This is a genomic window from Parabacteroides sp. AF27-14 (assembly GCF_003635425.1).
Lineage (GTDB): Bacteria > Bacteroidota > Bacteroidia > Bacteroidales > Tannerellaceae > Parabacteroides > Parabacteroides distasonis.
The window spans coordinates 58,132-168,559 of the sequence record NZ_QTLZ01000010.1 but is presented as its reverse complement, the minus strand read 5'-3'; the positions used below and the strand labels follow the sequence as shown (position 1 = coordinate 168,559).

Genomic DNA, 110,428 nt, shown 5'->3' with positions numbered 1-110,428 from the left:
ATGAACGGGCAGCATAACAAAAAAGAAGGTATCCTTTTCAGACACCTTCTTTTTCTGTTGGTGCCAATAGGGGTTTTTTATTGTTTCATGTCTTATTCATATATGTCGTTCGATTATTTTATCAAAATAAAAAGTATATGAAAAGAGTTGTATTATTTGCGATGGTGTTAATGTTGGGTGTAATATCGGTACAAGCCCAGTGGTCGGTAGTTCCGGAAGCGGGTATGACAGTGATGAAGGCGGGTCCAATGGTTGATTGGAAACCGAGTTGGAAGATTGGGGTAGGAGTGGAATATCAGTTGAAGCCGGAATTTCTCTCTCTGAAGTCAGGTTTGTATTATACGCAAAGGGGATATAGTAATGACAAATTTCCCGGATATGGATATGGGTGTTATTGGTGGGCAGTGCCGGGACCTACTTATGATCCGTATGGATATGCGTATGATTACTCAAATAAGGTGACACGAAATTTCTTGCAATTACCGATTATGGCTAATTTCTCATTCAAATTAGCTGAGGATATTCGTTTGAATGTTGGAGTAGGCCCTTATATAGCCGTAAGCGTATTGGATAAAGGAATGTTCGGGGGATGGTCTGTCGCTTCGGAAGAATCCGCTAAGTTTTATACCCATGATCCCTGTGAAGGGCTTCGTGCTTTTGATTGGGGGATAAGTGCCACTGTAGGTGTGGAAATAAAACAATGCTTTATCAATTTTGGCTATGATGTATCGTTAGGTAAAGAGTATAAGGGAGGATCGATCGAGGCGAATTACCATACTTTGGCTCTTACCGCAGGATATAAGTTTAAATTGGGTAAATAGAAACCCAAGTTCTATCGCAAGTCTTCTTGCTGATCGTTTAAATATAGATTTTATCTATATATGTATAGGAATTATCTGTTTGACAGTTGTTTATATTTGCCATATCTTTGCAATATAAGAAAAACGAAAAGTATAACAATTAAAAAATAGTAGTATGAAAACATTAGATTATCTTCATTTAGACGCGTCAGCGGTAAGTAACGTAGTAGCAAGCTTGAAACAATTATTGGCGGATTACCAAGTATTCTATACGAACCTTCGTGGTTTCCACTGGAATATTAAGGGACACGGTTTCTTCGTTCTTCATGGTAAATTCGAGGATATGTACAACAACGCTGCCGAGAAGGTTGACGAGTTGGCGGAACGTATCCTGATGTTGGGAGGCGAGCCGGAGAACAAGTTCAGCGAGTATTTGAAAGTAGCCCGTGTAAAAGAGGTATCAGGCGTATCTTGTGGTGACGAGGCGTTAAAGAATATTCTTGATACATACGGTCATCTGATCGGTGAGGAGCGTAAACTTCTTTCCTTGGCATCTGAGGCAGGCGATGAGGCTACGGTCGCTTTGATGAGCGATTATCTGAAAGAACAGGAGAAGTTGGTTTGGATGTTAGTAGCCTACTCAACTTGCGATTGCAAGAAATAAAAATAGTAGATTCATTGCGTTTAAAGAAGGCCGGAAGAGATTCCGGCTTTTTTGTTCTATGATATTTATGCTCTGCAACATACTTAACACCTTTTTACATATTTCGTATCTTGTTTAAATTCATCACTGCTATATTTGATTCAAATCTGAAACGCAATTTCAAATATGGAAAACACGCTACCAAATATGGAAAAAGTGGATGAGAACTATAAAGTGCCTAATTTAGAGAAGGGCATTGCGGTTCTTGAGTACCTTTCCTTGCGGTCGGCGGGGGAAACATTGCAAGATATTAAGTCGGCGCTCGATATATCGCAGACCACGGCTTACCGTATTTTGAATACATTGGTGCGGCTGGAATATCTTAATTTTAGTGAAGACACGAAACGCTATAAACTTTCCCGAAAATTATTGACTCTTGGTTTCAGATCCTTGAATGAACACAATCTTTTAGAGACCGTCTTGCCACATTTGCGTGATTTACGTGATCAAGTGAAAGAGACCGCTTGCTTTGGTGTCTTGGGAGATGAGAAAGGGATTTTTATCGAACAAGCGCAAGGACATCATACGTTCCGCTTCGTCCTGTCGCCGGGAAAGCCGTTTGAGTTGCATTGTTCGGCTCCGGGAAAGGCGATTATGGCTTATTTGCCGAAGACGGTGCGAGATCGTTACCTGTCCTACATGACGTTTACACGGTATAATACCCGGACGATCACTTCTCGTGAGGCCTATCTGGAGGAATTGGAGAAGGTTGGTAAGCTGGGATATGCCATGGATAATGAGGAGGAGCTGAGCGGCGTGATCTGTGTAGGCGCCCCGATCTTTAATTATACGGGATATCCTTGTGGAGCGATTTGGATCTCCGGCCCGAAAGACCGCTTATCGAAAGAGGTGGTGAAAAATACGGTGAAGGCGATCAAGGAGGTTGCCGGGGTAATCTCGAACGAACTAGGATTTAGAAAATAAGGAATACAAAATATACCATGAACACACGAAAATACTTGATAAAAAACTCATTGGTGGCTTGTCTTGTCGGCTGTTGCGTTTCTCTCGCTTCAGCCGGCAACCCACCTTTCTTTACTACGGATGCCGTATTGAACGCAAAGGGGGAGCTATTAATGACACAGAAAGGAACGAGACATCTGGATATCTTTTCAGCGGACGGTAAGAGCTTGCTTCATTCGTTTCCGTTTGATGAGATCCCGACCGGATTGCTTCCGGATGGGGATAAGGTGTATGTGACGACCTTCGAGAACACCGGCCGCCTACAAGTTCTTTCCTTGGAATCGGGTAGGGTGGAAGCGGCCATACCGACGGGATCGGGAGCCTGCCATCCGATGTTCGGGCCGGATAAGAAACATATATATGTATGTAATCAGTTCGATAATTCGGTGGTCGAGGTAGATCCGGTGATGCGTAAGGTAGTCCGGAGCGTGAAAGTGTTGCGTGAGCCTAAATCGGCGGTATTCAGCAAGGATGGCAAGTATATGTTTGTTACGAATTTCCTGCCCGCACAACGGGCGGACGTGGATGTGGTGGCCGCTTGCGTATCGGTAATCGAGATGGATGGGTTTACGAAAGTGAAAGATATCCAATTGGCGAATGGTAGCAATGCCTTACGAGGGATGTGCATCACGCCGGACGGGAAATATATATACGTGTCTCATAACTTGGGACGATTCACGGTGCCTACTTCCCAGCTTCAACAAGGTTGGATGAACACGAGTGCTTTCAGCGTGATCGATGTGGCGAAGCAGAAATTCGTTGGGGCGGTATTGGTGGACGAGCCGGATCGTGGCGCTGCCGGTATCTGGAGTATCGCTTGCGATGACAAGCATATCTTTATCACGCATAGCGGTACGCATGAGGTAAGCGTGATCGATCATCCGGCGATGTTGGCGAAGTTTGAGTCTTATAAGGATAAGAGCCGTCTGGATTACGACTTGAATTTCTTGTATGGACTTCGTGAGCGAGTTCCCTTACAAGGAAACGGTCCCCGAAATTTTATATTTTCGGGAGATAAGTTGATAATCCCTACTTATTTCGCCGATATCTTGAATACCGTCGATATAAATACATTGGAGGTAACGGCTACCGACATGAATCCGGGCCGTACGGAAACGCCGGAGAACAAGGGCGAGAAATATTTTAACGATGCGAATCATTGTTATCAAGGCTGGCAGAGTTGTAATGGTTGCCATCCGGGGGATGCCCGTACGGACGGGATGAACTGGGACTTGATGAATGATGGAGTTGGTAACTCGAAGAATTGTAAGAGCATGTTGTATTCGCATGTGACTCCCCCAAGCATGATCTCGGGTGTTCGTGAGAGTGCGGAATATGCGGTACGTGCCGGTTTTAAGTTCATCCAGTTTTTTGAGCCAGAAGAGGAAATGGCGAAATGTGTGGACGCTTATATGAAATCCTTGCGTCCGGTGCCTAGTCCGTATTTAGTAAATGGGGAATTATCGGATAAGGCGAAAGAGGGAAGAAAGGTGTTTGAGAAACTGAAATGTGGCGAGTGTCATAGCGGTCCTTATTATACGGATATGAAGATGCACCGTATCGGCGAGGATATCGAATTTGAGAAAGGGTGGGACACTCCTACTTTGATTGAGGTTTGGCGTACGGCTCCTTATCTGTTTGATGGGCGTGCGGCTACCATGGAAGAGGTGTTCGAGGTCCATAAGCATGGTATCGATAAAAAGGTCTCCAAGAAAGATGTCGAGGCATTAACGGAATATGTAAACTCCCTGTAAAATAAAAGGATATGAATTATTGTGAGAAAATACATTATACGATATTAAACACTGAGCCGGCTGAGTTCGCGGTTATGGTGGACGATCTATTGTCTCAATTACCTCAAAACGAGGTGATCATGAGACTGGCCTTTTTCGGTACTCCGGGTACGAATGAGGAATACGTGGCACGCCGGGTTTTGCTGCGGGAGAAAATCCGTCGGTATTATGGGGATTGCGAACCGGCTTTGAGCTATGTCTCCCAACCGCCGCTGAACGCTCCTTTGCTGATGGAGGTACATAGCTATGTGCCCGATGCGCAGGATCGGATTACTTTCCGTCATTATCAAGGTGTTCCTTATGTCTTGTTGGAGAATGCCTCGGGACGTTTCCTTTTTGCCGGCGGTTTTCAAGGGGATGTACTCCATTTTGGTATAGAGCCTCAGTCGGTGGAAGCTTTCCGGTTATTGGGGGATGTGCTTCGTCGGGAGGGTTTTCCGTTGAATAGCATTATCCGTCAGTGGAATTATATCGAGCGTATAACAGCTTTCGACGGTCAGGATCAGCATTATCAAGCGTTTAATAACGCCCGGTCTGATTTTTATAGTAAAACGGAATGGACGAATGGTTATCCTGCCGCTACGGGTATCGGGGCGAATCTGGGAGGTATCTTGATTGATGTGGATGCTGTCGTATTTACTACGCCGGACGCTTTCGCTACGCCGATCGATAATAAGTTGCAGGTGGCTGCCCATGCGTATTCGGAACAAGTACTGGAAGTTGCCCGACAAAAGAAGACGACCCCTAAGTTCGAGCGTGCCAAGAGTATGTCTTTTCAGGATCGTAAATTGATTTATATCTCCGGTACAGCCGCTATCCGTGGTGAGGAGAGCTTGAAGGGAGTAGGTCTGGAACGTCAGCTACGGATCACGATGGAAAATATAGCGGAACTGATCGCTGACGCTAAATTGGTTAAGTTACGAGTCTACTTGAAGAATAAATCCGACTACGAGGAGGCTGAGCGTTTGATGAATACCTACGGATTAAATATCCCGATCTCTTATATGTGGGCCGACGTTTGCCGGGATGAGTTATTGATCGAGATCGAGGGAATAGCGATACGTTGAAACAGATAGTACTAACAAATATACACAGAAACAAATGAGAAAAGGTTTGAACATGAAAATGGCGGCTATGGGATTGGCGTTGGCATCTATGGTCGCATGTACGGGAAAGACAACAACAGACGCTACTTGTTGCGCCGCTAACGGGGAGGGCAATTGTCCGGAAGGAACTTGCCGCAAAGAATGCACGAACGCATGTAATACTAACAATCAAAAAAATAAAACAATGGCTTATTCAAAGAAGTACACGAACGCCGATTTTTATAAAGACGGCAAGTTCCAACAAGATGTCGCTATGGAAGCGATGAAAGATATGTTTGCTTTTTACGATGTTCCTTTCACGGAGTTGATGGCGAAAGATATGTGGGTGACAGACTTTGGTTTGGGTGATTTCGAGAATGTAGGTATGGGGGGTATTTTCTGGATCAACGATCCGGAGTATAAGTATTTCGCTCACGCTATCTATTTGTTGCCGGGCCAGATGATTCCGGAACATGCTCACGTAAAGACTGACTTCCCGGCTAAACATGAGTCTTGGATGGTAGAGAAGGGTTGGGTATACAACTTCTCTGAGGTAGGAGACGAGACTCCGAACGCACCGGCTATCCCCGCCGGACACGGACCGATCAAGAGCAAGAATTTCGTGGTTCAGAAGGTCGGCGACGTATTACGTCTGAAGAAATTGGAGACATTCCACTTTATGATGGCAGGTCCGGAAGGCGCTATCGTAGATGAGTGGGCATGCTATCACGACAACGCTGGCTTACGTTTCACGAACCAGAAGGCCGCTTTATAAAAACCTCTAGGGTTATGCTTCGTAATTCTAAGGGTTGCCGATCGTGATCCTTAGGGTTTCAATAAACAACCTTCTAAATTTAAATTTAATACATGAATAAATACTATATAATGGTATCACTCTTGTTGTCGACCTCTCTTCTTGTTTCGGCAGGTCCGAAGCAAAAGAAGGTGGATAACTGGATTGACGCCTCAGTAAAACAAAAGTCTGAGCTTCGTGCCTCTTTGGTGAAGGCGAACATGCCGATCATGTCGGCTTGGATCAAGGCGAAGCAGAAGGCTGTCCCGATGTCCGCCGATTTGACGGGGCTGGATCAGTTGGTGCTTGTTACGGCCGCCGGACCGGATGGTACGGATTGGGATTGGGGTACATGGGCGAACGCCCGTTTAATCAAGGCGGACGGTAGTTCGGTTTGGTTGGATGAGTTAGATCCTGATTATTGGGTTTCTGGCTCGGGCAGTATCCGCAAGAATACGGATTTATACGGGAATCCTTTGTTGATCGGCGGTAAGAAATACGATCATAGTGTATTATGCCATGCCAATGGCGTGATGGTGTACAATATCAATAAGGAATATGTACGCTTCGAGGCTGAGGTGGGTTTGGCCGATCAGTCGACGGTAGGTAGTGTATTCTTCCGTATCATGAATGTTTTCCCGAAGGAGGAGGCCGCACGTTTGCTAGCCGCTTATCCGAAGGAATTGGGGGCCTTAAACGCTAATATCGATGGGTTGGAGAACTGGTTGACCGCCAGTGACGCTTCCGCCGAGCGTGATATTGTCTTGAATCTGGCTTCTCGTCTGAAAGACGCTGCGTATGTAAAGAACGCTGTTAAGCAGATCGAGACGGAAAAAGATATTGATACTCAGATCCGTGAGTATTTGAAACTTTATGAGAAAACTCAACGTATCTGTAATTTGCAGAGCGACTTGAGTTGGTTGAATATGGAGGCGATTCGTTTGGCTTTCAACGATATGAAAAAGTTGAAAGGCTTCGACGCCACTAAATATCAACCGGTTCTGGATGAGTTGGAACAGCAGGTAAAGAAAGGTTTCGATGGCATTTATAGTGGTGATGAGGCCGCTTTGGTTAATGCCGAGAAAGCGATCGCGAATAAACGTACGATCTTGCTGGCGAACCCGTTCTTGGATGGTGATAAAGTCTTGGCTGCCCGCTTTAAATTAGGTGTAAACGCTCATAAGGCAATGGCTCCGGATTTGGGTACGCAGGGTAATAACTGGAGTAACCAAGAGTCCGCCCGCCGTATGGGCTTCGACGCCGATATCGTGGAGTTGAGTAATTTACGTGGGGAGGATGTACAGGTACGGTCGATTTATAAACCGGAAAACGGTTCCTCTGTCGCTGACTTGCGGATGCATTGGGATGGTGATCGTGCTATGTTTACCCAGACGATGCCCGATAAGCGTTGGAACGTATTCGAGGTGAAATTGGATGGCTCGGGCTTTAAGCAATTAATACATAACGAGGAGCCGGATCTGGAGTTTTATGATGGAACCTACTTACCGGACGGACGTATCATCGCCAACTCGAATATCGGTTATCAAGGCGTGCCTTGTGTAAGCGGTGATGACCCTGTCGGTAATATGGTACTTTATACGCCGGACACGAAGAACTTGCGCCGTCTGACTTTCGATCAAGACGCAAACTGGAACCCGGTAGTGATGAATAACGGTCGTGTGATGTACACTCGTTGGGAGTACACGGACTTGACGCACTATTATTCCCGTATCGTGATGAACATGAATCCGGATGGTACGGAGCAGAAAGCGCTGTATGGTAGCGGATCGATGTTCCCGAACAGTACGTTCGATATTCAGCCGTTGCCGGGCCACGGTTCCGCTTTCGTGGGAATTATCTCCGGTCACCATGGTATTGCCCGTTCCGGTCGTTTGATCGTGTTCGATCCGGCGAAAGCCCGTAAAGGCGCCGCTGGTATGGTACAGGAGATCCCGTATCGTAACCGGCCGATCGTGGAGGAGATTAAGGATGAGTTGGTAAATGGCGTATGGCCGCAGTTTATCAAACCGACTCCGCTGAATGATAAATATTTCTTGGTGGCCGCTAAATTAGATCCACAGGATTTATGGGGTATCTATTTGGTGGACGTATTCGATAACGTGACTTGTTTGCGTAAGGTAGAGGGTGAGGGCTATATCAGTCCGGTTGCCGTACGTAAGACACAGACTCCTCCGGCTATTCCGGACCGTGTGAAATTGAATGACAAAGAGGCTACGGTCTTTATTCAGGATATTTACGAGGGAGAGGGTTTGAGAGGCATTCCCCGGGGTACGGTTAAGTCTCTTCGTCTGCACGCTTATGAGTATGCTTACGTGAAGACTACCTCCGATCATAACTGGCATGGAATCCAGTCCGGTTGGGACATCAAGCGTATGTTGGGTACGGTTCCGGTAGAAGAGGATGGCTCCGCTATCTTCAAGATCCCGGCGAATACGCCGATCTCTATCCAGCCGTTAGACAAAGACGGAGTAGCTATCCAGTGGATGCGTAGCTGGTTGACCGGTCAGCCGGGCGAGGTGGTATCTTGTATCGGTTGCCATGAGGACCAGAACCAGATTCCTATCCCGAAACGTGTGATGGCTTCGCAGAAAGCCCCGCATGCGTTGACTCCGCCGGAAGGGGGGACCCGTTCGTTCACGTTTGATCTGGAGATCCAACCGATCTTGGATCGTGCCTGTATCGCTTGCCATAATGGTGAGGGTAAGGCTTTCGACTTGCGTGGGGGCAAGAAGGATAAATTAGGTTATGGCACTTCTTACTTGAATCTGCATCCGTATGTACACCGTCAAGGTGGCGAGGGTGATATGGTGGTTCTTCAACCGTATGAATATCATCCGAACACGAGTGAACTGGTTCGTATGTTGAAGAAAGGGCACTTTAACGTGCAACTGACGGATAAAGAGTGGAAAACCCTTTATAACTGGATTGATTACAACGCTCCGGATAAGGGTTATTTCAATGCGAATGTGCTTTCGAAGGATATCATCCCGTATCAAGGCTTCGACCAGATCAAGCGTCGTAAAGAGTTGACGGATAAGTATGCGAATGGCGCAGGCGTGGATTGGAAGAAAGAGATCTCCGATTATGCCGCTTACTTGAAGGGTAAAGGTGAGATCAAACCGGAGATGCCGGAGAAATTGGCTCCTGTCAAGGAAAAAGAGTTGAAGGTGAAAGGTTGGCCATTCGATGCGGACCGGATCAAGGCTATGTTGGCCGACGAGAAGGAAACCCGTAAGGAGATTGAGTTGGCTCCGGGTATCAAGATGACATTTGTTCGCATTCCGGCCGGACAATTCGTGATGGGTAGCTATCGTGGGCAATCCGATACTCGTCCGACGGCGAAAGTGAAGATTGACAAAGCTTTCTGGATGGGTGAGTTGGAGGTTACGAATCAGCAATTCAACGTGATTTTCCCGGATCACGACAGCCGTTTCGTGGATCAGCAATGGAAGGATCACGTGGTTCAAGGATATCCCGCTAATAAGCCAGAGCAACCGGTAATCCGTGTAAGTTACAATGACGCGATGGATTATTGTAAGAAGCTGAGTGAGAAAACAGGCTTGAACATCACGCTTCCGACCGAGGCGCAATGGGAATGGGCTTGTCGTGCCGGCAGCGATCAAGATTTCTGGTATGGCGATATGAATGCGGACTTCGGCAAAAAGGATAACCTAGCCGACGTAACCACGCTTCTGCTTGCCGTAAGCGGTATAGACCCGCAACCGATGCCTAAGACTTCTTATTGGTACAAGTACTATACTTACTTACCGAAAGAGGAAGGCGTGGATGATGGCAATTTGGTTCAGGTGGGTGGTAAGCAATATGAAGCGAATCCGTTCGGTTTGTATTGCATGCACGGTAACGTGGCGGAATGGACTCGTTCAGATTACTTGCCTTATCCTTACAACGAGAAATCGAAAGAGGTTTCCGAGTATAAGGTGGTTCGTGGCGGTTCTTATATCGAGCGACCGAAATTCTCGACGGCTTATACCCGTAAAGGATATTATCCGTACCAACGTGTATTCAACGTAGGCTTCCGGGTAATTATTGAGGATTAATAGACAAGGTCTATTTATAGATAGATAACATGGATGCGGCAAATTAATCGCCGATTCTTTCAAAAATGATTAATCTGCGTACATTTGTCGCATCAGTGTTATTAATAAATGAGCAAATGAAAACTCTAGAAAGATTTATCTCTTCTTCTGTGACGACTATCGTCCTACTATTGATCTACGCCTTTGGCTTGGCTATCGCTACTTTTATAGAGAAGTATCATGGTACTGCCGCCGCTAAAGCGATGATTTACTATTCTCCTGTATTTTTCTTACTCCAATTCTTATTGGTAGCCAATTTCGTGGCTATCGTTATCAAGCACCAGTTACTTAAGCGGCGTAGATGGGGATTGATGGTCACCCATGCCGCCTTTATTGTCATCCTTCTGGGTGCCCTTATTTCCCACCTTTTCGGCGAGGAAGGAATCCTTCACCTGCGTGAGGGAGAGGCTAGCGATCGTATCATGATCCGTACCTCGGACCAGACTCTCTATCATACGCTTCCTTTTAGCGTAGAACTCGTGAAATTTACCTTAACCCGCTATCCCGGCTCTGCCAGTCCCTCTGCTTATGAGAGTGAGTTGCTGGTACATGTAGATGGACAGACTCGCCATGCCCGGGTATATATGAATAATGTATTAGACGTGAAAGGCTATCGCTTCTTCCAAGCCTCCTATGACCCGGATGAGCAAGGAACGGTACTTTCCGTGAACCGAGATGTGGCCGGAAGGAATATTACGTATACCGGCTACGTGATTTTAGTGATCGGCTTTATACTTTGCTTGGTAGGTAAAAACTCCCGTTTCATGAAATTAAGCCGACAGTTGAAAGATTTAAGATCGGGCGCTCGTAAAACGACCCTGTTAGTAGCGATTCTTCTTTCCGTAGGGGGCTTGCGGGCGCAAGGTGCGGCCGCTCCCGAGATGAAGGAGGCCATACAGAAATATGCGATAAGTCCGGAACATGCCGCTAAGTTCGGTGCGTTGCCGATCCAATCGGTAAGCGGACGTATGTTGCCGATCAATACATTTTCTTCCGAGGTACTGCGAAAGTTGCATAAATCGGATCAGTTCGGTTCCTTGAACTCTGATCAGTTCTTGTTGAGTGTCTTGGCTATGCCGGATATGTGGGTCCGGGTGCCGTTTATCGCCTTGTCTAATAGTGAGCTGGCTAATTATTACGACCTTACGGATAAGGATTGCGCCTATATAGAGGTATTCGATAGTAACGGACGCTATAAATTGCAAGAGAAGCTGGAAGAGGCCTACAATAAAATGCCAGCGGAGCGTACCCGCTTCGATAAAGACTTGATCAAGCTGGATGAGCAGGTAAATATCTTCCATCAATTGATCAATTACCAGATGTTAAACCTTTTCCCGAAAGAGGACGACCCGGATCACAAATGGTATGCGCCGGGCGATGATTTATCGGCGTTTTCCGGAAAGGACTCCATGTTCGTTACCCACATTATGGGCTGGTATTTATCGGAGGTACAGGAAGGATTGAAGAGTGGTGATTGGGAGAAAGCGGACGAGGTAATCGGAATGATCCATACGTATCAGCAAGCCAAGAATAAGACGGTAGACATTCGCCCTGAGAAAATACAGGCCGAGATTAAATATAATCAAATGGATGTATTCCGGCAATGTAAGAAAGGGTACTTGATTTTGGGAGGCTTGTTGCTGGTCTTCGCTTTCGTGGCCTTATTCAAGAAGGAAAAATGGGTTACCTATATGACTTGGTTATTGAGTCTGGGCATTTTGGCCGTATTCGTTTTCCATATGTATGGGATGGGAATGCGGTGGTATATCGCAGGTTACGCCCCTTGGAGCAATTCGTACGAGACGATGATTTATGTGGCTTGGGCTACGGTGTTCGCCGGGTTGTTGTTCGTACGCAAGAGTACGCTTACGTTTGCGTTGGCTACTTTATTCGGGGGGATCATCTTGTTCGTGTCCGGCTTGAGTTGGATGGACCCGCAGATCAATCCGCTGGTTCCGGTCTTGAAATCCCCATGGTTGATGTTCCATGTGGCGGTTATCGTGGGAGCTTACGGTTTCTTCGGTATTAGCTGTCTGATCGGCTTGACGAATCTGGTGATGATGAGCGTAAGCGGGGAGAAGAACAGCGTGATGCTCAAAGAACGGGTACGAGAATTGAGTATCGTGAACGAGATGTCACTTTGGATCGGATTGGCCCTGATGACGATCGGTACTTTCTTGGGAGCGGTCTGGGCGAATGAGTCGTGGGGACGTTATTGGGGCTGGGACCCGAAGGAGACGTGGGCGTTGATTACGATGGTGATATATGCGATCGTGACGCATCTCCGCTTGATACCGAAATGCAATAACCTGTGGTTGTTTAATTTTACGTCTATCTTGGCCTTCTATTCGGTGTTGATGACCTTCTTCGGCGTGAATTATTTCTTGAGTGGCATGCACTCTTATGGCCAGAATGACAACGTGAACGGGATATTTATTTATCTTTATCTGTCGATCATCCTAGTATTGGGGGCTGGCTTTATATCCTATCGGAAGAGAACGAATTTTAATAATATAATTGTCTAACTATAAATTGAATAGATCATGAGAACATTTAATCACGTAGGAATTGTCACTACGGAAAGTAAAGAAGGGGCGGTTTATAACGAAGGCCTGAGTGTATGGTTGACGGATTACAGCAAGAGTCCGAACCGGATCGAGTTCTTGAAATTCGAGAAAGGCAGCTGCTTACCGGAGTTGGTACAGACCAATGGCCATATCGCTTATACGGTTCCTTGTTTGGAAAAAGAGTTGGAAGGTAAGAAGGTAATCTTCGGCCCGGCTGTTTGCGACGAGCACTTGACGATCGCTTTCATCGAGGAAGAAGGTATCGCTATCGAGATCATGGAACTAAAATAATTCGTAAATCAAAATTCATAAATCTAAAGGAGGATAATACCATGTCAGACATCAAGACAAAATTCATAAATGATCCTGAGAATATTACGGCTGAGTTATTGGAAGGTTATGCGTTAGCGTATCCGAATCAAGTAAAGTTGGCGGCTGAGAATATCGTCGTACGTGCTAACCCGAAAGGCAATGATAAGGTAGCGATCGTTACCTTAGGCGGTTCCGGTCATGAGCCTGCCTTGAGCGGTTTCGTAGGAGAGGGCATGTTGGATTGCTCCGTCGTGGGTGACGTATTCGCCGCTCCGGGTGCCCAACGTTTGTTTCAGGCACTGCAATTGATGGATCGTGAGGCCGGGATCTTGCTGGTCGTATTGAACCATTCCGGCGACGTGATGAGCGCTAATATGGCTTGCCAGTTGGCTGCTCGTAAGGGTATCAAGGTGAAGAAATTACTTACGCATGATGATATCAGCGCAGGTATCGGGGCGAATGTAGATGATCGCCGTGGCTTGGCCGGTTGTGTTCCTTTGTATAAGATATTAGGTGCCGCCGCCGAGGAAGGGAAGTCTTTAGACGAGTTGATTGAGATAGGTGAACGCTATAATAAGAACGTGGCTACCTTGGCTGTCGCTATGCGTTCTTGTACGCATCCCCAGAACGGAGGTACGATCACGAATCTTCCCGATGGAATCATGGAGATCGGTATGGGCCAGCATGGCGAAGGCGGTGGTGGACAGAAACCGTTGGTATCCGCCGATGATACGGCAGCGGAGATGGTAGACCTACTTTGCCAGCAGTTACAGCCAAAAGCCGGTGATAAGATGTTGTTGATCATTAACGGCGTAGGCGCTACTACCCATATGGAATTGAATATCATCTTCCGCAAGGCTTATAAGGAATTAGAGGCTCGTGGCTTGCAGGTGGTGGTAAGCCGTATCCAAGAGATCTTGACCGTACAGGAGCAAGCCGGATTCCAGATGATCATGGCGATCTTGGATGAGGATCATATCGATTATTTGAATAACAAACGTGCGGACGCACCTTATTGGACAATCCTAGGTAAATAAATAATATACATGAAACAACTTACTATCGAGGCCTTCAAGGCCATGTTAGACAATGCGCTGAAACAGATCAAGGCACGTGAGGAGGAATTTTCTAAATTGGATGCCGTAATCGGGGATGGAGATCATGGTACCGCTATCGTTGCCGCTATGACTGCCGTGAATAAAAGCGCTCAGTCTGGAACGGAGTTCAAGCAAATGCTTGGTGATATGGGTATGGACGTGATGATGGAAGTGAGCGGATCGACAAGTACCTTGCTCGGCGCTTTCTTCTTGGGCATGAGCGATCATGCAGAGGGAACCGAGTTGGATGCCGCAGGCGTGAAAGCTATGTTCGCCGGTGGCTTGGCGAATGTGCAACAACAAACCCAAGCGAAACGAGGCGACAAGACGATGATGGATGCCTTGATCCCGGCGGTGGAGGCTATGCAGGCTTGTACGTCGGATGATATCAAGGAAGTCTTGAATGCTGGCGCTAAAGCGGCGCTTGAGGGAGCGGAGGCTACGGTACCGATGAAAGCTAACTTTGGCCGTGCCCGTAACTATGGCGAGCGTTCGATTGGTTTCGCTGATAGCGGGGCTACTTCTTGGAGCTGTATGTTCGCTTCTTTTGCTGAGGCGCTATAAAATAATACACAGCGTGAGACGGGGCGTGCCCCGTCTCTATAAAATATAATAATATAACGAATAATAAATATGGCAGATTTAGATGATTTAAGAGAAGGTGCGGACTTCGGTTTAGGCATCAATTGTGAGAACCAGAGTTTCCATGTGAAGGGAGCCGAGAACTTACCTTGGGGTATGAAAGACCGTTTATCCCGTATCTTCAACCCGAAGACAGGCAAGGCGGTTATGCTTGCTTTTGACCATGGTTTCATCATGGGGCCGACTTCCGGTCTGGAGCGTATCGACTTGAATATCGTTCCTTTGATTGAATATGCGGATTGCTTGATGTGTACCCGTGGTATCCTGCAATCTACGATCCCTGCGAATACGACGAAACCGATTTGTCTTCGTTCGGACGCTGGAACGTCTATCCTTACGGATTTGAATGATAATGTATTGATCGATATAGAGGACGCTATCCGTATGAACGTCTCCGCCATGGCGGTTATGTTGGCTATCGGCGACGAGGCGCATGAGGCTAAGACTGTGGCTAACTTATATAAGGCGGTCGATAAGGCTAGCCGTTACAATATCCCGGTAATGGGTGTTACCGCCGTTGGTAAGCAAATGGCTCGAGACGCTCGTTATTTCGGTCTGGCTTCCCGTATCTGTGCGGAGAATGGCGCTAATATCGTGAAGACCTACTATTGTGAGGGCTTCGAGAAGGTAGCCGCCGCTTGCCCGGTTCCCGTGGTAATCGCCGGTGGTAAGAAATTACCGGAGAAGGAGGCGTTGGAATTATGTTATAATGCGATTAACGACGGTGCGGCCGGCGTGGATATGGGACGTAATGTATTCCAGAGTACTTCTCCTGTCGCCATGATCCAGGCGGTTCATGCGGTCGTGCATCAAGGTATCACGCCTGATCAGGGATATGAGTTGTTCCGTGACTTAGCGAAATAAAGAAGAATGAACCAATGTGTCGTTTCGCTAAATGTGTCAATATGCCAATGCGAATACAACACACATGATCTTTTTTTGCAGGGTGGATCCCATGTGTCCATCCTGCTATAATTGGCATATTATCTAATTAGTACATTATTATATACCATGAAAATCTATACTTTTATATTATCCGCATGCCTGCTACTCGTATGTTCCGCATGTCATGAGGCATCGCATCATCTTTTATTAGGCGGTTCCGGCTGGGACAAGATCGCCATCGTAAACAAGAACACGAAAGAAATTGAATGGGAGCATCCCTTGGAAAAAGGATGGGAATGTAATTCTGTAGCTGTTACTCCCGATCGGAATATCCTTTTTTCCTATTCGAAAGGGGCGAAGCTAATCACCCGGGATCATGAGGAGGTCTGGAATATCTCCGCTCCGGAAGGGTGTGAGATGCAGACAGCCCGTGTACTTTCCAACGGTAATTATTTATTGGCGTGGTGTGGAAACCCGGCTACGATCATGGAAGTGAACGCAAAAGGAGAGATCCTGTCGAAAACAGATTTCGATACCCGAATTGAGCAACCCCATGCACAATTCCGTCAAGTAAACAAGAATAAGCGGGGCAATTATCTAGTGCCCTTGTTCGCTACCTCCGAGATCCGGGAAATATCCCCGTCCGGTCAATTGCTGAAAAGCGTGAAAGTAGACGGTAACCCGTTTAGCGTGGCTGCGTTGGATAACTGTAATTATCTGGTCGCTTGCGGTGATGCCCATTGCTTCATAGAGCTGAATTTCGAGACCGGAGATATCGTTCGCAAGGTGAATGCGAACGATATCGAGGGAGCCCAGCTTTTCTTTGTTGCCCAGTTGCTCCCTAAACGGGACGGTGGTTTGTATATCTGTAACTGGCAAGGCCATGACGGAGAGGCTGCGAAAGGACATTACCCGCAGTTGATCGAGATAAACGGAGCCGGAAAGATGGTCTGGGATTTGAATGATAACGCTACCTTCGGGATGATCTCCTCTATTTGTCCGATCGATTAAAGATATATCCGGATTATTAATTATATTTGTACACCTAAATTCTAAATAAAGCATGGAAGAGAAAAACACGAATGCTACTAAACGTCGAAACCCTGTAACTTGGGTCCCTAGTGTCTATTTTGCTATGGGATTGCCTTTTGTAGTGCTGAACATGGTTACCGTACTCATGTTTAAGGGATTGGATATATCGGATGCCCAGATTGCGTTATGGACCTCGGTTATCATGTTACCTTGGACCTTAAAGCCTTTATGGAGCCCGTTTTTGGAAATGTATCGTACTAAGAAATTCTTTGTCGTATTGACCCAGTTGTTATCCGGTTGCTTATTCGGTTTAGTGGCCTTGGCGTTAAACTTGCCGAGTTTCTTTGCTCTATCTATCGCATTATTAGGTATTATAGCGCTTAGCGGGGCTACGCATGACGTGGCAACGGATGGCGTTTATATGAAAGAGCTCTCGCCGGAGGATCAAGCCAAATATATCGGTTGGCAAGGTGCGTTTTACAATTTGGCGAAGATCGTAGCCACGGGTGGTCTGGTTTATCTGGCGGGTTATATGATGCAATATTTTACCGGGATAGGATTGGAGAAAGAGGCCGTGATATACGCTTGGATGATCGTTATGCTGCTTTGCGGTACGATCATGATCCTGCTTGGTTTTTATCATATGAAGATGTTGCCTTCGGGTGGGAAAGCCGCTACCGGAGAACATTCGTTGAAGGAAAGTATGGCTGAGCTATGGCTGGTCTTCAAGGAGTTCTTCACGAAGAAGTATATCGTGTGGTATATCTGTTTCATCATATTGTATCGTTTTGCCGAGGGTTTCGTGATAAAGATCGTACCTTTGTTCTTGAAAGCTCCGGTAGCCGATCAAGGATTAGGACTAACGGAGCAAGAGATCGGTTTGTATTATGGTACGTTTGGAGCGGCGGCGTTCGTGCTGGGTTCTTTGCTCGGTGGATATTATATCTCGGCCAAGGGGTTGCGAAAGGTATTGTTTACGCTTTGTTGTTGCTTCAATATACCGTTTTTGGTATACACGTTCTTGGCGTGTTTCCAGCCTGATAATGGTCTCATTATCGCTTCCGCCATCGTATTCGAGTATTTTGGCTATGGATTCGGTTTCGTGGGCTTGATGCTGTTTATGATGCAACAGGTAGCTCCGGGCAAGCATCAGATGGCGCATTATGCGTTCGCCTCAGGTATCATGAACCTTGGCGTAATGCTTCCGGGAATGATGAGCGGTTTCGTGAGCGACTGGCTAGGTTATAAGTATTTCTTTATCGTGACCTTGCTGGCGATGATCCCTTCATTCTTGGTAGCCTATTTCGTACCGTTCACGTATGACGATAAAGGTAATAAGTTAGTACAGTAATATTTTAATAGGATTAGTTATGGATAATTTGAAAATCGTAGGCGCTCCGCTGCCTGATATGCCTTGGGAAGATCGTCCCGAGGGTAGCAAAGAAGTATTGTGGAGATATTCGAAGAACCCGGTGATTCCTCGTGATATCCTTCCGACATCGAACAGCGTGTTCAACAGTGCTGTTGTCCCTTTCAAAGGTGGTTATGCCGGTGTGTTCCGTTGCGACGATACGAATCGCCGGATGCGTTTGCACGTAGGTTTTAGCGCAGATGCCATTCATTGGAGTATCTCCGAGACAAAACTCGAGTTTGAGTGCGACGACAAGGAGATCGGCGAGTTTGTTTACGCCTACGACCCCCGTGTATGTTTTATCGAGGATCGTTACTATGTGACTTGGTGTAACGGTTATCATGGCCCGACGATCGGCGTGGCTTACACGTTCGATTTCGAGACCTTCCATCAGCTGGAGAACGCTTATCTGCCTTTCAACCGTAATGGCGTGATGTTCCCTCGTAAGATTAACGGAAACTTCGCCATGTTGAGCCGTCCGAGCGACAACGGTCATACTCCGTTCGGCGATATATTCTATAGCGAGTCTCCGGATATGTGTTTCTGGGGTAAACATCGCCACGTGATGTCTCCGGCTGCGTTCGAGGATAGCGCTTGGCAGTGTACGAAGATCGGTGCGGGCCCTATCCCTATCGAGACTTCCGAGGGCTGGTTATTGATTTACCACGGCGTGCTTCGTTCTTGTAACGGGTATGTGTATAGCTTCGGTTCCGCTATCTTGGATTTGGAGCAACCTTGGAAAGTGAAATTCCGCTCCGGACCTTATTTGTTATCCCCGCAAAAGGATTACGAGTGCATGGGAGACGTTCCGAACGTAGTCTTTCCCTGTGCCGCCTTGCATGATCCGGAGACGAAACGTATCGCTATCTATTACGGCTGCGCGGATACGGTAACAGGATTGGCTTTTGGCTATATTGATGAGATTTTGGACTTTACGAAGAAGAATTCTATCATTTAACAGACTCGAGAAGAACAATATACTTTTGTTGTCGAAACAATATACTTTTACACACGAAAGTATATTGTTTTAGAACAAAAAGTATATTGTTTTTTTATTAGGTAAAAGAGTAAGAGTTATGACAAAGATACAACAGTTTTTGGCAGATCTGCCCGAGGAGAAGAAATCCTTGTTTGTCCCTGTTTTCGGGAGCATGGAGAAATTTTATACGGTAGTTTACTTGATCGCCCGGAATGAGCACGTCACTGATCAGGAGAAGCCAGATCGTTATGAGGATCGTTTACAGGTGATTCGCCAGATACGTAACCGGGTGGAGAAACTTGTTTCCTCGTATGGCTTGGACGGAGGGGAGATCGTAGCCGATATCGCCAGCGACTATTTTGAGGATTATGTCAATTACAAAGAGCCGGAGCTAGACATTACGAATGATGAGTTTATCGCTATCCTCCAGAAAATATAGGAGATAAATATAATTTTATTGTGTGATAGTATCTTTTTGATTGTGAAAAAGCAATCTTGTAAGTCTAAAATGAAAAACAAAAGCTTGTAAGGTTGCTTTTTGTTTTATTATTCTTAACTTGCGGCATCATTATTTAAAAATGTAGGCAGATGATGCAAGAGTTGAATAACTTACTATCCCTTATTGACGCTCATTTTGGAGGATCACAATGGTTTGTTTTTCTATTACTGGGAACCGGATTGTTCTTTACGGTCTATCTTCGGTTTCCGCAATTGCGCTTTTTCGGGCATGCGATCAAGGTCGTGCGGGGGAAGTACGACAATAAGCAAGACATAGGAGATACCTCCCATTTCCAAGCGTTGGCAACTGCTCTTTCGGGCACGGTGGGGACCGGTAATATAGCCGGTGTCGCTCTGGCCATACATCTAGGTGGTCCTTCTGCCTTGTTTTGGATGTTGATGACGGCGTTCTTGGGTATGACTACCAAGATGGTAGAGGTCACCCTTTCCCATAAGTATCGTGAGCAGACGGAAGATGGTACGATTTCCGGCGGTCCGATGTATTATATGAAGCATCGTTTGCATATGCGTTGGTTGGCAGGACTTTTTGCGGTCGCTACTATTTTCTCCTCTTTCGGTACGGGTAGTCTGCCACAGGTAAATAGCATCTCGAACGCCATGTTTTCGGCGTTCGGTATTCAGCAATATATTACCGGGGCGGTTTTATCGGTCTTGCTGGGATTGATCGTGATCGGGGGAATCAAGCGTATAGCGCAGGTTACCGAGAAGTTGGTGCCTTTTATGGCGGTCGTCTATCTGCTCGGTGCCTTCAGCATATTGGCCTATAATTACCAGCATATCCTACCTTCGTTTATCTCTGTTTTCTCGAATATCTTTTCCGGTACGGCGGCTACGGGTGGTTTCTTAGGAGCGACGGTTGTCTGGGCTTTTAACCGAGGTGTGAACCGTGGATTATTCTCGAATGAGGCGGGGCAAGGTTCCGCTCCGATCGCTCATGCGGCAGCCAAGACGGAAGAGCCGGTATCCGAGGGTATGGTCGCTTTATTGGAGCCGTTCATCGATACGATCGTGATTTGTTCGATAACCGGCTTGGTTCTATTGTCATCCGGTACTTGGCTGAAAAAGTTTGAGAATAAGTTTCAGCAGGCGGATACGGTAGTCTTGTCCGGTGCTTATCATGAATCGGACCCGGACGGTAAATCCGCAGTGTCGGAGCATGTACTAGGGAATAAGCCCCTGCCTTTTTATACAGGCTCCTTGGAGGTCCGGAACGGACAGATCCTAAATACGGATATAACGTTACTACACGCACGTTCCTTTGCGGATAGCGTGCGGGTCAAGGAAGGGAAGGAGGTGTTGTTTAGTGGTACGCTCTCTGTACGTGACGGACGTATCGAATTACCTATGAATAAAGAGCGTGCGGTGTATTTAACCGGTAAGTCGCTGCTTCATTCCGCCCCCTTGTCTACGGAGGCGTTTAAGAAAGGTTTTTTAGGGGATTGGGGGCAGTTTATTATTCCGTTTTCCCTGTTGTTGTTTGCGTTTTCTACAACGATAGCATGGTCTTACTACGGTGATCGGGCGGTGACCTACCTTTGGGGAACGAAATATGTCCGTATTTACCACGTAATCTATATTGTCGGATTTTTCTTGGCCTCGTTCACGGATACTACTATTGTTTGGACATTATCCGGTATCACCGTGGCTTTGATGACGCTCCCGAACTTGATTGGTATCTTGCTGTTACATAAGGAAGTGAAAAGCTCTGTCAATGAGTATTGGCGACGGATGAAAGAGAAGTTATGAATGTCAATAACATTTTTTGTGTATAATACGCTTTGTATGTGTTTAATAACGCCTATCTTTGCCAATTGCCGGAATTTCAGGTTCTGGGTATTAGTTGAGAAGAGTAATGATTGAGAGTTGGCAAAGTTTTGATTGAATGAAGTATTTTACAAGGTTAATACGCTGGATATCTTCACAGGAGCATTTATATTTCTTATTTGCCCTGTTATTTATCATCCCAAACTGTGTGTTCTTTTTTACGGAACCGCTTCCCGTTACGGTCGGTATCGCCTCGTTGCTGATACCTTTGGCCTTTTGGATGTGTGTTTTATTAGTGGCCCGTAAACCGGGGATCGTGGTTTGGTGCCTGTTGCCGAAGGTTATATTAGATGGGGGGCAGTTGGTGCTTCTGTATCTTTTCGGACAGTCCGTGATAGCGGTTGATATGTATTTGAACCTTACCAGCTCGAACGCTTCCGAGGCTAGTGAGTTATTGGGGAATATCATTCTGGTGATCGGTTGCGTATTCTTTTTCTATACATTACCTACGCTGGTGCTCGCTTGTCGTTCGATACGGCAGAAAGAGAAACTGCGAAATCCTTTCCGGAAGAAATGGGCCAAGATCAGCCTAGGTATGTTTGTCGTGGGTTTGCTCCTTTGCTTCCTGTCTCCTTCGCAAGATCACCGGTTCTCATGGAAGGACGATGTATATCCGGCTAACGCCCTATACAATTTATATTTCGCCATAAATAAGGCGGAGAGGAACAGCAAGTATCATATTACTTCCGCCGACTTTAAGTTCGACGCCACTAAGCCGGAGCAAGCGGAGGGAAAACGGGAGATCTACGTCTTGGTAGTGGGAGAGACCTCCCGTGCTATGGAATGGAGCCTTTACGGATACGAGCGCAAGACGACTCCCCGTATGGAGGCTTTAGACGGATTGGTGCATTTCACGGATGTGGTGACGCAATCGAATAATACGCATAAAAGTGTCCCCATTATCCTGTCCGCTGCCAGCGCCGAGAATTATGGAGTCCTTTACGACGAGAAAAGTATCGTGACCGCTTTCAAAGAGGCTGGTTTCCGTACGCTCGTGATCGCCAACCAGAAACTAACGACCTCGATGATCGGCGCTTTTTACCGGGAGGCAGATACCTTTATCGATATGAGTGCATTTAATACGGGTTCTACGCTAACCTCCTTGCACGATGCGGCGATCCTGCCTTATCTAAAGAAGGAACTGGATAAAGAGGACGGTAATCTTTTCGTAGTACTGCATACTTATGGCTCGCATTTTAATTACCATGAACGTTATCCGAAGGAGTTCCGTTTCTATAGGCCGGATAAGGCGGAGGGAATTCGTGCCTCGTATAAAAAGGAGTTACGGAACGCTTATGATAATTCCATCCACTATACAGATTACGTGCTGGGGGAAATCGTGGATATGTTGGCGAAGACAAATGCTCCGGCATCCATGCTTTACTTAAGCGATCATGGAGAGGATATCTTCGATGATTCCAGAGCCCGTTATCTGCATGCTTCTCCGATACCGACCTATTACCAGTTGCATATCCCGTATGTGATCTGGTTCTCGAAGGCTTACCGGGAGTCATATCCCCAGAAATATCTGGAAGCGCAGGCACACGAGACTTATCCGGTTAGCACGAACAGCGTATTCCATACGATGCTTGATATAGCTGGCGTGCGGACTCCGGTGGCCGATTCCACGTTTGCCTTAACGAATCGTGCCTTCAAGGTACGTGACCGTATGTATCTGGGAGACCATGACGACCCGATCCCATTTTGGAAAGTCGGCTTAAAAAAGCAGGATTTTGAGATGATGGATAAATGGGATATCGCTTATGATAGGAATTAGACTGATCTCAACCGTATATGAAAGAGCAAAGCGGACATATTACTAGCAAGGTGATATTAGGCTATATTTTGCTGATTACCATTGCGGTCTGCTCGGTCGCTTACATTTATAATATAGTAGAGAAAGTGGCCGAGGAGGACGAGCCGGATCATCAGGCACGCCGGAAGGTGTACTTGGTCACCAATACGCTCTCCTTGCTCTATGAAAGCGAGGCGTTGGGGCAGTTGGTAGGCATGCCCCAGAACGAGTTCCGCCACTTCAATCGTACGTTGAATAAGGCCCATAATAACATGGATTCGTTGAGGACCTTGGTGACGGACTCCATGCAACTCCTGAAAATAGATACGATCGACATACTGCTGGAGCGTAAGCGATGGAATACCCGTCGTTTGCTTGAGACTTGGCAGGAAGCGAACACGGAGCGTCTTTATACGGAGAATATCGAGAAAATAATTGCCGTCCGGGATACGATCGTAAACGAGGTGCAGGTACAAGAGCGGGTAGAGGTCAAGCAAGATACGGTGGTAGTTCCCCGTAAGAAGCGGGGATTCTTCAAGCGTCTGGCCGACGTGTTCTCTCCCGGCAAGGAAGATACCAGCATCGTGGTGAACACGACCCGGGAGATCGTTACTGATACGTTGGTGAACGCTTATAATCCGACCGATACGATTGTCAGCGTGCTGAAAAGCATCCAAGACAGTGTGGCTTGGCAACGGCAACAACTGATGGATCAGTTGTTGGAAAGGGCCTCTAACTTACGGTATAACAATAGCGTGATTACCCGGGAGATCAACCAGATGCTCCGTAATATCGAGGAGGAGGAGATGGAGGCGTCGCTGGAAAGGGTCTATAAGAAGCAGGTACTATTAAGGGAGACCTCCCATTTGATCGCCGGAATCGCGATCGTCTCCGTGGTAATCGCCTTTCTGTTCCTCTTCTTTATCTCACGGGATATCTCACGAAGTAAATATTACCGTATGCAACTGGAAAAGGCGAAACAGGTCGCCGAGAGCTTATTGCGAAGCCGTGAGAAGCTGATGTTGACGATCAGCCACGATATACGGGCTCCGCTCTCTTCCATCATCGGATATATCGAGCTTTTGCTACGCCGCCATCCGGACGAGCGTCAGCAATATTATCTGGAGAACATGAAAGGTTCCTCGGATCATATCCTTTCCTTGGTGAACGACCTGTTGGATTTCCAGCGGTTGGAGTCCGGCGAGATGGAGGTGCATAGCGTTCCCTTCCGTGTCCCAGTCTTGTTCGATGAGATCTATACCAGCTTCCAGCCGATAGCGGAGGCGAAAGGCTTACGGTTTGTCTTGAACCTGAAACCTGAGGAGACTGGGCAAGTTTATATGGGCGACCCGATCCGTATCCGGCAGGTCGTAGGAAACCTCTTATCTAACGCTATCAAGTTCACGGAAGCGGGGCGAGTCGTTTTACTTGTCTCCCTCCAAAAACTTTCAATTATTAATTTTCAATTATCAATTACCGTAAGCGATTCCGGTCCGGGCATCCCGAAAGAGGAACAAGAGCGGATATTCGGGGAGTTTACCCGCCTTGCCGATACGGAAGAGGCGGAAGGTTTCGGTCTGGGCCTCTCCATCACCCGTAAGCTTCTGTCCTTGATGAACGGTACGCTTGCTTTGGATAGTGCCCCGGGGAAAGGCAGTGATTTCACGATCTTGCTACCTCTTCCCTTGGCGGATAACCAATCCTTGCCCGACGTAACGGCGGAGGCTCCGGATGCTGGTGAGGCCGAGGCTTTACCCTTGTTTGAGGGGCAAGATGTCTATTGTCTTCTGGTTGATGATGATCCTCTACAACTGGCCTTGACGGAGGAACTCTTGAAGCAGAGTCACGTGCAGGTGGTAGGTTGTACGAATCCGCATAACGTCCTCGAGCTATTGCGGAACACCGTATTCAACGCCATTATCACCGATATACAGATGCCGACGCTGGATGGCTATCATTTACTGGAGCGGATACGTACGTCCGGTATCCCCGGAACGGATGAGATCCCGGTGATCGCCCTATCTGCCAGTATCGCCAAGGAGCACGAGCATTATCTGGAGGCTGGTTTCACGGGTTTCTTGAACAAGCCGTTTACCGCCGCCCAATTAATCTCCTTGCTGAATGAGTTGCTGACACTTCATCTGGAGGCAAAGAGCGAGTTGAATTTCTCTTCGTTGACCGCTTTTGCCGGAGAGGATCCGGAGGCCTCAGCCTCTATACTGAAAACCTTCTCGGAGGAAACCCGCAAGAGCATCGACTTACTTCGGGATGCGTTAGAGGGAAAAGACCGGGAGGAAGCCTCCCGGATATCTCATAAGTTGATTCCCCTGTTCACGATGCTGGGGGCCAATTCATTGGTACAACACCTGCGGATCTTGGAGAAGAATGATGAGGAACTGACCGATTCCGGCTGGTACCACCTGCTGGGCGAGGTAATCGAGCAAGCGCTTGCTATCGTGAAGGATGCGGAGTCCGCCATCGGGTAATCTTGTGGAATCCGGTGTGGAATAAATACCCATCCGTGGAATGCCTTTCCCCATGCTTTTGAAATAAAATTCCACTTTATAGAAACAAAATTTATCTATTACTTGTTAAAGGATAAGTAGTTAGATATTCATTATCGTGTGTTTCGCTGGCTTTGGCACGATATTCGCTATCTATTTAATGAAATCGCAAGTGGGCGTTTCTACATTTAAACCGTTAAAAACAAAAGTCATGAATTTATTCATGGCGAAAGATTAAGTCCTGAGTATTCAATTTAAGTCTGCAAAAGAAAAAGGCATCCTTTCGAGGATGCTTTTTCTATTTAGTTTCGTTACTTTTGCCACGAAATAATAAAATCTACTGAATCATATCATGGAACACGCGCTACAATCCCGACCTCGTATCGAGGTGGTCGACGCATTACGAGGATTTGCCGTTATGGCTATTATCCTATTGCATAATATCGAGCATTTTAACTTGTATAATTTTCCGGAGGCTACTACCGATTTTATGAAAGCCTTGGATAAAGGGGTATGGGATACCTTGTTCTTCCTCTTTTCCGGGAAGGCGTACGCTATTTTCGCCCTGCTGTTCGGTTTTAGCTTCTTTATCCAGTTTGATAACCAAGCGAGGAAAGGGAAGGACTTCCGGCTTCGTTTCTTCTGGCGGTTGGTGCTCCTATTCTTTATCGGTTGCTTCAACGCATCGTTCTTCCCGGGGGAGATCTTGGTGCTTTATTCGATCTTGGGTATTGTGTTGATACCGGTTTGTAAGTTGAGTAATAAGGTGGTCTTGGCGATCGCCGTGGTCTTGATGCTACAGCCTATGGAGTGGGGTAAATTCATGTATGCCCTGATGCATCCGGAATATGTGGCATCCAAGGAACAATGGCTGGTGCACTGTATGCGGATCTATCCGTATATGGAAGGTACCAGCTTTTGGGAAATGGTCAAGTCCAATCTGTGGGACGGGCAGCTGTATAGCCTTCTCTGGGCTTGGAGCTATGGACGTTTCTTCCAGACATCGGCTCTCTTTATGCTGGGCATGTTGTTGGGGCGCAAGGGATTGTTTGTCGATCCGGAGAAGCACCGGACGTTTTGGACAAGGACCTTTGTTATTGGGGTAGTTTGTTTCATTCCCCTCTATTATCTGTCCCTTTCCCTACCCGGTTTGCTGGAGCGTACCGAAGAGCTTCGCCCGATGAGCACGATCGTGTCTTCCTTGCGTAATTTCTCGTTCATGTGCGTATTGGTATCCTCCTTTATCTTCTTGTGGCAGTGGAAGGCGCCGCATAAGGTGCTTCACGGGCTTGTGCCTTACGGGAAAATGAGCTTGACGAATTACCTCACGCAATCGATGGTAGGCTCTTTCATCTATTTCGGATACGGTTTATCCCTGTATGACGATCTGGGGACGACCGCCAGCTTCGCCGTAGGAATCCTTCTTTTCATTCTCCAGCTAGGTTTTTGCCACTGGTGGTTAGCCCATCATAAACAAGGTCCTTTCGAGGGAGTATGGCGTAAAGCTACGTGGATGTTTTCTTGATTCGTTTTATTTATTTACCTTTGTGGTTACTATAAATAATCTGAGTGGGTATGTTGTCGATTCTAATCGTTGAAGATGATATAACTTTTTCCTTGATGCTTACCACATGGCTGGGTAAGAAAGGGTTTGTCGTAAGATCCTCGTCCTCTGTTTCCGATGCTAAACGGAGGCTGGGGGAGGAAGCGTTCGATTTGGTTATATCGGATTTACGCCTGCCGGATAGTGACGGGATCGACTTATTGAAATGGCTGAAAAGCACTCATCCTTCCTTACCCCTTATCATGATGACCAGTTATGCGGAGATACAAACGGCGGTTCAGGCGATGAAGCTGGGGGCGGCGGATTATATTGCCAAGCCGCTGAACCCGGATGAGTTGCTGGGAAAGATCAAGGAACTTGTGTACGTGGAGGAGAAGGTTCCGGCGAGAGTCCCGGTTTCTTCGGCCCCGGATCTTTATATCGAGGGGCAGAGCCAAGCGGCCCGCCAGCTTTATGAGCATGTGCGTTTGGTGGCTCCGACGGATATGTCGGTATTGGTGACCGGCGCTAGCGGTACCGGTAAGGAGTATATCGCCCGTCGGATCCACGAGCAAAGTAATCGTAGCAAGGCTCCGTTTGTCGCCGTGGATTGCGGCGCTATCCCCAAGGAATTGGCGGCTTCCGAGTTCTTCGGCCACGTGAAAGGTTCTTTTACGGGGGCGATCGAGAACAAGACCGGGGCGTTTGTGGCGGCTCAAGGCGGTACGATATTTTTGGATGAGATCGGGAACCTGACGTATGAGGTACAGGTTCAGCTATTGCGTGCCCTACAGGAGCGCAAGGTAAAGCCGATCGGGAGCAATCAGGAGATCGCTATCAACGTGCGCTTGATATCCGCGACGAACGAGAACTTGCGGCAGGCGATCGAGAAAGGAGATTTCCGTGAGGACCTGTACCATCGTATCAATGAGTTCACGATCCGTATCCCGGACTTGAAAGAGCGAAAAGAGGATTTGCTCTTGTTCGCCAACCACTTCCTCGATCTGGCGAATAGCGAGCTCCGTAAGGATATCATCGGTTTCGACAACGATACCATGCAATTGTTCCAATCCTATTCTTGGCCGGGTAACCTGCGGCAGATGAAGAACGTTATCAAGTACGCTACCTTATTGGCGACCGGTCGATACATCACCCGCAAGGAACTCCCGGAGGAACTGACGGAGAACCTCTCTTCGCACACCAACATCCAGCTTAAGAACGTGGAGCATGAACGTGACCTTATCCGTAAGGCCCTCCAAGAGTGCGGCAATAATAAGACTCGTGCGGCCCAGTTATTGGGCATCGACCGGAAGACGCTTTACAATAAGCTGAAGATTTATCAGTTAGATTGAAAATTCCGTGTTTTATGTGAGTGCTTAAGGCCTATTGGGAGCCTCTGGCTTGTATGATGGGTCTGTTGCGAAATAGAAGCTTATTCTGACTATTTGCTTCATATTATACGAATATGTTGACATACCCTTCGTGCGAAAGTGACAAGATAATGAGATAGGTGTGGCAATAAACACGCTTTTTCTTGAAAAAGGGGCCGATTTTGTACACGATAGGTGGCGAAACCTGTTGCGATAGGTCGTATTGCCCAATGCCGATACTCGCGTTAGGCATTATGAGCGGCCGTGCATAGGGTTATGAGTACTCATGAATGGGCATTCTTGCCGTGCTATAACCCTATCGTAACACTGCTTTTACCATTTTCTTGCCTCAAAATATGAGATACGATGAATTAATTTCTCTGGAGCGAAAGGCTATTTTTCAGTATTCGTCTATCAACGAGACGAATGCTGTTTTTTCTTCTCGTATTTGGGAGCAATCCGTACCTTTGCCCGAAAAAATCGATTCTCCGAGACTTTGGTTTTCATTTTGTCAAATTGCCAGATGGCATGTTATTGCCAAGAGAAAATCGCTAGGGGCCTTCTCCACATCGGCACCAACCACCTTTGCCGGGAACAGTAACTTTGGCTGATAAGCTGATTGAATGGTTGGAGTAGGGTGAATAGTCTTTTATTGTTCTTTTTTAACATGGCATGAAATAAATATTGTCTATTTATCAAAGGTGTTTTCTTTGGGGCATTATTAATTATAGTTAATTGATGTGATAATATTTGTGCGTTTAAGAACTTCGCATTATAATAAAATCTACCTTTGCTGTTGATAATACTCAATAAGTTGATTAAAATATACAACTTCTTTTTTAAACGGTGTTATAGGGTAATACTTAAATGTTTACAGGATTAGGGAACAATACAACTTTAATAATATGAGAAGAATGATTCAATCAACAATGAAATGTGTCGCTATCGCGCTTTGCGTTCTATTGGCGGCGTGTACTACCGATGTGTACGAACCTAAGCCGGATCCGGTTCCGCCTACTCCGGAGAAGCCGGATCCGTCTTTGCCTAATGATTTCAATCAATCGACAGCTACTATTCGTCAAATGACTTTAACCGTAGAGGTGAATGATGAGTTCAATGGCCAGTATGATTACCAAGTATGGGTATATGACGTGAATCCTTTCTATGCCGATGATGCTAAACCATTATATGGTGGTGTGGCCAACGGGAATAAGCCGTATGTTCGCACGATGACATTGCCCCAAGCTTTAGAAACAATTTACATTATGCAGATTGATCCCCGAAAAGGAAAATCGGTGAAGACCGTATTAGTAGATCCCTCAATGAAGGATCTGGCTTGCGATTTTAAGCCAGCTTCTGCCGTTGGTACAACAACTAAATCTTTATTGAGAAGTGGAGAAGATAATTATAATTCAGGAAAAGCCCAACCGATTTCTGCCCAGGATTTTTTTAATATGGCTTCTAAGAATAACGGTTCTATTACTTTGTATAAAGGGGCGTATAAGCTTGTCGGAGAAGGTTATGAGGCAAGGACCCTTACTCTGGTCGGAAGTGTGACATTATATGTAGAAGGGGCATTGTCTGTCTCAACTCTTATAGGAAGCAGTGGGGCTACTATTGTTTTGGACCAGAAGGGTAGTTTGAAAATCCTTGAAGCTGATGGACAATCACAAGGTAACGGCGCTAGGCTGGTTGTGAAAAGTGGAGCGAAGTTTGGAGAGCTGGATGATAGTTTTAAACCCGCTTACAAATTAGTTGATTATGATCTTGAGAACTATGGAGAAGTAATTCTTTCGGGATATAGATCGAAAAATCATGCTGTTGAGCTAATAAATTATGGTACGATTAAGGCTACTAATATTAATATGACAGCAGAAAATAGTGGCAATGGTGGACGGATAGAGAATCATTGTAAGATTAATGTTGAAGCCGGACTTTCGCTTTACAATGTTGGTATGTTCTTGGGTGCTTCTACTCTGCTTGAAGCAAGATATATGGATGCGAAAGAGATTGAGTGTGAAATGGAAAAATACTCGATTTTCAGAATTACGGATACAGATGATGTGTCAGGGCAGAATTTGGCATCTTTTAAAAGTTGGAACAAGATAGAGTGTAAGGATTCAGATTATGCCTTATTGGATTTCACGCAAATTAATTTATCGGGAGGAACGCTTTCGTTGGATGGGAATTTGGAATTGTTGGGAGACTTATGGAATGGGAATGAACTTTCGAAAAATCTAACGTTGTCTGGTGGAAGTAGGCAGGTTGATAAAAACGCTTCAATTGCAATTCCTGCGGGCGATTGCACAGGTGATGGTAATCAAGGTTCGACAAATCCTCCTTCTAATCCTAATTATCCGATAGAAGTTCCCAATGGCCCCTACTATACATTCGCCATGGAAGATAATTGGCCTGCTTTTGGTGATTATGATATGAATGATTTGGTGTTGGGCATACAGAGTCAATTGGTTATGGACGGCGCAAACAATGTAGAAAGTATGATCTTAACTGTCAACTTGATTGCGGTAGGAGCTACAAAGACATTGGGAGCAGGTATCCAGTTTGATAGATTAACGACCGCCAAGATAACGAAAGCTTCTGTGCCGAATGGCGTGTTTGCCAATAATGGATATTTTGAATCGGCAAATGAAATAGAGTCGAATCCTTCTGCTGCGGTGCTACCTTTGTTTGATGATGCGCATAGGATTATGGGTAATGTGGATAAGCGAGTGCCCGTGAATACATTTAATAATGCTAACGATTATGGCATAAGAACTTTGATATATGAGGTCGAATTCAACAGTCCTGTTTCATCAGATGATCTGGATATGTTCTATTTGAATTTCTTTATAGTAAATGGTGGTAATGCCCAGAATCGTTCAGAAGTCCATTTGGCTGGTTATAAACCGACTGATCGGGTTAAAGCTGAGACAAATAATTATGTTGCTAATGACCCTGACAATTCAGATAAGACAATGTGGGGATTTATTATCCCGATGAGTGATTTTAAATATGCGTCAGAAGTCGTTTCTATTGATCAAGCATACCCGGCATTTAAGGAATGGTCTGCTTCATCAGGCACAAGCCAGAAAAATTGGTATATGAATCCGGAAGAGAAATATGTTTATCATAAGCCGGTAAAGAAATAATAGTAGTTATATATTTATATATAAAATCCCCTAGCCAAAAATCGTCTTAGCTAGGGGATTTTCTTTGTCAGTCCAGCATCAAACTCATATAAGCCGTCCTCCCTTGGTACCCCATCAACTGTCGTGTTAGCGTTTGGTTATCCATTTGTTCCAAGTCTTTTTTGGAGACGGGGCTTTCGTGTTGTTTGGATAGCCAAAGGTGGATCATGCGTTTCGTGTCGATGATGCGGGCCATACCCATAGGTAAGGTACCCGGAGGGGTGGGAGGGGTATTGACCGTCGCTTGCGATATGTTGTTTTGCAGGGTAAGCTCTTGCAATAGTAATTCCTTGATCTCTTCCGAGTCGTAAAGAAGTTCCTTGATAAAAAGCTTTTTGTCGGACGGCGCTGTACCCGCCTCAAGAGGCAGTGCGAAAGCCATGCCAACCACCTTCTCGTTCTCGTCCAAGGCTGTGTACATTCCTCCGTTATCTAATTGCAGATCCCGGAGTATTGTGATGAAATCATCCTGCGAGTGCAAGATACAGGAAGGGCGTTCACGTAATTTGCGGTTGAAATAAGCGAACAATTCGTCGGTTGTCGGTACCTCCGGTTGGATAACCGTTATCTTCGGGAGTTGAACCGGCGTATTCGGGCGGATATATGTCTCTACGGAATAATCGAATGCCTCGGTATAACCCTGTTCCCTATAATAGTCGAATAACCAAGGATCGGCAGGGATTAAGGCGGAGATAGCGATCTCACGCCGTTCCATTTCCTCGAATGTCTCTTGCAAGAGTTGTCGCATAAGCCCTTGCCCTCTTTCTTCCGGAGTCGTGCACGCCCCAGAGATATAGCCTACCGAGATCTCGGTACCCAAATAAGTCATCGTATAAGGAACTATCTGCAAGGCAGATACTATTTTACCGTCCTTCTCGATGGTCATTGCGTTCTCGTCCTTGTAAACACGATCAAAATAAAGGCTGATAAATGCCTCGGAATCCCCGAAGCAGGTACGCCATAAGTTTACGATTTGTTGTTTCTTGTCCATAATTTATTTAGTTTGCGTAAGTTGCTTTTTTATTGCGGCACTCTTCTCTAATAGTATGGTAGGCTGATAAGAAAGCTTCGCTTGGCGCAACCCCGGTATGCCGAGATCCTCCTCCCGGTTCACGTAAGTATACTGTTCCGGAAGGTGAGAGGCGAACTCTTGGTTAATCACCGTATAGGCACCGTCGAAATTCACGTCCGCTTTCTCCACGTGAACCCCGAATGTATTATGGTTGATAGGGGCCCCGAAAGAGAAAGCGATAATCTCGTTATCAACCCGGAGAGCGCCACCGATCAGGCCTAGGCTGTCAAAATGATGTAAGGCATAGGTAAGGGAGCGACGTTCGTCATTAAGCTCTTCCTCGTCATTATCTCCATTGTTTGCTTTATACCATTTACATTCCAGTTTCAGGCATTGCGGTACGATATCCGGCGTGATAGGGACATACTCGTACGAATAACGTTTCTTGAAATTATTGATATGATTACGCTTGGATTGATATTTCTTACCCCGTAAGGTAGCTAAATCCTCCCGTAAATAAATATAGTCGAAATAATCCCGCTCCGGGATATAGAAAAAGCTTCCGGGAAGTGCGCCTTCCAGTTGCTCCTTGGCGTCGGGGGTGATACCCAGCATACAGAGCGGATGTCCATATTTTAAGGAATCCTCTTCTAGCAAACGAACGGCACCCGCTAAATCTCCATCCCCGACAGGCATCATATAGGCGAAACGGCTCTTGTCCTCGATCATGAAACGGATTAATAAATAGCCATCCACGATAGCGAATTCGCTGTCATATAAGAAACGCCAACTGCACATGTTCGCGAATGAGAAATCACAATTGCGATAATCGCTGGGAAATGTAAATGAGGTTATGATCTCTTTGTCTTCTAACCTAATCGGTTTAAACGGTATATCCATAAATTTTCTTGTACTGTTTTACAACTGCAAATATAAAACTAAAATGCATGTGCGAATGTTTAGAATGGGAATAATAAAGGTGATATAAATACCATCACGATTCCCATCACGATTTGTAAAGGTAACCCTACCTTTACATAGTCCATAAATGTATATTTTCCGGTGGACTTAACGAGTGCGTTAGGTGGCGTAGAGAAGGATGAGGCGAAGCATATTGTCCGTTATTTTGTTGTTTCGGGAAAAATGGCTAAACTTATAGGTTGAACAGCCATTTTGTAAAATAGGGGCTGGAGCTATTTTTGCAATATGAAATTCGCAACAATTAGGTTAAAACGAATGTTATTTTAATGTCTAACGAAAAGAAGATAGATCAGAGATGAAAAAGTACGATGCGATTATTATTGGTTTTGGGAAAGGTGGAAAAACCTTGGCGGCGGATTTGGCCAACCATGGATGGAATGTAGCTGTGGTGGAGCGTTCGACGGGTATGTACGGAGGTACTTGTATCAATATCGGCTGTATACCGACGAAAGCGCTTGTACATTACGCTCAAGTGACAGGGTATCGCAGACCTTCTACCTTCGAGCAATATGCGGAGGAGTTTAAGCAGGCGATCCTCGCCAAGGAGAAACTGACCTCTTTGCTTCGTGAGAAGAATTTCAAGAATCTGGATGATCGGGAGACCGTAACGGTCTATACCGGAGAGGCTTCTTTTCGTTCCCCTTATGAGATTGTCGTGAAAACGGATACGGACTCTTTCTTGCTGGAAGGCGAGAAGATATTCATCAATACCGGAGCCACGACGATTATTCCTACGATAAGCGGTATCGAGGATAATCCTTACGTATATACAAGTACTTCCATTATGGAACTGGAGAAACTGCCACGGCATCTGGTTATTGTCGGAGGCGGATATATCGGGCTGGAATTCGCTTCCATGTTCGCCGGTTTTGGGTCGAAGGTAACGATCTTGGAGGCAGGGGAGGTGTTCATCCCTCGTGAGGACCGGGACATCGCCGATTCGGTGAAGTCCACGCTAGAGAAAAAAGGGATCACCATTCATTTGAACACGGTTGTGCAGACGATTGAGCAGGATGTTGAGCGGGCTGCGGTGATCTGCCGTAACGCTATCTCGGGAGATACCTTGCGGCTGGATGCTGAGGCGGTGCTTTTGGCTACCGGCCGTAAACCGAATACGGAAAGCCTAAATCTGCAGGCCGCCGGAATACAGACGACTAATCGTGGCGCTATCGAGGTGGATAGTAAGTTGCGTACCAATATCCCTAATATCTGGGCGATCGGGGATGTACATGGAGGATTACAATTCACCTATCTGTCTTTGGATGATTACCGTATTATCCGGGAAGAGCTGTTTGGTAATGGTTTCCGGAGCTTGGACGATCGGGAAGCAGTGGCTTATTCCGTATTCATCGATCCTCCGTTGGCCCATGTCGGGTTGAACGAGACGCAAGCCCGTAAGATGGAGAAAAATATAAAGGTGGCCAGCCTGCCTGCCGCCGCTATGCCTCGTACCCGTACCATCGAGCAGACGGATGGCTTGCTGAAAGCCGTGGTAGATGCGGATACCGGGAAGATCCTAGGATGTACCTTATTCTGTGCCGAGTCCAGCGAAGTCATAAATACGGTTAGCTTGGCGATGCGTCTCGGGCAAGATTACACATTCCTTCGGGATTCGATATTCACCCATCCGTCGATGAGTGAGGCTTTAAATGATCTATTTGGATTAATAAAATAAAAACATAAATATGAAAACATCAAATATTGGATTAATCGGCTTGGCTGTGATGGGCGAGAACCTTGCGTTGAATATGGAAAGTAAGGGGTTCGCCGTATCCGTTTATAATCGTACAGCGCCGGGAGAGGAAGGCGTGGTAGATCGCTTCATGAGCGGTCGTGGAAAAGGAAAGAATTTTATAGGAACCCATACGATACAGGAATTTGTCGAGTCTATCGAGCGTCCTCGCAAGATCATGCTGATGGTAAAAGCGGGTGCACCGGTGGATGAGCTGATGGCTCAATTGATTCCTTACTTATCACCCGGCGACGTGATTATTGATGGTGGTAACTCAGACTTCCATGATACGGAACGACGGGTGAAGGAGATGGAGGCGCATGGGATGTACTTCGTAGGTACCGGGATCTCCGGAGGCGAGATCGGTGCCTTGTACGGACCTTCCGTGATGCCGGGTGGTTCGCCTGCCGCTTGGCCTTTGGTGAAGGATGTCTTGCAAAGCATCGCCGCCAAGCTGGACGATGGGACGCCTTGTTGCCAATGGATTGGTCCGGGTGGAGCCGGCCATTTCGTGAAAATGGTACACAATGGTATCGAGTATGGAGATATGCAGTTGATTTCCGAGGCGTATTCTTTATTGAAGAATCGTCTGGATCTGGACAATGAGGCCTTGGCTCGTATCTTTGAGGATTGGAACACGGGAGAGCTGGATAGCTACCTGATCGGTATTACGGCCGATATTCTCCGCTTCAAGGACGAGGCGGGGGAGGGCTACCTGCTAGATAAGATATTGGATGCCGCCGGCCAGAAGGGTACCGGTAAATGGAGCGCTATCGCCGCTATGGACGAGAATGATCCGCTGACATTGATTACCGAGGCTGTTTATGCCCGTATGCTTTCTTCCATGCAGGAAGAACGGAAAAAAGCGTCCTCGCTTTATCCGAAGAGTGGCGTGCTGGGGCAGACCTTGATCTCGGAGAAAGAGATCAAGCAGGCTTTGTATGCCGCTAAGTTGGTTTCCTACGCGCAGGGATTCTCTTTGTTGTACCAAGCCTCCAAGCGATATGATTGGCAGTTGGATTACGGTACGATCGCCAAGATCTGGCGGAAGGGATGTATCATACGCTCTGTCTTTTTGGAGAAAATTACGCAGGCTTATGAGAAGAACCGGAATCTGGAGAACCTCTTATTCGATGAGTTCTTTATTCAAAAGATCGAGTCTTCCTTGTTGGCTTGGCGGCAAGTGGTAGCCGAGGGTGCCTTGCATGGAGTGGCTTTGCCGGCGATGAGCTCGGGGTTGAGTTATTTCGATGGACTGTCTACCCCGCATTCCGCCGCTAACTTGATTCAGGCCCAGCGGGATTATTTCGGGGCTCATACTTATGAGCGGGTCGATTGGGAGCGTGGTAAGTTTTTCCATACCAACTGGACGGGTGAGGGAGGAAAGACGGTTTCTGGAACTTATAACGTATAAAGGTATGAAGAAAGCAGATAATCAATTATTAGTTATATTCGGGGCGTCGGGCGATCTTACCAGTCGCAAGTTGCTTCCCTCTTTGTTCGAGTTATATGTCCGGGGCTTGCTACCCGACCGCTTCTGTATCTTGGGGGCCGCCCGCACCGCTTATGGTGATGAGGAGTTCCGTGCGGAGCAACATACGCATATTTTGGAGGCACAGAAGGGAAAGACTTACGACGAGGGCTTGATCGATGACTTCTTGGAGAATGTCTATTACCTCGCCTTCGATTCCACGAACGCCGATGAATACTACAAATTGCGTGAGCGCATCGAGTTCTTGCAAGAGAAACATGACTTGCCGGATAAGATCATCTATTACTTGGCTACCCCGCCGGTGATGTACGAGATCGTCCCGCAATGTTTGCTGGAGAGTGGTTTGAACAAGACCGAGTCTCCGGATGGTTTCCGGCGGATCATCGTGGAGAAGCCGTTTGGCACCAGCTTGGAGTCTGCCCGCCAGTTGAACGATCATTTACGACATATCTTCCATGAGGAGGAGATTTATCGTATCGACCATTATCTGGGGAAAGAGACCGTGCAGAATATCTTGGTATTGCGTTTCTCAAACGGTATTTTCGAGCCATTGTGGAATCATAATTATATCGATTCCATCGAGATCAGCGCTACTGAGACTTTGGGGGTGGAGAATCGAGGGAAATATTATGATGGAGCCGGGGCGATGCGGGATATGATCCAGAATCACTTAATGCAATTGATGTCGTTTATCGCCATGGAATCTCCCTCTATATTCGAGCCGGAACCGATTCGTGACGAGATCGTGAAAGTATTCCGCTCCATACGCCCGTATACGGTGTTGGATATGGATAAGATGGTTGTCCGTGGACAATATATCGGTTATCGGGAAGAGAAGAACGTAGCTCCCGACTCGAATACCGAGACGTATGTGGCGATGAAATTCTTTATCGATAACTGGCGCTGGAGCGGTGTGCCCTTCTATTTCTATACGGGAAAGAAGTTGCCGGAGAAGTCATCGGAGGTAGTGATCCACTTCAAGTCTACGCCCCATCAACTGTTTGTCGGTCAATGTTCGGGAGGTTCCTGCAATAAATTGACCATCCGTATCCAACCGAACGAGAGTATATCCTTGAAGTTCGGGCTGAAAATGCCGGGAGCCGGTTTCGAGGTGAAGCAAGTCAGCATGGACTTCCGCTACGATTCCCTTTCGAAGAGCTATCTTCCTGACGCTTACGAGCGTCTGTTGCTGGATGCCATGCTGGGCGATTCCACCCTGTATGCTCGTAGCGACGCTTTGGAGGCTAGCTGGAAATTTATCGATCCGATCTTGCTCCATTGGAAAGAGGAGGGTTCGAAGAACTTATTCTTCTATGAGCCGGGCGAGGACGGACCGGAGGAAACTGTTATTTTAGGTGCGGAAAAGAAAGTCTGCGCCTGCCAAAGAAGATAATTTTATGGAAATAAAGAGATACAATGAGATGAAAGAGGCGCTTCGGTCGATGACGGAGGACATGATGGCGATGATTCGCCGCAAAGACTTCGCTCCGTTTAACTTAGCGCTCTCGGGAGGGGAGACGGCGAAGCATATGTTTTCCCTCTGGGTAGATGAGTATAAGGATAAGATTGACTGGAATAACATCCGTTTCTTCTGGGTGGACGAGCGTTGCGTTCCACCAACGAGTCCGGATAGTAATTACGGTCATGCGAATCATTTGCTTTTTAAGCCTTTGCGTATCCCGGCGGACCATATCCACCGGATCAAGGGCGAGAACGAGCCGGGTACCGAGGCGATGCGTTATTCATGGGTCGTAAAGGAATTCTTGCCGTTGTTCAATCAAATGCCTACGTTCGATTGCATCATCCTCGGCGTAGGTGAGGATTCCCATACGGCATCCATTTTCCCTACCACCATGGAGCTATTGTCGGATAGCCGTAACTATGCGGTATCCCAGCAACCTTCTACCGGCCAATACCGGATCACCATGACGGGACCGCTTATCTTGAACGGCGCCCCCTTATTGGTCCCGATACTGGGCACGAACAAGGAACCCGTAATCCAGAGGCTCTCCAAAGGCTATTCCCCCTCAAACGACACGCCTGCGGCCTATATCTTATCGCATGCCGTACAGGCTACGATTTATGGGCTGAACCCATGATTTTGCTACATGCCGAGTCCTTCCAAAAAACATGTACGTGTTTTCGAAAAAACACGTACATATACTCTTCTCCTTGGAGAAGATATACTGCAAGTACCCTAGGAGATATACTTCACCGTCCAAGTAAGTACTACTTCTCGTGATATCCTATTAGTATATACAAGACTGTTGCCCACATTTAAAGTGAATGTATTTGTTGGATTCATGTTTTTTTGCGAAGTTTGTTGCTTGAAAAGTAAGCTTTGAGACATGAATATGAGAAATATTGTACTGTGTATATTATATTTGTTTTTGGTGCCGATGGGAGGGTTTGCCCAATCTGAGGTCGTTGTCTTGTATCCCGATACTGAAAATAAGGATTTGGATGAAGCTGTATACCAAAAAATCTTTTTGGCCGGCACGATCGATATGGGGAAAAGCGTGGATTGGCAGAAGGCTACCTGCGACTGGTTCCGGGCGCTTCCGGAGGGACGGTATCTCTTGTTCAATCCTCGTAGGGATAAAGGGTTGAGCGGGGAGATGTCCGATTTTGAGCATCAGGTGAATTGGGAACTGGAGCATCTGGAGAAAGCCGATCTGATTATCATGAACATTTTGGCGAGCAGCAAATCCCCGATAACTTTATTGGAGATGGGGCTGTTTATGCGCTCCGGAAAGTTGCGGGTGATTTGCGAGCCCGGCTTTTACCGGTATGATAATGTGCGCTTAACTTGTGCGCGCTATGGCGTCCCATTGTATCAGAATATGGACGATTTTTTGAAAACCATGCGCTAATCTATTATTATTTGTTTAACTTTGTATAGTTTTAGGGACGGTGTGGAATCGATCCTAAGCGAGTATTGTCGAACAAAATGGAAAGAATATGAAAGGTATAGTTTTAGCCGGTGGATCGGGTACCCGCTTGTATCCGATCACTAAAGGAGTTTCCAAGCAACTTCTACCTATTTATGATAAGCCGATGATTTTTTATCCGGTATCCGTGCTCATGCTGGCAGGGATACGGGAGATTCTTATTATATCGACCCCTCAGGATTTGCCGGGCTTTCGTCGTTTACTGGGCGATGGCTCCGATTATGGCGTTCGTTTTGAATATGCCGAGCAGCCTTCGCCGGACGGATTGGCGCAAGCTTTCATCATTGGAGAGCGCTTTATCGGCGATGACTCCGTTTGCTTGGTACTTGGCGATAATATCTTTTACGGACAGAGCTTTACCCGTATGTTAAAAGAGGCCGTTGACAAGGCGGAGAACGAACAAAAAGCGACCGTGTTCGGTTACTACGTAAACGATCCGGAACGCTATGGCGTGGCCGAGTTCGATGCGGATGGGAACGTCCTCAGTATCGAGGAGAAACCGAAGGAACCGAAATCGAATTACGCCGTGGTAGGATTGTATTTCTATCCGAACAAGGTGGTGGACGTGGCCAAGAATATCAAGCCTTCCGCCCGTGGAGAGCTGGAGATCACTACCGTGAACCAGTGGTTCTTGAAGGATGGGGAGTTGAAAGTGCAGCTATTGGGACGTGGATTCGCTTGGTTGGATACCGGGACTCACGACTCGTTGTCTGAGGCATCTACTTTCGTGGAGGTGATCGAGAAGAGACAGGGACTGAAGGTGGCTTGTCTGGAGGAGATCGCTTTCAAGCAAGGATGGATTGATGAGAAGCGACTTGAGCAAGTGGCTTTGCCGATGATTAAGAATCAGTACGGCCAGTATTTGATGAGGTTGATTAATAAGTAGAAGTAGTTCAGAATACGAGATATCGATGGAAAAAGACAGTAAAATATTTGTTGCCGGTCACCGGGGCTTGGTAGGCTCCGCCATTCTGAATAATTTGCGTAGCAAAGGGTATACGAACTTTCTGCTTCGTACGCATGCGGAACTGGATCTGACGGATCAAGCCGCTGTGAACGAGTTTTTTGCCGCTGAACGGCCGGACTATGTGTTCTTGTCGGCGGCGCACGTCGGCGGTATCATGGCGAACAGTCTGTACCGTGCCGATTTTATCTACAATAATTTGATGATCCAGAATAATGTCATTCATGCCTCTTGGAAAAACAATGTAAAGAAATTATTATTCTTGGGAAGCACCTGCATCTATCCTCGTGAGGCTCCGCAGCCGATGCCGGAGGATTGCTTGCTGACATCTCCCTTGGAATATTCCAACGAACCTTATGCGATCGCCAAGATAGCGGGTATCAAGATGTGCGAGAGTTACAACCTGCAATACGGTACGAACTATATCGCCGTGATGCCTACTAACCTCTACGGGCCGAATGATAATTTCAATCTGGAGACCTCGCATGTGTTGCCAGCCATGATCCGTAAGATCCATCTGGCGAAATGCCTGCATATGGGAGATTGGGAGGCCTTGCGTAAGGATATGGACATTCGTCCGGTAGAGGGCGTGTCTGGGAAGGCCTCCGAGCCGGAGATACTCTCCGTATTGGATAAACAGGGTATCCGTCCGGGCGAGGTGGAGCTGTGGGGAACCGGCAAGCCGCTTCGTGAGTTTTTATGGAGCGAGGAGATGGCCGATGCTTCTGTTTATATCATGGAACACGTGGATTTCGAGGATGTCCGCCAGAAGGAGGGCGAGGTCCGGAATACACATATTAATATAGGTACGGGTATCGAGCTTTCGATCCGTGAGGTCGCCGAACTGATCCGGCGAGAGATCGGGTTCGAGGGCGAGTTGAGGTTTAACTCGTCCAAGCCGGACGGTACGCTTCGTAAGCTGACAGATGTAAGCAAGTTGCATGCCTTGGGTTGGCGCCATACGATCGAGATCGAGGAGGGCGTGAAGCGACTCTATGAATGGTACTTGGGAATTGAAAAATGAGAATTGAAAATTGAAAATTAGAGAAATGGGCAAAGTAGCGTTAATAACGGGTATTACGGGACAGGATGGGGCTTATCTTACTGAGTTCTTGATTAAGAAAGGATATACGGTACATGGTATCAAGCGTCGTTCTTCCATGTTCAATACGGATCGTATCGATCATTTGTATCAAGACCCGCATGTGGAAAACCGTAATTTGATTCTGCATTATGGCGATTTAACGGATAGTTTGAATCTTACACGTATCATTGGCGAGGTTCAACCGGACGAGATCTATAATCTGGCCGCCATGAGCCATGTAAAAGTAAGTTTCGACACTCCCGAATATACGGCGAATGCGGATGGTTTGGGCGTATTGCGTATCCTAGAGGCGGTCCGCTTGCTGAACTTGATCCCGAAGACACGTATTTATCAGGCATCTACATCTGAGTTGTATGGCTTGGTGCAAGAGGTGCCGCAGAGGGAGACTACTCCTTTCTATCCGAGAAGCCCTTATGCGGTAGCGAAACTATACGGTTACTGGATTACGGTGAATTACAGGGAGGCCTATCATATGCACGCTTCCAATGGCATCTTGTTTAATCACGAGTCTCCATTAAGGGGAGAGACATTCGTGACCCGTAAGGTAACCCGGGCGGTTTCACGTATCGTTTTGGGTATGCAAAAAAAGGTTTATATGGGTAATCTTTCCTCCAAACGGGATTGGGGACACGCAAAAGATTACGTGCGTGCCATGTACGCTATTTTGCAACAAGATGAACCCTCGGACTATGTCATAGCTACCGGGATTACTACAACGATTCGGGACTTTATCCGTATGGCTTTTGAGGAAATTGGCGTGGGAATCCGCTTTAAAGGAGAAGGGATAGACGAGGTCGCTATCTTAGAGTCGATAGACGAGGGATTGTTCGTCAAGAAGGTTGGTGATGCCTACCTGGAAAACTTTAAGAAACGTGTGGGTGAGGAAGTTGTAGGAGTAGATCCGCAGTATTTCCGCCCTACGGAAGTAGAGTTGCTGATCGGTGACGCTACGAAGGCACGTACTCGTTTAGGGTGGGAACCGGAGTATTCATTAGCGGCTTTAATTGAGGATATGATGAAGAACGATATAAAACTAATGAAGAAGGAGTCTTATCTGAAAGAGGGGGGATATAAAATTTTGAACTATTTCGAGTGAGTTCGAAACAATTTGAAGATTTTATTTGTTGTAATTACAAAAAGAGTTAATTTTGTGTCAATTTTAAGATATTAGGTAATTGATTGTTTAATTAAAATGTTGAAAATATGAAGACTAAGGTTTTACTTTTAGCTTTGTTATCAGGTTTTGTATTCTCTGTGGCAGCACAGGAATATCAACCGCAGGTGGGGTTCAGCAATGAGGCTGGTTATAAGACTAATTTCAAGAAGAATAAAGCTCGCGACAATTGGTTTATTTCAATTGCGGGTGGAGCCAGCGTATTGTTAGGAGACCAAAATGGAGAGGCTGATTTCAAGAATCGTTTAAACTTCGCTCCACAAGTATCTTTTGGTAAGTGGTTTAATCCGTATTTAGGATTCCGTACCCAGTTAAATGGTGGTATTATCCACGGTTTTGAAGGTGATGGCGCACAGTTTATGCAACATAATAAATATGTAGCCGCTCACGTAGATTTGTTGTGGGATGTTACTAACTTCTGGGCTCCTTACAGAGAATCTAAAGTGTTCCGCTTGATTCCTTGGGTCGGTTTTGGTTATGCGCAGCGTTTCAAGACTACAGAGTCTTATGATCGTCCAAGAACGGAGTCTCCTACGTTGAACGCTGGTATCTTAACCGCTTTCCGTTTGAGCAAACGTGTTGATTTGAATGTTGAGATCCAAGGTTCTTTGTTGAACGAGCAGTTTAACCGTGTCGAGATGAATCACCTGACAGATGGTATCGTTCAGTTGAGCGCTGGTTTGACATTCAAATTGGGTAAGACAGACTTCGAGGTATTGGAGCCGATGGATTACGCTTTGTTGAACGACTTGAACGGCCAGATCAACTCTTTGCGTGCTGCTAACGATGAGTTGAGCAAACGTCCGGTTTCTTGCCCTGAGTGCCAAGAGACAGTTACTGAAGTTGTAAATAACTACGTTGACAATGTGGTTTACTTCCGCATCAACAGCGCTAAGATCGACAAGAACCAGCAGATCAATATCTATAACACAGCTGAGTTCATGAAGAACAACAACGCTCCGATCAAGGTAGTTGGTTACGCTGACAAGAAGACGGGTACTTCTGATTATAACATGGGTCTTTCTGAGAAACGTGCTAGAGCGGTCGCTAAGGAACTTATCGATAAATACGGTATCTCTTCTAGCCAGATCACTATCGAGTGGAGAGGTTCGGACGAACAACCTTATGGCGAAAATAGCTGGAACCGTGTAGTAATTATGAGCGCTAATAATTAATTTACGAATTAATGCTTTAAAAAGGCCGTACTTCTAAGTGCGGCCTTTTTTTTGCGCCGAAAAATACTTACTTTTGTGAGAATTTATCGAATTGCTATGATATTGAACAAAAAACATGGTTATTTAATCCAATGGCTGATTGGTGTAGGAGATTTGATCGTATTGAATCTTTTGTTTATGGCCGTTTTTCATCTGCTTGGCCCGAAATACACGGAAGCGATATCCTATAATTTGAGAGAGGTTATTCTGTTATTGAACTTCTGTTATTTCTTCTCTTTATATTTTATCCCGATTCAATTGCATCAGGCGGTCGTGTTTATCGACAAGATTGTGCAACGGGCGTTCGGATTGGTTACCGTACTTATCTTCTTGTTCGCTACTTGCTTGATCTTCTTGAATGTGGGAGATGTTCTGGCAACCTTCCTCTTGGTCTATTACGGGGTTTCTATCATCTTGTTTTCGCTTTGGCGGGTTTTGGTGCGCCTATCTTTAAAGTTGTACAGGCGAAAAGGCTATAACTTTAAGAAGGTGGTGATTGTGGGGGCCGGAAAGAATGGTATGGAGCTTTACCAAGTCATGAAAGATGATTTGAGCTATGGGTTTAGCGTAAAGGGATTCTTTGATGACAATGACTCGTTGAAAGACGTTTTACCTAATTACTTGGGCAAGACGAGCGAGGTGGAAGCGTATGTGCTGGAGCATGATATCGATGAGATTTATTGTACTTTGCCGGGTACGAACAACGGAAAGATCGTACGGCTTCTGAATTTCGCCGAGAAGAAGATGGTGCGCTTCTATATCGTGCCCGAGTTTTACCGGGATGTAAAGAAGAGTATGGTGATGGAGGTGATGGAATCGATCCCATTGCTGACGGTCCGCCGGGAGCCTTTGCAATCCGCCTATAACCGGTTCTTGAAACGGACGTTCGATATATTTTTCTCTTTGGTGATTTTGCTCACGATTTATCCTATCCTGTACATCGTGGTCGGTATAATGATCAAGTTAAGCTCACCCGGCCCGATTTTGTTTAAGCAGAAACGTACGGGATTGTATGGGCGTGACTTCGAATGTTTCAAATTTCGTACGATGAAGGTGAACGCGCAGGCTGATACCTTGCAGGCCGTTAAGAACGATCCTCGGAAGACCCGGATCGGCGATTTCTTGCGCCGGACGAATCTGGATGAGTTCCCTCAGTTCGTGAACGTCTTGCTGGGCGATATGTCCGTGGTAGGCCCTCGTCCGCATATGCTGAAGCATACCGAGCAGTACTCGGCGTTGATCGATAAGTATATGGTGCGGCATTTGGTGAAACCGGGAGTAACGGGGTGGGCGCAAGTCACCGGTTACCGGGGTGAGACCAAGACGCTGGAGCAGATGGAAGGACGTGTGAAGAGAGATGTGTGGTATATAGAGAATTGGACGTTTTTCCTTGATTTAAAGATTATTGTGGTTACGGTACTGAATATGTTCAAGGGAGAGAAGAATGCGTATTAATCCGATTTGTTGCACACTTTTTGCGGATTTGTGTAATCTGTATTTATATTTATGCTATATTCGCGCTCGATGGGAAGAATAATTGCAATAGATTACGGCCGGAAACGTACGGGGATAGCCGCTACGGATATTTTACAAATGATCGCTAACGGCGTGGCGACAGTCCCAAGTGGAGAGGTTGTGAAATACCTGTCGGATTACATATCACGGGAACCGGTGGATTTATTTGTGGTCGGGCTTCCAAAGCAAATGAACAATGAGCCTTCTGAGAACATGAAGTATGTGGAGGCGTTCGTGACCCATCTGAAAAGGACGATACCAAGTATTCCGGTAACTTATTACGACGAGCGGTTCACGTCGGTCTTAGCTCATAAGGCCATGTTGGAAGGCGGTTTAAAGAAAAAGAAACGGCAAGATAAAGGATTGGTCGATGAGATTAGCGCCGTTATTATTTTGCAAGCTTATTTAGAAAGTAAAAAATATCAGTTATAACTTATGATTTTACCCGTATTTTTATATGGTCAGCCCGTACTAAGAAAAGAGGCTGAGGATGTACCTAAAGATTATCCCGACTTGAAACAGTTGGTTGCCAATATGTTTGAAACGATGTATAATGCCGATGGGGTAGGGCTTGCCGCTCCTCAGGTGGGCTTGTCTATCCGTTTGGTGGTTATAGACGGTGATGTGATGGGAGATGACTTCCCTGAATGCAAGGGTTTCAAGCGTGCGTTGATTAATCCCGAGTTTTTGGAACGTAGCGAGGAGGAAATAGCTATGGAGGAAGGCTGCTTGAGCCTGCCGGGTATACACGAGAAAGTGTCTCGCTCGAAAACGGTTCGTGTGAGATATTGGGATGAGAATTGGGAGGAACACGAGGAAGTGGTGGAAGGTTTCGCCGCCCGTATCGTGCAGCATGAGTGCGAGCATCTGACGGGGCATGTCTTTATCGACAATGTCTCCGCTATTCGCCGTCAATTGAACAAAGGCAAATTAAATAGTATTATTAAAGGGACGGTTCGTTGCTCTTACCGGGCAAAAGCCGTTGGTAAATAATAAATCTATAAATAATCAATATGACAGATTTAAGTAAAAACATTGAGGCCCTCAGGGAAAAGAAAGCCGTTATCGAGATGGGCGGTGGTGAGGCTGCTATCGAAAAGCAAGTGGCGATGGGTAAGCTTACTGCCCGGGAGCGTATCTTGGCTTTGTTGGATAAGAACTCTTTCCATGAGTATGACATGTTCGTGAAACACGATGGCCGTGATTTCGGTATGGAGAAGAAGGTTCTGCCGGGTGATGGTGTGGTTACCGGTACGGGTACGATCTTTGGTGCCCCGGTTTGCATCTATGCACAGGACTTTACGGTTGCCGGTGGTTCGTTAGGTTTGCAGCATGCTCGTAAGATCACCAAGATCATGGATCATGCGTTGAAGATGAAATGTCCGATCATCGGAATCAATGACTCGGGTGGCGCGCGTATCCAAGAAGGTGTTGGTGCTTTGGCTGGTTATGGTGAAATATTCTATCGCAATACGATCGCCTCAGGCGTGATCCCTCAGATTTCCTTGATCCTCGGTCCTTGTGCCGGTGGTGCCGTTTATTCTCCGGCGTTGACGGACTTCGTGTTTGTGGTTGAGAACATCTCTAAGATGTTTATCACGGGACCGAACGTTATCAAGACCGTGCTGGGTGAGGATATCTCTATGGAAGACCTTGGTGGCGCACGTGTTCATGCGGAGACTACAGGTAACGCTCATTTCTATGCCTTGAGCGAGCAAGAATGTTTCGATCAGGTGAAACGTTTGGTTAGCTTCATCCCTTGGAATAATCAGGAGCGTGCGAAAGTGGTTGAGCCGAAAGAGCCGTCCGCTATGCTGAATATCGAGCAAGTAGTTCCGGCGGACCCGAAACAGCCGTATGATGTGCGAGACGTTATCAGATGTATCGTCGATGACTCGGACTTCTTGGAGATTCAAGAGTTGTGGGCCGCTAATATTGTGATCGGTTTTGGCCGTATGGCAGGAGAAACGGTAGGTTTCGTTGCCAATCAACCGATGGTTCTGGCCGGCGTGCTTGATTGTGATAGCGCTGACAAGGCCGCTCGTTTCATCCGTTTCTGCGACTCATTCAATATTCCTATCATCACGTTGGAGGATATGCCGGGTTATCTGCCGGGCGTAGATCAAGAGCATGCGGGTGTGATTCGTCATGGGGCTAAGGTTCTGTATGCGTATTCGGAAGCTACTGTTCCTAAGATCACGGTTATCTTGCGCAAGGCGTACGGTGGAGGTTATATAGCTATGAACTCCCGTCACTTGGGCGCTGACTTCATGTTCGCTTGGCCGAGCGCGGAGATCGCTGTTATGGGTCCGGAAGGCGCAGCTAACATCATATTCCGCAAGGAGATCATGGAGGCGGAAGATCAGAACGCTATGCGTCAGGAGAAGGTGAAAGAATATATCGAGAAATTCGCGAACCCGTACGTGGCGGCTTCCAAGGGATTTATCGACTCTGTGATCGAACCGAAAGAAACCCGTTCATTATTGCTACACGCACTGAAGCTTTCCATTCTAAAAGAGGAATACAGACCGGCCAAGAAGCACGGTTTGCCTCCGTTCTAAATTGATGAGAGTATGGAAAAGAAACACCAGCAAGAAGAATATGTAGACTTTGTGGTGACGGCACGTAAATATAAGACGTTGTTGACAGCGAAGTATAAGAGCCGACCGATGTGGTATAAGCCGTCGGCTGGTGACGTGGTTTCTCATCTTCCCGGAACGATTATCAAGATTATGGTAGAGGAAGGACAGGCTGTGGAGGCCGGGCAACTTCTGCTAATCCATGAGGCGATGAAAATGCAGAACCGGGTGGTCGCTCCCATATCGGGAGTCGTTGTCGAGCTCAATGTAAAAGAGGGCGATAAGATAACGAAGAATCATTTAATGGTAAAAATAGAGTCTAAGTAAGATAATTTACTTATTTTTGCCTCTCAATCATTTTTAATAGGATGAAGAAGGCAACACTCTTTTTGATATTACAGATATTTACGATTTCGCTTTTTGCGCAGATTAATACGGACCGTGTATTGGCCATTGGCAGGAACGCCCTTTATTTTGAGGATTATGTTCTTTCCATTCAGTACTTCAATCAGGTTATCAAATCCAAACCTTGGTTGGCGGAACCCTATTTTTACCGTGCGGTGGCGAAGATAAATCTGGACGATTTTAAGGGGGCCGAGGAAGACTGTACTTTATGTCTTCAGCGGAACCCTTTTTTAACACAAGCGTATTACGCTCGCGGCATCGCCCGTCAAAGCCAGGAGAAATACGACGAGGCGATCGACGATTACCAGAAAGGACTTGAGTTCAAACCCGAGGACCGCCAGATGCTGGTGAATATGGCGGTGGCTTTTATCCAGAAAAAAGACTACAACGGGGCGGAGAAGACATTCGATGATTTAATGACCGCCCATCCGAAATATTCCATGAATTATATGACACGGGGCGCTATGTATCTGGAGAAAGGGGATACGTTGAAAGCCTTGGCCGATTATAATAAGGCGATCGAGATGGATCCTTATTATGCGCCGGCGTATGGCAATCGTGCGATCCTTCATTATCAAATGGATGATTACAAGGACGCTTTGGCCGATTTGAACGAGGCTCTACGTCTGGATACCCGTGAGAGCGGATATTATATTAACCGGGGGCTAGTTCGTTATCAGATGAATGACTTGAGAGGTGCGATGGCCGATTACGATCAGGTGATCAGCATGGATAGCCGGAACTTGATCGCACGGTTCAACCGAGGTTTGCTTCGGTTCCAAGTCGGGGATAATAACCGGGCTATCGAGGACTTCGATGTCGTTATCCAGCAAGAGCCAGATAACTATATGGCTTATTACAACCGTGCGTTGCTCCGTTTCGAGACGGGCGACTACCGGGGGGCCGTGCAGGATTACGACGTGGTCTTGAAGCAATATCCTACTTTCCTGCCAGGCTTTGTGAGCCGTTCGGAAGCAAAGCGTAAGCTAGGTGATAACGTGGGGGCAGACCGTGATTATTGGGCAGCCATAAAGATGGAGGAGCAGGCCAAGAACGGACAGCTCCCGAAGACATCGTCTTCTGGCTCCAATACAGCGGTGAACGGAGATGCCAAGACGGACGATTCGGAGGAGAATACTCGTGAGCAATCCGATAAGAATATCAATAAGTTCAACCGCTTGGTGGTATACGATAAGGAGCAGGAGCGTAAAAGTAAATACCAAAGTGAGGTCCGTGGGCGTGTACAAGACCGGAATGTCCATGTGGATCTGGAACCCCAGTTTGTCTTGACCTATTACGAGAAGGCGGATCCCGTAAAGAAACTTGTTTATTACGACAAGATGGTGGAGGATTACAATGGCCAGATGGTCTTGAAGCGTAAATTGCGTATCACGAACGAGGAGGCCGCTTTGACTGAGGACCAAATCGCCGTGCATTTCGCCTCCATCGACGAGTATTCGGCGGAGATCGAGCGTGATCCGAACAACGCTAACGCTTATTTTGGCCGTGCGATGGACTTCATGTTGGTGCAGGATTTCTCGGAGGCGATCAAGAATTTCTCGGAAGCGATCGAGCGAGACCCGTCGTTCACGATGGCTTATTTCAATCGTGCCGTGGAACGTTATAAGCAATTGATGTACACCCAATCCCAGCAGGCTAGCAAGGATACGTACGACTTGAGTGGCTCGGGAATGAACTTGAATATTGGTAAGTCCGCACAGTCGCAGGTAAACGCCAACACCTCGGTGGACCTCCGGAGCGCTATGCTGAAGGATAATAAGCGAGCCTATGAGCATGAGCAGATCATGAGGGATTACGATATGGTGATCAAGCTGAACCCGGGTTTTGTGTACGCTTACTTTAACCGTGCGAATCTGCGTTGCGCCCAGCGTGATTTCCGTGCCGCTATCGTTGATTATAACGAGGCGATCGAGCGGGACCCTGAATTTGCCGAGGCTTACTACAATCGTGGGTTAGCCCGTCTGTCGCAAGGTGACGTGAACCGGGGCATCGCCGACTTGAGCAAGGCAGGGGAATTGGGTATCTACAACGCCTATAGTATCATCAAGCGAATGACAAGCCGGTGATAACGCAAATTATTCGAGTTAAATGTTTCGCTGATAGAAAAGAAATATTAACTTTGTGGGCTGAATATAAAGAATTTTAGAGAATAGAATATGATAAAGATTACATTTCCGGACAATTCCGTAAGAGAATATGCAAAGGGAACGACTGCTATGCAGATAGCGGAAAGCATTAGTTCTCGTTTGGCACAGGAAGTCCTAGCCGCAAGCGTGAATGGGGAGGTTTGGGACTTAAGCCGTCCTATCAACGACGACGCTACGGTGAAACTTTTGAAGTGGGAAGACGAGGAAGGTAAACATGCGTTCTGGCATTCCAGCGCTCACCTTATGGCAGAGGCTTTGCAGGAATTATATCCGGGTATTAAATTCGGTATCGGTCCGGCGATCGAGAACGGTTTCTATTATGACGTGGATCCGGGTGAGGCCGTGATCAAAGAGGGTGATTTCGCTGCTATCGAGGCTAAGATGCTTGAGCTGGTAGCCAAGAAAGAAGAGATCAAACGTCAGGACATTACCAAGGCGGATGCCATGAAGATGTTCGGCGATAGAGGTGAAGAGTATAAAACAGAGCTTATCAGTGAGTTGGAAGACGGTACGATCACTACCTATACACAGGGTTCTTTTACGGACTTGTGTAGAGGACCGCATTTGCCGAATACCTCTTATCTGAAAGCTGTCAAGATATTGAGCGTAGCCGGCGCTTATTGGCGTGGCGATGAGAAACGCAAGCAATTGGTTCGTTTGTATGGTATCACTTTCCCGAAAAAGAAGATGTTGGATGAGTATCTGACATTGTTGGAGGAGGCCAAGAAACGTGACCACCGTAAGATCGGTAAGGAGATGGACTTGTTCATGTTCTCCGATACGGTAGGTAAGGGCTTACCGATGTGGTTGCCGAAAGGTACCGCCTTGCGTTTGCGTCTGCAAGAGTTCTTGCGTCGTATCCAAGCTCGTTATAATTATCAAGAGGTAATGTGTCCGCCGATCGGTAATAAATTATTGTATATTACCTCCGGCCACTACGCTAAATACGGAAAGGATTCTTTCCAACCGATCCATACACCTGAGGAGGGTGAGGAATACTTCTTGAAACCGATGAACTGTCCTCATCACTGTATGATCTATAAAAACTCTCCTCGTTCGTATAAGGACCTGCCGTTGCGTCTCGCTGAGTTCGGTACGGTTTGCCGGTATGAGCAGAGTGGAGAGTTGCACGGATTGACCCGTGTACGTAGCTTTACGCAGGATGATGCTCATATCTTCTGCCGCCCCGATCAGGTAAAGCAGGAATTCTTGAACGTAATGGACATCATCTCGATCGTATTCAAGACGATGAATTTCGAGAACTTCGAGGCTCAGATCTCCTTGCGTGACAAGGTGAACCGTGAGAAATATATCGGTAGCGACGAGAATTGGGAGAAGGCTGAGCAAGCGATTGTAGAGGCTTGTGAGGAAAAAGGCTTGAAAGCTAAGATCGAATATGGAGAGGCCGCTTTCTACGGTCCGAAACTCGACTTCATGGTGAAAGACGCTATCGGCCGCCGTTGGCAGTTAGGTACGATTCAGGTAGACTATAACTTACCGGAACGTTTCCAATTGGAATATACGGGTGCCGACAACCAGAAGCACCGTCCGGTTATGATCCACCGTGCGCCGTTCGGTTCCATGGAACGGTTCGTTGCCGTATTGATCGAGCACACCGCCGGAAAGTTCCCGTTGTGGTTGACTCCGGAGCAGGTATGTATCATGCCGATCAGCGAGAAGTTTAATGATTACGCTTGGCAAATCGCACGTGAGTTGGGTAATCAGGAAATCCGTGCTATCGTAGATGACCGAAATGAGAAGATCGGTCGTAAAATTCGTGACAATGAATTGAAAAGAATCCCTTATATGCTCATCGTTGGAGAAAAAGAAGCAGAAAATGGTGAAGTTTCTGTAAGAAAACAGGGCGAAGGTGATAAAGGTTCGATGAAAATTGCTACCTTTGCAGCGCTTTTGAATGGCGAGGTAGAGGAAATGATGAATCGCTGGCAAAAAAGTAATGATTAAATAACTAATAACGAGGAGAATAAATCTTTTTGAATGAAGAATGACAATCTGAAAGAACAGTATAGAATCAACGAACGTATTCGTGTTCGTGAAGTTCGTTTAGTAGGTGACAATATTGAGACGGGTGTTTATCCGATCGCTCAAGCGCTGAAAATAGCGGAAGAGCAGGGGATGGATCTAGTCGAGATTTCACCAAATGCTGCGCCCCCCGTTTGTAGAGTAATCGACTACCAGAAATTCCTCTATCAGCAAAAAAAGCGTCAGAAAGAGCAAAAAGCGAAATCTGTGAAAGTGGTCGTGAAGGAGATTCGTTTCGGGCCTCAGACTGATGATCATGATTACAATTTTAAATTGAAGCACGCTAAGGGATTTTTGGAGGAAGGTTCGAAGGTCAAAGCCTACGTGTTCTTTAAAGGCCGTTCTATCCTTTTCAAGGAACAGGGAGAAGTCCTGCTGCTTCGTTTTGCCAATGATTTGGAGGATTATGGAAAAGTAGAGCAGTTGCCGGTATTGGAGGGAAAACGTATGATTATCATGCTTACTCCGAAGAAAGCGGGCACTGGTTCAGCCCCGGCTGCGGCCGCAGCTCCGAAAGTTGTAAAGAAAGTGATCACGACACCTAAGCCTAAAAGCGAGGGTGATAAGAAAACAGAAGAATAAAATCCGTCCCTGATAGAAGGGAGGTTAAGTTTAATAATTAAAATATAATTGGAAAATGCCTAAGATGAAGACTAATTCCGGTGCCAAAAAGAGGTTCGCCCTTACCGGATCAGGAAAGATCAAAAGAAAACACGCTTTTAAGAGTCATATCTTAACAAAGAAGACTAAGAAGCAAAAGAGAAATCTTACTCACACGGGTTTGGTAGCTAGTGTTGACGTAAGCAACGTAAAGCAGATGCTTTGCATGAAGTAATCTTTATTCATTAAGCGAGTTTTATAACGATTTTTATTAACCGAATGCATTAGCAATCAAGTTCATCCTAAGAGATGACGCTAACATTCAAAACAGATTAGAATTATGCCTAGATCAGTAAATCATGTTGCTTCAAGAGCAAAAAGAAAACGGATTTTAAAACTAACCCGTGGTTATTATGGTGCACGTAAGAACGTTTGGACCGTAGCGAAGAATACATGGGAAAAAGGTTTGACTTATGCTTTCCGCGACCGTCGTAACAAGAAACGTAATTTCCGTGCTTTGTGGATTCAGCGTATCAACGCTGCCGCTCGTATGGAAGGTTTGTCTTACTCTCGCCTAATGGGTGCTTTGCACGCTGCCGGTATCGAGATCAACCGTAAGGTTTTGGCAGACTTGGCCGTTAACCATCCGGAAGCATTCAAGGCTATCGTAGCTAAAGTAAAATAAGATTTTTGCTATATAGTTAATAAAGAGCCTCCCCGAAAAGGAGGCTCTTTTTTTGTTGTTTTTGTTTGGTTATGTCGATACGATTACATATCTTTGTAACAAGAAAAAGATAAACAGGGAATGAGTTAAGCCGCACTTGTTCGATTGGGAAACTCATCAGTTTATTTTAATTCCGAGACATAGCTCTTGTCGCCAATGGCGGGCCGCGCCCTTCGGGGTATGCTTAGCACGGCGGATTACAAAGGTGGCAAAGCACTCAAATCCTGTCATACGGAGTTTGTTCACATCTACAGTGCGGCTTTTTCAAATAGGGAAGAGGATCTTTAATCAGATTCTCTTCTTTTTTTATGCGGTTTATGCTGGTAGTCTCGTTGGCTCATATAAGTAGTCTCGTAAAGGCAAGGTAAATTATTTTGAAAATAAATTAGGTTTTATAGTTGGTAATCCAAAAAGAATGCTTTCCTTTGTACCAACAAACAAAAGATAGTTTGTCTTGCTCTTTATCTTCGAGTTTCTATTCTCAGTAATGATAATATATTCTTCTAGAAATCGATCTTCACTAACATCACTTGTTTTATTATTAATTTATTTTTAATTTTTTTCGTATGAATATTTACATTGGAAACTTGAGTTATCGAGTAAGAGAGTCTGATTTGCAACAAGTATTAGAAGAGTATGGTGTTGTTGATTCAGTAAAGTTAATTGTTGATCGTGATACTAGACGTTCTAAGGGTTTTGCTTTCGCTGAAATGCCTAACGTAGACGAGGCTCAAAAAGCTATCGAGGAATTAAACCAAGCTGAGTACGAAGGTCGTCAGATGGTTGTAAAAGAAGCAATTCCTAGACATTAATTTTAGAAGATATACATTTTAAAATAACTTTGAAGCGGGGAGACGATAGTCTTTCCGCTTTTTTGATATTGTCCATTATTGTCGTATATTTACGCACCAAGAATAACACAACTAAAAAATAAGTATTATGACGTTGCCAAAACGGTCTTGCATGAAAGTAACCGGACTTGCTCTCGCTTGCTCCTCGCTACTTTTTTCCTGTGTTCCCAAGGAGGTTTCGCAGGTGAATTTAATCCCTAAGCCGGCCCATATCGAGGTGACTGGCGGTTATTTCAAAGTAGATAGTAATCTCGTATTCGGGAATGATCAATCGGGTACGATCCGTTACGTGGTCGATGAGTCTTTCAACGGCGGAAATCCGGAGGGATATGCGTTGAACGTGACCAAGAAGGGGATCGAGTTGAGAGCCGCCTCTAAATCCGGATTGTTTTACGGGGAACAAACGTTGCGCCAGCTGTATACGTCGAAAGGGATTCCTTGCGTATCGATCCAAGATAATCCCCGTTTCCCGTATCGTGGCTTGCATCTGGATGTCTCCCGTCATTTCTTCCCGAAAGAGGAGGTGATGAAGTTATTGAACGTCATGTCTTATTATAAATTGAATACGCTTCATATGCATTTGACGGATGCCGGTGGTTGGCGTATCCAGATGGATAAATACCCGAAACTGACTACGGACGTGGCTTTCCGTACGGAATCCGATTGGCAGAAATGGTGGGATGGAAAGGATCGCAAGTATCTGCCGGAAGGAACTCCGGGGGCATATGGCGGTTATTTTACGAAAGAAGATATCCGTGAGATCGTGGATTACGCTACGGCCCGGCATATTAATATAATACCGGAAATCGAATTCCCTGGGCATTCGGACGAGGTGTTCGTGGCGTACCCGGAGTTGAGTTGTGCCGGCAAACCTTATACGACGGGTGATTTCTGCATCGGCAACGAGAAATCGTTTACGTTCATGGAGGATGTATTGTCCGAGGTGATCGAGTTGTTCCCTTCCGAATATATCCATATCGGGGGAGACGAGGCCGGGAAGGGAGCTTGGAAGACCTGCCCGAAATGTCAAGGCTTGATGCGCCGGAACGGGATGAAGGACGTGGATGAGTTGCAGAGCTATATGATTCACCGTGCGGAGGAATTCCTAATCTCCAAAGGCCGCAAATTGATCGGTTGGGATGAGATTCTGGAAGGGGGCTTGGCTCCGGAGGCTACCGTCATGTCTTGGCGGGGCGAGGAAGGGGGAATCAAGTCCGCCCGCATGGGACACGACGTGGTCATGACACCGGGTGGTTATATGTATTTCGATTTCTATCAAGCCGATCCGAAGACACAGCCGTATGCCATCGGCGGTTATACGCCGATCAAGCGGGCGTACAGTTATAATCCAGTGCCTGTGGATTCGTTGACTGCCGAGGAAAGCAAGCATATCCTAGGGGTACAGGCGAATACATGGACGGAGTATATCAAGGATGAGAAGCATCTGGAGTATATGATGTTCCCTCGTGCCTTAGCGGTCGCCGAGATCGGATGGACTCCGCAAGAGGATCGTAGTTGGGAGGATTTTAAGCCTCGTATGAACGCGAATATCCCGGTTCTGCAACGGATGGGTATCAATACGTTCACGCTCTCGGACGAGATCGAGACCACGATGGAGGTAGATACCTTGCGGCGAGAGATCAAGGTCATGTTGGATGCGGAGAAATATCCGGCGGAGATACGTTACACGACAGACGGCTCTATTCCCGCCGCCTCTTCCCGGGTCTATAACGGCCCGATCGTGGTGAAAGACTCCGCTGATATCAAGGCCGCTATCTTCCGTGACGGGCAGCTTCAAGAAACGCCTACCGAGAAGAAGGTGGATTATCACCGAGGTATCAATAAGCCTATACATTATAATAGTAAGCTGTATAGCGGTTATATGGCGGGTGGCATGAACGCCTTGCTGGACGGCTATAGGGGAGGCTTGACTTATCTGGACGGCCGTTGGCAGGGTTATTTGAATGACTTGGATTGCGTGGTGGACATGGGCGAGGTGACGGATATCCATAAGGTATCGTCCCGCTTTATGCAATTGATCGGCCCGGGCGTGTACCAACCGGGAGAGGTGGAGTTGCTGACATCGGAAGACGGGGAGAGCTATATCTCGCAGGGAGTTATCCCTACTACGATATCCAATACGGATAAAGACCTGTCTTTTCAGGAATATACGTTTAACGGCGATTGGAAAGCCCGTTATATCCGTATCAAGGCAAAAGAGGCAAATAAGGGTTTCATCTTCACGGATGAGATCGTGATCTGGTAAGTATGAATCAATTAATTATCAACTAAAATACATTTATCAAATGAAGAAACAGTTAATGACCTTCCTGTTGTGTGGCAGTCTGTTCGCTACGGCGCAGCAACCGGTAGATTATGTGAACCCCTTCATCGGTACGAGCAATTACGGTACGACGAATCCCGGCGCGGTTTGTCCGCAGGGTATGATGAGCGTGGTTCCTTTCAACGTCATGGGGTCGGAGAAGAACCGTTTTGACAAGGATAGTCAATGGTGGTCTACTCCTTACTCGGCAGACAATAAATTCTTTACGGGATTCGCCCACGGCAGCTTGAGCGGTGTGGGATGCCCGGAGCTGGGAGGTTTGCTATTGATGCCGACGACGGGCGAGTTGAACGTGGACTATAAGGCTTACGGCAGTGAGTACAAGGACGAGGTGGCTCACCCCGGTTATTATAGCAATACCTTGACCAAGTATAATATCAAGGCGGAGGCTACTGCCAGCATGCGTACGGGCTTGAGCCGTTTTACCTTCCCGAAAGGGGAGAGCCATATCCTCTTGAACCTAGGCGAGGGCTTGACGAACGAGACCGGCGCTACGGTACGTATCGTGAATGATACGGAGATCGAGGGGAGTAAGCTTTTAGGTACGTTCTGCTATAATCCACAGGCCGTATTCCCGGTTTACTTCGTGATGAAGGTAAACAAGGCCCCGAAGAAGATGGGTTATTGGAAGAAACAACGTGAGATGAAGGGGGTAGAGGCCGAATGGGATATCTACTCCGGCAAGTATAAGTTATATACCAGTTATACCCGTGAGATGAGCGGAGACGATGTCGGCGTATGGTTCGATTACGATACGGACGAGGGCGAGGCTATCGAGGTGAAGATGGGTATCTCGTACGTGAGCATCGAGAACGCCCGCCTGAACATGAATACGGAGCAGCCCGGCTTCGATTTCGACAAGGTCCGTACGGCGGCTAGCACGATGTGGAACAAGGATCTTTCCAAGGTACAAGTGGAAGGAGGTACGAAAGACGAGAAAACAATCTTCTATACCGGTATGTATCATTTGCTGATCCATCCGAATATCCTGCAAGACGTGAACGGCGAGTACCCGATGATGGAGAGCCTGAAAGTAGGCCATACCACCGGAAACCGTTATACGGTCTTCTCCCTGTGGGATACGTACCGCAACGTAAGTACCCTGATGACCTTGCTCTATCCGGAGCGTCAATTAGATATTATCCGTACGATGCTGGATATGTACCGGGAAAACGATTGGTTACCGAAATGGGAGCTTTACGGACGTGAGACCTTTACGATGGAGGGCGATCCCTCGATCCCGTATATCGTAGACGCATGGATGCGCGGCTTGCGTGACTTTGATGAGCAAACCGCTTATGAGGCGATGCGTAAAGGCGCTACTACCCCGGGAGAGTTCAACCTGCTTCGTCCGGACGCGAACGATTATTTCAGCAAGGGCTATGTTCCTTTGCGTGAGCAATACGATAACTCCGTATCTCATGCGCTGGAATATTATATCGCCGACTGGAACTTGGCTAATTTCGCTCAAGCCTTGGGTAAGAAAGAGGATGCCAAGTTATTCCGTGACCGTTCTTTAGGTTACAAACATTATTATAGCAAGGAGTTCGGAACGCTGCGTCCTATCTTGCCGGACGGCACCTTCTACTCTCCGTTCGATCCGAAACAAGGCGAGAACTTCGAGCCTAGTCCCGGTTTCCATGAAGGCAACGCATGGAATTATACGTTTTATGTTCCTCACGATATCAAGGGACTGGCCAAATTGATGGGAGGCGATAAGAAATTTGTGGATCATTTGCAGAAGGTATTCGATGACGGCAATTATGATCCCGCCAACGAGCCGGATATCGCTTATCCTTATTTGTTTAGTTATTTCAAGGGAGAGGCTTGGCGTACTCAGAAGTTGGTCCGTCAGTTGTTGAAGGATTGCTATCATAACGCCCCGAACGGTGTCCCGGGTAACGAGGATACAGGCACGATGTCCGCTTGGGCTATTTTCTCCATGATGGGCTTCTATCCGGCTTGTCCGGGCGACGTGAACTATGTATTGACTTCCCCGACTTTCGATAAGGTTACGATCCAGCTCGACAAGAAATTCTATCCTAAAGGCGAATTGGTAATCGAGTCTAAGCATAGTAATCCGGAAGCGATCTACATCAAGGACGTTTTCGCCGGCGATAAAAAGCTAAAGGGCTACACCATCTCGCAAGAGGACTTGGTAAATGCCGGAACCTTGCGTTATATCCTCGAGGATACGCATAAGTAAGCCAAGATAAAGATATACCGAATTTGATATTTACCGGACGCAGATGACACCGACAAGCACGGGTGATCTGCGTCCGGTTTATTTATTTGATATCCTAGAACCATTTGATCTTCCTGAATATAAAAAAGGCCGTAGCGGATAGCAAGATCGAGAGCAAGATGATAACCACGAAACCATGCGGCATATCCTCCATGTAGATCGGGACGTTCATCCCGTAGAAGCTAGCGATTAATGTCGGAACCATTAAGATAATGGAAAGTGATGTCATACGTTTCATGATCGTGTTCACGTTGTTGGAGATGATAGAGGCGAAAGCGTCCATCGTACCCGTAAGAATATCGCTATAGATATTTACCGTGTTATGGGCCTGTTTCAACTCGATCTCCACGTCCTCCACTAAATCCTTGTCGATATATTCCGGCTCTTGGAAAATATTCTGGAGCTTGGCCAGCATCACCTCATTCCCGCGGATGGAGGTGTTGAAGAATACCATGCTCTTCTCCAGCTTCATCAACGCTAGCAGATCCTCGTTGCGGATGCTTTTCTCCAACGCCTTTTCCGCCTCGGTGACGGCGTAATTGATTTGTTTCAGGTATTTAAGGAACCATACGGCCGATGAGTGGATCAGCCGGAGGATCAACTCATACTTGTTTTTAATCTGGAGTTCCTTCCGTTGGGTATAACGGATGAAATCGGGGATCAAGTCCGTCTTATGGTAACATACGCTTACGATGATCTCATTGTTCGTGATGATACCGATCGGCACCGTATTGAACGGGATGTCATGATCTTGGTTCTGCAACGGGATACGTAAGATGGTAAGCAACCAATTCCCCTCGTACTCGATACGGGGACGTTCGTCCGTATCGGCTATATCGCTCAAGAATGATTCGGGTACGTTAAATCGATCCATCAAGAATTGAAGATCTTCGGGAGTCGGGCACTCTACGTTTACCCAACTGTTAGGAAGCCATTGGTTCTTCTCCACATAACCGGCCTCACAATAAAGAAATTGTCTCATTATTGCCTCCTTTCGTGTTTAATCCGAGCAGAGGATCAATGAAACCCTCCGCCTCGTTAGTTCATACTCTGTTCTGTTTCTAGCGGGATACTGTCGTCCATAATTTGAAAATTACTTTTTACGGGTGCAAAGATAATACTTTTTTACGTAAGTAAAGTTATGTCGCTGTATGCTGACAGCAATATTGTTGCCAGTTTACGTTAGCATAGGCTTACTTCTCTGAGAGTATTGCGATACTTCTGGTAATAGTACTGGAGTACTTTCATGGAAGTACCCGAGTACTGCCTAAGAAGTACTCCAATACTTCTTAGGCAGTACTGGCCGTTTATTCAATCCCGCATTTCCCCTCTTCGTTGAAGTAGAAGAAGAGCCCGGTATCTATGCTGACCGGACCATGGATACGGTTTACGGCGGGTTCCCATGCGGGCATCAACCGGAGTACCCGTAAGGCTTCATCGCGGCACTCATCATAGGTTTTCCCCGTATCGCGAGGATACAGTATATTCTCGGGTAGGCTTACGGGATTCTGTAACATTCCTAAGGAATCGATCGTGAAGGAGTAGAAGAGTCGTACCTTCGTGCCCGTACCTTTATAAGATTCGGGATAACGCAGGTTCTGTTCGAAGAAACGGATCATGGCTTCTCTTCCTCCCTTGAACTCGGCCATGGGGCGAGGCTCGTGGAGCCGGCTGGCGAAGCGTGTGTATTCCTCATAATCTTCCGGGTTATCGGATAGGTAGAACGTGGCGGCCAAAGGATAATGGACGATGCCGGCGCCCTGTCCGGTGATGACGGTCTTGCGCACCCGGTACAATCCCGGAGGGTTTTCCTTGAGCTCAGGCATCAAGGTGGCCGAGAAATCGTCTCTTGTCTGGTTAGGAAAGATCGGATAGCCGAGAGCGACGAAGGCGGTGGGTTGCGGGATTCCTTTCCATGCCCTCCCGTCGAAACGCTCGATGAAATACTCTTCGCCTCCCATCCCTTCCAGGTCGGTATGGTTGGTGATAGCGATCTCGATCCGCTCGATGTTGGTTGGGTAGACGTTCGGTCTTACTCGCATGGAGAAGTGGGTGGTGTCCATGCTGATAGCTTCCTCGGGTGGCCGGTCGTAAGGGCCTCCGCCGATCCGGATGAGGGGTGAATTGAATACGTAAGTCTTGAAAGCCTCCACATACTCCTTCTCCGCTATGATAAGCTGTAGGAAGACGGAGTCGTCCGTGTTCCAGAGGGAGGTCAGGTTGCCGCGGATCTTCCGTAGATGCGGGGGAAGGGTATCGTATTCCTTGCCGAAGAACAATTCTATGCTGTCCCGTATCTGCTTGGCGGTCCATCCTTCCGTGGAAACTGAAGATGCGGCATGGGTATCAGTCGGTAACGGTAGGGTATCTTGCCGTGCTATGGATTGGGAGTCGGCTGAGTAGTCGCTACTGTTTTCCCCTTTCTTTTGTTTGGTATGGCAGCCGTATAATAGGCAACCTCCCATGATAACAAATCCGATAAAATACGCTTTCATGATTCGACAGGTTTTAATTCCTAAATATAAAGAATCTTTTTCAGAAATGGGTAAAAGATATTACCTTTGACTCCCCAAATAGAAAGAATGATGGCAGAAGGAACAAGAAATACAGGAAGAGGAAGGAAAAAGCCTGTGGAGATGCTCCCCGATATGGGGCGTCTTCAGCCACAGGCCCGTGAGTTGGAGGAGGCTGTGTTGGGTGCGTTGATGCTGGAGAAAGACGCGTACTCGATCGTCAGCGAGATCTTGAAGCCGGAGTGTTTCTATGAGAAAGCGCATGAGAAGATTTATGCCGCTATCGTAGACTTGGCGTTGAGCCAGCGTCCCGTGGATATGCTTACCGTAACGGAGCAATTGAAGAAACGGGGAGAATTGGAGGATGTAGGCGGACCGTTCTATATCTCTCAACTTACCAGCAAGGTGGCCAGTAGCGCCCATATCGAGTATCACGCCCGGATCATTGCCCAGAAATATCTGGCGAGGGAGTTGATCTCTTTCACGGCGATGATCCAAGGAAAGGCATTTGATGAGACGCTCGATGTAGAGGACCTGATGCAAGAGGCGGAGGGCAAGTTGTTCGAGATCTCGCAACGTAACGTAAAGAAGGATGTCACCCAGATCAACCCCGTCATCAAGGACGCTATGGAGATGTTGCAAAAGGCGGCCCTCCAGAAGGAAGGTCTGAGCGGATTGCGTACGGGCTTCGAGGGGTTGGATAAGATGACTTCCGGTTGGCAGAATTCAGACCTTATCATTATCGCCGCCCGTCCGGCCATGGGTAAGACGGCCTTCGTTCTTTCCATGGCGAAGAATATGGCGGTGAATTTCAATACGCCTGTCGCCCTGTTCTCGCTCGAGATGAGTAACGTGCAGTTGGTAAACCGTCTGATCGTGAATGTCTGCGAGATACCGGGCGAGAAGATCAAGAGCGGACGCTTGGAGAGCTACGAGTGGGAACAGCTGGATTTTAAGATCAAGGAGCTTTACGACGCCCCGATCTTCGTGGACGATACCCCGAGCTTGTCCGTCTTCGAGCTGCGGACGAAAGCCCGTCGTCTGGTGCGTGAGCATGGCATTAAATGTATCATTATCGACTACCTTCAGTTGATGAACGCCAGCGGTATGAACTTCGGTAGCCGTGAGCAGGAGGTGAGTACGATCTCCCGCTCGTTGAAGGGATTGGCCAAGGAATTGAATATCCCGATCATCGCCTTGTCGCAGTTGAACCGTGGTGTGGAAGCCCGTCAAGGCGTGGAAGGTAAGCGTCCGCAGCTAGCCGACTTGCGTGAGTCCGGAGCTATCGAGCAGGATGCCGATATGGTATGTTTCATCCACCGTCCCGAATATTATAAGATTACGGAAGATGAGCGGGGAAATTCTCTGATCGGTCTTGCCGAGATCATTATCGCCAAGCATCGTAACGGTGCCGTGGGGGATGTCCGGCTGCGCTTTAAGAGCGAGTTCGCCAAGTTTATGAACGTAGAGGAAGATATAGCGGTAAGGGAATTCTCCTCAACCATGAACGGTGGAGACCCGATGCCCCCGATCCCATCGCCGGGAGCTGATTTCCTAAGTCAAGGTAGCAGCAACGAGGTTCCGTTTTAATATAGCATGAATGAACGAAAGAGGCGAAAACGTTTGCGGTAGATTTTTCGCCTCTTCTTTTCTGTTTCGTTGGCGAATCCGGTTCGAATCTTCTATCTTTGTGATTGAAAACAAATTACTGAATCAGCCATGACGAGACACTTAGTTCCGGTATCTATATACCTGTCGCTGTTGCTTAGCTGCAACTCGCCGAAAGAATACAAATCCTTTGATGAATACCCTTCCTATGAGGGAGACGATCTGGAGTTGTTCTATTCTCCCACGAAATCCGTGTTCACCCTTTGGGCCCCGACAGCGGAAGAAGTCCGCTTGAATCTTTACGCCTCCGGTGAAGGAGGGGAGCCTGTCCGCCGGTTGCCGATGAAATCCTCGGATAAGGGTACGTGGCGTATCTCCGTGAGCGAGGATCTGAAAGGCTCCTTCTATACCTTCCAGATCCGTATCGGCGATAAATGGCTGGATGAGACTCCCGGTATCTGGGCGAAAGCCGTCGGGGTGAATGGAAACCGTGCGGCCGTGATCGATTGGGCGGCTACCGATCCGGAGGGCTGGGAGGCGGATAAATCTCCCGAGTTGAAAAGCTTCTCCGATATTATCATCTACGAGATGCATCATCGGGATTTCTCGATCGCCGCGAACTCCGGCGTGACGCATAAAGGTAAGTTTCTCGCCTTGGCGGAGGAGGGCACGAAAGGGCCGGGCGGCGTGGCTACCGGCGTGGATCATCTGAAGGAGTTGGGCGTTACCCATGTCCATATCCTTCCTTCCTATGATTATGGCTCGGTGGACGAGACTCGCTTGCAAGATAATGTGTACAATTGGGGGTATGATCCCAAGAACTATAACGCCCCCGAGGGGAGCTATTCCACCGATCCTTACAATCCCGAGGCTCGTATCCGTGAGTTCAAGGAGATGGTGCGGGGGTTGCACCGGAATGGTATCCGTGTGATCATGGACGTGGTTTACAATCATACCTTCGTGGGGGATGGGTCGAATTTCAGTTTGACCGTTCCCGGTTACTTCTACCGTTATAAACCGGACGGAAGCTATTCGGATGCCTCCGGCTGTGGTAATGAGACCGCTTCGGAGCGGGCGATGGTACGCCGCTATATCGTGGAGTCCGTGAAATATTGGGCCGAGGAATACCATGTGGATGGTTTCCGTTTCGACTTGATGGGCATCCATGACGTAGAGACCATGAACGAGGTAAAAGCCGAGTTAACCAAACTAGATCCTTCCATCTTCGTATACGGCGAGGGCTGGACCGCCAGCGATTCCCCGCTACCGGAGGATCAGAGGGCGATCAAGGTAAACGCCCCGAAACTGAATGACGTGGCCGTATTTAGCGATGACCTGCGGGATGCTTTAAAAGGAAGCGTATTCGAGACTACACAGGCCGGTTTCGCCTCCGGAAAGCCGGAAGGTAACGAGGAGTCTATTAAGTTCGGTATCGTAGGCGCTATCCGCCATCCGCAAATCGACTATAACCAAATATTATATTGCAAAGCGCCTTATGCGAACAAGCCTACGCAAGTGATCAACTATGTCTCTTGCCACGATGATCTTTGTTTGATGGATAAGTTGAAGCTCTCGGCCCCGAAAGACGCTACCCCGGATGAGTTGATACGATTCGGCAAGTTGGCCCAGACCATCATCTTCACCTCGCAAGGAGTTCCCTTCATGCGGGCAGGAGAGGAGTTGCTGCACGATAAGAAGGGCGTACATAACAGCTATCAATCGCCCGATTCAATCAATGAGATCGACTGGTCTTTAAAGGCAAAAAACAAGGATGTTTTCAACTATTACAAGGATTTGATCGCCCTTCGTAAGTCGCACCCGGCTTTCCGTATCGCCACGGCCGAGGGAGTGAGGGAGGCCCTTCAATTCCAAGAAGTGAACCAGCCCGGTGTCGTAGCGTATACCTTAGGGGAACATGCGAACGGGGATAGTTGGAAGAAGATTATGGTTATCTTTAACGGGAACCGGAAGGCGGTAACGGTTTCTCTGCCGGAAGGAACATGGATTCCGGTTTGTAAAGACGGTCGGATTTATCTGGACGGTAAAGGTTCCGTACAGGGTAAAACTACCGTAAGCGCCTCTTCCGCCTTGATCTTGAAACAAGATTAATACGGAACTAAATCAAAGAAATCCCCCGGGACATCTCGATGAATACCGAGCGTCCCGGGGGATTTTTTATTAAATCACTTACTTATCTGATTATTTGTAAGCCTCGCCTTTTACAGCTGCGATACCCGGAAGAACCTTACCTTCTATAGCCTCAAGAAGAGCGCCACCACCTGTAGAAACGTAAGATACGCCGTTAGCCAAACCGAATTTGTTAACGCAAGCAACAGAGTCGCCACCACCTACTAAAGAGAAAGCGCCGTTCTTCGTAGCCTCAACGATAGCCTCGCCAACCGTGCGAGATCCGTGCGTAAAGTTCTCGAACTCGAATACACCCGTAGGACCGTTCCAAAGGATCGTCTTAGAGTTCTTGATAACGTCAGCGTAGATAGCCTCGGTCTTCGGACCTATGTCAAGACCTTCCCAACCATCAGGAATCTGATCTACCGGAGCGAAATCAGTCTTAGCGTCGTTGCTGAAATCGTCAGCGATCTTAGCGTCAACAGCCAATACCAAGTTTACGCCTTTTTCTTTCGCTTTCTTGATTAAATCAAGAGCAAGATCCAGCTTATCGTCCTCGCAGATAGACTTACCGATCTTACCGCCTTGCGCTTTCGTGAAAGTATAAGTCATACCACCCGTGATGATCAAGTTGTCTACCTTGTTCAACAAGTTCTCGATGATCTCGATCTTGGAGGAAACCTTAGAACCACCCATGATAGCGGTGAACGGACGTTGGATGTCGTTCATAACCTTATCGACAGCCTTCACTTCTTTCTCCATCAAATAACCGAACATCTTGTTGTCCGTATCGAAGTAGTCAGCGATCAAAGCCGTAGAAGCGTGAGCACGGTGAGCGGTACCGAACGCGTCGTTTACATAGCAGTCAGCGTAAGAGGCCAATCTCTTCGTGAACTCTTTCTGGCTTTCTTTAACGGCTTTCTTGGCAGCCTTCTTCTCCTCGTCAGAAGCGTCTTCAGCCAAACCTCTTGGTTTGCCTTCTTCCTCAGCGTAGAAACGAAGGTTCTCAAGCAACAAAGCTTCGCCCGGTTGCAAAGCGGCAGCCTTAGCGCCGGCTTCTTCGCCAATACAGTCGTTTGCAAACTGAACATCTACGCCTAACAACTCAGAAAGGTGCTTCAATATGTGCTTTAAGGAGAACTTATCAGTAGCGCCTTTCGGACGACCTAGGTGAGAACCGATAATTACGCTACCACCATCCGCTAAGATCTTCTTTAATGTAGGAAGAGCGGCACGCATACGAGTGTCGTCGGTGATGTTGAAGTTTTCGTCCAATGGAACGTTAAAGTCAACTCTTACAAATGCCTTTTTGCCGGCAAAATTGAAATTGTCAATTGTTTGCATAACTATTGTATTTAATGTCTGTATTAAAATGTTCCTTTAATCGCTTGCAAACTTACATAAAATATTTTTATTTGACCGTTTGCGCTTGCTTTAAATTTTATACCAATTTGAAACGTAGCCGTAATCTCCCGTCAGCATAGTCGTAATTCAACAGCTTGAAATGTCCGATCTCGGATGTATTCGCCACGTGCGATCCGATACATGCGCAGGCATCGTAATCGCCTATGCGTACGATACGTAATGTGTCGCTGGCATCATCGGGCAATTTACTTAAATCCACGATACCGCCGGCCTTTTCTTTTGGCATGAACTCGATGGTTACGGGCAGGTGCCGGTCGATCACCTCGTTTATCTTCTTCTCAACCTCGGCCATGACCTCCGCGCTGGGCTCTTCCGCCAATAGATAATCGCATTTAGACTTCTTCCTCTCTATGTGCGCGTTCTTGGATCTGGGACATCCGAACATCCGTACCATTGTCTGGTTTAAGATATGTTCCGCCGTGTGCATAGGAGGATACTCTTGCTTGTTGTGTTCGTTCAGTTGGATTTCTTGTTTCATATATTTGATGTTTTGATTGTATTTCGTGAAAAATATGCTCAAATGTACGAAATAAATCTTTAGTTTTGTAAAGTCATAGAAAACACCTTAAAGGAACGATATGCCAGCTAAGCGCTTATTTGGAATAATATCCATCATATTTCTCTTTGTTACCTGTATATCATGTAAATCCTCTACAGACTTATCGGAGGAGAAGCGTATACTCGTGATTCAATCTTACGAAAAACATTTTCCCGCCTATGAGAAGATGAAGGAAATCATGTCGAGTGATTTGCGGAAGAAGGGGATACATGCGAGTGTCTATTCTTTTTATTTGGATTGTGAGCAATATTCGGAGAAGCAACAGCGACAGAAATTATTCAAGAAACTGAATGAGTTATCGACATGGAACCCGGATATTATTCTGGTCAATGACGATCAAGCCTTGAACGCTTTGATAAGTAGCAGGCATCCCCTCGCTAAATCGATCCCGGTCGTGTTTATGGGGGTTAGTTATCCCAATATCCCGATCATCCGGAAATATCCGAATATGATGGGCTTTTATGATAAACCGGATTATAAGAGGAATATAGAATTGATACGGCGGCTTGTTGGTAATTGCATCGTCATAAGAGTCTCGGACGATACCTTTCAGGATAATATGATGCTGGCGGACATGAATGCGCAGATTCAGGATATTTGTGCCGTGAACAATATATATTCCTTGGATCGGGTACGTTTATCCGGAAAGAACGGGATTTCGATATCGGATATACCTAAGATAAAGCCGGATACGATGTATATAAGCACACTCAGTACGAAATCGGCGAATGCCCTGATTAAGGGATTCGGCGAGAATTATTATAATAAAGCGTATCTGGCAACCAAGAGGGATTATATGACAATCTCGTTGGGGCGGCTCAGCGCCTTTCCATGTTTCTCCGTGATCAATGAGTTGATCGGAAATCAGAATGGCATAGTTGGCGGGTATGTCACTGTCTTTAAGGATGAGGTAGAGGCAGCTGTAAACCGGGTCGTCTCTATCTTGAAAGGAACGCCCCCGTCCGATTTTCCGCAAATCGAAGAGAGTAACAAGGCTTATGTTTTTGATTACGGTGTGTTAGAACGCTGGGGCATTGATAGTAGTAAATTGCCGGAAGGAGCTATTATTGCGAATATGCCGTTTGTCGTTCAATATAAATATTATATATGGGCTGCCGGCTTTGTTCTGTTGGTGATGTTGCTTCTGCTTTTTAGTTACCAAAGAAAGCGATATATACAGGAGGCTTTACATAAGAAGGATGCGCAGGAGAAGTTAAAAAGGGAGAAGACTTTTCTTTCTTTTGCGTTGGATAGCGGCAACATTTTCGCTTTTCGGTATAGCAAAGGGGTATTCGAGTTTGATAATAGATTCTACCATTACTTAGGTATGCCCTGTGTGCCGATGAAAATCGAGGAGTTTCAGGATGCTATACATCCTGAAGAACTGGATAATTTCCTTCGAGACCGGAATCTGCTGGATAGTGGCTTTCTATCCCGGAAAGTGACGCAACGTCGTTGTAACTTTAATAAGAAGGGGTATGAGTGGTGGGAATTTCGCTATGCCCAAAATAAGAATGAGAAAGATTCGGTTTCCGGTGACGAAGCTGTTGAGGTAAGTGGCTTATGCTTGAATATCCAGCGGATAAAAGACACGGAGAATAGCCTTATAGCCGCCCGCCGGAAAGCGGAGGAATCTGATCGGATGAAATTAGTCTTTCTGGCGAATATGAGCCATGAGATACGTACGCCTCTGAATGCGATCGTAGGCTTCTCCTAATTGCTCAATTCGGATATGCCTTTGGAACCGGAGGAAAAGGCGGAGTTTATAGATCTGATTACCAAAAACAGTGACCTGTTGCTTAAGCTGATCAACGATATCTTGGATCTATCACGCATAGAATCCGGTAGCATGTCTTTCTCTTATGAGAACCTCGATCTGAGTAAACTGATGGGAGATATCTTCCATACGCATCAATTGATGATGCCGGAGGGAGTGGAGTTAAAGATAAGGGTTCCCCATGAACCTCTTATCATCCGTTCGGATCATTTCCGGTTGACGCAGGTTTGTACCAATTTCATTAATAATGCGGTGAAGTTTACCGCTAAGGGATATATCGAGATCGGATATGAACTTAGCGCAGATGGAAAATCGATCCTTATTTCCGTGAAAGATACGGGTAAGGGCATTCCTGATGATAAAAAGGAAAAGGTATTCGAGCGTTTCCAGAAACTGGATGAGTTTGCCCAAGGTACAGGCTTGGGGTTAGCGATCTGCCAGAGTATCGTTCATACGTTTCATGGAAGCATATCGTTGGAATCCGAGGTTGGCGTAGGTAGTAAGTTTACGATCTCGCTACCTTATACCCCGGGATTGGAGCTGGAGGAAAGAACTTAATTACCTTCGATGAATCGTTTATTGGCCCTCGCTTCTTCCTGCCATTGGGGGATGACGGTTTCTAAAAACTTTTGTTTGGCCTGTTGCTCGGCTTCCATATCGAGGCCGATATATTGCTGGGCTTTCGCTTTCGTGGAGATATCCGGCATCGGAACATCTTGGGTATAGCCTAGCTGCGCTAAGACCTTCATGATCTGGATGCGGGCTTGGGTAGCCTTATCGAGTCCGCTGCCCAAGATACGTGTGACTTCTTGGGGCGCGTGGAAAGCCGCCCCATGTGAGGCCACGGCGAAGTCCCAACGCCATTGTGCCTGCCGGAGCAGTTTTAATACGTTTTTCATTTGAGATTCCGTAGCGCCTTTGTCCCAAGCGAATTTCGCTTCTATATGGGCTTTTGTCAATTCTTCCTCTACACGCATGCGTATGGCGTAGACTTTGTTTTGCCGTTCATAAACATCCTTGCGTAAGGTCTCCTCACTTTCCCGGTGGCAGGCTTGGCAAGTACGGTCTATCATCGCCAACGGGCTTTTGATATGATGGTTGTTGTACCGGTTCTCATCTTCCCCGACAGCAGGCATATGGCATTCTCCGCAGGAAACGCCTCTTTGCCCGTGAATGCCCATCTGGAATAACTCGAAATCCGGATGTTGCGCCTTTATCAAATGTGCCCGGCTTAATTTATGGGTGAAATCGGTGAAGTTTATGCTATCGTAATAGGCTTCTATATTTTCTACCGTATAACCTTGATCCCAAGGTAAGGTTAGTATACGATCTTCTCCTTGGAAATAATATTCGGCGTGGCATTGGGCGCATACTAGAGATCGCATCTCTTGCTCGGTTACGTCCTCTATACGTAATCCGTTGCGCTTATAGGCACTTTTCAAGAATGAGCGGGTCACGCGCAATCCCATGCTTTGCGGTTCATGGCAGTCTGCGCATCCGATTGGATTTACGATCTCGTTGCCTAGCTCCGCCCATTTCTTCTTATATAAGGTCTTGGCATCGGTGGTCGTTAATAAGCGGGGTATGTCCGGACTTTACATGCCCAGCATGCGGCAGGCTGGGGGCCACTCGTCGGGGTCATGGGAGAGCCGGTCCGCAGGCTTTTGTATAGATCTTCTATGGAATACATATGCCCTCTGGGACTTAGATAATCTTTGGAGAAAGCGTATCCTGCCCATAATACCACCATTACGGGATGTTCGGCCAAGATATCAGCTTGTTGGTTCCCATTAAACAAACTGCGGAAAGTCGTGTCCGAGGTTTGTTTCCAACTTTGATACTCATTGGAATAACGAAGGTCTATAGAGTCGCTGTTTTGTTGATCTATTGGCTGATCATCGGTATCGTCGATGAATTTGATGCTATCTTGTCCGGTAACAGTGGTACGTAAGATCACTAATACGATAATGACGATTAGACTTATGGCTATAGAAGTTTTATAGTGTGCTTTCAAGTGTTTACCTTTTATCTTAAATAAAATATTCTTTGTATTAACTGCGAATATATGAATAATAATGATACGACCGGTAGAAATTGAAAAAATCCTTATTTCATTGCTTCCGAAGACGCTGGATGAAATAAGGATTCTCAAGTGACTCGCATAGGATTCAAACCTATAACCTTCTGATCCGTAGTCAGATGCTCTATTCAGTTGAGCTAGCGAGCCAATCTGTAAATGAATTTGAATATTCAAGTGACTCCTAAAGGATTCAAACCTTTAACCTTCTGATCCGTAGTCAGATGCTCTATTCAGTTGAGCTAAGGAGCCAAGATATATTCTATTGCTATCTTCGAATGGTGACCGCGACAGGATTCAAACCTGTAACCGGCTGATCCGTAGTCAGCTACTCTATTCAGTTGAGCTACGCGGCCATTGTTTCGTGATTGCGAGTGCAAAGGTACGTTTTTGTTTTAAATATGCAAACGTTTCGACTACTTTTTTGCGAATTTAATCTAACATTTTTGGATTGAAGATCAGATAACCAATGTTTAAGCCAAAGTTGAAATTCTCCTTCGGATAACTGTATCCGTTGGCGTACAGACTTATACATAAAAATGGCAATTGCAATACGACCGCCGCTTCACCCATATAATTAAACGAGTGCAAAAACTTACCATAATGCGGGATTCCGACATACGGGTTGTTTTCCGGCACCGTCTTTTGTATTTCATAGAGCGGAGCGAAGCCATACATATCCAACCGGAAGTGCAGAAGCTTGCTTAACTTCAAGATCGGGGAAAGCCCGAAAGCCACATATTGGTTCGCCCGGAACGCCTCGTTGAATACAATCTCGCTATGGGGTGTCGGGGTAAACGCCGGGGCCTGTAATACGCTAGCCGTATAGTTATTCATGAGGTTCTTGCTGGATATGACCATTTCCGCCAAATAACCTAAGTTGAAACGGTTGCTCAGCGTCTGGTATTGGTTCCAGCGCCCTTTCAGTTGCAGCCAGCTATGCACTTTGCGACCAATCGGGGCTTCCGTCGTGGCGGAAGTGGGGGATGGAGTGTACTTCTCCGTACCGGTTACGTATTGGGCGATTAGGAATTGCTGTTTTCCGCTTATCGGGTATTGTTTGGCGTTGAGTGAGTTTTGCTCGATACTTAACGAACCGCTGAATAAATCGTACCAGCTATGGTCGAAAGAGGCGTTCGGGAAAGGTATCGTGGTGCTCTGCAAATAGAAATCGTTCAACCGTCCGTAGGCGAACCCGATCTCCGCTTTCGCGTGGTTGAGGAAGGGGAAGCCTAATTTTAGTTTCATGTACAGTTCTTTCTGCTTAATCATGGCGGGCACTATATCCTCATAAAAGAGGGATTGGCTTTCCGTATATTTCTTGTCCGAGAAGACTCCTTGCCAATTTAAATAAGTGGGGATTTGCGTTTGCAGGTACATCCGGCCACTCAACATGACACCACTAAAGGAGTTACCCACTTGAAAGTTCGAGTTTACGTCGGCGGCGAACCGTCCCAGATATTGATACCCCAATCCTAGGTATAATTGATTCGCTTGATGAGACGATACGTTTCCACCGAAGCCAACCGTGATCTCTTCTTTCATCTTCACGTCCAGATAAAGATCGAATTTCTTCTCTTTCCGGTTATAAACGGCATGCGGCATGATTTCCCTAATCTTGGAATAGGTCAGCATCTTGAAATAAGCCCGCTTGAACTCTTCCATGGAGAACTCGTTATTGATATCCCTGTGTAATTGGGCCTCTATGTATTTACGCTGGGCCTCGGATACGCCCGTCACGTAAATATTACGGAAGATCAGCGGGGGAAGGTTCTCTTTATAGGCTTTTCTTCTTTCGGTAACCTCATTTAAAGGCACTTCCCGGGGAACCCGTTGCTTGATGGAGTCGATCATGGAAAGGGTACGTTTATACCCGATGTCCATAAGCTCCTTGCCTTTCTGGAAATCCAATAAGGAGACGGTGGGAAAACTGAATTTAATCATCATGCCATCTTCCTCCGGTACCTCGTAATCGGTCTTTTGCATGATCATGGTCTCGATCTGGTTATAAGGATTCTCCGAAGGCTTTTTATTCCCTCCCGATACCGTCGATCCGAAAATGAAATCCGGGTGGAACGCGTCTTTCATCGGGCCTACCGGGAAATTATCGTAGATACCTCCATCGAATAAAGGAATACTGTCTTTCCATATGGGCTGGAAGAAAAACGGGAAAGTCATGGAGGCACGTACGGCGTCTCCCAGATCCCCATTCTTAAAGATGATCGGCTTTTTAGTATATATATCCGAGGCCACGCAACGGAAAGGGACAAACAGGTTGTCGAAATTCCACCCCGCCTTTGCCGTCGCCTGCGAGAACAAGGCCATGAACGCCTGATTCATCTGTATGGGATTGATTAAGCTTTGCGGTAAGAAGCTAGCCTTGATCTGTAGGGAATCGGACATATCGATGGAGAAATGCGCGAATTCCGGGGTCGGGTAAGGCTCCTTGAAATAATAGGTATATTGCTCCTCCACCGTACCTGTTTGCCAATAGGAGAACTCCTTGGAAAGCATTAGCTCCAGCATCTCCTCGGGGGAATATCCCATGGCGTATAAACTACCGATAATCGCCCCGATGGAGGTACCGGTAATGTAATCGATCGGTATATTATTTTCTTCCAGCGCCTTGATCACTCCGATATGTGCCGCTCCTTTGGCACCGCCGCCACTGAGTACCAACCCTACTTTCTGGGCGGAAACAATCTGAATGGCAGCAAGGAATAAGGCTATGATAACGGTTATTTTCCTCATATGAACCCAATCTGTTTTTCTTCTCCAAATGTAAGAAGTATTTCTTTAGAAACATAAACATTTTGTTTTTTCGTATTGTTGAGTTATCAATACAATTAAAACAGATGATGTTATGAAAGAGAAAGAATTGAATAGGGAAGAGCGGAATAAGACCGTTATGGAGACCGGTGCTTTGGTCATGGCTGAGTTTTATGCGGATTGGTGCCCTCATTGCCAGAAAATGATGCCGATCGTGAAGGAGTTCAAGGAATTGGAGAAAGGAAAATTAGAAGTGGTACAAATCAATATCGAGGAGGAGAGCGCTCTTGCCGATTTGTATACGGTGGAATCGATTCCTACTTTTATCCTGCTACGGAAAGGGGAGGCTTTGTGGAGACAATCCGGCGAGATGAGCTTGGATAGGTTACGGAAAGTGGTCGAGGATGTCGTGGGCTGAAACTAAAAAAACCGTTCCCCCGAGAAGGAACGGTTTTTTATATATGTGAGGATTGGTTTATCCGATCAGTTCTACGCTACGTTTGATGAATTGGCTTAAGGCCTCTCCCTTCAGCATACCGTTTCCTAACAAAGCAAGGTCGATCAACTGACTAACTGTCTTGTTCGTGCCGGCGTATTCGGCGAGAACTTGGTTGCGTTGCTCACGAAGCTCATCCAGCTTATGGTCGGTGTTGGTCATATCCTCTTTCTCTTGCGCCGTGATCTCATCTTCTTTCTTTTTGCTTTGAGCCTCACGTAAGTCGGCTTGACGAGCCTCCCATCCTTTGATATCGCTAAGGATCGGTTTTAACTTCTCGTCGCAAGCTTGCTCCTCTTCAGTTAATACTTTCTTGATCAACGGATGATCCGTATTCAATACGAAGTTGAAGCTATCCGGCATCTCGCCATAGAAAGACATACCCGGTTGCATAGCGGACATCTCACGCATTCTTCGCATATACTCGCTTTGTGTCAACATGACAGGGTTCGCGTTTTCGCCCAATGCCTCGAATGTTACGTAGAACTCGGTCTTGTTCAATTTCGGCATCTGACTCTTGAATACTTCCTGCATGGCCGTTTTCTGCTCCTCGCTCAAGGTTACCTTACTCGAGTCTTCCTTGCGGATCAGGTTATCGATCGTATCGCTATCCACACGAACGAAGCGGCTCTTCTCGAACTTCTGCTCCAATTGTCCGATCAAGTGTACATCCAATTGTCCGTCCATTTCCAAGACGCTGTAACCTTTGTCCTTTGCGGCTTGTATATAGCTGTATTGCTCGTCTTTATTGGTGGTATACAGATAGATTAAGTTACCCTCTTTGTCTGTCTGGTTGTCCTTGATTAAGTTCTTGTATTCCTCGAAAGTGAAGTATTTGCCTTCGACGTTCTTGAATAAGGCGAACTTAACCGCACGGTCGTAGAACTTCTCATCAGTCAACATACCATATTGGATGAATAGTTTCAAGCTATCCCATTTCTCCTCGAACTGCGGGCGGTCGTTCTTGAAGATCTCTTCCAAGCGGTCTGCCACCTTCTTCGTGATGTGGTTGGAGATCTTCTTCACGTTCTGATCGCTTTGCAAATAGGAACGGGATACGTTCAACGGGATATCCGGCGAATCCAATACACCATGCAATAATGTCAAGAACTCAGGAACGATACCCTCTACGGAATCCGTAACGAATACTTGGTTGCAATATAACTGGATCTTGTTACGATGCAAGTCGATATTGCTCTTGATGCGAGGGAAATATAAGATACCGGTCAAGTTGAACGGATAGTCTACGTTCAAGTGAATCCAGAACAACGGCTCATCCGTCATAGGATATAAGTCACGATAGAACTTCTTGTAATCCTCGTCGGTCATATCGGCCGGTTTGCGAACCCATGCCGGTTTGGTGTCGTTGATTACGTTATCTTCGTCCGTATCTACATATTTGCCATCCTTCCACTCTTGCTTCTTGCCGAATGCGATAGGAACCGGTAAGAAACGGCAGTATTTTGTCAATAAGCCATTGATCTTATCCTTGTTCAAGAAATCTTTATTCTCGTCGTCTATATACAGGATGATATCGGTACCACGATCCTCTTTCGTCGTTTCCTCCAAGGAGTATTCCGGCGTACCGTCGCAGCTCCATTTCATGGGAACAGCGCCTTCTTTGTATGATTTCGTCACGATCTCTACTTTCTTGGAAACCATGAAAGAGGAGTAGAAACCAAGACCGAAGTGACCGATGATAGAAGCGGCGTCGTTCTTGTATTTCTCAACGAACTCCTCGGCGCCGGAGAAAGCGATCTGGTTGATGTACTTATCGATCTCCTCGGCCGTCATACCGATACCCCGGTCAGAGATCGTGATCGTTTTGTCATCGAACTTAACCTGTACGGTCAAATCGCCGAGTTCGCCTTTAAACTCGCCTACGGAAGAAAGCGTTTTTAACTTCTGGGTAGCGTCTACCGCATTAGAAACAAGTTCACGAAGGAAGATTTCGTGATCACTGTATAAGAACTTCTTGATAATCGGAAAGATGTTTTCCGATGTTACTCCGATGTTACCTTGTTTACTGCTCATAGTCTGAATATCTTATTATTTTTATTGTTATTTTGTGCGTATTCCTGATCCTGATCATTCTCAAGATCCGCCTATTCCTATACAAAACGAATGCCAAAATGTTTCGGATAAACTATAAATGACAAAAAGGCAGATGCCGGCTGATAGATTTGCAGCCGGGCATAGTTTGATCAAACCATATCATCTCCTGTCTTGGCGAATGTAACACGGATGGTTTTATGGAATGGGATAAAACGGGATACGATCGCTATGAATAAGGAGATGACTAATAAATACCCCAGTATCTCTTTTAACGCCAATAATAAGCTTTGTTGCTGTAACGTATTATAGAGTGTATTGGTAGCCATTTGCGCTGCCTCGTCGTAGGGATGCCCTTGGGTCAAGGCGTTGCCAAGCGCCTGATTATAGCGTGAGGCGGCTAGAGGATCGGCCAGCGTAACGGTTTCTGATAAGGAATACATATATTTTTGTTCCAAGTGATATAGTATATTACTGTAAAAAGAAGTCGCCATGATAGGGGATAGTACCGAACGGAAAATGATGAGAAAGAAAGCGTTTGACAATAAATATTTAGGATTTAAATCTTCCACGGCAAATAAGGCGAAAGCTATGATTAGAATCATCATGCCCAATCCCCTGAGGAATATAGGAAAGTAGAGCATCTCGTATCTGCTATCCGGTGAGATCCCGAAATAAAGGCTCCCGAAGAACAGGACGAAACAACTCATTCCTCCCGCTATCAAGAAACGAAACCGCCAACGTTGCCACCGGAACCACCAAAAACAGATGAACGCCCCCAAGACATATCCCGGAAGCAAATAAGTATAAAGGGAATAGGTATGGGTGCTGTCTACCTTTAAGATACTGGTCAGGTAGCTGGTCAACAAGGTAGTCGAGGTACTGAAAAACATGACAAGCATCATATAGAAATAACCGATAATGGCTTTCGGCTGGTATAAAGGCGCCAGATTCACGTACGGACGTTCCGAATGATATTGATACCAAATAAATAAAGCGATCAATATCGGGGCGATCATGATATAAAGGCAAATCTTGGGGGATGCCATCCAGTCGAGTACTTTCCCGTAATTAATGACATACATAAGCATTAACAATCCGGTGGATATGATGAACATTTCCCGGATGTGTAGATCGGCCAAGGGGATGGACTTGATCGGCCGGTTATGGCGGAAGCAGATGATTACCACTAGTATGGCCAATAAGATCATCAGCATCATGAAATAATACATATATTTCCAGTCATAATGGTACGCTAACTGTGCGGTAACAAGCATGGACGCTTGTCCCCCTCCGAAAACAAAAGGATAGAAGTAGGAGTAGAATTGGCTACGTATATTTTTAGGGCTGAATATCTTTTGTGCGTACCGGATAAACCACAGCATGAGAAACCCTTTCAGGAAACCGATCGCGAAACTACAGACGATCAATATGTCGGCGTTCTGGGAGCGGGCACAGATCCAGCTTAAGAAGAACTGGGCGACTAAATCCGCTAACAATAAGAATTTTATAGAGAAGGCTTCTAATATCTTCGGAATAATCGGATAGGATACCGCCATTCCCGCCGCTGCCGCGTAATATCCCATGGTTATATCCTCGGTGTTCGTGCCTAGCGTGTTTGATACCTCCAGCATACTGCCGGTGTACGAACCGTTTAGCATCGTAACCGGAAGGATAACGATGAAGATGCAAATCAATCCTAACCAGTCCGGCACCCATTGGCGGATCGGTGCCCCAAGCTCTTTCATCGTGATCATTTGCGTAAGGCTTCTGTTTCAACCATCATGCCTGCTCTTAAGTATTGCGTATCTTCTTGCGATAGATTTTCCAAGTCTATCCGTACCGGGATACGTTGTTGTACCTTGACGAAGTTTCCGGCGGAATTGTCGGTCGGGACCAATGAGTATTTGGAGCCTGTGGCGTCGGAGATTGCGGTTACCTCCCCGTTGAATATCTTTCCCGGCAACGCGTCTACCTTGATACGTACTTTTTGCCCGATATAGATGTGGGGGATCTGGGTCTCCTTGTAATTGGCCGTGATCCATTTGTCTTTATCTCGTACGAGGTAGGATATCGTTTGTCCGGCTTGCACGTATTGTCCGGGCTCTAAGGTCCGTCTGCCTACATGACCGTCGTAAGGGGCGGTTATAACGGTATAGGAAAGGTTTAACCTCGCTAAATCCAGATCCGCTTCTTTTCGTAAGATCGCCGCCTCGGCTCCTGTTGTCTTCTTGCTGGTTTCGGTGAATTGGGAGAAAGCGGCTTTCTTTTGTTCCACCAACGCCTGATATCGGGCTTGCGCCGCCTCGAAAGCGGCTTTGGATTGCTCGTATTGTTGCTCGGGGACCGATTCTTCTTTCAGCAGCCGCTCAAATCGGTGATAATCCTGTTCCAGTTGCCAAAGCTTGGCTTTAGCTTCGGCGATGTTGGCGTCTTGTACGGCGATGTTCGTATGGGAGGTCTCGATACCGGAACGAAGTACGTCTTGTGATCCTTGGGCATCGATCAACGCGGCCTCTGCCTCTTTTACCTTGATCCGATATTCCCGATCGTCCAGTATGAGAAGTGTGTCCCCTTGGTGAACGTACTGGTGTTCCTTGAAACGGACCTCTTTTATGTAGCCGGAGGCACGTATATTTAGTGGGGCGATATATTGGTCCACAAAGGCATCGTTTGTCACCTCATAATTGATGTAACGCCAGAAATAATTGGCTGTCCACCAAATGCCGGAACCGGCTAAAAGGATACATATGGAGTTTAATACTATATTCCGTGTCCTTACTTTCTTTAGTCTTTGATGTTTCTCTTTTAATTCGTTTGCCATAGTCGTTGTTTCTTTTTAGAGACGGCCGCAAGCCTTCTGTAGTTGATAGTAAGTGTAAATCACGTGGGTACGGGCATTCGTGAGCTGTAGCTCCGCGTTGAGGAGAACCGAGTTCGCGTCGAGTAAGTCGGTTAGGATCGCCAATTGGTTTAAATACCGGTTTTGCATGATCCTATAGTTCTCTTGAGCTTGCCGTACGGATAACTTCAAGGCTTCCACTTCTTGTAGAGCCTCCTTATGACGTAAGAACGCGGTGCGTACTTCCATACGGATTTTCTGCTTTTTCTGTTCCTCCTCGTTTTTATGTAACGAGACCATCCATTTGCTTTCCTTTATCTTATGGTTGTTTTTATATAAAGAGGATAAAGGGTAGGAGAGCGACAGCCCTATGTTCCAGTTGTTGTTATACATATCCGCTAATGTTCGGGAGACCGGACGTGCCAATGTGTTCGAGGCATATAGCGATAGGCTGGGTAGCGAGGAGGCTTTAGTCAAACGTATATCGTTTTGGGCTAACTCTGTTTGTTTCCGGAGTAGACGTATCGCCGGATCATTGGAATAGGCTTGGGCTACATAATCTTCGTAAGTTTCTAAAGATACGGTTTGGTCCAGTAACGTGGTATCTGGTTTGAGCAATAGATTCTCATCGAGACCGATCAGGATATCCAATTGCTGTGATACCAGTATGAGGCTATTATCCGTTTCTTGCAAGGATAGGCGGTCGTTGGTTAATTGCATCTCGCTTCTTAATACGTCGTTATTGGTTATCAGTCCCTCTTTTTTCATACGCCGGATATCTTGCAGGCGGCGTTCCGATTCCTCGATATTACGGGAAAGCACCTCACGTTGTTTAAACAGGCTGAAAAGACCGATGTATTGATTTAATAGACCGAGCTTGATGTCACTCTGGTCTGTGAGCGTTTGTAAAGAGGCGACTTCTTTCTCCAGATCCGCTTTCCGGATGGAATACCGGATTTTACCGCCTTGGTATATCGGTTGGGTAAGGTCGATGGCATAGTTCTGGGACCAATCGGGCGCTTCCGGGCGAGTCGGATGGGCGAGTCCTTGCTCAAAGAGGATCGGTTGCCCTACATATCCACCTTTCAAGCCGATTTGCAGGTCTGGCAATTGTGCGGAACGTGCCGTATGGGTTCTCTCTTGCGCTATCGATTCTTTTAAGACGTCTGCTTGGATCTGCAGACTATGCCGTACGCCTCTCTCGAAAAGCTGGTCGATGGTCAAGAAGAGCGAATCGGTTTGGGCGATTGCCGGAAATGTAGCGACCGTCATACAAAAGAGGCTCAATACGTGCTTTTTATATATTCTCAAGGACATTATGTACTGCTTTTAATTCGGATAACATGGTTTCTACGTTCTCTATTCCGATAATATGCTCCGCATGTACATAAACCTGATCAAGGATCGGGCGAATTTGCTTTTTGAATTCTTCTCCTTCCGGGGTTAGGAAAACCAGTTTGTTCCTCCGGTCCTCGGGATCTTCTTTCCGATGGACGTAGCCTTTCTTCTCTAAATTGTTCATTAGGTTTGTCAGACAAGCCTTATCCTTTGCCGTTCTCTCTGCCAAGACCTGTTGGGTGATACCTTGTTCGTGCCATAGGCAACTCAAGATTTGAAGCATCTCAAATGTTATACCGGCGTTGTTCTTTTTCAGCGTTCGTTGCATAGACCGACGAAATGCCATGCGTGTGCGGACAACTTGTAACATAAGTTCCCGGAATTCTTTACCTTCTACCATTACTTATAATTCTTTTAAACTTGCTGGGCGCGAAGATAGCGTTTTTTCTCGGATTAGTCAAATGTTTAACTAATTAGTGTCTCGCTAATAAAGTATGTTTGCCATCTAGGTGGCACAGCTTTGCCATCGGCGTGGCACGGGCTTGCCATCACTATGGCACGGGTATGCCATCAGCGTGGCACAGCTGTGCCAAGGCGATGGTAGATGTTGGCACAGTATGTGTATGAAAGACAGGTGTATAGAATGAAGGCGTAACAAACCCGTGGAGTGATTCGTTACGCTTTCTGTTTAGTTCTCGTTTACGAGTTTAAGATGCATTCTTCTTTATCCAAACGCCTCCTTCAATTGCTTCACCCATCGCTCGATTCGTTTGTCGGTTTGATCCGGTTGGTTTTCCAAATCGAGGACTAAGCCTAGTAATTTGCCATTTTTCAAGGCTTTGGAGGCATTAAAGAAATAATCATCCGAAGAGGTCTCGCCTACTAAAGTCGCTCCACAGGAGGTGAAAGCGTCCGCCAATATGCCGACTCCATCGGCGAAATTATCCGGATAATTCGTTTGATCTCCAAGACCGAAAATAGCGACCTTCTTATTTTTAAGGTCTAAAGTGACCAGTTCCGGGATGATCTCGTCCCAATAGGTGGGAAGCTCGCCATCGAACCAAGTAGAGGTTCCTGCGATTATATGGTCGTAAGCCTCGAAATCTCTTTTCCATGCGCTTTCAATAGGGATGATATCGATCTGATCCTCCCCGAAAGCTTTTCTTATTTTATTGGCGACAAAGGTTGTTTTCTCTGTGCCCGTTCCGTAAAATAATCCTGTTTTCATTGTGATACTTTTAAAGATTTAACGAATGTGGATCTAATAAAGCAGCAGTTCTTTTGCCGCATGATAGATGGTCTCCTCGTTGGGGAGGATGGCCCGTTCCAAGACCGGATGGAAACCAACCGGAGTGAATAGGGAACCTACCCGTTGGATCGGAGCATCCAAGTACTGGAATAGTTCCGAGCCGATGATACCGGCAATTTCCGCTCCGAAGCCAGAGAAGACCTTGTCCTCATGTACGATCAATACTTTACTGGTTTTCTTCACCGAGTTGAAGATCGCCTCTTTATCCAATGGTATCAAGGTACGAAGATCGATAACCTCCAGTTCCCAGCCTTTTTCTTTGTAAAGAAGCTCGGCTACGTTGAGGCAAAGATGGGTCGTATTGCCATAAGTGATGATCGTCAGATCTTTTCCCGGACGGCGGATACGGGCTTTCCCAAACGGAACCTCGAAATCCTCGGGGACAAAGGTGGAGGCTTCTACCGCGTTGTAGAGCGCTTTCGGTTCCAGATAGAGCGTAAAGCCTTTAGAACGCATACTCGTCCGCAACAGTCCGGCGGCATCATCCGCAAAAGAGGGATAAACAATCCGGGCACCGGGCAGTGAGGTCAATGCGCCCTCAATGGTCTGGGAATGATAAAGCCCTCCTCCGATATAGCCTCCGGAGGCTAGGCGCAAAGTGATGTTTGGGGTAAATTGCCCGTTGCTGCGCCAATACTCATGCGTACATTCCACGTATTGCTCGACGGCCGGCCAGAAGTAATCGGCGAATTCCGCGCCCTCGATCACTACATGGATCTTCGGGTCAAAGCGGCACATACCGTTCGCTGTCCCTACGATATAATCCTCGGCGATAGGGGCGTTGAAGACTCGCTCGATACCGAATTCTTGCTGCATGCCTTTCGTGATGTTGAATACGCCACCCTTTTCTTTATTGGCTACATCCTGTCCCCAGATAAATGTATCCGGGTTGTGCCGGAACTCCGCTTTCAACGTCTTGTTGATCGCCGTAACTAGCGTTTCTTTCTCTCCTTCCTTGTTTTGAACACCTTCTTTGTATTTCTGAGGTTGATAAGGTTCCGGGAGGACGTAATCCTTGACGGTAGACGGATCGGGATCGGGGGCGGCCATCGCTTTCCGATTGGCGGCTTTCAGGTCTTTAGCCGCTAGATCCGCGATCTCTTTCAATTCTTCCTCGGTGAAACGTCCGTAACGAATCAGCATGCGATGGAATTTGTATAAAGGATCGGCGGATTTTACATAGGTAAGCTCGTTCTCATCACGATACAAGGTATGTTTATCGGAGTTTGAGTGGGAGCCTATCCGTACGCAATTGGCCTGAACGATTACGGGAGTCCGGTTGGCGATCGCGTACTCCTTGGCCTCGGTCATGGCATTCATGGAATCGAACACGTCTTTTCCATTGCAATGGATAATACGTAAATTCTTGAAGCCAGAGAAGTTATCGGCAACTTTACGATTGGCCGTCTGGTCCTTTTTGGGGACAGAGATACCATATCCATTGTCTTGGAAGACAAAGATAACCGGCAGTCGCTCATTGCTGGCGCCATTGATTGCCTCATACACATAGCCTTCGGAAGCGGCCGATTCACCGTGCGAGGTAATCGCTACGCCTTTCTGTCCATAGTAAACCATCGCCCGTGCCACGCCGGCGGCATGGAGATCGTGAGTCGCCGTAGCGGAAGAAACGTTCTCGATATGCCATTCCATCTTAGAGAAGTGGTTAGACATGTGGCGGCCGCCACTGGTCAGATCGGTCGCCTTGGAGATACCGTTCAGGATGATCTCCTCGGCGGTCATTCCCGCCGAGAGAACCGTCAACATATCCCGGTAATAGGGGAAGAGAAAGTCCGTGTCCTTATCGAATACTTGTCCCATGGCGAGTTGTATCCCGTCGTGCCCGGCATACGGGGCATGATAAGACCAGCCGAGAGATTGCAATAAATAGGAGGGAGCCTTCTCATCGATCGCCCTTCCGAGCGTCATAAGGTAAAACCATTTCCTGAGAGTCTCCTTATCTGTTGTTTTTATATCATACTTTTTCATGTTGTTCTATTATATATAATGTATTAAGCGTTCCAATTCTCTAGTTCGTCGGCGATGGAACGTAAAAAGGCTCCCGCCAAAGCTCCGTCCACGATACGATGATCGTAGGAGAGTGAGAGGTACATCTTGTGACGGATAGCGATCGTATCTCCCTCGGGCGTCTCTACTACCGCAGGCTTCTTCTCGATATAACCGACGGCTAAGATCGCTACTTGAGGCTGATTGATGATCGGGGTGCCGAACAGACTCTTGAAGGTTCCGAAATTCGTAATCGTGAACGTTCCGCCTTGGATGCTATCCGGGGCGAGCTTATTCTCACGGGCTTTAGCCGCCAAGGTATCTATTTGTGAGGCGAGGCCACTTAGGTTCAGCTTATCGGCATCGTGTATAACCGGGACAATTAAATTTCCGTCGTTTAAGGAAACCGCTATACCTATATTAATAGGCTTCTTTAGGATGATATTGTAACCGTCCACGGATGAATTTACTAATGGATAGGCTTTCAACGCTTTGGCTGTCGCTTCGGTAATAGCCGGCATATAAGTTAGGTTGATGCCTTCTTGCTTGAAGAATTGATCCTTCACTTTTTTACGCCAGTTAACCAGTCGGGTCACGTCTACCTCGATAACCGACGTCACATGCGGAGATACTTTTTTCGATAATACCATATGGTCCGCAATGATCTTACGTACACGATCCATTTCTCTCACCTCGTCTCCTTGGGCGAGTGGAGCAGATGGAGTGGCCGCTGTCATAGGCATGGAAGGAGCGGTCGGCGGCGCTACCGTAATTGTTGGCGTGCTCGTAGCCGTTTGCTGCATGGAAGAAACAGGAGCCTGTTTCGGCTTCGGCATTTCCGTACCTTTATTTTTGTGATCGATATACGTTTGAATATCTTTCTTACTGAGACGTCCCAGATATCCGGTACCCGGAATATGATCCAGTTCATCTTGCGATACACCGGCAGCTTTCGCTAATTGCAATACGACGGGAGAATACCAACGATCTTCCTCTTGGGAATTTTTTGATAATTCCTTTGGGACGGGGGCGGGGACTTGTTCTTTCGGTTGAGTAGCCTCCGAGGTTTCCGGCTGAGCTCCGTTATCCTCTCCTTCACCTTCGATCTCAAGGATCGCTACGACTGTACCGACCGCTACGGTGTCTCCCTCATTAAAAAGAAGTTGTTTTACTTTTCCCTCAACGGGGGATGGAATCTCAGCGCTTACTTTCGCTGTGCTTACTTCGAAAAGGACATCATCTTCCTCTACGGTATCACCTACCTTTACCGACCATGAGATGATGGTTCCTTCTGTAATACTTTCGCCCAACTTAGGCATCTTTATCTCAAATGTAGCCATATTTTGATTTTTTAATTACTGTTATATAGTGTAGAGACGGGGCGTGCCCCGTCTCTACAAACGGTATATAATAAGAACAAAGATCAAGAAGGTAAGTTTCTGTATTATAGTGTATAAGTGTTAAAGTTCCAGCTGGCTGTAGCATATTTCTGCTCTTTAAGCCGATAGATGGCTTCCAAGTCTGCTTGCGTGAAGGAATAATCCTGTATGCCGGGATTATTGATCGTGAAATAGTAAAGAAGCGCTTTCTTAAAATGCTGGATGGAGATAGAAGCCGGAAGATGGGCGCTGATATTCGTGACCGGACTCCGTACAGATTTAACGAATGTCGATCGTTTACCTCCTGTTTTCTTTGGTGTTTGACGGGATGTACTTTTCAAGGAGGTGACGAGCCTATCCAGATCGGTGGAAAACAATAAGGTAGCATGGTGCATATACCGATTCTTATGGATACTCTGTGCGCTACCCGATATTTTAAATCCTCCGATAGTTAATCCTTTCCGTTCATCCACCTCGACATGTACTCCCAATGTCTTGAGAAAATTCATGATCTGGATGGTATATTTGTCGGTCTGCATAATCTGGCCGGTCTCTATAAATGTAAGATTCAGGTTTCCCGGATCATGGTAAACGGCACCACCACCGGAAAACCTGCGCGCTATCTTGATTTGTTGGTCTTGTACGAATTTGAGATTTACCTCGGCCCATACATCCTGATGCTTACCGATCACGATTGATGGTTCATTCTGCCAAAGCATGAAAATATTCTCTTTGAAATTCTTGAGCAGATACTCTTCGGCGGCCAAATTGAAGTATGGATCCGTTTGTGTATTGTGAATGCAAAGCATCAGGAAACTGTTTTAGTTAGGCGTTTTATTAGATATATAAACTTTCGTGGAGGATCTCACTGACTGTCGGATGCGGGAAAATATTTTTCTTAAATTCATCGACTGTATAACCATTCTCGACAGCGATTCCGGCGGTGACGATAATCTCGGATGCCGGATTCCCTAGTAGATGGCAACCGATGATACGATCCTCGTCGTCCGTGATCAGTTTACATAAACCATTACCATTCTCGTTCTCTGCGACGAAACGTCCGGAATAGGTCATCGGGATCTTTTGAACACGAAAACTTTCCCCATTCGCTACCAATTCCTCTTCTGTCTTACCCACGCTCGCCAATTCCGGATTCGTATAAACTACCGCCGGAATGGCTTTATAGCTCATCTCGTCCGGTATGCCTAGGATATGGTGTATGGCAACTTCCGCTTCCCGGTAAGCCGTATGTGCCAGCAGGGAAAAACCGGTAATATCTCCAGCCGCATATACATGTGGATGGGAAGTCAGCATATGTTCGTTTACCTTTACACCGGCCCCTTGTATTTCGATCGCTAGATTTTCTAGTCCCAGACTCTTTGTAATCGGACGGCGGCCCACGCTCACCAATATTTTATCGGCTTCAATCGTGTCTGCCTTGCCGTTTTTCTCAACAAAGACTTTCTCTGCCGATACCTCTGTAACTTTGGTATTCAAGAAAAACTCTACGCCTTTTTTCTTATACTCGGATCGAAGCATCGCTGAGGTTTCTTTATCCATATTCCCTAATATCTCGGGTAGCATCTCGATTACCTTCACCTTTACGCCCATACTGTTAAAGAATGAGGCGAACTCCATTCCGATCACGCCACCACCGATAATCGCTAACGATTTTGGCAAATCGTTGAGATCAAGGGCTTCCCGGGAAGTCCAATACTTGACCTCTGATAACCCTTTGATAGGAGGGATCACGGTTTCAGAGCCTGTGCATACTAACACATTCTTCACTAAATACTCTTTTCCATCGCAGTGAATCCGTATATTTCCAAACTCCTCTCCGGTGATTCGTGCCTCTCCTTCTACGATGGTGACGCCGTTACCCGTAAGCCGGGCTTTTACCCCGAGCGTAAGTTTACGGACGGTCTTGTTCTTCCGGTCGATAATCTTTGCCAAGTCGAAACTTGGGTCTTTCATCGCCACTATACCATATTTGGAGGCACTTTTGATACTGTCTAGTATCTTGGCGGAGTATAAAAGAGTTTTTGTCGGGATACATCCCTCGTTTAGGCAGACGCCACCGATAGCGTTCTTCTCGAAAAGGATCGTTTTTAATCCATTCTCCGAAGCCCTTTCGGCGGCGGTGTAACCCGCAGGTCCACCGCCTATGATTGCTATGTCATATTCCATATACATTATTATAATTATTTGAATACTAAAATTCGTTCCTCTAATGGAGCGAATTGTTTTTCTCCCGGTTCCTGGGTAGAGGTTCCGAACGGCATCTCGGCGATCAGTTTCCAGTTCGGATTGATATGCCATTGTTTAGCGACCGCCTCGTCGATCAACGGGTTGTAATGTTGCAAAGAAGCGCCGAAGCCGGCGTCTTCCAGCATAGTCCATACCGCGAATTGATGCATAGCCGATGTCTGTTGGGACCATACCGGGAAATTCTCTTTATAAGAAGGAAATTGCTTCTGTAAGCCTTCTACTACCGCTGTATCCTCGAAAAAGAGGACCGTGCCATAGCCAGCCTCGAAAGAATTATCTATCTTTGCCTCGGTAGCCTTATAGGCTTCGGCGGGGACGATTTTACGAAGCGTGTCTTTTACGATTTCCCAAAGCTTCTTGTGGCTTTCACCCAGTAGCAGTACGATTCTCGTAGACTGCGAATTGAATGCGGAGGGAACGTGAGTGACCGCTGTCTTAATAATCTCATGAATCTCGTTGTCGGAAATGGGAGAGTTGTTACCTATTCCATAATGTGTCCGGCGATGCTGGATCGCTTCTTTAAAACTTCTTGCCATAATGAATATCATGTTATGTTGTTATATACCTATAACTAATTTAAGACATGATTTGTTGAGGAAAAAATATTTGAGAATTCTTGCGGATAAATCAAAATAATTCTTACCTTTGCACCCTGTAAAGATAAGACTCTATTAGAATCTTCGTTTTTGTTCATGATGCTAGTTCAGAAAGGGAAGACACATAGCAGGAGTTGACTTAAATTTCGTATAATTTAAAAGAACAGATTAGAAATGTCTAAAATTTGTCAAATTACTGGAAAGAGAGCAATGGTTGGAAACAACGTTTCTCACTCAAAGAGAAGAACGAAGCGTAAGTTCAATGTCAACCTGTTTACGAAGAAGTTCTACTGGGTAGAGCAGGATTGCTGGGTTAGCTTGAATATATCTGCGGCTGGCTTACGTACAATCAATAAGTTAGGTTTGGATGCGGCTATCAAGATGGCGGCTGAAAAAGGTTATTTGAACGCATAATTTGTGGAGGATATAGAAAATGGCAAAAAAAGCAAAAGGAAATAGAGTACAGGTAATCCTTGAGTGTACAGAGCACAAGGAAAGTGGAATGCCGGGTATGTCTCGCTATATCACTACGAAGAATAGAAAGAATACTACTCAGAGATTGGAATTGATGAAATACAATCCGGTTTTGAAGAAGATGACGTTACACAAAGAAATTAAGTAATAGGAGATTTTAAACGATGGCAAAAAAAGCAGTTGCAACATTTAAGAAAGGTGACGGTCGTACTTATTCCAAAGTGATTAAAATGGTTAAGTCTCCGAAAACAGGTGCATACATCTTCCAAGAAGAAATGATCCCTAACGAAGCAGTAAAAGATTATTTCGCTAAATAATTAAGTAGCGAATAATAAAGAATATAAGAGGCTTCTCTCCGATAAAGCGGAGGGAAGCTTTTTTTGTACCCTAAACTTTTGAAAGTATAGTTGGTTACAAATAAAATATTTTCTTAATTTTGTTGGGTTAATTTGTAGAGATGGGGCATGCCGTGTCTCTTCCCATCCAAATGGTAGTTTGTGTGAAATAATAATATAACAAGATAAAATATTAAAGCTATGAGATTCGATGTATCCAGCACTGCGCTATTATCACGTTTACAGTCTATAAGCAAGGTTATCGCTTCCAAGAACTCTTTACCGATTCTGGACAGCTTCCTTTTTAACCTAGAAGGAAATACGCTTACGGTGACAGCTTCCGATGCCGAGACCCGGTTGGTGACTTCCGTAGACGTCATGAATGCCCAAGGTGCCGGACTCTTTGCGGTTTCCGCCAAGATACTGCTCGATCCGCTGAAAGAGCTTCCCGAACAACCGCTTACTTTTGATATCAATGATGAGAATTTGGAGATTTTCATTCATTTCCAGAATGGTAAGTATAATTTTATCGGTCAGAAAGGGGACACATATCCGCAGCAGAAGCCGTTGAATGATAACGCTATCTCTATCTCGATGGATGCCCAGATGCTGTTAAACGGCATCAGTCGTTCCTTGTTCGCCACGGCCGATGATGAGCTTCGCCCTGTAATGAATGGTGTCTATTTCGATATCCATACGGATGATTTGACGTTCGTGGCATCAGACGGACATAAATTGGTTCGCTTGCGTAACTTGGCGGTGAAATCCCCGGAACGGGCTTCTTTCATTTTGCCGAAGAAGCCGGCTAATTTATTGAAGAATTTGTTGGCGAAGGAGTCGGAGCAAGTATTGATTAAGTTTGATGATAACAATGCGTATATTACTTGCACGAACTTCGAGATGGTTTGTCGTTTGATCGAGGGGCGTTACCCGAACTATAATAGTGTGATTCCTCAAGAAAACCCGTTTAAGGTAACGATCGATCGTATCTCTTTCTTGAATGCTTTAAAGCGTGTTTCTGTCTTTTCTAATCCGGCGAGCAGCTTGGTGAAGTTGCACTTGAAGGATAGCTTGATTACGGTTTCCGCCCAAGATATCGATTTCTCCACTTCTGCGGAAGAGCGTATTGTTTGTCAGTTTGACGGGACGGAGTTAAGCATCGGTTTTAAGGCTACATATCTGATTGAGATCCTTGGAAATATCAGCTCGGAAGAGGTTGTATTAGAATTAGCGGACCCTTCACGTGCCGGCTTGATCGTTCCTTCTGAGAATGATGAGGACGAGGACTTGCTCATGTTGCTGATGCCGATGATGTTGAATGACTAATAAATAAATAATGCAGTTAAACTTAAGGAACCCGCTGGTCTTTTTTGATTTAGAGACCACGGGTATAAATATCGTAAAGGACCGTATCGTAGAGATTTCCTACGTGAAGGTCTTCCCAAATGGGAAAGAAGAAACGAAGACACGCCGGATAAATCCCGGTATGCCTATTCCCCCCGAATCTACCGCTATTCATGGCATAACCGATGAAGATGTAAAAGATTGTCCGACCTTTAAGGAGATCGCTAAATCTTTGGCAACCCAGATCGAGGGTTGTGATTTGGCCGGATATAATTCCAACCGTTTTGATATACCCATGCTTGTCGAGGAGTTTCTGCGTGCGGGTGTGGATATCGATTTGAACCGGCGCAAATTTATCGATGTACAGACGATTTTCCATAAGATGGAGCAACGTACGTTATCTGCCGCTTATAAATTCTATTGCAATAAAAGCTTGGAGAACGCTCATACGGCTGAGGCTGATACGTTGGCTACATATGAGGTGTTGAAAGCGCAGCTGGATCGCTATCCGGATTTGAAGAATGACGTTGCTTTCCTTTCCCAATATTCCTGCTACTCGAATAATGTGGATTTCGCCGGACGTATGGTTTACAACGATAAAGGCGAGGAGGTTATTAACTTCGGTAAGTATAAAGGCCGTTTGGTAACGGAGATCTTGAAGTCGGATCCGGGTTATTATTCTTGGATCATGAATGGCGATTTCCCGTTGAATACGAAGAAAATGTTGACAGAGATCCGTTTGAGAGACTTTAATTCAAAATAAGGCGATGAATAATTTTGAGTTTTGCAATCCTGTAAAGGTTGTGTTCGGCAAAGGAAGTATTGCCCGTTTGTCTGCGTTAATTCCAGAAGGAAGTAAGGTTCTGGTGGTATACGGTGGCGGTAGCATTAAGAAAAATGGCATTTATGAGCAGGTGACGGCAGCTTTGAAAGACTTCCATACCTATGAGTTTGGTGGTATTGAGGCGAATCCCCGTTATGAGACTTGTATGAAGGCTGTTGAGTTGGTGAAGGGGGAGAATATCGATTTCTTGCTGGCGGTAGGCGGCGGATCAGTGATCGACGCTACGAAATTTATCGCTTCGGCTACGTTTTTCGAGGGAGATCCTTGGGATATCTTGTCGAAAGGTGGCGTGATAAAGAAAGCGCTTCCTTTAGGAGTAGTGCTGACTTTGGCCGCTACCGGTTCGGAAATGAATGAACGGGCGGTAATTTCCCGGGAATCTGTCCATGAGAAATTGAATTTCATGTCTCCGTTGGTGTTCCCTAAGTTCGCTATCTTAGATCCGCAGGTAACTTATTCTTTACCAGAGCGACAGGTGGCTAACGGTGTCGTTGACTCGTTTATCCATGTGGTCGAGCAATACCTGACTTATCCGGTGAACGCTAAGGTTCAAGATTATTTTGCCGAAGGATTGATGAAGACAATCGTGGAAGAAGGCCGCAAGGTCTTGCAAAACCCGAATGATTATGATATTCGTGCTAATTTGATGTGGGCGGCTACGAATGCCTTGAACTGTTGGATTGGCCAAGGAGTACCCCAAGACTGGTCCTCACACCGTATGGGATATGCATTGACGGCGCAGTTCGGCTTGGATCATGCCCAGACTTTGGCGGTTATCTTGCCGGGTGTCATGACCTATATGCGTAAGGAGAAAGCGGCGAAACTGATCCGGATGGGAGAGGTCGTATTTGGTATTACCGAAGGATCTGCCGATGAAAAGGCGCAAAAGTCAATAGAGGCTACGGAAGATTTTTTCCATTTCATGGGATTAAAGACCCGTTTTTCCGACTATGGGATCAAGGAGTCCGACTTGGATGCTTTGGTGGAACCTATCGATCGAATGGGATGGAAACTTGGCGAATATGGCAATATAAACTCAAAAGTAGCCAAAGAGATTCTTTTGTTGAGGTTGTAGAGACGCAACGTGCTACGTCTCTACTGGCAAAGATAAATTGATTCGATATATGACATTGAAAGATAAACATATTATATTAGGAATTACGGGGAGTATAGCCGCATACAAAGCCGCTTATATCATCCGGGGATTGGTGAAAAAAGGAGCCGAGGTACAAGTGGTTATCACGCCGGCGGGAAAAGAGTTTATCACTCCGCTTACGTTATCGACGTTGAGTAGCCACCCTGTAATCAGCGAGTTTTTTTCCAATAGGGATGGTACATGGAATAGCCATGTGGATCTGGGGCTTTGGGCGGATGCCATGTTGATTGCTCCGGCTACCGCTTCCACGATCGGTAAGATGGCGAACGGAATCGCCGATAATATGCTGATAACTACTTATCTTTCTTGCAAATCCCCTGTATTCGTGGCTCCGGCCATGGATTTGGATATGTTCGCTCATCCGAGTACCCAACAGAATCTGGAGCGCTTGCGTTCATTCGGTAACCGGATTATCGAACCTGCCGAGGGGGAATTGGCGAGCCATTTGGTTGGTAAAGGCCGGATGGAAGAACCCGATAAGATTATCGAGGTTTTGGAAGACTTCTTTTTCGCTCAAAAAGATCTTGAAAAAAAAAAGATCTTAATAACAGCAGGTCCGACATATGAAAAGATAGATCCCGTACGTTTTATAGGTAATTACTCTTCCGGTAAGATGGGGTTCGCTTTAGCGGAAGCTTGTGCGGAGAGAGGGGCGGAGGTGACTTTGGTCGCTGGTCCAGTCTCTTTAAAAACACATCATCCGGCTATTAAACGAATCGATGTTGAGTCTGCCGGGGAAATGTACCAAGCGGCGATAACCGCATTCCCGAGTAGCGATGCTGCCATATTATGTGCCGCTGTCGCCGATTACCGTCCGGAGAATGCTTCCGAGCAGAAGATCAAACGGGAAACAGAGGGAGAGATGACGCTTCATTTGGTTCCGAACCCGGATATCGCCGCCTCTTTGGGTGCGATCAAGCGGGAAGGACAGGTCATGGTGGGGTTCGCCCTGGAGACGAACGACGAGGCCACTCATGCCGAAGGTAAACTGAAGCGGAAGAATCTCGATTTCATCGTCTTGAATTCTTTACGAGACCAAGGTGCCGGTTTCCGTTGCGATACCAATAAGATCACGATTATCGACAATGCCGGAGGAGTAACGAGCTATCCGCTCAAAACGAAGCGGGAGGTAGCCTCTGATATCGTAAATAAGTTGGTAACATTATTGAAATGAGAAAAGTAAGAAGACTGTTTTATCTATTCATGCTTTGCGCCGCTCCTTTTTGTGGGAAGGCGCAAGAGTTGAACGCCCGTATCACGGTAAACGGAGACAAGATCGCGACCGCTAACAAGCAAATCTTCACGACCTTGCAGAACTCCTTGACTGAGTTCGTGAATAACCGGAAATGGACGGATGCCACGTTTGCTGTCAATGAGAAGATCGATTGTACGATGACGATTATCGTGAATGAATTGGATGAGACGAACTTCAAGAGCGAGATCCAGATACAAGCCCGCCGTCCGGTCTATAATTCCAGTTATACAACTACTCTTCTGAATTTCAGGGACCAACAGTTGGATTTTGAATATACGGAGGGAGAGCCATTGGACTATAACTCAAATACGCTGACCAGCAATCTTACGGCCACTATCGTGTTTTACGTCTATGTGATCTTGGGGCTTGATTTCGATAGTTTCGCCCCGAAAGGTGGAACTACCTATATACAGCAGGCCCAGCAAATCGTGAACATGGCCCAGTCCGAGATGTCGTGGACGGGCTGGAAAGCTTTTGATAGCAACCAGAACCGCCATGCCGTAGCGACGGCTTTGCAAGATAACGCATCCGACGCTTTCCGGGAAATGTGGTACACGTATCACCGGAAAGGACTCGATGAAATGGCGGCAAATCCGGATCGCGGACGTACGACGATCATCGGTGCGCTTCCCGCCTTGCAGGAAGTAAAGAAAGCCCGGCCTACTTCTGTGCTTCTACAAATGTTCGCCGACGCTAAATTAGATGAGATTATCGCGATTTATTCGAAAGCGACCACACAAGAGCGGCAAGAGGGCTATAAGATGCTGTTCGAGATCTATCCGGCACAATCCACTCGCTTGGAAGAGCTTCAAAAACCAGTAAGGTAAAATAGTTATGTTGAAATCCTTATTTATACAGAACTTTGTCTTGATAGACAATTTGGATATCCGCTTTGATAAAGGCTTCTCGGTGATAACGGGTGAGACCGGAGCGGGAAAATCTATTATATTAGGAGCCTTGTCATTGGTGCTGGGACAACGTGCGGATGGCAAGAGTATAAAGAAAGGTTCGGATAAATGTGTGATCGAGGCCGTATTTGATGTCTCAAAATATCAGTTGGAGCCTTTCTTCTTAAGTAATGACCTTGAGTACGATGCGGATAGCTGTATTTTGCGCCGGGAGCTTTATGCCTCCGGCAAATCCCGTGCCTTCGTCAATGATTCTCCGGTTTCCCTTACGATCTTAAAAGAGTTGGGAAGCCGCTTGATCGATATCCATTCGCAGCATCAGAACCTATTGTTGGGCGATAACCGTTTCCAGCTGAAAGTGATCGATGTAATGGCCGAAAATGAGATCTTGCTCATTCTTTATAAGAAGGAATTTACCCGTTATCAGGCGTTGCGAAGGGAACTGAAAGATTTGAGGGACAAAGCGGCTCAAAGCAAGCAGGAGGAAGACTATATCCGTTTTCAATTGGAACAACTGGACGAAGCCAACCTTCAACCGGATGAGCAGGATGGGTTGGAGCAAGAGCAAGAAACTCTCTCGCATGCGGAGGAGATCAAAAGCTCTTTATATAAGGTAACCGAACTCTTGGACGGCGAGGAGCTAGGAGCCATCCAAATACTCAAGGAAGCCCTTTCCACCGTGGATTCCTTAGAAAGATATTTCCCGAAAGCCAAGGAGATCTCCGAGCGAATCCGCTCGGCTTATATCGACTTGAATGATCTGGCTTCCGAGACAGACGTTTTAAAGGAAGATGTAGAGTTCAACCCGGAACGATTGGAATGGGTGAATGAACGCTTGAATACTCTTTATACGCTCCAGCAAAAACACCGTGTCTCCACCGTGAATGAATTGATCGCTATACGGGATCAATACCAAGAGCAATTGCGTGCGATCGATTCTTTCGATGAGCAAATCGGTTTGTTAGAAAGTCAATTGGATGCCTCGTATAAAGAGTTGCTTCAACAGGCCTCCGTGCTTAGCGAGCAGCGTAAAGTCGCTTCCACGGCGATGGCCTCGCAATTGGTCAAGATGATTATTCCGTTGGGGATGCCGAATACCCGTTTCCGTGTGGACATCCTTCCTCGCAAAGAGCCGGAGAGCGATGGAATGGACGATATCCGATTTATGTTCTCCGCCAATAAGAGCGCGGAATTGCAGCCGGTAGCCCAAACCGCTTCCGGAGGTGAGATCTCCCGGTTGATGCTCTGCATTAAGGCTATGATTGCCGGGTTCACCGCTTTACCTACTATTATCTTTGATGAGGTAGATACGGGGGTATCGGGTGATATCGCCGATAAAATGGGGGATATCATGCAAGAACTTGGAACAAAGATGCAAGTTTTCGCTATCACCCACTTACCTCAGATAGCGGCGAAGGGGCAAGCTCATTATTTTGTTTATAAGAAGGATACCAAAGACCGTACGCTGACCCGTATCAAGCAATTAGAGGGGGAGGAACGTGTGAACGAGGTGGCCCGTATGTTGAGTGGGGCTTCGTTGACAGAGGCTTCTCTTGCCAATGCGAAAGATTTGTTGGGTATCAAGGATTAAACCTTTCTGAAGTAGGGCAGTCTTAGATAAAAGAACAAACGATTCGCTTTATTATTAACTTAAAATTGAAAAGACATGAAACGATTCAGCTTACTATGTGTGTTGGCTATATTGTGCAGTTTACCCGCTTACAGCCAGTTTTGGATCAGTTTTGGGTGGAATGAACCGCATTGTCAAAATTGTCTTTGGATGGAGCAAGCGATGCATTTGCCCGCTCGCCAAGCAGCGGAATACCATAAGATCATCCATAAGTACGGACAGAAAATAGAGAAGGAGGCCCGCCGTGACTATCGGTATTGGGACCGTGCGGCCCGCCGTATTTACGATTTGCGTATGGAAAGGGATCGTAAGATCCAACGTATATTGACTCCGGCCCAGTTCAATCTATATGTCCGTTTTGTAAGGGAGCATCCGCAACGTATCCATGATTATCGGGGATGGTATGCGAATCCGAGATATCCGGATCGCCGCCCGTCCCATGACTGCCGTCGCTATGAGGATAACTATTGGAATTACCGCTGGGGTACCATTCACCATGACAATCATTGGAGAGACGACCGGCATGACTCAGATAGACATTGGGATCGTGACAATCATCGTCATGACTATCGGAAACCAGCGAAACCGGATAAGCCCAAACCTAAAAAGAATAAGAAGGATCGGGACGATAGAAAAGAACGGTATTATAGCAATGGGCGAAAGGTCTAATAATTCAACCATAGCTTGAAAGAGGCCCATTTTTCTTTGCTGACCAATATTTTCTCTTTATGTTCCGGCTTTATGTGGACAATGACCTTATTCTGAAAATAGGGCTCTATTTTCACGATGGATTCGATATTTATGATCGTCTGCCGGTTCGTCCGGAAAAATTTATCGGGATCTAATTGTTCCATGAGTTTATCCAGCGGGAAATCGATTATGTACTCCTTGTTTTGGCGTGTGACAGCGAAGGTGATCTTGTTTAATGAATAAAAGTAGGCGATATCCTCCACCTGTAAAGTGATCAGTTTCTCGTTGCCGGAAATAAGGAAACGGGTCCTGTATTTCTTGCCGGGATACGTGAGGGAATGGAGTACTTCCAATAAATCATTTTGCTCTAAGAGCTTCTGGTTGTACTTAGACGTGACATGCTCGAATTTTTGGATGGCTTCCTCCAATCTCTCTTGTCGTATCGGTTTGAGTAGATAATCAATACTGTTTACCGTAAAGGCCCGGACTGCATATTCATCGTAAGCGGTCGTAAAGATAATGAGACTTGTAGGACAAGCCTGTTCTATAAATAAAAAAGAATTTCCATCCGACAACTGGATATCCAGAAAAACGATATCCGGATGCGGATGGGAAGCGAACCAAGCCACGGATGATTCGATGCTTCCGGGTATCTTGATGATATCCCATTGCGGGCGTAATTTCTTTATCATACCTTCCAGTAACCGGGCGGCCGGTTTCTCATCTTCGATAATGGCTACTTGAATATTATTCATAAATAAGTGGGATTGATACGGTGAATTGGTGATCATTTTTACGGATTTGGATATCCTGCTTACATAGTAATTGATAACGCTCCGACAAATTCTTTAATCCTTTACCGGATGCGTTTGAGACTTTTTTAGGTCGTAATGTATTGCTGACGCATAGATATCGACCGTTCTTTTCAGTATATACTCGTATGGTCATCGGGTTAAAATCGTCGATATAATTATGTTTCACGACATTCTCGGCTAGCAGTTGCAGTGTCAGTGGGGGCAATTGATGGTCAATGACGTTGTTGGGAAGATCGCGTTCCAACGACAAACAATCTCCCAGCCGGACTTGATGGAGGAATATATAAGAATCCAGAAAATCAAGCTCCTCTTTTAAAGAGACGATCTGGCACTGTTGCTGGCGGAGCACGTAACGGTATACCTCGGATAGATGCTGCGTAAACTTGACCGCCGTAGATGGATCATACTCTATCTCCGCTATCAATGTATTCAAGCTATTAAACAGGAAATGAGGATTTAGCTGGCTTTGGAGAGCGGTATATTTAGCTTGTATAGATTCTGCTTCCAATCTTTGTTTCTCCTTATATAAATTCAATGTATAACGCATCGAATAATTAATCAAGAGAAGGCTGAAAATGATCATCTCCACGAACCAGACGGCTATTACTAAACCGGCCCCTTTTGCCCGGATCACGAAAGGATCGCCAATGCTTGTGATCCATTTCAACGAGATAAACAGGGTACAATTCATAAGTAGCAATAGGATCGCTACCAGCAGATAATGCCATAACATCCGGCTCTTATCGATATAATACAATGGGTAATTGGTAGCCATCCAATTACTGCTGACCAGTAAACTGAAACCGAACAGGTTGAATACCGCTATCGTGATGGACAAAGCGATCAATGAAATTTTTATATCGGGGATGCGCTCTTGTAGCTCCGTATGATATAACAGCAAGAAATAGGAAAAGACCCCTAATGCCGAAAACAAAAGGATACATGCCGATTTCCCGTATGATATTTCTTTCATGACCTATTCTTTTTCGCGAAGATAATAAATTGCCCGTTCGAAATCCGTCTTCGCCATCTGTGCGTTTAGTTTGGATTGTATATAATTAACCTGAGCTTGCTGATGATATAGTTGAGCGTTGATAACCTCGACGATGGAAACATTCCCCTCCTTATAACGCTCCATGGCCATTTGTTCACTTTCGGATGCTTTTGATAATGAGCTCTCGGTTAGTTTGACTTTATCGATAGCTTGCTTATAGTTGTAATGGGCGGTTTGTATTTCCAGCCGGATCTTATCTTGCGCCTTGCTGAGATTCTGTTGAGCCATATTGATGGCGTACGAGGAAGCGTTGCGGGTACTTTTACGTTTTCCCCATTCGAAGAGCGGGATACTGAACTTGGCGTAGATCGCATAGTTCGGATCTAGGTTGGATTTGAAGTTATAGCCCGGTGAGGAATAACTTCCATCTACTCCAATATGGAATTGGGGTAAGAAACGGGCATCTGCTATTTTCCGGGATGATTCCTGTAACTCGATCTTGTTTTGGGCGATCCGGTATTCCGGCCTGCTGGTTATCGCGTTATCTATCTCATCCGATAAAGGGATAAATTGTTTGAGGGCGATTACGGAATGATCGATCGGCAAGGTATCGCTCGGGTTTACACCAGCGAAAGAATTAAGGGCTAAACGTGCGATCTCGGCGTTATCACGAGTTTGCAATAACTGGAAATCCGCGTCGTTTAGTTTTACCTCCGCCATAAGAAGGTCGTTTCGATCGATATATTCGACTTCTACCCGGTGGCGTACGACCTCTACCAGTTGCTGTATAGATGTACGAAATGCCTGTGCCACGAAAACCAGCTCGTGTTGGGCTACCGCATTCCAATAGTAGATATCGGCGTCGTGTAGGGTATTGCTTTTTATACGATTGGATTCATTGGATGCCAACTCTTTTTCTTGTTTCGCTTTTTGGTAGTTAGCACGAAGGCCGCCTCCGGTATAAATAGGTTGTGATAGGGAGAGAGTCGCCCCATATTTCAGATCTTTACCTTGAAAATAAAGGGGGGAACTCATAGATGGCAAATCAATCGATAATTCTAGCGGATTACCGGTATAATTGAAATTACCTCCCGCCGAGAGTTTCGGTTTGAAATCCGCACGGGCCGATTTTATCATTTCCTGTTTCATGGCCTCGTTGTATCCCGCTGCTTTCAAGTCTTGGTTGTATTCCAAGACTTTTTCCCTATATTGCGCTTGATAATCGCTGTTTTGTGCGATTAACGGGAAGGATAGGAAGGATAAGAGACCGCTGATAATATATACTTTGTCCATTTTTATCGTTTATTTGTGAGGTGAATGAATCCGGTAAAACAATGCGTATAACGTCGGGGTTACGAATAACGTAAGTAAGGTGGCGAAGGTGAGTCCGAAGATAATAGTCGCCGCCATTCCACCGAACGCTACGTCGAAAAGTAAAGGCACCATTCCTAGAATAGTCGTGGTAGCCGCCATCAAGACCGGGCGAGTCCTTGAGATGGTTGCCTCTATGATCGAGTCGTATGGAGAGATACCGTTACGACGTTGCGTGTTAATCTCGTCTAATAATACGATTACGTTTTTGATAATCATACCCAAGAGTCCCAACCATCCGGCGATCGGGAAAAAGCCGAAATCGAACCCGGTAAGTAACATACCGATCGCTACCCCGATTAAGGAGAGAGGGAGCACGCAAAGGATGATTATCGGTTGACGGAAATTGGAGAATAAAGCGACCAATATAACAACCAACATCAAGAATGCCAACGGAAAGAATTTGACAAGGGCTTGTAATCCCTCTGCCTGGTCTTTATATTGTGAATCCCAGAAGAAGCTATATCCTTGGGGCAGGTTCATTTTCTCGATCTCTTCCCGAATCTCACCATGTACCTCAGACATGGTGTAACCGTTTTTCACGCCACACATCGCTGCCATAGACAATTGCCGGTTGTAGGTCTTGATCTGCGGATATTCCCATGTAGAGGTTACTTGTTGGGTTACTTGCGACAAAGGAGCGGATTTCTCTCCATTCCAGACCGAGAAATCGCCTAATGAATGGGGATCATTGATTCCGCTCGTCTCCGATTTCAATAAGACCGGGACTTTCTTTTCCTCATCCCGGTAAATCCCGATAACCGTACCTTCCTCGATGGATTTGACGGATTCCATCAAATTGGCCTTGGTGATACCTAAGGAACCGGCTTTTACCGGATCATATACCGGGCGTATCATATAGGTCATATTACCCCATTCATTCCGGGCATCGGCTACTTTCGGGTTCCTTCGCATAATGTCGATAGCTACTCCAGCCAAAGAGTCCAATACCGCCGGGTCCAGCCCGAGGAAACGGGCTTCTATCAAGGCTTCCGTAAGCGGGCTTAACTCAAACTTGTTCACCTTGATGAGCGGTTCCGGATATTTTAAGCGAATAGAGTCTTGTAGCAAGGCATGCAATTCCCGGGCCTCTCCGGATGTCTTACATTTTACCAATAATTGGGCATAGTTTGGTTGGGGACCGAAGCTAACGTTCGATAGATAATAACGGGGCGGTGTCCGTCCGATATAAGAGGAAACCATTTCCGTCTGCGAATATTCTTGGATGGATTCGGCCATATCGGTAGCGTATCGATCGGTTTCCTCGATGGCTGTACCTTCCGGTAGCCACATATCTAAAGTGAAATACTGCTTATCGAGCGAGGGCACGAACACTTTCGGGATAAACTGGAAACTCCATGCGGAGATAACCAATAGAACGGATAAGATACCTACTGTAGCGTATCGGTATTTGATGACAAGGCGTAGGGAAGACCGAAAATAATCATAGTATTTTCCGGAGAATAATTCCCCTGTTAACTCGTCCGGTCTGGGGCGCCGTACAAACTCTTGGATGAAGAATGGGGTTTGCGTAAGCGCGAACACCCAGCTGAACATCAAGGATACTCCGATCACGATCACTAAGGATGAAAGTAATTCGCCCGTGATATGCGGTGAATAGTAAATGGGCAAGAACGTGAGGATCGCGATAGCCGTAGCCGCCAGTAGAGGCAGGGCGGTGGATGAGTAAGCCCTCATGATCGCGATACGTTTGCGCATGCCTCGTTGCATATTTACCAAGGCAGAGTCCGATACTACGATGGCGTTATCTACCAACATACCCATCGCGATGATGATAGCGGCAAGAGACATTCGTTGCAAGGCGATCCCGTTGGCGAACATGACAATTAAAGTGGCGAAGATAGAGAAAACCAATCCGCTACCGATCAAAAGGCCGTTTTTGAAACCGATAAAGAACAATAAGATCGCTACTACGGTCACGACGGAGATGATCAAGTTCAAGATAAATCCTTGGTTGGCCACGGCGGACTCATATCCTTGGTCGTATATGGAGGTGAGCTCAAAACCCTTGGGCATGGTCTCCGAAAATGATTGAATACGCTTTTTCACGGCCTTGGCCATATCGACCACGTTCCCGGTCGGTATGGTAGAGATAGCGATACCGACCGCTTGCTTGTTATTGATGCGCATGAAGTTTTGGGGCGGAGTCTGGTAACCCTCTTCGATACGGGCGATATCGCCTAGCCGGAAATGCTCGCCGGAATGAGATACGATCGTAAGGTTACGGATATCATCCAAGGAGTAAAAATTACCGGTGGATTCGATACGTATGCGAGTCTCCCCGTTGCGAATACTCCCGGCGTCTACCACTTTATTCTGTCCGTCGAACGCCCGTTTGATATCAGCTGTCGTAATACCCCGATTGGATAAGATCGTGGGGTTTATCCGGATATCGATTACGGGAGTTTGTATGCCGTAGATCTCTACCTTTGCCACGTCTTTTACTTTCAGTAAATCGTCTTTGATCAGTTTGGCTTGATCCTCCAGTTCCCGGTAGGTATAAGATTCTCCGGTCAATCCGTAGAAAACACCCAATACATCGCCAAAATCATCATTGACGATGGAGGTTCCCGCTCCGGAAGGTAATTTGCTTTGTACGTCGTTTACCTTCCGGCGTAGTTTATCCCATAACTGCTGCATCTCATCAGCCCGGATTTCCTTTTTCACGTAGACCGTGATTTTGGAAAGTCCAGCCCGGTTCTCTGTCTTCAGATAGTATAACTCGCCTAAGGATTGAATGGCTTCTTCCAGCACATCCGTCACTTGGGACTGAACTTCCGAGGGGGAGGCGCCGGGATAAGGGGTAAGTACCAAGGCTTGCTTGATCGTAAACGGGGCATCTTCCAGTTTTCCCATCTTTGCGTAAGAGAACAGCCCCCCTGCCAAGATCAGGACTAGCAGGAGCCATGTAACCGCTTTGTTTTTCAGGAAATATTTGATGAATTTTTGCATCTTACTTATTTTGGGATGGTTACGGTACTATTTTCGGAAAGGAAACGTTGCCTTGTCAATACGACAAGGTCATTTTCCGTGATTCCTTCCACGATCTCTATCTGGTTATTTCTTTGCTCACCGAGTTTGACGGGAACGGAGTTAACCTTGTCTCCTTTAACCACCCATACATAATCTCCTTTTTGGGGGCGATGACAGATAGCCGTTAAGGGAAGCCATAGATTTTGAGACCGCTCTTCTTTGGGTAGGTCGATCGAGAGGATTCCACTCATTCCGCCCAGCCATTCCATATCGGGGTTGGGGATAATGGCGGTCAGTAGATAAGAGAGGTTATTGTTTGTCGTACTTTTAGACACATATAAATCGGAAGGGGTGATTGTCCGTTCGGGATCTGTATCGAAATGGATTCCTACTTGACATAGTTTCTGTTTTTCTTTATCATATAAGTGTAAGGCGACTTCCTCTGGTATATAGGTCTCGATCTTGAGCCTGTCCAGTTCTATGAAGGTAAGGATTGGCTCGGTCGCTTTCACGTCTTGGAAAGGTTCGATATGGATATTTTGGATATACCCGTCGTAAGGGGCGCTCAGATGGGTATCGCTTAGGGCGTTGACGGCGGTCTCGTAATTGGATTTGGCAACAAGGAAATCCGCTTTCGCCTTCTCATAATTACTTCCGGAGATGTTATTCTTTTTGTAAAGGGCCTCGATCCGTTTATACTCTTGGTTGGTTTGCGAATAGAGCGCCTCTGTTTGCTGCTTGCGAATCAAGAAGTCACGGTTATCGATCGAGAGGATCGTGCTGCCTTTGGAGAACGCTTGTCCGGGCCATAAGTCGAAATTCAAGACGGGGCCATTGATGCGGAAAGATAGGACCGTCTCATTGTAGGGCCTTGATAAAAAGGTGTATTCACGACTTCTGCCGATCTCTGTCTTTTTTATTGGAGAGATCACCTCGACAGGTAAGTTCGTGCCTTCGGACTTTGTGTTCTTTTGGCATGCCGATAAAAGGATGCCCAGAAGCAGGATGTATGAAATTCTTCTCATAAGATATACCTAGTTATTTGTTACCGGGCAAAAATAGAGGCAATGGATGAAGGAATAAGGCGGATTTTTACTGAACCGGAAGATACCGTCGCTCAACTGGAAAATAGACCGGCCCAACCTTAATTTATAACGAGGCGGACGATGGATGCCTTACACCGTGTATCACTATAGGCAGGCCCACTGCAACGCCTGTGCAGTGACAATTAGAACCGGTGATACGGTGAGTAAACTTCCGCGGTTCCGCTTTTTTATGTACTTTTGCCGGCAAAAAAGGAGAAAGTGATGACATTGCCTTCAGAAGAACATATATTCCAGTATCCGGGACAAGGGCGGATCGAGGTGATTTGCGGTTCCATGTTTTCCGGTAAGACGGAGGAGCTTATCCGCCGTTTGAAACGGGCTAAATTCGCCAAGCAGCGGGTGGAGATTTTCAAGCCTGCGATCGATACCCGTTATTCGCAGGATAACGTGGTCTCGCACGATAGTAATTCGATTCCTTCTACTCCGGTGGATTCTTCCTCCAGTATCCTATTGTTCACTTCCGAGATCGATGTGGTGGGGATAGACGAGGCCCAGTTTTTCGATGAGGGATTGGTAAACGTGTGCAATCAATTGGCCGCTAACGGTATCCGGGTGATCGTGGCTGGGTTGGACATGGACTATAAGGGAGTTCCTTTCGGTCCTATGCCGGAGCTATGCGCTATCGCCGATGAGGTGACGAAAGTGCATGCCATCTGCGTGAAATGCGGACGTTTGGCTTACGTATCCCATCGTATCGTGGGAAATGATAAACGGGTCTTTTTAGGGGAACAATCCGAATACGAGCCTTTATGCCGGGAATGCTATGCGAAGGCTGAAGGTTTGAAGAATTGATTATTTATCCCTACATTTGTGAAATTAATAGTTTTGCGTTATATAAAGTATGAAAGAAAACGAGATGGTGTTCGGCATTCGTGCCGTGATTGAGGCTATACAGGCTGATAAGGAGGTAGATAAGATCCTTGTGAAAAGGGATTTACAAGGGGATCTATCCAAAGAGTTATTTGAGGTACTGAGAGGCCGTGAGATACCGGTACAACGTGTTCCGGCTGAACGCTTGGATCGTTTGACTCGAAAGAATCATCAGGGGGTGATCGCTTTTATGTCGGCGGTTACCTACCAGAGCTTGGAAGATATCATTCCTTTTGTGTATGAGCAAGGAAAAGATCCTTTCATCGTATTGCTGGATGGGGTTACGGACGTGCGTAATTTCGGCGCTATTGCCCGTACCTGCGAGTGTGCGGGAGTCGATGCGATCGTGATTCCGGCAAAAGGAAGCGTTTCGGTAAACGCCGACGCGATCAAGACCTCTGCCGGCGCCTTGCATGTATTGCCGGTTTGTAAGGAGAAGAGTATCAACCAAGCGATCCGTTTCTTGCAGCAAAGCGGGGTGAAGGTATTTGCCGCCAGCGAGAAAGCGGCGGAGAATTATACGGCGGTGAAGTATGAAGGACCGGTTGCGATCGTGATGGGAGCGGAAGATACGGGTGTGTCTCAGGAGAACTTGCGCATCTGCGATAATATGGTAAAGATTCCGCAATTCGGAACGATCGGTTCCTTGAATGTGTCCGTAGCCACTTCCATTTTGGTGTACGAGGTGGTTCGCCAACGTATGAACGAGCAACAATAATAATATGTATATAAACTAAAGAAGAAAATGAAGAAAGTTATCGCTACAAAAAACGCTCCCGCCGCTATCGGTCCGTATAGCCAAGCGGTGCAAGTAGGTAATATGCTGTTCGCTTCCGGACAACTGGGTATCGATCCTGCTACGGGACTTTTCGTTGAGGGATCCGTAAAGGAACAAACCGCCCAAGCGTTCAAGAATGTTCACGCTATCTTGGCAGAGGCAGGTTATAGCATCAATGATGTCGTAAAAACAACCGTATTTTTAGCGGATATGGGCGACTTCGCCGTTATGAACGAGGTATACGCCTCTCAGTTCGAAGGCGCATTTCCTGCACGTTCGGCGGTAGCCGTTAAGACACTGCCGAAGAATGGTTTGGTAGAGGTCGAGGTGATCGCCGTTAAAGATTGATTTTTTGCTTTATGTTGTAGAACACGCAAGGTAAGCTTGCGTATATGTCAAATAAAGGTTTACTTTGCGGCATAATAAATTTTTTCATAGTTAAGGTTTTGGTTAAATAAGATAAGGCTGGATCGTGAGATTCAGCCTTATCGTTTTTTATACCTCTGTCCGAATAGTTTCTCAATCAAATCCTTTCGTCCCATCTTTTGCAATGCTTGCATGATCTGACGGCGTGACTCGGGTTTATACCAGAAGAAGAACTGGCGTTGTGCCAACTTTTGTTCTTTTGAGCGGGCCGTATATACTTTCTCCAACGTATAAGGATGATATCCGGTATAATACATCTCCGTAGCCAATGTCATCGGCGTAGGCGTGAAGTCTTGTACTTGCTCCAACTGGAAATGCAAGCTCTTGGTGATCACCGCCAGCTCCGCCATATCCGCCTCGGTACATCCCGGATGGCTGGAAATGAAATAGGGGATGAGTTGCTGGTTCAACCCATATTGCCGGTTTACCTTATCGAATATCTTCTTGAACTGTCCGAATTGCGAGAAAGACGGTTTACGCATTTGTTTCAACACCTCGTCTTGCGTATGCTCCGGGGCCACTTTCAAACGGCCGGATACGTGGCGGGCGATTAATTCCTCGGTATAGGTTTGAGCTGCCTTGTTTAAAGACTCATCCGCATAACGGTGCAATAACAGGTCATAGCGTACACCGCTTCCGATAAACGACTTCTTGATCCCGGGAAGTCTATCTACCGCTTTGTAGATATCCAGTAGCGGCGTATGGTCTGCGTTCAAGTTCTTGCAAACGACGGGGGAGATACAAGACGGTTTCTTGCATTTGGCGCAAATCCGCTCATCTTTCCCTTTCATACGGTACATATTGGCGGAAGGGCCTCCCAGATCGCTTAGATATCCCTTGAAATCCGGCATTTCGGTAATCGCTTTCACTTCCTTCAAGATCGATTCCTTGCTTCGGGAGGCGATGAACTTCCCTTGATGCGCCGATATGGTACAGAACGCGCATCCTCCGAAACAACCCCGGTGGATATTCACCGAGAACTTGATCATCTCGAAAGCCGGTATCACTTTCCCTTTATATTTGGGATGCGGCAAGCGGGTGTAGGGAAGGTCGTAGGAGGCATCTATCTCCGCTTCCGTCATTGGAGGGAAGGGAGGATTCACCACAATCACTTGCTTTCCTACCTTTTGCAAGATACGTGAGGCATTGTACTTGTTGGATTCCTCTTCGATATGCCGGAAATTCTTCGCTTGTTTCAATTTATCTTTTAGGCATTCCTCGTGTGAGAAGAGCACGATATCATCGTCTTTCGCATCCTCTTTGTCTGCCAGATAAACCGTTTGGCGGATGTCCTTGATCTCGTTGAAAGGAATGCCGGACTTTAGGCGGCGCACCAACTCCTTGATCGGCTTCTCGCCCATGCCGTAAATCAATAAATCGGCCGGGCTACTGGCAAGGATTCCCGGTAATAGCTTATCTTGCCAATAATCGTAATGCGTAAGCCGGCGTAATGAGGCCTCGATGCTACCCAATACGACGGGGACATCCGGATACAATTCTTTCAGTATTTTAGTATAGACAATGCTCGGATAATCCGGGCGCATTCCCGGACGTTGGTCCGGCGTATAGGCGTCGTCGCTGCGTAATCGCTTATTGGCAGTATAATGGTTGATCATTGAATCCATGGCACCGGCGGATACACCGAAGAAAAGCCGGGGAACGCCGAGCTTCTTGAAATCCCGGTAATCTCCCCGCCAATCCGGTTGCGGTACGATCGCTACCCGTAATCCTTCCGCTTCCAATACACGACCGATCACGGCCGCCCCGAAAGAGGGGTGATCCACATAGGCGTCTCCCGAGAAAAGGATCACGTCGAGGTAATCCCATCCCCGTGCCTCGACTTCTTTCTTCGTTGTGGGCAACCAATTGTCTAGTTTAAATGTTTTCATAATACAAAGGTACGTGATAATCTTGGAATAATCATAGAGACGCTATTCATAACTTTTATTTATGGGGGATTCGTTTTTATGATTAGGACAAGAGTTCTCAATCTCGTATCTTTGTGTCGAAAAGAAAAATAAACATTTAAAAACAAGGTTTCTTATGAAAACACTCACAGACGAGAAGCTGACGATTGTCGGCGCAGCAGGTATGATCGGTTCTAATATGGCACAGACCGCTATTATGATGGGACTAACTTCCAACATTTGTTTGTACGACCCTTACGCACCGGGTTTGGAGGGAGTTGCCGAGGAATTATTCCATTGTGGTTTCGAGGGTGTAAACATCACTTTTACCTCAGACATCAAGGAGGCTTTGACTGGCGCTAAATATATCGTTAACTCCGGTGGTGCCGCAAGAAAGGCAGGTATGACCCGTGAGGATCTCCTAAAAGGAAACGCCGCTATCGCCGAGGAGTTCGGCAAGAACGTAAAGGCTTATTGCCCGGACGTAAAGCATATCGTGGTTATCTTTAACCCGGCGGATATTACCGGTTTGATTACCTTATTGTATTCCGGCTTGAAACCTTCTCAGGTTACGACGTTGGCCGCATTGGATTCTACTCGTTTACGCAGTGAGTTGGCAAAACATTTCGGTATCTCTATGGATCAGGTTGAGAATTGCCGTACGTATGGTGGCCATGGCGAGCAAATGGCTGTTTTCGCCTCTACCGCTAAAGTGGATGGTAAACCTTTAACTGAGCTTATCGGTACGGATGCCTTGACGAAAGATCAATGGGCGGAGATACAGACAAAGGTTACGAAGGGTGGCGCGAACATTATCGCCTTGCGTGGCCGTTCTTCCTTCCAAAGCCCGTCGTATGTATCTATCGAGATGATCGCTGCGGCAATGGGTGGTAAACCGTTCCGTTGGCCGGCTGGCGCTTATGTATCAAACGGTAAGTTCGATCATATCATGATGGCTTGGGAGACCTCGATTACGAAAGACGGCGTAACGTTGAAAGAGGTGCATGGTACACCGGAAGAAGAGGCTGCCTTGGAGAAGAGCTACAAGCACCTTTGCGCTTTACGTGACGAGGTGATCGCTATGGGCGTGCTTCCCGCTATTTCCGAATGGCATAAATTGAATCCGAATATCAAATGATCGAATAACAAGTAATTTAGATTTTCATGGATATATGGAATCCCCGCTTAGATGGCTTCGTGCCGGAAAGCGGGGATTCTTGTTTTATTTTATCTTTAGTCCGGGGATCAGGGGCGTGCTATCTACCAGTTCCAACTCTTGCACCATCTGTAATGTTCCTTGTTTGTATTTTTGGAAATGGGGCGTTTGGATATGGTTTTTATAAGCGTCTTGATCCGCGTAAATCTCTAGG

At 46.5% G+C, this 110,428-nt stretch carries 86 protein-coding genes, 3 tRNA genes and 2 pseudogenes (1 of these 91 cut by a window edge); 62 read left to right on the top strand and 29 right to left on the bottom strand.

Features of this window, described 5'->3' with window-relative positions; genetic code table 11:
* The first annotated feature begins 137 nt into the window (after window positions 1–137).
* The 22 genes from DWY79_RS12545 to DWY79_RS12435 all read left to right on the top strand — a co-directional run bounded on the left by DWY79_RS12545 (window position 138) and on the right by DWY79_RS12435 (window position 31,884).
* Window positions 138–821, top strand: coding sequence for an outer membrane beta-barrel protein (locus tag DWY79_RS12545; RefSeq protein ID WP_034531327.1), 684 nt, complete (start codon window positions 138–140; stop codon window positions 819–821).
* Window positions 822–975: 154 nt separating this feature from the next.
* A complete protein-coding gene (locus DWY79_RS12540) occupies window positions 976–1,464 on the top strand; it encodes a Dps family protein (protein WP_008772444.1) in 489 nt (162 codons plus the stop codon).
* A 165-nt stretch (window positions 1,465–1,629) separates the two neighbouring features.
* Window positions 1,630–2,427, top strand: a complete 798-nt coding sequence (locus DWY79_RS12535) for an IclR family transcriptional regulator (RefSeq protein WP_122369424.1) — start codon at window positions 1,630–1,632, stop codon at window positions 2,425–2,427.
* 17 nt (window positions 2,428–2,444) lie between these two features.
* Window positions 2,445–4,220 carry a YncE family protein gene (locus DWY79_RS12530; RefSeq protein ID WP_122369423.1) on the top strand — a complete coding sequence of 592 codons (1,776 nt, stop codon included), beginning with the start codon at window positions 2,445–2,447 and terminating at the stop codon, window positions 4,218–4,220.
* Window positions 4,221–4,231: 11 nt separating this feature from the next.
* A complete protein-coding gene (locus DWY79_RS12525) occupies window positions 4,232–5,326 on the top strand; it encodes an endoribonuclease L-PSP superfamily (protein ID WP_008779694.1) in 1,095 nt (364 codons plus the stop codon).
* A gap of 34 nt (window positions 5,327–5,360) precedes the next feature.
* The gene (locus tag DWY79_RS12520) at window positions 5,361–6,119 is read left to right on the top strand and encodes a hypothetical protein (protein WP_008779695.1); all 759 of its coding nucleotides are present in this window, start codon (window positions 5,361–5,363) and stop codon (window positions 6,117–6,119) included.
* Between the two features lie 110 nt (window positions 6,120–6,229).
* A complete protein-coding gene (locus tag DWY79_RS12515; RefSeq protein ID WP_227236013.1) occupies window positions 6,230–10,216 on the top strand; it encodes an SUMF1/EgtB/PvdO family nonheme iron enzyme in 3,987 nt (1,328 codons plus the stop codon).
* Window positions 10,217–10,332: 116 nt separating this feature from the next.
* Window positions 10,333–12,780: a cytochrome c biogenesis protein CcsA gene (gene ccsA / locus DWY79_RS12510; RefSeq protein ID WP_022192621.1), complete on the top strand. Its 2,448-nt coding sequence runs from the start codon at window positions 10,333–10,335 to the stop codon at window positions 12,778–12,780.
* Window positions 12,781–12,798: 18 nt separating this feature from the next.
* Complete coding sequence (locus DWY79_RS12505; RefSeq protein WP_005857750.1) at window positions 12,799–13,113, top strand: hypothetical protein; 315 nt, start codon at window positions 12,799–12,801, stop codon at window positions 13,111–13,113.
* A gap of 41 nt (window positions 13,114–13,154) precedes the next feature.
* A complete protein-coding gene (locus tag DWY79_RS12500; RefSeq protein WP_122369422.1) occupies window positions 13,155–14,171 on the top strand; it encodes a dihydroxyacetone kinase subunit DhaK in 1,017 nt (338 codons plus the stop codon).
* Between the two features lie 9 nt (window positions 14,172–14,180).
* Complete coding sequence (locus DWY79_RS12495; RefSeq protein ID WP_005863034.1) at window positions 14,181–14,795, top strand: DAK2 domain-containing protein; 615 nt, start codon at window positions 14,181–14,183, stop codon at window positions 14,793–14,795.
* 69 nt (window positions 14,796–14,864) lie between these two features.
* The gene (gene lsrF / locus DWY79_RS12490; RefSeq protein ID WP_005863031.1) at window positions 14,865–15,737 is read left to right on the top strand and encodes a 3-hydroxy-5-phosphonooxypentane-2,4-dione thiolase; all 873 of its coding nucleotides are present in this window, start codon (window positions 14,865–14,867) and stop codon (window positions 15,735–15,737) included.
* A 147-nt stretch (window positions 15,738–15,884) separates the two neighbouring features.
* Window positions 15,885–16,769, top strand: a complete 885-nt coding sequence (locus DWY79_RS12485; protein ID WP_122369421.1) for a hypothetical protein — start codon at window positions 15,885–15,887, stop codon at window positions 16,767–16,769.
* Between the two features lie 52 nt (window positions 16,770–16,821).
* Window positions 16,822–18,141 (top strand): MFS transporter, encoded by a 1,320-nt coding sequence (locus DWY79_RS12480; RefSeq protein ID WP_122369420.1) that lies wholly within the window; start codon window positions 16,822–16,824, stop codon window positions 18,139–18,141.
* 19 nt (window positions 18,142–18,160) lie between these two features.
* Window positions 18,161–19,159 (top strand): glycoside hydrolase family 130 protein, encoded by a 999-nt coding sequence (locus DWY79_RS12475; protein WP_005857736.1) that lies wholly within the window; start codon window positions 18,161–18,163, stop codon window positions 19,157–19,159.
* 118 nt (window positions 19,160–19,277) lie between these two features.
* Window positions 19,278–19,619, top strand: coding sequence for a hypothetical protein (locus DWY79_RS12470; RefSeq protein WP_005863025.1), 342 nt, complete (start codon window positions 19,278–19,280; stop codon window positions 19,617–19,619).
* A gap of 149 nt (window positions 19,620–19,768) precedes the next feature.
* Window positions 19,769–21,445 carry a sodium:alanine symporter family protein gene (locus DWY79_RS12465; protein WP_197735326.1) on the top strand — a complete coding sequence of 559 codons (1,677 nt, stop codon included), beginning with the start codon at window positions 19,769–19,771 and terminating at the stop codon, window positions 21,443–21,445.
* Between the two features lie 136 nt (window positions 21,446–21,581).
* On the top strand, window positions 21,582–23,300 hold the full coding sequence (locus tag DWY79_RS12460; RefSeq protein WP_005863022.1) for a phosphoethanolamine transferase: 1,719 nt from the start codon (window positions 21,582–21,584) through the stop codon (window positions 23,298–23,300).
* Window positions 23,301–23,317: 17 nt separating this feature from the next.
* Window positions 23,318–25,804, top strand: a complete 2,487-nt coding sequence (locus DWY79_RS12455) for an ATP-binding protein (RefSeq protein WP_122369419.1) — start codon at window positions 23,318–23,320, stop codon at window positions 25,802–25,804.
* Window positions 25,805–26,174: 370 nt separating this feature from the next.
* Entirely contained in the window at window positions 26,175–27,347 is a 1,173-nt protein-coding gene (locus DWY79_RS12450) for a DUF418 domain-containing protein (RefSeq protein WP_122369418.1), read from the top strand.
* A 50-nt stretch (window positions 27,348–27,397) separates the two neighbouring features.
* Window positions 27,398–28,717 (top strand): sigma-54 dependent transcriptional regulator, encoded by a 1,320-nt coding sequence (locus DWY79_RS12445; RefSeq protein ID WP_122369417.1) that lies wholly within the window; start codon window positions 27,398–27,400, stop codon window positions 28,715–28,717.
* Window positions 28,718–29,640: 923 nt separating this feature from the next.
* On the top strand, window positions 29,641–31,884 hold the full coding sequence (locus DWY79_RS12435; protein WP_122369416.1) for an LruC domain-containing protein: 2,244 nt from the start codon (window positions 29,641–29,643) through the stop codon (window positions 31,882–31,884).
* A gap of 67 nt (window positions 31,885–31,951) precedes the next feature.
* Here the strand turns inward: DWY79_RS12435 and DWY79_RS12430 are convergent, their stop codons facing one another.
* Both DWY79_RS12430 and DWY79_RS12425 read right to left on the bottom strand, forming a co-directional pair.
* Window positions 31,952–32,914: a GNAT family N-acetyltransferase gene (locus DWY79_RS12430; protein WP_122369415.1), complete on the bottom strand. Its 963-nt coding sequence runs from the start codon at window positions 32,912–32,914 to the stop codon at window positions 31,952–31,954.
* A gap of 3 nt (window positions 32,915–32,917) precedes the next feature.
* A complete protein-coding gene (locus tag DWY79_RS12425; RefSeq protein ID WP_005863009.1) occupies window positions 32,918–33,835 on the bottom strand; it encodes a DUF2156 domain-containing protein in 918 nt (305 codons plus the stop codon).
* Window positions 33,836–34,211: 376 nt separating this feature from the next.
* Here DWY79_RS12425 and DWY79_RS12420 point away from each other — a divergent pair, with 376 nt between their 5' ends.
* From DWY79_RS12420 to DWY79_RS12310, 22 genes are all read left to right on the top strand, one after another.
* Entirely contained in the window at window positions 34,212–35,591 is a 1,380-nt protein-coding gene (locus DWY79_RS12420; RefSeq protein WP_005863007.1) for an FAD-dependent oxidoreductase, read from the top strand.
* Window positions 35,592–35,601: 10 nt separating this feature from the next.
* Window positions 35,602–37,062 carry a decarboxylating NADP(+)-dependent phosphogluconate dehydrogenase gene (gnd, locus tag DWY79_RS12415; protein ID WP_008772422.1) on the top strand — a complete coding sequence of 487 codons (1,461 nt, stop codon included), beginning with the start codon at window positions 35,602–35,604 and terminating at the stop codon, window positions 37,060–37,062.
* 4 nt (window positions 37,063–37,066) lie between these two features.
* Window positions 37,067–38,533 carry a glucose-6-phosphate dehydrogenase gene (gene zwf, locus DWY79_RS12410; RefSeq protein WP_005857714.1) on the top strand — a complete coding sequence of 489 codons (1,467 nt, stop codon included), beginning with the start codon at window positions 37,067–37,069 and terminating at the stop codon, window positions 38,531–38,533.
* A gap of 4 nt (window positions 38,534–38,537) precedes the next feature.
* On the top strand, window positions 38,538–39,239 hold the full coding sequence (gene pgl / locus DWY79_RS12405) for a 6-phosphogluconolactonase (RefSeq protein WP_036628751.1): 702 nt from the start codon (window positions 38,538–38,540) through the stop codon (window positions 39,237–39,239).
* Between the two features lie 249 nt (window positions 39,240–39,488).
* A complete protein-coding gene (locus DWY79_RS12400; RefSeq protein ID WP_005857710.1) occupies window positions 39,489–40,013 on the top strand; it encodes a nucleoside 2-deoxyribosyltransferase domain-containing protein in 525 nt (174 codons plus the stop codon).
* Window positions 40,014–40,101: 88 nt separating this feature from the next.
* Entirely contained in the window at window positions 40,102–40,977 is an 876-nt protein-coding gene (gene rfbA, locus DWY79_RS12395) for a glucose-1-phosphate thymidylyltransferase RfbA (protein WP_005863000.1), read from the top strand.
* A 25-nt stretch (window positions 40,978–41,002) separates the two neighbouring features.
* A complete protein-coding gene (locus DWY79_RS12390; RefSeq protein ID WP_008772417.1) occupies window positions 41,003–42,079 on the top strand; it encodes a GDP-L-fucose synthase in 1,077 nt (358 codons plus the stop codon).
* 25 nt (window positions 42,080–42,104) lie between these two features.
* Window positions 42,105–43,256 (top strand): GDP-mannose 4,6-dehydratase, encoded by a 1,152-nt coding sequence (gene gmd, locus DWY79_RS12385; protein ID WP_005862995.1) that lies wholly within the window; start codon window positions 42,105–42,107, stop codon window positions 43,254–43,256.
* Window positions 43,257–43,363: 107 nt separating this feature from the next.
* A complete protein-coding gene (locus tag DWY79_RS12380; RefSeq protein WP_005857701.1) occupies window positions 43,364–44,509 on the top strand; it encodes an OmpA family protein in 1,146 nt (381 codons plus the stop codon).
* Window positions 44,510–44,605: 96 nt separating this feature from the next.
* Entirely contained in the window at window positions 44,606–46,003 is a 1,398-nt protein-coding gene (locus tag DWY79_RS12375) for an undecaprenyl-phosphate glucose phosphotransferase (RefSeq protein WP_122369414.1), read from the top strand.
* A 69-nt stretch (window positions 46,004–46,072) separates the two neighbouring features.
* Window positions 46,073–46,495 carry a Holliday junction resolvase RuvX gene (gene ruvX / locus DWY79_RS12370; RefSeq protein ID WP_008772415.1) on the top strand — a complete coding sequence of 141 codons (423 nt, stop codon included), beginning with the start codon at window positions 46,073–46,075 and terminating at the stop codon, window positions 46,493–46,495.
* A 3-nt stretch (window positions 46,496–46,498) separates the two neighbouring features.
* Complete coding sequence (gene def, locus DWY79_RS12365) at window positions 46,499–47,056, top strand: peptide deformylase (protein WP_005857695.1); 558 nt, start codon at window positions 46,499–46,501, stop codon at window positions 47,054–47,056.
* A gap of 20 nt (window positions 47,057–47,076) precedes the next feature.
* Complete coding sequence (locus DWY79_RS12360; protein WP_005857693.1) at window positions 47,077–48,624, top strand: acyl-CoA carboxylase subunit beta; 1,548 nt, start codon at window positions 47,077–47,079, stop codon at window positions 48,622–48,624.
* A 12-nt stretch (window positions 48,625–48,636) separates the two neighbouring features.
* Window positions 48,637–48,969 (top strand): acetyl-CoA carboxylase biotin carboxyl carrier protein subunit, encoded by a 333-nt coding sequence (locus tag DWY79_RS12355; RefSeq protein WP_122369413.1) that lies wholly within the window; start codon window positions 48,637–48,639, stop codon window positions 48,967–48,969.
* A 41-nt stretch (window positions 48,970–49,010) separates the two neighbouring features.
* Window positions 49,011–51,134 carry a tetratricopeptide repeat protein gene (locus tag DWY79_RS12350; protein ID WP_005862989.1) on the top strand — a complete coding sequence of 708 codons (2,124 nt, stop codon included), beginning with the start codon at window positions 49,011–49,013 and terminating at the stop codon, window positions 51,132–51,134.
* A gap of 90 nt (window positions 51,135–51,224) precedes the next feature.
* On the top strand, window positions 51,225–53,180 hold the full coding sequence (thrS, locus tag DWY79_RS12345) for a threonine--tRNA ligase (RefSeq protein ID WP_005857688.1): 1,956 nt from the start codon (window positions 51,225–51,227) through the stop codon (window positions 53,178–53,180).
* Window positions 53,181–53,213: 33 nt separating this feature from the next.
* On the top strand, window positions 53,214–53,840 hold the full coding sequence (gene infC, locus DWY79_RS12340; protein ID WP_008779711.1) for a translation initiation factor IF-3: 627 nt from the start codon (window positions 53,214–53,216) through the stop codon (window positions 53,838–53,840).
* A 55-nt stretch (window positions 53,841–53,895) separates the two neighbouring features.
* Entirely contained in the window at window positions 53,896–54,093 is a 198-nt protein-coding gene (gene rpmI, locus DWY79_RS12335) for a 50S ribosomal protein L35 (RefSeq protein ID WP_005857684.1), read from the top strand.
* A 105-nt stretch (window positions 54,094–54,198) separates the two neighbouring features.
* A complete protein-coding gene (gene rplT / locus DWY79_RS12330; RefSeq protein WP_005857682.1) occupies window positions 54,199–54,543 on the top strand; it encodes a 50S ribosomal protein L20 in 345 nt (114 codons plus the stop codon).
* A 605-nt stretch (window positions 54,544–55,148) separates the two neighbouring features.
* Window positions 55,149–55,394, top strand: a complete 246-nt coding sequence (locus DWY79_RS12320) for an RNA-binding protein (protein WP_122144218.1) — start codon at window positions 55,149–55,151, stop codon at window positions 55,392–55,394.
* Window positions 55,395–55,521: 127 nt separating this feature from the next.
* Window positions 55,522–57,699 carry a family 20 glycosylhydrolase gene (locus DWY79_RS12315; RefSeq protein WP_122369412.1) on the top strand — a complete coding sequence of 726 codons (2,178 nt, stop codon included), beginning with the start codon at window positions 55,522–55,524 and terminating at the stop codon, window positions 57,697–57,699.
* A 40-nt stretch (window positions 57,700–57,739) separates the two neighbouring features.
* A complete protein-coding gene (locus DWY79_RS12310; RefSeq protein WP_122369411.1) occupies window positions 57,740–59,983 on the top strand; it encodes a GH92 family glycosyl hydrolase in 2,244 nt (747 codons plus the stop codon).
* 94 nt (window positions 59,984–60,077) lie between these two features.
* Here DWY79_RS12310 and DWY79_RS12305 read toward each other — a convergent pair whose 3' ends face one another.
* Window positions 60,078–61,004 carry a magnesium transporter CorA family protein gene (locus DWY79_RS12305; RefSeq protein WP_005862977.1) on the bottom strand — a complete coding sequence of 309 codons (927 nt, stop codon included), beginning with the start codon at window positions 61,002–61,004 and terminating at the stop codon, window positions 60,078–60,080.
* Between the two features lie 325 nt (window positions 61,005–61,329).
* Window positions 61,330–62,517, bottom strand: a complete 1,188-nt coding sequence (locus tag DWY79_RS12300; protein ID WP_122369410.1) for an immunoglobulin-like domain-containing protein — start codon at window positions 62,515–62,517, stop codon at window positions 61,330–61,332.
* 90 nt (window positions 62,518–62,607) lie between these two features.
* On the opposite strand from DWY79_RS12300, the gene dnaB reads away from it, so the two are divergent.
* Together dnaB and pulA are read left to right on the top strand one after the other, a co-directional pair.
* Window positions 62,608–64,125 (top strand): replicative DNA helicase, encoded by a 1,518-nt coding sequence (gene dnaB / locus DWY79_RS12295; protein WP_008779715.1) that lies wholly within the window; start codon window positions 62,608–62,610, stop codon window positions 64,123–64,125.
* Between the two features lie 129 nt (window positions 64,126–64,254).
* Window positions 64,255–66,252 carry a type I pullulanase gene (gene pulA, locus DWY79_RS12290; protein WP_122369409.1) on the top strand — a complete coding sequence of 666 codons (1,998 nt, stop codon included), beginning with the start codon at window positions 64,255–64,257 and terminating at the stop codon, window positions 66,250–66,252.
* A 90-nt stretch (window positions 66,253–66,342) separates the two neighbouring features.
* On the opposite strand, the gene pgk is transcribed toward pulA, so the two are convergent.
* Both pgk and DWY79_RS12280 read right to left on the bottom strand, forming a co-directional pair.
* Window positions 66,343–67,614, bottom strand: coding sequence for a phosphoglycerate kinase (pgk, locus tag DWY79_RS12285; RefSeq protein WP_005862970.1), 1,272 nt, complete (start codon window positions 67,612–67,614; stop codon window positions 66,343–66,345).
* A gap of 97 nt (window positions 67,615–67,711) precedes the next feature.
* On the bottom strand, window positions 67,712–68,173 hold the full coding sequence (locus DWY79_RS12280) for a hypothetical protein (RefSeq protein ID WP_005862967.1): 462 nt from the start codon (window positions 68,171–68,173) through the stop codon (window positions 67,712–67,714).
* A gap of 100 nt (window positions 68,174–68,273) precedes the next feature.
* On the opposite strand from DWY79_RS12280, the pseudogene DWY79_RS12275 reads away from it, so the two are divergent.
* Window positions 68,274–70,589: pseudogene (locus DWY79_RS12275) on the top strand (ATP-binding protein).
* On the opposite strand, the pseudogene nrfA reads toward DWY79_RS12275, so the two are convergent.
* The 5 genes and pseudogenes from nrfA to DWY79_RS12250 form a co-directional block, all read right to left on the bottom strand.
* A pseudogene (gene nrfA / locus DWY79_RS12270) lies at window positions 70,586–71,883 on the bottom strand (ammonia-forming cytochrome c nitrite reductase); the annotation flags it as partial. The pseudogenes DWY79_RS12275 and nrfA overlap by 4 nt on opposite strands.
* Window positions 71,884–72,184: 301 nt before the next feature.
* A tRNA-Arg gene (locus DWY79_RS12265) sits at window positions 72,185–72,258 on the bottom strand.
* Between the two features lie 28 nt (window positions 72,259–72,286).
* Window positions 72,287–72,360: transfer RNA gene (locus tag DWY79_RS12260), tRNA-Arg, on the bottom strand.
* 27 nt (window positions 72,361–72,387) lie between these two features.
* A tRNA-Arg gene (locus tag DWY79_RS12255) sits at window positions 72,388–72,464 on the bottom strand.
* 76 nt (window positions 72,465–72,540) lie between these two features.
* The gene (locus DWY79_RS12250; protein ID WP_009275054.1) at window positions 72,541–74,859 is read right to left on the bottom strand and encodes a patatin-like phospholipase family protein; all 2,319 of its coding nucleotides are present in this window, start codon (window positions 74,857–74,859) and stop codon (window positions 72,541–72,543) included.
* 112 nt (window positions 74,860–74,971) lie between these two features.
* On the opposite strand from DWY79_RS12250, the gene DWY79_RS12245 reads away from it, so the two are divergent.
* Window positions 74,972–75,295 carry a co-chaperone YbbN gene (locus tag DWY79_RS12245; RefSeq protein WP_005862963.1) on the top strand — a complete coding sequence of 108 codons (324 nt, stop codon included), beginning with the start codon at window positions 74,972–74,974 and terminating at the stop codon, window positions 75,293–75,295.
* Between the two features lie 57 nt (window positions 75,296–75,352).
* On the opposite strand, the gene htpG is transcribed toward DWY79_RS12245, so the two are convergent.
* The 11 genes from htpG to DWY79_RS12190 form a co-directional block, all read right to left on the bottom strand.
* Complete coding sequence (gene htpG, locus DWY79_RS12240) at window positions 75,353–77,407, bottom strand: molecular chaperone HtpG (RefSeq protein WP_122369408.1); 2,055 nt, start codon at window positions 77,405–77,407, stop codon at window positions 75,353–75,355.
* 170 nt (window positions 77,408–77,577) lie between these two features.
* Complete coding sequence (locus DWY79_RS12235; RefSeq protein ID WP_199705229.1) at window positions 77,578–79,182, bottom strand: MFS transporter; 1,605 nt, start codon at window positions 79,180–79,182, stop codon at window positions 77,578–77,580.
* A complete protein-coding gene (locus DWY79_RS12230) occupies window positions 79,179–80,249 on the bottom strand; it encodes an HlyD family secretion protein (protein ID WP_005862960.1) in 1,071 nt (356 codons plus the stop codon). Before DWY79_RS12230 ends, DWY79_RS12235 begins: the two co-directional genes overlap by 4 nt.
* 15 nt (window positions 80,250–80,264) lie before the next feature.
* Window positions 80,265–81,584, bottom strand: coding sequence for a TolC family protein (locus tag DWY79_RS12225; protein WP_048928238.1), 1,320 nt, complete (start codon window positions 81,582–81,584; stop codon window positions 80,265–80,267).
* Window positions 81,565–82,005, bottom strand: coding sequence for a MarR family winged helix-turn-helix transcriptional regulator (locus DWY79_RS12220; RefSeq protein ID WP_005857644.1), 441 nt, complete (start codon window positions 82,003–82,005; stop codon window positions 81,565–81,567). Before DWY79_RS12220 ends, DWY79_RS12225 begins: the two co-directional genes overlap by 20 nt.
* Before the next feature lie 324 nt (window positions 82,006–82,329).
* The gene (locus tag DWY79_RS12215) at window positions 82,330–82,833 is read right to left on the bottom strand and encodes a flavodoxin (RefSeq protein WP_005857641.1); all 504 of its coding nucleotides are present in this window, start codon (window positions 82,831–82,833) and stop codon (window positions 82,330–82,332) included.
* A gap of 33 nt (window positions 82,834–82,866) precedes the next feature.
* Entirely contained in the window at window positions 82,867–84,900 is a 2,034-nt protein-coding gene (locus DWY79_RS12210; protein WP_122369407.1) for a thiamine pyrophosphate-dependent enzyme, read from the bottom strand.
* Window positions 84,901–84,923: 23 nt separating this feature from the next.
* The gene (locus DWY79_RS12205; RefSeq protein WP_122369406.1) at window positions 84,924–86,258 is read right to left on the bottom strand and encodes a dihydrolipoamide acetyltransferase family protein; all 1,335 of its coding nucleotides are present in this window, start codon (window positions 86,256–86,258) and stop codon (window positions 84,924–84,926) included.
* 104 nt (window positions 86,259–86,362) lie between these two features.
* The gene (locus DWY79_RS12200; RefSeq protein ID WP_036630461.1) at window positions 86,363–87,106 is read right to left on the bottom strand and encodes a lipoate--protein ligase family protein; all 744 of its coding nucleotides are present in this window, start codon (window positions 87,104–87,106) and stop codon (window positions 86,363–86,365) included.
* 28 nt (window positions 87,107–87,134) lie between these two features.
* On the bottom strand, window positions 87,135–88,484 hold the full coding sequence (lpdA, locus tag DWY79_RS12195; RefSeq protein WP_010183358.1) for a dihydrolipoyl dehydrogenase: 1,350 nt from the start codon (window positions 88,482–88,484) through the stop codon (window positions 87,135–87,137).
* A 14-nt stretch (window positions 88,485–88,498) separates the two neighbouring features.
* The gene (locus tag DWY79_RS12190) at window positions 88,499–89,101 is read right to left on the bottom strand and encodes a nitroreductase family protein (protein WP_036615787.1); all 603 of its coding nucleotides are present in this window, start codon (window positions 89,099–89,101) and stop codon (window positions 88,499–88,501) included.
* Between the two features lie 234 nt (window positions 89,102–89,335).
* On the opposite strand from DWY79_RS12190, the gene rpmB reads away from it, so the two are divergent.
* The 10 genes from rpmB (at window position 89,336) to DWY79_RS12140 (ending at window position 97,776) form a co-directional block, all read left to right on the top strand.
* Window positions 89,336–89,575 carry a 50S ribosomal protein L28 gene (gene rpmB / locus DWY79_RS12185; RefSeq protein WP_005857630.1) on the top strand — a complete coding sequence of 80 codons (240 nt, stop codon included), beginning with the start codon at window positions 89,336–89,338 and terminating at the stop codon, window positions 89,573–89,575.
* 19 nt (window positions 89,576–89,594) lie between these two features.
* Entirely contained in the window at window positions 89,595–89,783 is a 189-nt protein-coding gene (gene rpmG, locus DWY79_RS12180; protein WP_005857628.1) for a 50S ribosomal protein L33, read from the top strand.
* A 16-nt stretch (window positions 89,784–89,799) separates the two neighbouring features.
* The gene (locus DWY79_RS12175) at window positions 89,800–89,952 is read left to right on the top strand and encodes a DUF4295 domain-containing protein (protein WP_005638125.1); all 153 of its coding nucleotides are present in this window, start codon (window positions 89,800–89,802) and stop codon (window positions 89,950–89,952) included.
* 219 nt (window positions 89,953–90,171) lie between these two features.
* On the top strand, window positions 90,172–91,296 hold the full coding sequence (gene dnaN / locus DWY79_RS12170) for a DNA polymerase III subunit beta (protein ID WP_005857626.1): 1,125 nt from the start codon (window positions 90,172–90,174) through the stop codon (window positions 91,294–91,296).
* A 10-nt stretch (window positions 91,297–91,306) separates the two neighbouring features.
* A complete protein-coding gene (locus DWY79_RS12165) occupies window positions 91,307–92,077 on the top strand; it encodes a 3'-5' exonuclease (protein ID WP_122369405.1) in 771 nt (256 codons plus the stop codon).
* 4 nt (window positions 92,078–92,081) lie between these two features.
* Window positions 92,082–93,233: an iron-containing alcohol dehydrogenase gene (locus DWY79_RS12160; protein WP_122369404.1), complete on the top strand. Its 1,152-nt coding sequence runs from the start codon at window positions 92,082–92,084 to the stop codon at window positions 93,231–93,233.
* A gap of 49 nt (window positions 93,234–93,282) precedes the next feature.
* Window positions 93,283–94,488, top strand: coding sequence for a bifunctional phosphopantothenoylcysteine decarboxylase/phosphopantothenate--cysteine ligase CoaBC (gene coaBC / locus DWY79_RS12155; RefSeq protein ID WP_121960846.1), 1,206 nt, complete (start codon window positions 93,283–93,285; stop codon window positions 94,486–94,488).
* Window positions 94,485–95,396 carry a DUF4835 family protein gene (locus DWY79_RS12150; protein ID WP_008772391.1) on the top strand — a complete coding sequence of 304 codons (912 nt, stop codon included), beginning with the start codon at window positions 94,485–94,487 and terminating at the stop codon, window positions 95,394–95,396. The genes coaBC and DWY79_RS12150 overlap by 4 nt, the downstream gene beginning before the upstream one ends.
* A 7-nt stretch (window positions 95,397–95,403) precedes the next feature.
* Entirely contained in the window at window positions 95,404–97,068 is a 1,665-nt protein-coding gene (gene recN / locus DWY79_RS12145) for a DNA repair protein RecN (protein WP_122369403.1), read from the top strand.
* Window positions 97,069–97,257: 189 nt separating this feature from the next.
* Window positions 97,258–97,776, top strand: coding sequence for a hypothetical protein (locus tag DWY79_RS12140; RefSeq protein ID WP_232285140.1), 519 nt, complete (start codon window positions 97,258–97,260; stop codon window positions 97,774–97,776).
* Here DWY79_RS12140 and DWY79_RS12135 read toward each other — a convergent pair.
* Genes DWY79_RS12135 through DWY79_RS12115 form a run of 5 tightly spaced genes read right to left on the bottom strand, consistent with a single transcriptional unit; the run spans window position 97,773 to window position 104,996 of the window.
* Window positions 97,773–98,552 carry a LytTR family DNA-binding domain-containing protein gene (locus DWY79_RS12135; RefSeq protein ID WP_008778407.1) on the bottom strand — a complete coding sequence of 260 codons (780 nt, stop codon included), beginning with the start codon at window positions 98,550–98,552 and terminating at the stop codon, window positions 97,773–97,775. The genes DWY79_RS12140 and DWY79_RS12135 overlap by 4 nt on opposite strands.
* Entirely contained in the window at window positions 98,545–99,585 is a 1,041-nt protein-coding gene (locus DWY79_RS12130) for a sensor histidine kinase (protein WP_122369402.1), read from the bottom strand. The genes DWY79_RS12135 and DWY79_RS12130 overlap by 8 nt, the downstream gene beginning before the upstream one ends.
* Before the next feature lie 3 nt (window positions 99,586–99,588).
* On the bottom strand, window positions 99,589–100,899 hold the full coding sequence (locus DWY79_RS12125; protein WP_122369401.1) for a TolC family protein: 1,311 nt from the start codon (window positions 100,897–100,899) through the stop codon (window positions 99,589–99,591).
* Between the two features lie 9 nt (window positions 100,900–100,908).
* Entirely contained in the window at window positions 100,909–103,950 is a 3,042-nt protein-coding gene (locus tag DWY79_RS12120; RefSeq protein WP_122369400.1) for an efflux RND transporter permease subunit, read from the bottom strand.
* Window positions 103,951–103,955: 5 nt separating this feature from the next.
* Window positions 103,956–104,996, bottom strand: coding sequence for an efflux RND transporter periplasmic adaptor subunit (locus tag DWY79_RS12115; RefSeq protein ID WP_122369399.1), 1,041 nt, complete (start codon window positions 104,994–104,996; stop codon window positions 103,956–103,958).
* A gap of 282 nt (window positions 104,997–105,278) precedes the next feature.
* On the opposite strand from DWY79_RS12115, the gene DWY79_RS12110 reads away from it, so the two are divergent.
* The 3 genes from DWY79_RS12110 to DWY79_RS12100 are packed head-to-tail and all read left to right on the top strand — an operon-like array spanning window position 105,279 to window position 107,073.
* The gene (locus DWY79_RS12110) at window positions 105,279–105,869 is read left to right on the top strand and encodes a thymidine kinase (RefSeq protein ID WP_005857603.1); all 591 of its coding nucleotides are present in this window, start codon (window positions 105,279–105,281) and stop codon (window positions 105,867–105,869) included.
* A gap of 49 nt (window positions 105,870–105,918) precedes the next feature.
* Complete coding sequence (gene rlmB, locus DWY79_RS12105) at window positions 105,919–106,665, top strand: 23S rRNA (guanosine(2251)-2'-O)-methyltransferase RlmB (RefSeq protein ID WP_036628747.1); 747 nt, start codon at window positions 105,919–105,921, stop codon at window positions 106,663–106,665.
* Window positions 106,666–106,692: 27 nt separating this feature from the next.
* Window positions 106,693–107,073, top strand: a complete 381-nt coding sequence (locus DWY79_RS12100; RefSeq protein ID WP_122369398.1) for a RidA family protein — start codon at window positions 106,693–106,695, stop codon at window positions 107,071–107,073.
* Window positions 107,074–107,210: 137 nt separating this feature from the next.
* Here the strand turns inward: DWY79_RS12100 and DWY79_RS12095 are convergent, their stop codons facing one another.
* Window positions 107,211–109,040 carry a YgiQ family radical SAM protein gene (locus DWY79_RS12095; protein ID WP_122369397.1) on the bottom strand — a complete coding sequence of 610 codons (1,830 nt, stop codon included), beginning with the start codon at window positions 109,038–109,040 and terminating at the stop codon, window positions 107,211–107,213.
* A gap of 154 nt (window positions 109,041–109,194) precedes the next feature.
* Here DWY79_RS12095 and DWY79_RS12090 point away from each other — a divergent pair, with 154 nt between their 5' ends.
* Window positions 109,195–110,196, top strand: a complete 1,002-nt coding sequence (locus tag DWY79_RS12090) for a malate dehydrogenase (protein WP_005862899.1) — start codon at window positions 109,195–109,197, stop codon at window positions 110,194–110,196.
* Window positions 110,197–110,280: 84 nt separating this feature from the next.
* Here the strand turns inward: DWY79_RS12090 and DWY79_RS12085 are convergent, their stop codons facing one another.
* Window positions 110,281–110,428 carry the 3' end of a putative quinol monooxygenase gene (locus DWY79_RS12085; protein ID WP_005862897.1) on the bottom strand. 242 nt of this gene lie beyond the right edge of the window, so only the last 148 of its 390 coding nucleotides appear in the window; the start codon falls outside the window, past its right edge — the gene reads right to left on this strand; the stop codon is at window positions 110,281–110,283.

Coding starts and splice junctions, on each gene's coding strand:
- DWY79_RS12545 (WP_034531327.1), top strand. CDS start 138: ATGAAAAGAGTTGTATTATTTGCGATGGTGTTAATGTTGGGTGTAATA.
- DWY79_RS12540 (WP_008772444.1), top strand. CDS start 976: ATGAAAACATTAGATTATCTTCATTTAGACGCGTCAGCGGTAAGTAAC.
- DWY79_RS12535 (WP_122369424.1), top strand. CDS start 1,630: ATGGAAAACACGCTACCAAATATGGAAAAAGTGGATGAGAACTATAAA.
- DWY79_RS12530 (WP_122369423.1), top strand. CDS start 2,445: ATGAACACACGAAAATACTTGATAAAAAACTCATTGGTGGCTTGTCTT.
- DWY79_RS12525 (WP_008779694.1), top strand. CDS start 4,232: ATGAATTATTGTGAGAAAATACATTATACGATATTAAACACTGAGCCG.
- DWY79_RS12520 (WP_008779695.1), top strand. CDS start 5,361: ATGAGAAAAGGTTTGAACATGAAAATGGCGGCTATGGGATTGGCGTTG.
- DWY79_RS12515 (WP_227236013.1), top strand. CDS start 6,230: ATGGTATCACTCTTGTTGTCGACCTCTCTTCTTGTTTCGGCAGGTCCG.
- ccsA (WP_022192621.1), top strand. CDS start 10,333: ATGAAAACTCTAGAAAGATTTATCTCTTCTTCTGTGACGACTATCGTC.
- DWY79_RS12505 (WP_005857750.1), top strand. CDS start 12,799: ATGAGAACATTTAATCACGTAGGAATTGTCACTACGGAAAGTAAAGAA.
- DWY79_RS12500 (WP_122369422.1), top strand. CDS start 13,155: ATGTCAGACATCAAGACAAAATTCATAAATGATCCTGAGAATATTACG.
- DWY79_RS12495 (WP_005863034.1), top strand. CDS start 14,181: ATGAAACAACTTACTATCGAGGCCTTCAAGGCCATGTTAGACAATGCG.
- lsrF (WP_005863031.1), top strand. CDS start 14,865: ATGGCAGATTTAGATGATTTAAGAGAAGGTGCGGACTTCGGTTTAGGC.
- DWY79_RS12485 (WP_122369421.1), top strand. CDS start 15,885: ATGAAAATCTATACTTTTATATTATCCGCATGCCTGCTACTCGTATGT.
- DWY79_RS12480 (WP_122369420.1), top strand. CDS start 16,822: ATGGAAGAGAAAAACACGAATGCTACTAAACGTCGAAACCCTGTAACT.
- DWY79_RS12475 (WP_005857736.1), top strand. CDS start 18,161: ATGGATAATTTGAAAATCGTAGGCGCTCCGCTGCCTGATATGCCTTGG.
- DWY79_RS12470 (WP_005863025.1), top strand. CDS start 19,278: ATGACAAAGATACAACAGTTTTTGGCAGATCTGCCCGAGGAGAAGAAA.
- DWY79_RS12465 (WP_197735326.1), top strand. CDS start 19,769: ATGATGCAAGAGTTGAATAACTTACTATCCCTTATTGACGCTCATTTT.
- DWY79_RS12460 (WP_005863022.1), top strand. CDS start 21,582: ATGAAGTATTTTACAAGGTTAATACGCTGGATATCTTCACAGGAGCAT.
- DWY79_RS12455 (WP_122369419.1), top strand. CDS start 23,318: ATGAAAGAGCAAAGCGGACATATTACTAGCAAGGTGATATTAGGCTAT.
- DWY79_RS12450 (WP_122369418.1), top strand. CDS start 26,175: ATGGAACACGCGCTACAATCCCGACCTCGTATCGAGGTGGTCGACGCA.
- DWY79_RS12445 (WP_122369417.1), top strand. CDS start 27,398: ATGTTGTCGATTCTAATCGTTGAAGATGATATAACTTTTTCCTTGATG.
- DWY79_RS12435 (WP_122369416.1), top strand. CDS start 29,641: ATGAGAAGAATGATTCAATCAACAATGAAATGTGTCGCTATCGCGCTT.
- DWY79_RS12430 (WP_122369415.1), bottom strand. CDS start 32,914: ATGGACAAGAAACAACAAATCGTAAACTTATGGCGTACCTGCTTCGGG.
- DWY79_RS12425 (WP_005863009.1), bottom strand. CDS start 33,835: ATGGATATACCGTTTAAACCGATTAGGTTAGAAGACAAAGAGATCATA.
- DWY79_RS12420 (WP_005863007.1), top strand. CDS start 34,212: ATGAAAAAGTACGATGCGATTATTATTGGTTTTGGGAAAGGTGGAAAA.
- gnd (WP_008772422.1), top strand. CDS start 35,602: ATGAAAACATCAAATATTGGATTAATCGGCTTGGCTGTGATGGGCGAG.
- zwf (WP_005857714.1), top strand. CDS start 37,067: ATGAAGAAAGCAGATAATCAATTATTAGTTATATTCGGGGCGTCGGGC.
- pgl (WP_036628751.1), top strand. CDS start 38,538: ATGGAAATAAAGAGATACAATGAGATGAAAGAGGCGCTTCGGTCGATG.
- DWY79_RS12400 (WP_005857710.1), top strand. CDS start 39,489: ATGAATATGAGAAATATTGTACTGTGTATATTATATTTGTTTTTGGTG.
- rfbA (WP_005863000.1), top strand. CDS start 40,102: ATGAAAGGTATAGTTTTAGCCGGTGGATCGGGTACCCGCTTGTATCCG.
- DWY79_RS12390 (WP_008772417.1), top strand. CDS start 41,003: ATGGAAAAAGACAGTAAAATATTTGTTGCCGGTCACCGGGGCTTGGTA.
- gmd (WP_005862995.1), top strand. CDS start 42,105: ATGGGCAAAGTAGCGTTAATAACGGGTATTACGGGACAGGATGGGGCT.
- DWY79_RS12380 (WP_005857701.1), top strand. CDS start 43,364: ATGAAGACTAAGGTTTTACTTTTAGCTTTGTTATCAGGTTTTGTATTC.
- DWY79_RS12375 (WP_122369414.1), top strand. CDS start 44,606: ATGATATTGAACAAAAAACATGGTTATTTAATCCAATGGCTGATTGGT.
- ruvX (WP_008772415.1), top strand. CDS start 46,073: ATGGGAAGAATAATTGCAATAGATTACGGCCGGAAACGTACGGGGATA.
- def (WP_005857695.1), top strand. CDS start 46,499: ATGATTTTACCCGTATTTTTATATGGTCAGCCCGTACTAAGAAAAGAG.
- DWY79_RS12360 (WP_005857693.1), top strand. CDS start 47,077: ATGACAGATTTAAGTAAAAACATTGAGGCCCTCAGGGAAAAGAAAGCC.
- DWY79_RS12355 (WP_122369413.1), top strand. CDS start 48,637: ATGGAAAAGAAACACCAGCAAGAAGAATATGTAGACTTTGTGGTGACG.
- DWY79_RS12350 (WP_005862989.1), top strand. CDS start 49,011: ATGAAGAAGGCAACACTCTTTTTGATATTACAGATATTTACGATTTCG.
- thrS (WP_005857688.1), top strand. CDS start 51,225: ATGATAAAGATTACATTTCCGGACAATTCCGTAAGAGAATATGCAAAG.
- infC (WP_008779711.1), top strand. CDS start 53,214: ATGAAGAATGACAATCTGAAAGAACAGTATAGAATCAACGAACGTATT.
- rpmI (WP_005857684.1), top strand. CDS start 53,896: ATGCCTAAGATGAAGACTAATTCCGGTGCCAAAAAGAGGTTCGCCCTT.
- rplT (WP_005857682.1), top strand. CDS start 54,199: ATGCCTAGATCAGTAAATCATGTTGCTTCAAGAGCAAAAAGAAAACGG.
- DWY79_RS12320 (WP_122144218.1), top strand. CDS start 55,149: ATGAATATTTACATTGGAAACTTGAGTTATCGAGTAAGAGAGTCTGAT.
- DWY79_RS12315 (WP_122369412.1), top strand. CDS start 55,522: ATGACGTTGCCAAAACGGTCTTGCATGAAAGTAACCGGACTTGCTCTC.
- DWY79_RS12310 (WP_122369411.1), top strand. CDS start 57,740: ATGAAGAAACAGTTAATGACCTTCCTGTTGTGTGGCAGTCTGTTCGCT.
- DWY79_RS12305 (WP_005862977.1), bottom strand. CDS start 61,004: ATGAGACAATTTCTTTATTGTGAGGCCGGTTATGTGGAGAAGAACCAA.
- DWY79_RS12300 (WP_122369410.1), bottom strand. CDS start 62,517: ATGAAAGCGTATTTTATCGGATTTGTTATCATGGGAGGTTGCCTATTA.
- dnaB (WP_008779715.1), top strand. CDS start 62,608: ATGGCAGAAGGAACAAGAAATACAGGAAGAGGAAGGAAAAAGCCTGTG.
- pulA (WP_122369409.1), top strand. CDS start 64,255: ATGACGAGACACTTAGTTCCGGTATCTATATACCTGTCGCTGTTGCTT.
- pgk (WP_005862970.1), bottom strand. CDS start 67,614: ATGCAAACAATTGACAATTTCAATTTTGCCGGCAAAAAGGCATTTGTA.
- DWY79_RS12280 (WP_005862967.1), bottom strand. CDS start 68,173: ATGAAACAAGAAATCCAACTGAACGAACACAACAAGCAAGAGTATCCT.
- DWY79_RS12250 (WP_009275054.1), bottom strand. CDS start 74,859: ATGAGGAAAATAACCGTTATCATAGCCTTATTCCTTGCTGCCATTCAG.
- DWY79_RS12245 (WP_005862963.1), top strand. CDS start 74,972: ATGAAAGAGAAAGAATTGAATAGGGAAGAGCGGAATAAGACCGTTATG.
- htpG (WP_122369408.1), bottom strand. CDS start 77,407: ATGAGCAGTAAACAAGGTAACATCGGAGTAACATCGGAAAACATCTTT.
- DWY79_RS12235 (WP_199705229.1), bottom strand. CDS start 79,182: ATGATCACGATGAAAGAGCTTGGGGCACCGATCCGCCAATGGGTGCCG.
- DWY79_RS12230 (WP_005862960.1), bottom strand. CDS start 80,249: ATGGCAAACGAATTAAAAGAGAAACATCAAAGACTAAAGAAAGTAAGG.
- DWY79_RS12225 (WP_048928238.1), bottom strand. CDS start 81,584: ATGTCCTTGAGAATATATAAAAAGCACGTATTGAGCCTCTTTTGTATG.
- DWY79_RS12220 (WP_005857644.1), bottom strand. CDS start 82,005: ATGGTAGAAGGTAAAGAATTCCGGGAACTTATGTTACAAGTTGTCCGC.
- DWY79_RS12215 (WP_005857641.1), bottom strand. CDS start 82,833: ATGAAAACAGGATTATTTTACGGAACGGGCACAGAGAAAACAACCTTT.
- DWY79_RS12210 (WP_122369407.1), bottom strand. CDS start 84,900: ATGAAAAAGTATGATATAAAAACAACAGATAAGGAGACTCTCAGGAAA.
- DWY79_RS12205 (WP_122369406.1), bottom strand. CDS start 86,258: ATGGCTACATTTGAGATAAAGATGCCTAAGTTGGGCGAAAGTATTACA.
- DWY79_RS12200 (WP_036630461.1), bottom strand. CDS start 87,106: ATGCTTTGCATTCACAATACACAAACGGATCCATACTTCAATTTGGCC.
- lpdA (WP_010183358.1), bottom strand. CDS start 88,484: ATGGAATATGACATAGCAATCATAGGCGGTGGACCTGCGGGTTACACC.
- DWY79_RS12190 (WP_036615787.1), bottom strand. CDS start 89,101: ATGGCAAGAAGTTTTAAAGAAGCGATCCAGCATCGCCGGACACATTAT.
- rpmB (WP_005857630.1), top strand. CDS start 89,336: ATGTCTAAAATTTGTCAAATTACTGGAAAGAGAGCAATGGTTGGAAAC.
- rpmG (WP_005857628.1), top strand. CDS start 89,595: ATGGCAAAAAAAGCAAAAGGAAATAGAGTACAGGTAATCCTTGAGTGT.
- DWY79_RS12175 (WP_005638125.1), top strand. CDS start 89,800: ATGGCAAAAAAAGCAGTTGCAACATTTAAGAAAGGTGACGGTCGTACT.
- dnaN (WP_005857626.1), top strand. CDS start 90,172: ATGAGATTCGATGTATCCAGCACTGCGCTATTATCACGTTTACAGTCT.
- DWY79_RS12165 (WP_122369405.1), top strand. CDS start 91,307: ATGCAGTTAAACTTAAGGAACCCGCTGGTCTTTTTTGATTTAGAGACC.
- DWY79_RS12160 (WP_122369404.1), top strand. CDS start 92,082: ATGAATAATTTTGAGTTTTGCAATCCTGTAAAGGTTGTGTTCGGCAAA.
- coaBC (WP_121960846.1), top strand. CDS start 93,283: ATGACATTGAAAGATAAACATATTATATTAGGAATTACGGGGAGTATA.
- DWY79_RS12150 (WP_008772391.1), top strand. CDS start 94,485: ATGAGAAAAGTAAGAAGACTGTTTTATCTATTCATGCTTTGCGCCGCT.
- recN (WP_122369403.1), top strand. CDS start 95,404: ATGTTGAAATCCTTATTTATACAGAACTTTGTCTTGATAGACAATTTG.
- DWY79_RS12140 (WP_232285140.1), top strand. CDS start 97,258: ATGGAGCAAGCGATGCATTTGCCCGCTCGCCAAGCAGCGGAATACCAT.
- DWY79_RS12135 (WP_008778407.1), bottom strand. CDS start 98,552: ATGAATAATATTCAAGTAGCCATTATCGAAGATGAGAAACCGGCCGCC.
- DWY79_RS12130 (WP_122369402.1), bottom strand. CDS start 99,585: ATGAAAGAAATATCATACGGGAAATCGGCATGTATCCTTTTGTTTTCG.
- DWY79_RS12125 (WP_122369401.1), bottom strand. CDS start 100,899: ATGGACAAAGTATATATTATCAGCGGTCTCTTATCCTTCCTATCCTTC.
- DWY79_RS12120 (WP_122369400.1), bottom strand. CDS start 103,950: ATGCAAAAATTCATCAAATATTTCCTGAAAAACAAAGCGGTTACATGG.
- DWY79_RS12115 (WP_122369399.1), bottom strand. CDS start 104,996: ATGAGAAGAATTTCATACATCCTGCTTCTGGGCATCCTTTTATCGGCA.
- DWY79_RS12110 (WP_005857603.1), top strand. CDS start 105,279: ATGACATTGCCTTCAGAAGAACATATATTCCAGTATCCGGGACAAGGG.
- rlmB (WP_036628747.1), top strand. CDS start 105,919: ATGAAAGAAAACGAGATGGTGTTCGGCATTCGTGCCGTGATTGAGGCT.
- DWY79_RS12100 (WP_122369398.1), top strand. CDS start 106,693: ATGAAGAAAGTTATCGCTACAAAAAACGCTCCCGCCGCTATCGGTCCG.
- DWY79_RS12095 (WP_122369397.1), bottom strand. CDS start 109,040: ATGAAAACATTTAAACTAGACAATTGGTTGCCCACAACGAAGAAAGAA.
- DWY79_RS12090 (WP_005862899.1), top strand. CDS start 109,195: ATGAAAACACTCACAGACGAGAAGCTGACGATTGTCGGCGCAGCAGGT.